Origin of the sequence: Rhizobium sp. Rhizsp42, from assembly GCF_047304155.1 — a bacterium.
In the GTDB taxonomy this organism is placed as follows: domain Bacteria; phylum Pseudomonadota; class Alphaproteobacteria; order Rhizobiales; family Rhizobiaceae; genus Rhizobium.
In genome coordinates, this window is sequence record NZ_JBGLYS010000014.1 from 1 (window position 1) to 115,343 (window position 115,343).

General features: G+C 60.2%; 100 protein-coding genes, 8 pseudogenes and 2 riboswitches (1 of these 110 running past the window's edge). Of the genes and pseudogenes, 54 read left to right on the forward strand and 54 right to left on the reverse strand.

All coding sequences use genetic code 11. The annotated features are described in order from the left end of the window. Positions 1-98 precede the first annotated feature (98 nt). Both ACCD05_RS15060 and ACCD05_RS15065 read right to left on the reverse strand, forming a co-directional pair. Positions 99-287 carry a hypothetical protein gene (locus ACCD05_RS15060; RefSeq protein ID WP_413393666.1) on the reverse strand — a complete coding sequence of 63 codons (189 nt, stop codon included), beginning with the start codon at positions 285-287 and terminating at the stop codon, positions 99-101. Next, a complete protein-coding gene (locus ACCD05_RS15065; RefSeq protein WP_413393667.1) occupies positions 271-1,215 on the reverse strand; it encodes a cupin domain-containing protein in 945 nt (314 codons plus the stop codon). The genes ACCD05_RS15060 and ACCD05_RS15065 overlap by 17 nt, the downstream gene beginning before the upstream one ends. A 92-nt stretch (positions 1,216-1,307) precedes the next feature. On the opposite strand from ACCD05_RS15065, the gene ACCD05_RS15070 reads away from it, so the two are divergent. Then, positions 1,308-2,054: an SDR family oxidoreductase gene (locus ACCD05_RS15070; RefSeq protein ID WP_413393669.1), complete on the forward strand. Its 747-nt coding sequence runs from the start codon at positions 1,308-1,310 to the stop codon at positions 2,052-2,054. Between the two features lie 153 nt (positions 2,055-2,207). Beyond that, positions 2,208-3,227: a serine hydrolase domain-containing protein gene (locus tag ACCD05_RS15075; RefSeq protein WP_413393671.1), complete on the forward strand. Its 1,020-nt coding sequence runs from the start codon at positions 2,208-2,210 to the stop codon at positions 3,225-3,227. A gap of 109 nt (positions 3,228-3,336) precedes the next feature. Here the strand turns inward: ACCD05_RS15075 and ACCD05_RS15080 are convergent, their stop codons facing one another. Continuing rightward, positions 3,337-4,053 (reverse strand): 3-keto-5-aminohexanoate cleavage protein, encoded by a 717-nt coding sequence (locus ACCD05_RS15080; protein WP_111562533.1) that lies wholly within the window; start codon positions 4,051-4,053, stop codon positions 3,337-3,339. Positions 4,054-4,124: 71 nt separating this feature from the next. Next, positions 4,125-5,271: pseudogene (locus ACCD05_RS15085) on the reverse strand (tyrosine-type recombinase/integrase). Between the two features lie 190 nt (positions 5,272-5,461). Between ACCD05_RS15085 and ACCD05_RS15090 the strand changes: the two are divergent. Further along, positions 5,462-6,619: an RHE_PE00001 family protein gene (locus tag ACCD05_RS15090; RefSeq protein WP_413393673.1), complete on the forward strand. Its 1,158-nt coding sequence runs from the start codon at positions 5,462-5,464 to the stop codon at positions 6,617-6,619. Between the two features lie 614 nt (positions 6,620-7,233). On the opposite strand, the gene ACCD05_RS15095 is transcribed toward ACCD05_RS15090, so the two are convergent. The 13 genes from ACCD05_RS15095 to ACCD05_RS15155 form a co-directional block, all read right to left on the reverse strand. Beyond that, on the reverse strand, positions 7,234-12,096 hold the full coding sequence (locus tag ACCD05_RS15095; protein ID WP_413393675.1) for an ATP-binding protein: 4,863 nt from the start codon (positions 12,094-12,096) through the stop codon (positions 7,234-7,236). 59 nt (positions 12,097-12,155) lie between these two features. Continuing rightward, on the reverse strand, positions 12,156-13,613 hold the full coding sequence (locus ACCD05_RS15100) for a Shedu immune nuclease family protein (protein ID WP_413393677.1): 1,458 nt from the start codon (positions 13,611-13,613) through the stop codon (positions 12,156-12,158). 253 nt (positions 13,614-13,866) lie between these two features. Beyond that, positions 13,867-14,487, reverse strand: a complete 621-nt coding sequence (locus tag ACCD05_RS15105; RefSeq protein ID WP_142843349.1) for a hypothetical protein — start codon at positions 14,485-14,487, stop codon at positions 13,867-13,869. Positions 14,488-14,491: 4 nt separating this feature from the next. Next, complete coding sequence (locus tag ACCD05_RS15110; protein WP_413393678.1) at positions 14,492-14,902, reverse strand: hypothetical protein; 411 nt, start codon at positions 14,900-14,902, stop codon at positions 14,492-14,494. Then, positions 14,899-15,297 carry a hypothetical protein gene (locus ACCD05_RS15115; RefSeq protein ID WP_413393679.1) on the reverse strand — a complete coding sequence of 133 codons (399 nt, stop codon included), beginning with the start codon at positions 15,295-15,297 and terminating at the stop codon, positions 14,899-14,901. Before ACCD05_RS15115 ends, ACCD05_RS15110 begins: the two co-directional genes overlap by 4 nt. A 277-nt stretch (positions 15,298-15,574) precedes the next feature. Beyond that, positions 15,575-16,423: a hypothetical protein gene (locus ACCD05_RS15120; RefSeq protein ID WP_413393681.1), complete on the reverse strand. Its 849-nt coding sequence runs from the start codon at positions 16,421-16,423 to the stop codon at positions 15,575-15,577. Next, positions 16,377-17,399, reverse strand: coding sequence for a hypothetical protein (locus ACCD05_RS15125; RefSeq protein WP_413393683.1), 1,023 nt, complete (start codon positions 17,397-17,399; stop codon positions 16,377-16,379). The genes ACCD05_RS15120 and ACCD05_RS15125 overlap by 47 nt, the downstream gene beginning before the upstream one ends. A 90-nt stretch (positions 17,400-17,489) precedes the next feature. Then, positions 17,490-19,523 (reverse strand): hypothetical protein, encoded by a 2,034-nt coding sequence (locus ACCD05_RS15130; RefSeq protein WP_413393685.1) that lies wholly within the window; start codon positions 19,521-19,523, stop codon positions 17,490-17,492. After that, on the reverse strand, positions 19,520-19,705 hold the full coding sequence (locus ACCD05_RS15135; RefSeq protein WP_413393687.1) for a hypothetical protein: 186 nt from the start codon (positions 19,703-19,705) through the stop codon (positions 19,520-19,522). The genes ACCD05_RS15130 and ACCD05_RS15135 overlap by 4 nt, the downstream gene beginning before the upstream one ends. A 292-nt stretch (positions 19,706-19,997) precedes the next feature. Beyond that, positions 19,998-20,918: a hypothetical protein gene (locus ACCD05_RS15140; protein ID WP_413393689.1), complete on the reverse strand. Its 921-nt coding sequence runs from the start codon at positions 20,916-20,918 to the stop codon at positions 19,998-20,000. A 241-nt stretch (positions 20,919-21,159) separates the two neighbouring features. Next, a complete protein-coding gene (locus ACCD05_RS15145) occupies positions 21,160-22,863 on the reverse strand; it encodes an ATP-binding protein (RefSeq protein ID WP_413393691.1) in 1,704 nt (567 codons plus the stop codon). Further along, on the reverse strand, positions 22,860-24,113 hold the full coding sequence (locus ACCD05_RS15150) for an SIR2 family protein (RefSeq protein ID WP_413393693.1): 1,254 nt from the start codon (positions 24,111-24,113) through the stop codon (positions 22,860-22,862). Before ACCD05_RS15150 ends, ACCD05_RS15145 begins: the two co-directional genes overlap by 4 nt. A 447-nt stretch (positions 24,114-24,560) precedes the next feature. Next, positions 24,561-25,502, reverse strand: a complete 942-nt coding sequence (locus ACCD05_RS15155) for an AraC family transcriptional regulator (RefSeq protein ID WP_413393695.1) — start codon at positions 25,500-25,502, stop codon at positions 24,561-24,563. A 91-nt stretch (positions 25,503-25,593) separates the two neighbouring features. Here ACCD05_RS15155 and ACCD05_RS15160 point away from each other — a divergent pair, with 91 nt between their 5' ends. Then, positions 25,594-26,571 (forward strand): oxidoreductase, encoded by a 978-nt coding sequence (locus ACCD05_RS15160; RefSeq protein ID WP_413393697.1) that lies wholly within the window; start codon positions 25,594-25,596, stop codon positions 26,569-26,571. A gap of 263 nt (positions 26,572-26,834) precedes the next feature. On the opposite strand, the gene ACCD05_RS15165 is transcribed toward ACCD05_RS15160, so the two are convergent. From ACCD05_RS15165 to ACCD05_RS15180, 4 genes and pseudogenes are all read right to left on the reverse strand, one after another. Next, complete coding sequence (locus ACCD05_RS15165) at positions 26,835-27,281, reverse strand: carboxymuconolactone decarboxylase family protein (protein ID WP_306161454.1); 447 nt, start codon at positions 27,279-27,281, stop codon at positions 26,835-26,837. A gap of 92 nt (positions 27,282-27,373) precedes the next feature. Beyond that, a pseudogene (locus tag ACCD05_RS15170) lies at positions 27,374-27,810 on the reverse strand (cupin domain-containing protein). Positions 27,811-27,823: 13 nt separating this feature from the next. Then, a complete protein-coding gene (locus ACCD05_RS15175) occupies positions 27,824-28,576 on the reverse strand; it encodes an SDR family oxidoreductase (protein ID WP_413393700.1) in 753 nt (250 codons plus the stop codon). Between the two features lie 11 nt (positions 28,577-28,587). Further along, positions 28,588-29,100 (reverse strand): RrF2 family transcriptional regulator, encoded by a 513-nt coding sequence (locus ACCD05_RS15180; RefSeq protein WP_135856668.1) that lies wholly within the window; start codon positions 29,098-29,100, stop codon positions 28,588-28,590. A gap of 201 nt (positions 29,101-29,301) precedes the next feature. On the opposite strand from ACCD05_RS15180, the gene ACCD05_RS15185 reads away from it, so the two are divergent. Beyond that, positions 29,302-29,937: a TetR/AcrR family transcriptional regulator gene (locus tag ACCD05_RS15185; RefSeq protein WP_413393703.1), complete on the forward strand. Its 636-nt coding sequence runs from the start codon at positions 29,302-29,304 to the stop codon at positions 29,935-29,937. Positions 29,938-30,007: 70 nt separating this feature from the next. Then, positions 30,008-30,739, forward strand: coding sequence for an SDR family NAD(P)-dependent oxidoreductase (locus ACCD05_RS15190; RefSeq protein WP_413393705.1), 732 nt, complete (start codon positions 30,008-30,010; stop codon positions 30,737-30,739). Between the two features lie 358 nt (positions 30,740-31,097). Here ACCD05_RS15190 and ACCD05_RS15195 read toward each other — a convergent pair whose 3' ends face one another. From ACCD05_RS15195 to dinB, 4 genes are all read right to left on the reverse strand, one after another. Further along, positions 31,098-31,724, reverse strand: a complete 627-nt coding sequence (locus ACCD05_RS15195; protein ID WP_413393707.1) for a hypothetical protein — start codon at positions 31,722-31,724, stop codon at positions 31,098-31,100. Between the two features lie 243 nt (positions 31,725-31,967). After that, a complete protein-coding gene (locus ACCD05_RS15200) occupies positions 31,968-32,438 on the reverse strand; it encodes an Hsp20 family protein (protein ID WP_413393709.1) in 471 nt (156 codons plus the stop codon). Positions 32,439-32,789: 351 nt separating this feature from the next. Further along, a complete protein-coding gene (locus tag ACCD05_RS15205; protein WP_413393711.1) occupies positions 32,790-32,981 on the reverse strand; it encodes a hypothetical protein in 192 nt (63 codons plus the stop codon). 141 nt (positions 32,982-33,122) lie between these two features. Next, positions 33,123-34,220 (reverse strand): DNA polymerase IV, encoded by a 1,098-nt coding sequence (gene dinB / locus ACCD05_RS15210; protein WP_413393792.1) that lies wholly within the window; start codon positions 34,218-34,220, stop codon positions 33,123-33,125. Between the two features lie 153 nt (positions 34,221-34,373). Between dinB and ACCD05_RS15215 the strand changes: the two genes are divergently transcribed. From ACCD05_RS15215 to ACCD05_RS15235, 5 genes are all read left to right on the forward strand, one after another. Then, entirely contained in the window at positions 34,374-34,703 is a 330-nt protein-coding gene (locus ACCD05_RS15215) for a hypothetical protein (protein ID WP_413393713.1), read from the forward strand. Between the two features lie 483 nt (positions 34,704-35,186). Next, positions 35,187-35,354 (forward strand): hypothetical protein, encoded by a 168-nt coding sequence (locus tag ACCD05_RS15220; protein ID WP_265613349.1) that lies wholly within the window; start codon positions 35,187-35,189, stop codon positions 35,352-35,354. Positions 35,355-35,784: 430 nt separating this feature from the next. After that, positions 35,785-36,741 carry a tyrosine-type recombinase/integrase gene (locus tag ACCD05_RS15225; RefSeq protein WP_413393715.1) on the forward strand — a complete coding sequence of 319 codons (957 nt, stop codon included), beginning with the start codon at positions 35,785-35,787 and terminating at the stop codon, positions 36,739-36,741. Next, positions 36,732-37,700: a tyrosine-type recombinase/integrase gene (locus ACCD05_RS15230; protein WP_413393716.1), complete on the forward strand. Its 969-nt coding sequence runs from the start codon at positions 36,732-36,734 to the stop codon at positions 37,698-37,700. The genes ACCD05_RS15225 and ACCD05_RS15230 overlap by 10 nt, the downstream gene beginning before the upstream one ends. Further along, positions 37,693-38,697 (forward strand): tyrosine-type recombinase/integrase, encoded by a 1,005-nt coding sequence (locus tag ACCD05_RS15235; protein ID WP_413393718.1) that lies wholly within the window; start codon positions 37,693-37,695, stop codon positions 38,695-38,697. Before ACCD05_RS15230 ends, ACCD05_RS15235 begins: the two co-directional genes overlap by 8 nt. A 48-nt stretch (positions 38,698-38,745) precedes the next feature. On the opposite strand, the gene ACCD05_RS15240 is transcribed toward ACCD05_RS15235, so the two are convergent. The 3 genes from ACCD05_RS15240 to ACCD05_RS15250 are packed head-to-tail and all read right to left on the reverse strand — an operon-like array spanning position 38,746 to position 41,311. Then, positions 38,746-39,246: a flavin reductase gene (locus ACCD05_RS15240; RefSeq protein ID WP_413393719.1), complete on the reverse strand. Its 501-nt coding sequence runs from the start codon at positions 39,244-39,246 to the stop codon at positions 38,746-38,748. A 26-nt stretch (positions 39,247-39,272) separates the two neighbouring features. Next, positions 39,273-40,301 carry a methionine synthase gene (locus tag ACCD05_RS15245; RefSeq protein WP_413393794.1) on the reverse strand — a complete coding sequence of 343 codons (1,029 nt, stop codon included), beginning with the start codon at positions 40,299-40,301 and terminating at the stop codon, positions 39,273-39,275. 26 nt (positions 40,302-40,327) lie between these two features. Continuing rightward, on the reverse strand, positions 40,328-41,311 hold the full coding sequence (locus ACCD05_RS15250) for a DUF1852 domain-containing protein (protein ID WP_413393721.1): 984 nt from the start codon (positions 41,309-41,311) through the stop codon (positions 40,328-40,330). A 321-nt stretch (positions 41,312-41,632) separates the two neighbouring features. Then, positions 41,633-41,839, forward strand: a riboswitch (cobalamin riboswitch). A gap of 68 nt (positions 41,840-41,907) precedes the next feature. Between ACCD05_RS15250 and ACCD05_RS15255 the strand changes: the two genes are divergently transcribed. The 11 genes and pseudogenes from ACCD05_RS15255 to ACCD05_RS15305 form a co-directional block, all read left to right on the forward strand. Continuing rightward, the gene (locus tag ACCD05_RS15255; protein WP_413393723.1) at positions 41,908-42,774 is read left to right on the forward strand and encodes an acyl-CoA thioesterase; all 867 of its coding nucleotides are present in this window, start codon (positions 41,908-41,910) and stop codon (positions 42,772-42,774) included. Between the two features lie 2 nt (positions 42,775-42,776). Continuing rightward, positions 42,777-43,688, forward strand: a complete 912-nt coding sequence (locus ACCD05_RS15260) for a LysR family transcriptional regulator (RefSeq protein ID WP_413393725.1) — start codon at positions 42,777-42,779, stop codon at positions 43,686-43,688. A gap of 75 nt (positions 43,689-43,763) precedes the next feature. After that, positions 43,764-43,987: riboswitch (cobalamin riboswitch) on the forward strand. A 243-nt stretch (positions 43,988-44,230) separates the two neighbouring features. Next, the gene (gene nrdH / locus ACCD05_RS15265) at positions 44,231-44,452 is read left to right on the forward strand and encodes a glutaredoxin-like protein NrdH (RefSeq protein WP_413393727.1); all 222 of its coding nucleotides are present in this window, start codon (positions 44,231-44,233) and stop codon (positions 44,450-44,452) included. A 10-nt stretch (positions 44,453-44,462) separates the two neighbouring features. Further along, a complete protein-coding gene (gene nrdI, locus ACCD05_RS15270; protein ID WP_413393729.1) occupies positions 44,463-44,876 on the forward strand; it encodes a class Ib ribonucleoside-diphosphate reductase assembly flavoprotein NrdI in 414 nt (137 codons plus the stop codon). Continuing rightward, complete coding sequence (gene nrdE, locus ACCD05_RS15275; RefSeq protein ID WP_413393731.1) at positions 44,846-47,014, forward strand: class 1b ribonucleoside-diphosphate reductase subunit alpha; 2,169 nt, start codon at positions 44,846-44,848, stop codon at positions 47,012-47,014. Before nrdI ends, nrdE begins: the two co-directional genes overlap by 31 nt. A 15-nt stretch (positions 47,015-47,029) precedes the next feature. Continuing rightward, positions 47,030-48,019, forward strand: coding sequence for a class 1b ribonucleoside-diphosphate reductase subunit beta (gene nrdF, locus ACCD05_RS15280; protein WP_413393733.1), 990 nt, complete (start codon positions 47,030-47,032; stop codon positions 48,017-48,019). 498 nt (positions 48,020-48,517) lie between these two features. Beyond that, positions 48,518-49,501: a DUF3991 and toprim domain-containing protein gene (locus ACCD05_RS15285; RefSeq protein WP_413393796.1), complete on the forward strand. Its 984-nt coding sequence runs from the start codon at positions 48,518-48,520 to the stop codon at positions 49,499-49,501. A 125-nt stretch (positions 49,502-49,626) separates the two neighbouring features. Next, complete coding sequence (locus ACCD05_RS15290; protein ID WP_413393735.1) at positions 49,627-50,235, forward strand: DUF1419 domain-containing protein; 609 nt, start codon at positions 49,627-49,629, stop codon at positions 50,233-50,235. A 13-nt stretch (positions 50,236-50,248) separates the two neighbouring features. Next, on the forward strand, positions 50,249-50,650 hold the full coding sequence (locus ACCD05_RS15295) for a DUF3085 domain-containing protein (RefSeq protein ID WP_413393737.1): 402 nt from the start codon (positions 50,249-50,251) through the stop codon (positions 50,648-50,650). A 101-nt stretch (positions 50,651-50,751) separates the two neighbouring features. After that, positions 50,752-52,879: pseudogene (locus tag ACCD05_RS15300) on the forward strand (lactate dehydrogenase); the annotation flags it as partial. Beyond that, positions 52,878-53,218 (forward strand): annotated as a pseudogene (locus ACCD05_RS15305) (HlyD family secretion protein); the annotation flags it as partial. The pseudogenes ACCD05_RS15300 and ACCD05_RS15305, both read left to right, overlap by 2 nt. A 79-nt stretch (positions 53,219-53,297) precedes the next feature. On the opposite strand, the gene ACCD05_RS15310 reads toward ACCD05_RS15305, so the two are convergent. Continuing rightward, on the reverse strand, positions 53,298-53,543 hold the full coding sequence (locus ACCD05_RS15310) for a helix-turn-helix domain-containing protein (protein WP_111562339.1): 246 nt from the start codon (positions 53,541-53,543) through the stop codon (positions 53,298-53,300). Positions 53,544-53,750: 207 nt separating this feature from the next. Between ACCD05_RS15310 and ACCD05_RS15315 the strand changes: the two genes are divergently transcribed. After that, entirely contained in the window at positions 53,751-54,638 is an 888-nt protein-coding gene (locus ACCD05_RS15315) for a LysR family transcriptional regulator (protein ID WP_413393738.1), read from the forward strand. A 188-nt stretch (positions 54,639-54,826) separates the two neighbouring features. On the opposite strand, the pseudogene tnpC reads toward ACCD05_RS15315, so the two are convergent. Then, positions 54,827-56,267: pseudogene (tnpC, locus tag ACCD05_RS15320) on the reverse strand (IS66 family transposase); the annotation flags it as partial. Between the two features lie 170 nt (positions 56,268-56,437). On the opposite strand from tnpC, the pseudogene ACCD05_RS15325 reads away from it, so the two are divergent. Both ACCD05_RS15325 and ACCD05_RS15330 read left to right on the forward strand, forming a co-directional pair. Continuing rightward, a pseudogene (locus ACCD05_RS15325) lies at positions 56,438-56,692 on the forward strand (XRE family transcriptional regulator); the annotation flags it as partial. A 463-nt stretch (positions 56,693-57,155) separates the two neighbouring features. Continuing rightward, positions 57,156-57,308 (forward strand): hypothetical protein, encoded by a 153-nt coding sequence (locus tag ACCD05_RS15330; protein WP_413393798.1) that lies wholly within the window; start codon positions 57,156-57,158, stop codon positions 57,306-57,308. Between the two features lie 30 nt (positions 57,309-57,338). Here the strand turns inward: ACCD05_RS15330 and ACCD05_RS15335 are convergent, their stop codons facing one another. Both ACCD05_RS15335 and traA read right to left on the reverse strand, forming a co-directional pair. Then, positions 57,339-57,947 (reverse strand): TraH family protein, encoded by a 609-nt coding sequence (locus ACCD05_RS15335; protein WP_111562341.1) that lies wholly within the window; start codon positions 57,945-57,947, stop codon positions 57,339-57,341. Positions 57,948-58,328: 381 nt separating this feature from the next. Further along, on the reverse strand, positions 58,329-61,910 hold the full coding sequence (traA, locus tag ACCD05_RS15340; protein ID WP_413393740.1) for a Ti-type conjugative transfer relaxase TraA: 3,582 nt from the start codon (positions 61,908-61,910) through the stop codon (positions 58,329-58,331). Between the two features lie 250 nt (positions 61,911-62,160). On the opposite strand from traA, the pseudogene ACCD05_RS15345 reads away from it, so the two are divergent. From ACCD05_RS15345 to ACCD05_RS15365, 5 genes and pseudogenes are all read left to right on the forward strand, one after another. Beyond that, positions 62,161-62,247, forward strand: a pseudogene (locus ACCD05_RS15345) (TraC family protein); the annotation flags it as partial. Then, positions 62,247-62,408, forward strand: a complete 162-nt coding sequence (gene traD, locus ACCD05_RS15350; protein WP_181459256.1) for a conjugal transfer protein TraD — start codon at positions 62,247-62,249, stop codon at positions 62,406-62,408. The pseudogene ACCD05_RS15345 and the gene traD, both read left to right, overlap by 1 nt. Before the next feature lie 293 nt (positions 62,409-62,701). Then, positions 62,702-63,073, forward strand: coding sequence for a DUF2147 domain-containing protein (locus ACCD05_RS15355; protein WP_111562344.1), 372 nt, complete (start codon positions 62,702-62,704; stop codon positions 63,071-63,073). 265 nt (positions 63,074-63,338) lie between these two features. Further along, positions 63,339-64,007, forward strand: a complete 669-nt coding sequence (locus ACCD05_RS15360) for a response regulator (RefSeq protein WP_047511608.1) — start codon at positions 63,339-63,341, stop codon at positions 64,005-64,007. 1 nt (position 64,008) lies between these two features. Next, positions 64,009-65,433 carry a sensor histidine kinase gene (locus ACCD05_RS15365; protein ID WP_413393742.1) on the forward strand — a complete coding sequence of 475 codons (1,425 nt, stop codon included), beginning with the start codon at positions 64,009-64,011 and terminating at the stop codon, positions 65,431-65,433. A gap of 55 nt (positions 65,434-65,488) precedes the next feature. On the opposite strand, the gene ACCD05_RS15370 is transcribed toward ACCD05_RS15365, so the two are convergent. The 3 genes from ACCD05_RS15370 to ACCD05_RS15380 form a co-directional block, all read right to left on the reverse strand. Beyond that, entirely contained in the window at positions 65,489-66,370 is an 882-nt protein-coding gene (locus ACCD05_RS15370) for an ABC transporter permease (RefSeq protein WP_111562345.1), read from the reverse strand. A 10-nt stretch (positions 66,371-66,380) separates the two neighbouring features. Further along, positions 66,381-67,199 carry an ABC transporter ATP-binding protein gene (locus tag ACCD05_RS15375; RefSeq protein ID WP_111562346.1) on the reverse strand — a complete coding sequence of 273 codons (819 nt, stop codon included), beginning with the start codon at positions 67,197-67,199 and terminating at the stop codon, positions 66,381-66,383. Positions 67,200-67,294: 95 nt separating this feature from the next. Beyond that, positions 67,295-68,308 carry an ABC transporter substrate-binding protein gene (locus ACCD05_RS15380; protein ID WP_111562542.1) on the reverse strand — a complete coding sequence of 338 codons (1,014 nt, stop codon included), beginning with the start codon at positions 68,306-68,308 and terminating at the stop codon, positions 67,295-67,297. Between the two features lie 302 nt (positions 68,309-68,610). On the opposite strand from ACCD05_RS15380, the gene ACCD05_RS15385 reads away from it, so the two are divergent. Further along, entirely contained in the window at positions 68,611-70,014 is a 1,404-nt protein-coding gene (locus ACCD05_RS15385; protein ID WP_413393745.1) for an FAD-binding oxidoreductase, read from the forward strand. 5 nt (positions 70,015-70,019) lie between these two features. On the opposite strand, the gene ACCD05_RS15390 is transcribed toward ACCD05_RS15385, so the two are convergent. The 6 genes from ACCD05_RS15390 to ACCD05_RS15415 all read right to left on the reverse strand — a co-directional run bounded on the left by ACCD05_RS15390 (position 70,020) and on the right by ACCD05_RS15415 (position 75,046). Further along, a complete protein-coding gene (locus ACCD05_RS15390) occupies positions 70,020-70,898 on the reverse strand; it encodes an SIS domain-containing protein (protein WP_111562348.1) in 879 nt (292 codons plus the stop codon). A gap of 87 nt (positions 70,899-70,985) precedes the next feature. Next, a complete protein-coding gene (locus ACCD05_RS15395) occupies positions 70,986-71,774 on the reverse strand; it encodes an MBL fold metallo-hydrolase (RefSeq protein ID WP_413393747.1) in 789 nt (262 codons plus the stop codon). An 84-nt stretch (positions 71,775-71,858) separates the two neighbouring features. Further along, entirely contained in the window at positions 71,859-72,788 is a 930-nt protein-coding gene (locus ACCD05_RS15400; RefSeq protein ID WP_111562350.1) for a phosphoglycerate dehydrogenase, read from the reverse strand. A 2-nt stretch (positions 72,789-72,790) separates the two neighbouring features. Next, complete coding sequence (locus ACCD05_RS15405; protein ID WP_413393750.1) at positions 72,791-73,744, reverse strand: shikimate dehydrogenase family protein; 954 nt, start codon at positions 73,742-73,744, stop codon at positions 72,791-72,793. Beyond that, positions 73,741-74,394, reverse strand: coding sequence for a bifunctional 4-hydroxy-2-oxoglutarate aldolase/2-dehydro-3-deoxy-phosphogluconate aldolase (gene eda / locus ACCD05_RS15410; protein ID WP_413393752.1), 654 nt, complete (start codon positions 74,392-74,394; stop codon positions 73,741-73,743). The genes ACCD05_RS15405 and eda overlap by 4 nt, the downstream gene beginning before the upstream one ends. A 25-nt stretch (positions 74,395-74,419) precedes the next feature. After that, positions 74,420-75,046 carry a glucose-6-phosphate isomerase gene (locus tag ACCD05_RS15415; protein WP_413393754.1) on the reverse strand — a complete coding sequence of 209 codons (627 nt, stop codon included), beginning with the start codon at positions 75,044-75,046 and terminating at the stop codon, positions 74,420-74,422. Positions 75,047-75,242: 196 nt separating this feature from the next. Here ACCD05_RS15415 and ACCD05_RS15420 point away from each other — a divergent pair, with 196 nt between their 5' ends. The 8 genes from ACCD05_RS15420 to ACCD05_RS15455 all read left to right on the forward strand — a co-directional run bounded on the left by ACCD05_RS15420 (position 75,243) and on the right by ACCD05_RS15455 (position 83,671). Next, positions 75,243-76,214 (forward strand): substrate-binding domain-containing protein, encoded by a 972-nt coding sequence (locus ACCD05_RS15420; RefSeq protein WP_111562353.1) that lies wholly within the window; start codon positions 75,243-75,245, stop codon positions 76,212-76,214. Between the two features lie 128 nt (positions 76,215-76,342). Then, positions 76,343-77,857, forward strand: a complete 1,515-nt coding sequence (locus tag ACCD05_RS15425) for a sugar ABC transporter ATP-binding protein (protein ID WP_111562354.1) — start codon at positions 76,343-76,345, stop codon at positions 77,855-77,857. A 13-nt stretch (positions 77,858-77,870) separates the two neighbouring features. Further along, positions 77,871-78,848, forward strand: coding sequence for an ABC transporter permease (locus tag ACCD05_RS15430; RefSeq protein ID WP_413393757.1), 978 nt, complete (start codon positions 77,871-77,873; stop codon positions 78,846-78,848). Between the two features lie 27 nt (positions 78,849-78,875). Further along, positions 78,876-80,378, forward strand: a complete 1,503-nt coding sequence (locus ACCD05_RS15435; RefSeq protein ID WP_413393759.1) for a xylulokinase — start codon at positions 78,876-78,878, stop codon at positions 80,376-80,378. Further along, positions 80,375-81,058, forward strand: a complete 684-nt coding sequence (locus tag ACCD05_RS15440; protein ID WP_413393761.1) for an HAD family hydrolase — start codon at positions 80,375-80,377, stop codon at positions 81,056-81,058. Before ACCD05_RS15435 ends, ACCD05_RS15440 begins: the two co-directional genes overlap by 4 nt. Next, the gene (locus ACCD05_RS15445; protein WP_413393763.1) at positions 81,058-81,831 is read left to right on the forward strand and encodes an SDR family NAD(P)-dependent oxidoreductase; all 774 of its coding nucleotides are present in this window, start codon (positions 81,058-81,060) and stop codon (positions 81,829-81,831) included. The genes ACCD05_RS15440 and ACCD05_RS15445 overlap by 1 nt, the downstream gene beginning before the upstream one ends. Next, a complete protein-coding gene (locus tag ACCD05_RS15450) occupies positions 81,822-82,907 on the forward strand; it encodes a glycerol dehydrogenase (protein WP_413393764.1) in 1,086 nt (361 codons plus the stop codon). Before ACCD05_RS15445 ends, ACCD05_RS15450 begins: the two co-directional genes overlap by 10 nt. Before the next feature lie 14 nt (positions 82,908-82,921). Continuing rightward, positions 82,922-83,671, forward strand: a complete 750-nt coding sequence (locus tag ACCD05_RS15455; RefSeq protein ID WP_413393766.1) for an SDR family NAD(P)-dependent oxidoreductase — start codon at positions 82,922-82,924, stop codon at positions 83,669-83,671. 139 nt (positions 83,672-83,810) lie between these two features. Here the strand turns inward: ACCD05_RS15455 and ACCD05_RS15460 are convergent, their stop codons facing one another. Both ACCD05_RS15460 and ACCD05_RS15465 read right to left on the reverse strand, forming a co-directional pair. After that, positions 83,811-84,023: a hypothetical protein gene (locus tag ACCD05_RS15460; protein WP_112436950.1), complete on the reverse strand. Its 213-nt coding sequence runs from the start codon at positions 84,021-84,023 to the stop codon at positions 83,811-83,813. Further along, a complete protein-coding gene (locus ACCD05_RS15465; RefSeq protein WP_112436951.1) occupies positions 84,023-84,325 on the reverse strand; it encodes a hypothetical protein in 303 nt (100 codons plus the stop codon). Before ACCD05_RS15465 ends, ACCD05_RS15460 begins: the two co-directional genes overlap by 1 nt. 40 nt (positions 84,326-84,365) lie before the next feature. On the opposite strand from ACCD05_RS15465, the gene ACCD05_RS15470 reads away from it, so the two are divergent. The 14 genes from ACCD05_RS15470 (at position 84,366) to ACCD05_RS15535 (ending at position 101,000) form a co-directional block, all read left to right on the forward strand. Further along, positions 84,366-85,844, forward strand: a complete 1,479-nt coding sequence (locus tag ACCD05_RS15470; RefSeq protein ID WP_413393768.1) for a sugar ABC transporter ATP-binding protein — start codon at positions 84,366-84,368, stop codon at positions 85,842-85,844. A 54-nt stretch (positions 85,845-85,898) separates the two neighbouring features. After that, entirely contained in the window at positions 85,899-86,903 is a 1,005-nt protein-coding gene (locus ACCD05_RS15475) for an ABC transporter permease (protein WP_018897677.1), read from the forward strand. Positions 86,904-86,987: 84 nt separating this feature from the next. Further along, positions 86,988-87,974 carry a substrate-binding domain-containing protein gene (locus ACCD05_RS15480; RefSeq protein WP_413393770.1) on the forward strand — a complete coding sequence of 329 codons (987 nt, stop codon included), beginning with the start codon at positions 86,988-86,990 and terminating at the stop codon, positions 87,972-87,974. A gap of 62 nt (positions 87,975-88,036) precedes the next feature. Continuing rightward, on the forward strand, positions 88,037-88,810 hold the full coding sequence (locus ACCD05_RS15485) for an SDR family oxidoreductase (protein WP_111562361.1): 774 nt from the start codon (positions 88,037-88,039) through the stop codon (positions 88,808-88,810). Between the two features lie 33 nt (positions 88,811-88,843). Further along, entirely contained in the window at positions 88,844-89,836 is a 993-nt protein-coding gene (locus ACCD05_RS15490) for a dihydroxyacetone kinase subunit DhaK (RefSeq protein ID WP_112436952.1), read from the forward strand. Positions 89,837-89,847: 11 nt separating this feature from the next. Next, positions 89,848-90,495, forward strand: coding sequence for a dihydroxyacetone kinase subunit DhaL (gene dhaL, locus ACCD05_RS15495; RefSeq protein WP_112436953.1), 648 nt, complete (start codon positions 89,848-89,850; stop codon positions 90,493-90,495). A 200-nt stretch (positions 90,496-90,695) separates the two neighbouring features. Then, a complete protein-coding gene (locus tag ACCD05_RS15500) occupies positions 90,696-92,720 on the forward strand; it encodes a bifunctional sugar-binding transcriptional regulator/dihydroxyacetone kinase subunit DhaK (RefSeq protein ID WP_112436985.1) in 2,025 nt (674 codons plus the stop codon). Positions 92,721-92,777: 57 nt separating this feature from the next. After that, positions 92,778-93,419: a dihydroxyacetone kinase subunit DhaL gene (gene dhaL, locus ACCD05_RS15505; RefSeq protein ID WP_112436954.1), complete on the forward strand. Its 642-nt coding sequence runs from the start codon at positions 92,778-92,780 to the stop codon at positions 93,417-93,419. A gap of 260 nt (positions 93,420-93,679) precedes the next feature. Then, a complete protein-coding gene (locus tag ACCD05_RS15510) occupies positions 93,680-94,708 on the forward strand; it encodes a LacI family DNA-binding transcriptional regulator (RefSeq protein ID WP_413393773.1) in 1,029 nt (342 codons plus the stop codon). Between the two features lie 25 nt (positions 94,709-94,733). Continuing rightward, a complete protein-coding gene (locus ACCD05_RS15515) occupies positions 94,734-96,044 on the forward strand; it encodes an extracellular solute-binding protein (RefSeq protein WP_112436986.1) in 1,311 nt (436 codons plus the stop codon). Between the two features lie 100 nt (positions 96,045-96,144). Continuing rightward, entirely contained in the window at positions 96,145-96,990 is an 846-nt protein-coding gene (locus ACCD05_RS15520) for a carbohydrate ABC transporter permease (protein ID WP_111562365.1), read from the forward strand. Beyond that, positions 96,987-97,820, forward strand: a complete 834-nt coding sequence (locus tag ACCD05_RS15525) for a carbohydrate ABC transporter permease (RefSeq protein WP_047511710.1) — start codon at positions 96,987-96,989, stop codon at positions 97,818-97,820. Before ACCD05_RS15520 ends, ACCD05_RS15525 begins: the two co-directional genes overlap by 4 nt. A gap of 13 nt (positions 97,821-97,833) precedes the next feature. Further along, positions 97,834-99,924 carry an ADP-ribosylglycohydrolase family protein gene (locus ACCD05_RS15530; protein WP_112436956.1) on the forward strand — a complete coding sequence of 697 codons (2,091 nt, stop codon included), beginning with the start codon at positions 97,834-97,836 and terminating at the stop codon, positions 99,922-99,924. An 11-nt stretch (positions 99,925-99,935) separates the two neighbouring features. Continuing rightward, complete coding sequence (locus ACCD05_RS15535; protein ID WP_112436957.1) at positions 99,936-101,000, forward strand: sn-glycerol-3-phosphate ABC transporter ATP-binding protein UgpC; 1,065 nt, start codon at positions 99,936-99,938, stop codon at positions 100,998-101,000. A gap of 343 nt (positions 101,001-101,343) precedes the next feature. On the opposite strand, the gene ACCD05_RS15540 is transcribed toward ACCD05_RS15535, so the two are convergent. From ACCD05_RS15540 to ACCD05_RS15560, 5 genes are read right to left on the reverse strand one after another with little or no spacing between them, the layout of a single operon-like run. Further along, on the reverse strand, positions 101,344-102,336 hold the full coding sequence (locus tag ACCD05_RS15540) for a ketopantoate reductase family protein (RefSeq protein WP_112436958.1): 993 nt from the start codon (positions 102,334-102,336) through the stop codon (positions 101,344-101,346). Positions 102,337-102,361: 25 nt separating this feature from the next. Beyond that, entirely contained in the window at positions 102,362-103,681 is a 1,320-nt protein-coding gene (locus tag ACCD05_RS15545; protein WP_112436959.1) for an NtaA/DmoA family FMN-dependent monooxygenase, read from the reverse strand. Positions 103,682-103,705: 24 nt separating this feature from the next. Further along, the gene (locus ACCD05_RS15550) at positions 103,706-104,563 is read right to left on the reverse strand and encodes an ABC transporter ATP-binding protein (RefSeq protein WP_112436960.1); all 858 of its coding nucleotides are present in this window, start codon (positions 104,561-104,563) and stop codon (positions 103,706-103,708) included. After that, positions 104,560-105,669, reverse strand: a complete 1,110-nt coding sequence (locus ACCD05_RS15555) for a FecCD family ABC transporter permease (protein WP_112436961.1) — start codon at positions 105,667-105,669, stop codon at positions 104,560-104,562. Before ACCD05_RS15555 ends, ACCD05_RS15550 begins: the two co-directional genes overlap by 4 nt. 53 nt (positions 105,670-105,722) lie before the next feature. Then, positions 105,723-106,862 (reverse strand): ABC transporter substrate-binding protein, encoded by a 1,140-nt coding sequence (locus ACCD05_RS15560; protein ID WP_112436962.1) that lies wholly within the window; start codon positions 106,860-106,862, stop codon positions 105,723-105,725. A gap of 288 nt (positions 106,863-107,150) precedes the next feature. Here ACCD05_RS15560 and ACCD05_RS15565 point away from each other — a divergent pair, with 288 nt between their 5' ends. Continuing rightward, a complete protein-coding gene (locus tag ACCD05_RS15565; protein ID WP_112436963.1) occupies positions 107,151-108,539 on the forward strand; it encodes an FAD/NAD(P)-binding protein in 1,389 nt (462 codons plus the stop codon). 29 nt (positions 108,540-108,568) lie between these two features. Here ACCD05_RS15565 and ACCD05_RS15570 read toward each other — a convergent pair whose 3' ends face one another. The 6 genes and pseudogenes from ACCD05_RS15570 to ACCD05_RS15595 form a co-directional block, all read right to left on the reverse strand. After that, positions 108,569-109,573: a C-terminal binding protein gene (locus ACCD05_RS15570; protein WP_112436964.1), complete on the reverse strand. Its 1,005-nt coding sequence runs from the start codon at positions 109,571-109,573 to the stop codon at positions 108,569-108,571. A 79-nt stretch (positions 109,574-109,652) separates the two neighbouring features. Beyond that, entirely contained in the window at positions 109,653-110,213 is a 561-nt protein-coding gene (msuE, locus tag ACCD05_RS15575) for an FMN reductase (RefSeq protein WP_112436965.1), read from the reverse strand. Positions 110,214-110,333: 120 nt separating this feature from the next. After that, entirely contained in the window at positions 110,334-111,515 is a 1,182-nt protein-coding gene (locus ACCD05_RS15580; RefSeq protein WP_112436966.1) for an acyl-CoA dehydrogenase family protein, read from the reverse strand. Positions 111,516-111,623: 108 nt separating this feature from the next. After that, positions 111,624-112,727, reverse strand: coding sequence for an LLM class flavin-dependent oxidoreductase (locus tag ACCD05_RS15585; protein ID WP_112436967.1), 1,104 nt, complete (start codon positions 112,725-112,727; stop codon positions 111,624-111,626). Between the two features lie 157 nt (positions 112,728-112,884). After that, complete coding sequence (locus tag ACCD05_RS15590) at positions 112,885-113,967, reverse strand: LLM class flavin-dependent oxidoreductase (protein WP_112436968.1); 1,083 nt, start codon at positions 113,965-113,967, stop codon at positions 112,885-112,887. Continuing rightward, positions 113,964-115,343 (reverse strand): annotated as a pseudogene (locus tag ACCD05_RS15595) (ABC transporter ATP-binding protein) (it continues 344 nt past the right edge of the window). The gene ACCD05_RS15590 and the pseudogene ACCD05_RS15595 overlap by 4 nt, the downstream one beginning before the upstream one ends.

Sequence of the window (115,343 nt, forward strand, 5' to 3'; positions counted from 1 at the left end):
GGTGGAGCAGCCCGGTAGCTCGTCAGGCTCATAACCTGAAGGCCGCAGGTTCAAATCCTGCCCCCGCAACCAATCTTTCCCAGACAAACACTGTAGACTTACCGCCCCGCCTTCGGAGGCCGGTTGTCGCGGATCTGCAGCAGGATGCTGCGGCCGGCAGAGAGCAGTTCCATCAGGAAGGCAATGAGCGAGAGCATCAGGGCGACGATGGCGCTGCCGAAGAACCAGACGAGGTCAGAGAGGCACCTTCCACATCCCGCCAAACTGAGATCATGCCAAACTGCCACCGCTGACCGCAGGCGTCCCTGGGCTGGCACCGGCGTGCATTCTGGCGAACCTGCCCGGGGAGCAGCCGAGCCTTTTGCTGAACGCTGTGCTGAACGCATTGGCGGATTCGTAACCTATTTCATCCGCTATCCGGTCAAGGGACTTTGCACCGCTCAGCAGTGCCTTCTTGGCAATAGCGATGCGCCAGCGCGCCAGATATTCAATTGGCGCAAAGCCAACGACCTCGTTGAACCGCGCGGCAAAACCCGATCTCGACATGCCCGCTATTCCTGCAAGATCGGCGACTGTCCACCGCGCTCGAACGTCCTCGTGGATGGCACGCAGGGCACGGGCCATGGCGGGATCGCGCAGCCCATTTAGCAAGCCCGCCGAGGCTTCGCGGTTTCCGATAATGTCCCACCTCAATGCCTCTATCAGCAGCGTCTCCAGCAGTCGCTGGATGATCAGTTCTTTACCGGGATAGTCGGCAACGCACTCCTCAGACAACAGTTCGATCACGCGGCCAAATCGCGTCCCGCGCCCGGCCGAAGCGGGTATATGAATTGCATCGGGCAGCAGCGCGAGCAGCAGCGACGCGTTGACGTTCTCAATCGAGAAGCTCCCGCCCAGCGCCGAGAAATCCGGCTCTCCTCCCTGCTCGCCGTGACGAACAGCCTTAGCCAGAGGTTCAGCGAGAATGCAGGCGACGGCGGGTTCGCTACATAGCGAGAACGCCGGCGTCGTCGGCAAAAGGAGAAAGTCGCCTTCGGCAATCCGGAGCGGCTTCCGGTCACCAAGCGTCACCCATGCTTCTCCGGTCAGGACGACCGTAAATCCGGGTGCATTATAGGATCGGTAGCGAACGCCCCATTGGCCGCGCCCGGAGGTGGGCTTCGCTATCGCGGCGCTCGGCCGCAATAGAGTAATGATATCGCTGAGCGGGTCCATTCTGGACGATCCATAATTAACCTTGGATGCTGAACCATAGATCGTCTCTAGGTGACTGTCTATTCTTGTCTGACCGCAACCAGGAGATTGACATGACCAAGACCATTCTCATCACCGGTACATCATCGGGCTATGGCAAAGCCACCGCCGAACACTTCCTATCTCATGGGTGGAATGTCGTTGCGACCATGCGGCGCCCTGACCCTTCGCTGTTCGCCGAAAGCGACCATCTGCGCGTGCTGCCGCTCGATGTCACCAGCCCCGACAGCATCGCCAGCCTTTTCGAAGCCGCCGGCCCAATCGACGTGCTGGTGAACAATGCCGGTCTCGGCGGTGTCGGTGCATTCGAGGCGATGCCAATGTCCCTTATCCGGCAGCTTTTCGAGACCAACACAATCGGCGTTATGGCGATGTGCAAGGCAGTCATCCCGCAGATGCGCGAGCGGCGATCCGGAGCCATCGTCAATGTCACATCAAGCGTCGCTCTGGGAGAGTTTCCACTCGCGGCGGCCTATACCGCCACCAAACAGGCCATCGAAGGATTTTCGGCTTCGCTCGCGCATGAGCTTGGCTATTTCGGGATCCGCATGAAGCTCGTAGAGCCCGGCTATGCACCAACCACGCGTTTCGGGGCGAATGCCATTGTCCCTTTCTCAGAGCTGCTTCCCGGCGACTATGCTGACTTTGCGAAGCCTATTCTTGTGGCATTTGCGAAACCGGCAATGACCACCAAGGAAAGCGATGTTGCGGAAGCAATCTGGCAGGCCGTTCACGATACCGTAAACCGGCTTCGTTTTCCCGCTGGTGCCGACGCCGTCGCTCTGGCTCAAGCACACTGAGGAGAAGCACAAGCGATCGGGGCCGGTTTCCGGCTCCGCGAACGTTTCTGTTGTCGCGGAAGTCTCAATTTTGGTCGCCAAGGCAGAGAACTTTTGCGATGTCGATCTAGCAAGGCCATGGTTGCGCCGCCATGATAGAGAACAGGTGCTGCCATGGTCATTTTTATGCGTCTGAACTTCCTTGCTATCGTGTCCGCTTTCATCATCTCGCTCGGCGGTGGTGCGAGCGCGCAGCCTTGGAAAACTGTCGAACCTTCATCTGCAGGCTGGTGCGTTGAACGACTGAAGGCGGCGCAGGACTATGCAGACATCTTGAAGCCGACGGCGGTCATGGTCGTGCAGAACGGCGACGTGATTGCCAGTTGGGGTGAGGTGACCCGCAAGGTGAATGTCGCTTCCGTGCGCAGGAGCCTGCTCAGCGCACTTTACGGCATAGCGGTGTCAGAGGGCCGCATCGATCTCGGCAGCACCCTTGCTGATCTTGGCATTGACGACAAACCTCCGGTGCTGACCGGGGCGGAAAAACAGGCAACCGTGCGCGATCTGCTCACGGCGTGTTCGGGCATTTATCATGCGGCAGCTTACGAAACCGACGATATCCGCCAGAAGCGCCCGGGGCGCGAAAGCCATCCGCCTGGCACGTTCTGGTTCTACAACAACTGGGATTTCAACGCGCTTGGTGCGATTTATCGGCAGCAGACAGGCGGGGACATTTTCCGAAACTTCGCGGAACGCATCGCACAGCCCATCGGCATGCAGGATTTCTCCGCCGAAGACGGTCGATATGTGGCCGAACGTCAGTCAGAGCATCCCGCCTATCCGTTTCGCCTCAGTGCCAGGGATGCAGCCCGCTTTGGCCAGCTCTATCTCGATGGAGGGCGCTGGGACGGGCGGCAGGTCATTCCTGCTTCATGGGTGAGAGAATCCGCGACAGCCTATTCCGCTACCGATCGCGGCAGCATGGGATACGGCTATCTCTGGTGGACGTTGAACCCTGACGTGTTTGGTCCCGGTGCGGCGATGGCGTCTGGTTATGGCGGTCAGGCTATTGCCATTGTGCCGTCAAAGCATCTGGTCGTCGTCCAGACCGTGGACTTGGCCCAAAACGCGAAGGGCGTCAGAACGAGCCATTTCGTCAAGCTGTTGCAACAGCTCGCCACCGCCGCGCCGTGACAAAACTCTGATGCGGAGGCAGAGCAAAGGTTCGGTTTAGGAGGGGCTTTGCTGCGTCGACGCTTTTGCACGTCGCGTTTGCGCGCCCCTCATCCGTTTCGGGTGTAAATCAGCCCGGTGTGAAGATGCCGACGGCGTCCCCGACGAGTTCGTTGTTCCCCGAGGCCATATTACCGTTCCTCAGCAAGCGTCCGTCCTCCAGTCCGACGCGGGTGGACAATCGACTTTTCCGGGCGCGGCTGACAAAGTGCCATACCGTCGCGTCAAATCCGTGCAGGAGAACTGGCCGCAGAAGGTTGGCACGCCGCAGCAACGTTTCTATTCCATCAGCAACCGCATCGGCTTTCGCTGGGTTCTGCTCTTCGACCACGATAAGGATGCGGAACACTTGGTTGCAGTTCGGAAGAGAGGCGAATCGCTCGGCATCCGCCACCGAAGCCAATCCGGCTTCAATGCCGACGCCCATGCGGTCCAGCAACTCCATGACTACTGGCGCATCAGCCTCGGAGAGATTGACAGAGGCATAGTCGGGAAGCACGTTCCATCGCGAGATGCAGTCCTTGGTGCGCTTCTCGTCACTCTCGATCCATGCCCCGGTCGACACACCTAAAAGAGTTCCCGGACAAGACTGCCGAACCGCGAGTATGGTGTCATCAACTACTGAAAGGCTCTCCCTCCCATCTCGGCCGCGGGGGTGGATGTGAAGTTCCCCGGCTCCCGCATCAGTGCACGCGGCGCAGTCCAAGGCGATGGCTGCAGCTGTTGTGGGGAGACGAGGGTGATAATCGTTGGGACGAGCGCCGTTGATACAAGCTTGTACGATCATTGCCATCTCCATCGCTTTGAAGTCCAGCTTAACTAGGTAAAGACCGTCCGCAATGGGCCCCACGCTGGCTGTCAGAGGAGCCTTGCTGCCCGTCCGGTCCTCCTCGCAGCGTTGTTGTAATTGCTGGAGGCCTGCTGAACCGTGCGATGCCTTGATTGCTCCATGGCCTCAGGGAGGGGGATGCCATGATGCCATGGTTTGCAGCCTCGATCAGGTAGCCCGACCGAAGGCCGTGCGCCGAAAGCTGCCGAGAACCCAATCCAGCCATCTCCGCCCGCTGCTTCAGGATCGCGTTGACCGACTGCGGATCAAGCGCCCGACGCGAGACGGTGCCCCATCTTCCGATCGCCCTGAAGACACTGCCCTTGTCGATCTTCGCTGCCGTCAGCCAGGCATTCAAAGCCTCGACCGGCCGGCCGGTGAGATAGACGACGTCGTCCTGCTCGCCTGATGTCGTTTTGGTGCGGCCGAGATGGATGGCGAGAGAGGGGAGGGGAGGGCCGCCTTCGGTCGCGATCGCAGCTTCCTCGGTCAGTTGCTCCAGGCTAAGGCCTGCGATCTCGCTGCGCCGGCGGCCGCCGGAGGCGAAGGCGACCAAGAGGATCGCCCGGTCCCTGATGTCTCGCAGGCTACCGGTCGCACAGGTGGCCAACAACTTTGTCAGTATGTCTCCGGTCACCGCCTTGGCGCTCTTACGGCGACGCGTCCACGGCACGGCGCGCACGGCCAGCCGAATGGCGGATTTGAGAGCAGGAGAGGCGAAGGCGCCGTCGAGGCCGCGCCATCTGGTCAGGGTCAACCAGTTTGCCAGCCGCCGGCGCACGGTCGCCGGCGCATGCGGGCCGCTGGATTTGAAACCCTTGGCGGCGGAGGTTGTCGTCGACCTCTGGCGGCATACCGTGATCAGGTTCAGTCGCCCGTTTCTCTGGGTCCCAGAGGTGGTGCGCGACGAACTTCAGCAGCAGCGCCTCGGGCGCCGGCCAAGGCAGGCAGCACCCAGTTGCGGCGAGTCCCCAGGCTTCGAGATAGGCGAGATCTGACGTCGTGCTCGAAGGGTATTGTCGCCCGTGCCTTGGTGACAAGATGGCGCAGCGTTTCGACATCCTGGTCGGTCAACAGCTCGGCGAGCTCGTCGCGGCGCTCGATCGGCAGGACGGACGCGATTGTGTCGAGTTCTTCCGATCGGCGTTCGACGGCGGATTTCGATGTGGACGGCATCAAAGGGCTCCGAAACACGGTGCTGTCCAGCGATGCAGCCGTCCACTCGCATTGTATTTCCTGATTTGAGGGCCGAAATCAATCTACCATCGATAAGAGGTACTTATCGATGGTTAGCACCCCAATGCACAATCATACCATGTGGGGAACCGTAATATTCATATAGAGTTCGTATAAGAAATCATTTACCATGATTTCAATGGCTTACGATCTCGCAAAAATCAGCATGACAGCCTTGATCCGGCCGGCTTTCGACGCCGGTGTCGCGCTGACGCGTCTGGACGAGCGCATCGCCCGTTCGCCGGTCGGCGCCGGCTGGATTGCGCGCACCCACTTCGCCGATGCGTGCGCCTCGCTGTGGATCGACGGCGAACTCGTCCATCTCGAAGACCTCGTCCTCCACGACGCATTTCGCGATACTCGCACCCCCACCCATGAACTCACCGTCGCCCGCGACGTGCTGCGCACCCGCCGGCGGATTTCTGGCCAATTGCCGGATTGGGCCCTGTCCGCAGAGGGTATCAGAACACTGCGACAGACGTCGGACACCGGTGTGGGCGGCGCCGAAGCTGCGGCACCCGCCGGCGTCGCCCAGATCGCGGTCGCCGTCGATGCGGAAGGGGAGGGGAGAGACAGCGATGAAGCCAAAGATCTCCCCGGCGTCGACCTCGCGGCCATCGATGCGACGCTGGCCCGATCGTCCGCCGCCATCGAGGACGCAACGCGGGCCAGCCGCGCCGGCGCCCGCGCGACGGCCAGCCGTCCGGAAAAAGATCCGATGATCTACGATCTCGACTGGGACGAGGATGTCCGGCTCGACGAATGGCGTGCCGTGCTGCGGCAAGCCGAAGATCTGCCGGTGGTGCTGCAGGCGATCGTCGCCCTCGATGCCTGGAACGAGCTTGCTGTCTTGCAGCACGCGCCCTGGCTGGGCCGGCTGTTTGCCGCGTCGATCCTGCGTCAGGCGGGCGTCACCACCGGATCTCATCTCGCTGCCATCAATCTCGGCCTCAAAACCATCCCCGTCGATCGGCGCCGGCATCGCGACCGGGAAACCCGGCTGCTCGCCATCGCCCACGGATTTTTGGCGGCCGCGGAGATTGGCATGAAGGAACATGACCGGCTGACGTTGGCGAAAACGATGTTCGAAAGAAAGCTGGAAGGGCGGCGGACATCCTCAAAACTGCCGGAGCTGGTCGAGTTGGTGATGGCGAAACCGTTGGTGTCGGCCGGCATGGTGGCGAAAACGCTCGACGTCACACCGCAGGCGGCGCGGCGGATCGTTTTGGAACTCGGCCTCAGGGAGATGACGGGGAGGGGGAGGTTTCGGGCGTGGGGGATCCTGTAGCACCTGTCACTATTTGGATCGGGACCGCCGCGCGATCCAGATAGCGTCGCTTTGTGGATGCGCGCCGATCAGAGAAATCCTGCATCAATTAAGTGACCCTTCCACCGTGGTTAGACCGGGTCCGCGCGTTTGCGGGTAATAAGTCTGCAAGCCAGATGTTGATCTCCCCAGCGGCTCGCGAACGCTTCCGAGACTTCAAACCAACTCCCATCGTTGCTGGCGCCGTGGTTGGCTCCCATGCACGAACATTGGCATTCATGGTGCTGGGCATTCATGCAGGAAGGGGAACATTTCTCCTGCTCGCGATAGGGCTGGATCACATAAAGCTGCCTGTATTTCTCCAGCGCCCGTGTCACGAAGTCGTTGAACCAAGCTTTTGGCAGTTCCCAGCATTGCAGAGGCTCGATCCAGGCAGGCTGCAGCTTTTGCCCGGGTTGCAGCCAAAGCCGATTGTGCTGGGAGTAAGGGAGGCGTGCCCGTATCCGCTGGCCTTTGCCGCCGCGTCTCAGAACTATAGGGATTGTCTTCTGGTTCCAGACGCGCCGAAGTTCGCTGTCACTGATATCTGCCCCTATTGTCCCCCTCCTGTTATATGATTTCGGTCCCTGACAACCTCAGCGTAACAGCTCCGGCAAGTCGTAGAGCAGCTTCATCGCGTCGGGCCAGCCGACGTCGGAAAACAGCTTGAGGATCTCAAGCAGTTCGGTGCGGCATACTCCATCTTCAAAAAGGGAACGATAATCCGCAAGGAAGCGCGTGACGATACCGACGATCAATTTGAGCGCGAGGCTTTCGTGGTGATATCCCTCTCGCATGCCGGCGCCCAAAAGGATCCCGTGGAGCGCCTTGAAGACACCTGCGGGATCACCAGGGATCAAATATTCGTAAAGCTCGATGAGATGATGATGCGTTGCCGGCTCGTGAGACTTCGACAGCAGTGCCAGCATCGGGCGATAGTCGGCGAGGAACTTGCTCATGGCCTCAGAGGTGTCAAGCCCTTGACTTGGGTTGCTGCTCTCCTGATATGCCCCTGAACCGAAGTAGAGTTGGTTCATGAGATGGTGGATGATCTGCTCTGCCGCCCGGTATCGGGCAATCGCCGCGTCTCGCGCGGCACCCTCCCTGTCGTCGGCGATCAAAACAGCATAGCTTTCTGTCGCGGCAGCTGAGCAGACTTCAAGGATAAGCATTGATCCACGCTGCGCGCGATCCGAAAGCGGCTGGTCATTGTCTTGGTCTGACTTATAGCGCGCGATGAACGCCTCGCGAAGCGGCGAGATGAACGCTATTAGCAGGTCCTGGTTCGTGACCAGATCCTTCAGCCATTCAATTAGCCACTGCAGCGCTTTTTCTCGGCTCTGTCCAGCCCAGAGCTGAGCTACGAGTCCACCCAGAACTTCGGAAAGTTCATCGCGGCCGGAATTCTCTCTCCGAACGAAGCTGTGCCGGCGCTGTTCGACGATCTCTATCAGCCCTTCCGCGCGGTCGACGTCGCTCCAGATCAAACGTGACAGGACGTGAGCGACGTGGAAGGTAAGTACATCGACATTTGGTTCATTGCGCACGATGCGCTCGGCCAGCTCCCACATTTTTTGCGGCGCGACACGACTTAGTACCTGCAGGTTTTCGGCCGCTTGCACCCGCACCACTGGTACCGGGTCCGCCAGAACCGCTTCAATCATGTCGATTATTTCGGGCCGATCCTCTCCGAACCTATTTGCAAGGTGCACATAGGCCTCGGCCGCATATACACGAACTGCCCAATTGCCATAGCTGCGTACGTTGTCTTCACCGTCTTTCGGCTCCGGGAACCGGCTTGCCCAAAGGCGATGCAGAACGCCAAGCAATAAAGCGAGTGAAGGCATACCCTCGTTTTCGGGGACATACGCTTCGCTACCGGCGATCATTTCGATCGCATTGCTAATATTGCCCCAGACAGGCTGTTCGACGCTTGCATGGAGGGAAGCGGCGTTCGCGTCGAACAGAAAAATGGTCGCTTCTGTCTCCAGCCACAAAGCCGACAAAGCAGTCGCGTTGCTTTGAGGGGGAGTTTGCCTCACCCTCTCCGCAAGCGCTTCCGACTGGTCGATCATTTGCGCGTTCATGCCGTCTTCGACATCGACGCCTTCTTCGGCGAGGATTTGGCGCATCATTCCGCGCGCAGGCCCTGAGGTGACCGTCATAGTCCGAAGAGGCGGATTTCCGGCAAGCTCGTCCGCGTTTGCCAGTTCGGCGCGGAACGCACGCATCGCATCTGTTGCTATCGACGCCTCATCGACGGAAGATACGAAACGGCTCAAGACCCGTCGCCACCAACGCTGTTCATATTCGTCGCTGAACAGATCTGGGCGAAGAACCTCTGCTTCGAAATCCGCGCGGCCCTCGATCGAACGGTGAGGATAGGCGGCGGCCACAAAGCGAACGGCGTCCCTGACTGTAACCTGATGGGTGAGGATCGTAAGATTGCTCGCATATGGCCACAGCTCTCCTGCGAGCTCAGCGACCCGCTCCGCCCCGACGCCTAGCAGCCGCGCCCACACGGCAGGACTTGAATATCCAATTGCGGCTGCCTCGATGCACTCGACAAATGCAGCCGTCGGGCAACCTCGCAAAAAGCCGACAAAATGGCCAAGAACATTATCCTCCGTGCCGCTACCCCGTCCGTTAGATTGATCCCACGCGAGTTGCGCAAAATCATTGCCAATGAGATCGAACGGCTCGCGCCCGGCGACGAATACACGGCGCCGTCGATCGCCAATCTGAAGATCACGATCAATTTCACCCAATGCCACCTCGATCGCAGCGCGCGTGCCTGCATATGCCGATAGGTCAAGCAGCTGCCGCGCGTCCTTGCCCAGATGATATCGACAGTGGAGATAGTCCTGTCTGCGATTTGAAGAAAGCGGCATGATCCGGCTGGGCTGACCGCCAAAATGCGAGACACTGTCATCGCTGATTTCGCGCGAGTAAAGCACTCGGTAAATTTCGACGGCGAAGTCGGTATCTGATCGGGCAATCGGCAAGATCTGTTCCGTCAGCCAGCTCGCTTCCTTGTCGGCGTACGCCGAAAAGTGTGGATCGCGCAGGATACGATCCAGCAGCGCCCGGGATGCCGCAGGCTCGGCAGCAAAACTTTTGCCCACGAACCGGATCGCATTTATCGCCGTTTGTTGCATCGGCGGCTCAGCCGTCCACGCGAGGGTCAAGAGAGCTCGCGAAGTACGGCCGAATAGGTTGAGAAGCGGCACATCAGACAGATCGGCTTTTTCGAACAATATCTGGAGCAGGAGCCGCGTTGGATCGGACATTTCGCGAACGCCTGTCGTGATCGCGGTGTCAGCGACCTCTGCCCACGCAGTCGCCGTCTGGCGCGCAACACATCCCGAGGTATCGACCAGAAGCCCAACGAAGCGCGCGAGCCGTGACAACAGCGTCGCCATCGCACCATCGGCGGCACGGGCTTGGATCAACGAAATCAGGCCCGCAATGTCAGACGGCGAGTTCACACCCTCTAGCGCCGTCCGCAAGGCGACATTCGCCAATACAGGATTGACGTTGGCGGTAGCGTAGATGTCAGCAATCAGCCGCCAAACAGCACGCTTTCCCTCGCTATCGCTACGCCAAAGCCGCTCGACGGCAAAACGCAAAGCTGGCGCGAGCATCAGGGCGATCGCACTACCGCCTTTCAGCTGCGCGATCAGGAGCGGGGGATCGTCCCATTCCAAAAAGAACCGTCCGGCGACATGATCGAAGAGAACGTGATGCGAAAAGCTGACGAGGTCCCCCGTTTCAGCAAGCACACCCGAAGCAATCACTTCATCGACACTATCATTTGCAATGAGCACCTTTCGGACCGCGAGGCGGCTGCGGCGAACCATCACATCAACCGTCGCGCCAGCGGCGCGATGCAGCGGCGTGCCCGGCAGCCGTCGATCCTCATAAGCGTCGATCAGATCCGATTGGGTCGAGACTGTTCGAATACTGTCCGGATCAACGCCATCAGAAAGCAGTTGTGCAGCGAGCGAGAGGTTGAAGATGTTTCGTAGGAGATCGCGCAGCCGTTCAGGTGCCGCATCAAGCAAGGTGCCAAGTGCGCTCGCGTCCGCGCCAGCCTGACGGAGATCTGGATTGCTCAGGCGCGGCACGTTGAAATGGCGAACATTGCGTAGCGTCGGATCGGCGTATTCCGGGTCGGGCGGGGACCCGGGGAGTGCGTCGCGAAAACGCCGGCCATTTCTGAGATCGAACGTGCGGATAGACGCCGCGATCGTCCAGGACTTGTCCTTTGTAGCCATTGTTTCAATTAACTGCGCGAACACGGCTTCGGCAGGGCCGCCGCGCGCTGCATCGAGCGCGTCGATGATGATCAGTTTTCGACCTGCGCCTGGCGCTGCTGCCAGTACCTCGGCTAGCGGTCGAGCGAGCTGAAGCTCGGATTGGAGATCGGCAGCAGTGGCAACGCCTGGGAAGCGATCGACCGAGAGAAAGATGACCCTCTCGCCGGCGGCGCGGCGTGCTTGTGCCAGCGCTACCAGGGCTCCGGTTTTTCCTGCGCCGGGCTCGCCGATCACAATGAGCGAACCGGTCGCGATGGCTGACGCCATGGGGCTGTCACTTTGACGGGGAATTGGTATCCCGCCCTCGATCGGCAAGCGCGTATGGCCAGTCAGCCGGGTAAGCTCTGCATCGGTAACGGCGGAGAGGCGAGCGAAATCGGCGTCATAGCCGGGAGCACCTATATCGTTGTGATGCAGCGCGCGGAGTGCTCGCAACAGCCCTTCGCGATCCGCTGGCGCACCGCTGCCAATGAGGTTCCGGACAATGGTTTTGAGATCTCGCAAGGGCGCGTCGCCTGCAGCCTCCGAGCCGTAGACGCGTGATCCGAGCACGCGGGAGGCCTCGCGCCAGTTATCTTCGCCCGCGTCCATCGAGAAACGGACGACTTTGAACAGACGGGCCATCGTGACAAGCTCGTCGTCGCTCGGAGGGTCGACGACAAGATCCACACAGGCGGCGCGTGCGTGGGTCTCGAAGAGTTCCAGTGCGTCGGCTTCAACCCGGCTGCGCTGCGACTTCACCGTTGTCCAGGTGCCTCCGGTATCGAAAGCCCGGCAGCCTTTCTCGAGCTTATCGAGCGTACGGGGCGCGGTGGTGCTTACCGCAAGGATGGCCCGATAACGCGCGACATCGACGGCAACACCTGTTGTTCGCGCTTCGACCATGGTCCTGACAAGTTGTGCGATGGTTTTGCCAAGTGGGCTTTCGGCACCCTGCGTCAGGCCAGCGCTGGTCTTGCTCTGAAAGTCGATCCGGGCATCGTCATCCTGTCCAAGCTCGATGTCATCGAGGCCTTCTCCAGTCTCCAAACGCAGGCTGACTGGAAGTGCCGCGTTCGCAAGTCCAAAGCGTCCGCCGACCGGAATACGGGCCAGGATATGCGCGGCGAGCCATGTACCGACCTCGGCCTGAAAATCCATGCCTCCCTCGGTCGCGCGTCCACCAGCAGGCTTTGACGTTCGAGCGGCTTTGCGAGCAGTCATCCAAGCAGGTCCTCGAATTGGCGTGCGTGGCTCGGTGTAGTTTTGGGGGCAATCTCGGCCTTTCCGCCAAGTAGATCGCGAAGCGACTTGAGCTTTGAGAGCAGCTCATCGAATGTAATGATGGCTACGCCAGCGAGACTTGCACGATACAGCTCGAACGCACGCTTTCGTGGACCTTCGGGGATGATACCCGCTAGAATCATTCCCCTGACGCCATAGGTTGCGAGCGGGACCGCGCGGTTCTGCGATTGAAGCCGATAGATGTCGCTACGCAACTTGTCGATCTGGTCAATCACCTGCGCCACGGCGCCAACTAACTCTGTCGACGCGGTGTATACGCCCCCCCGATATTCCCTTTTGCCGATGAGCTCTGCCCCAGGAGTCTTGATCTCGAGCACCGCTATACTGTCGGTCAGCTTGTTGGTGAGCAGGAAATCGGCAATCTTTTCGCCAGAGCCATTCAGGATCCGGCCTCCCACATGCGCTTGGCCCTGCACGAGCAAAACCGGCACATTGAACGCCATATCGAGAATGAAGGGGTTGGCCTCGAGGAGTTTTTGCCATTGCAGTTCGGTCGTTCGTTCAGCGAACCGCTCCTCGATACGTGCAATCAGTTCATCGAGCGAGGCGAGTTCAATCTCGTCGTGCAGCTTCAGCAGGCCGCCGCGCTGCGACTTCATCGAAGTGCGGACGGACGCCGAGGCCATATTGACCAGGGCTGCCCGGTCGTTATCCGAGAGCTTGGTATCCGTGATCGTGTCGCCAATCACGTCGGCGATGTCATCGGGGGCGCGGTCAAAGACCCTTACTGGGAACTTTTCACTGTCCAGGCGCGTCAGGAGATTGGTATACGCAGCCTGTAGCTTCTTCCGCCGCGTCAAAACCTGTGCCTTCTTCTCGAACCTGTTTGCATTCAGGCGTAACTCGTCGAAGAGCGTATAGCCGATCTCGTATGTCGTACCATCATCCGTCACGCCGACGTCCAGCTCGCGCTTGTCGGTGACACGCAGGTTTGTCACGCCTTCGACTTGCCTGATAGCATTCACGACAAACGAAAGCTTGCGCTCGAGGCCGAGACCGAAATTCGGGTCTTTTACAAACCCCTTCGGCATGCCCTCGGCGAGGAAAGCCTGAACATCCTCGATGGTACGAAATTCGTTGAAATCCTGAAAGAAATCTTCGTCTTCAATGATCTCAATCGACACGATAGGATCATATTTCGGCATCAGGAAATCTTCAGATTCCGGCATGGTGTTGATCGGGAACAGCGTGGTTGTGTGCTTGCCCGCATCGAAGCGTATGAGCACCTGCGTCGTATTGATTTCGGTGAGGTCAGCGATCGCGATTCGCCGATCGGATGGTGTGAAGAACACCTCGACGAAGCCGGGCCCCTTTCTCTGCAGGAAAAGAGTACCTTTGTCGTCATCACCGAACTGGGGGCCGAAGGTTGCCATACGCTATCCTATAAATATTGGGAAAACATAGGTGTAACGAGTACAACCTGCAATCGGGGCGGACGGAAAAGGTGGCACTTGCAGGCGAACCGCGCCGTCCCTCTTCACGGTGGTTGCGCCTGCTGAGATCAGAGCAAGCCACCCTGTTCGACAGGCGCGCCCTATCTTGAAACAATTGAAGATCCATAAGGCTCGCGACGAAATAATCAGCGCGTTAGCAGGTGAAACCGACTGGATGCCGTCGTTGCTATCATCATCCACATATGGTGTTCATTTTCAGGAGAAATTTCTTTCGAAGATCTACAGAGTGCGGGTCGGCCAAGGTTGCCAAATATCGATCAAACTCCGCTTCCAACTCTGTGTGGAACAGTGTGCGGTTCACAGTGATCTGACCATTATCGAAGCGCATTATTGGGCCGCTGACCCCGACCGTCATCTTTTCGGTCGCCCCGCTATGATGGAGTGCGCATCGCCCTTGGCTATAGAACTCGTCAGCCTTCTTCGTCGCCACCATGCCAGCGCCGAGACAATCGATAAATGGCTGCCAGTTACTCAGGAACTCTCTGAACAGCCGACCGCTTTGACGTGTGTGGTTGGTCACCCCCTCACGGAAACCCTGAATTGTCTCGAGAACGAGGCAATCCAAGGCGAGGATCGCAAAGCCATATGTCTGCGGCTTGTTAGCTTTATCGACATCGATCAGGGTCTGTGCTGGCTTGATGAAGCGGCCCTGTATGCGATCCCTCAGTACATCGACTGCCTTTAGCCATTCCCCCTGTTTCGGATTGTCGGGATCCAGTTCGAGGCCGCGCCAGAACGCGACTGTGTACTTCGGGCTGATCTGGAGGCTACGGCTCTGTGTCGTGTCGCTCATCCGCCTAGCTTTCGAGAACCGCGACACCTGACCCCAACACAGAGAAGTCGTTGGGCCGGATCTGCTTTCGAACCTCTGGCGGATAGCAATTCCCCCCGCCCTCATAGTTCCTATGGACCGCGCGAGCCTGCTCGTTCGTCAGGACGTAGAATGTCGGTGCGATCGTCCGCAGATCGAGTTCGATGAAGATGAAGAAGTCTGCGTCGCCCTTCTTGTTCATCTCTACAGGCCAACGCGTGATCTCGGTAGGCCGCCGCAGAAACTGTCGCGTCTTCACCTCGATCGATTTCGGCTGTCCATCGACGACAACGATGACATCGTGACCAGGTGCGCCTTCCGGACTCATATAGGCGGCCAGTCCGAGTGTGTTGAGCTTTGTACCGGATTGTGGAGATGACAGTTTTTCCAGCGTCATCGCTCTTCGCATTCCCCAAGAACTTCAACTAGCGGCCCAAGTCCGGTCGTTCCATCGGCGGCCGGGTGGCGGATCCGGTTCGCCGTCAGATGGACGGCCATGAGCGCCATGGCTGGTGTCTTTCCCTGTACCCTGTAGCGAACGCCATCGAGAGCAAATGTCGCCCGGGCTGGGCCGAACTGGATGCTAATCGTGCGATAGATTTGCGGATACGAGACCATGATGAGTTTCGATATACCCGGCACGGATGTCGTCCAAGCATTGTCCTGACCGCTCTCTCGAACCTTGTCGAAGGTCTCAGTCATCGACTGCGGCGGCCACATATCGAAGGCCATGAGAGACTGGATCTTCCGATCGAGGAAACTTCCCGGGTCCCCGGTCGCGAGATCGTCCATGATCTCCAGGTATGTAACTTTGCGTGGTCGTTTGTTCTCCGGCTTTCGCCGATCTGCCGCCAGCAGCCCACGCTCCTGGCCCGCGGCCTCCGCCTCATTGGCGCTGCGGCGCAGCCCAAATGACCGGAGGATCTTCGCTGTGATTGTCCCCATGTTCCCCCCGACGGCGAATTGTCCCTAAAAATGCTAGGAATTCCGCTCATGGCCAACATATATCGCCTTCTCTAAAAATCGGACATACTGGTTTTTCAGAGGCCTGATGTCCTATAAGCCTCCTCTATCGGAACCTCGAATTTCGCTCTGCGAGATGGCCATCTATCCGGTTTAGAATGGTCTCAAGACCGAGATAGCGGACGTAGCCGCCTCCGCCCCGCTGGATGATGCCGTCCAAGAAGATCTCGAAGGAATGACCATCACTCGCTAGTCGTGTGACAAAGACAGCTCCACCACTCATGCCGTCCAAAGGCTGCGCGTCCTCAGGATATCGCAGCACGCCGAAGATATTGCGGGAAGCGAGGTCTCCCGACTTGCAGATTGGATGGATCCGCATACCGCCGTTCTCCATGACTATTCGCTGGAGATGGCTTGGCAAGCCTGAAGCTAAAGCTAAATCACCAGCGCGACCAGTGAGGCGAAGTTCGACGGGGAAGAACTGCTCTCGCGAGTATGCTGGTAGCATTTCGTATTCCACCATACCGATCACATAGTCACTTTCGTCCTCGTTGGCCTCAGGCGAGAAAAGGTATGTGTTGAACGGAATGCTGGTGCTGTCGGTGCCATCGTCCATCAGCACCACCAGATAGTCCATGCGGTCCTTGAAAGCCGTTACTGTTTCGCCCGAGATTGTTGCTATCTGGTGGCGCGTGAAGACGGCAAAATGTCGTCCTCGGTACTGGAAGAGAACAGCGGTGCCCTGAAGACCGAACTGAAAACGGCGAGCGACCGTCCCATCCTGCAGAGTGAGCTCGAACCCATCCAGACTGTAATATTCGTCACCAGGAGCGGCGAAACAAAGTGGGCGGATACGTCGATCAGCGATCGTTGGCTCCTGCGGATCCGTGAATCTCAACATAGGAGGATCAATCCTTTCGACGGCGAGCGCGGATTTCGTCAATTTGACGGTCAATCTCAGCCTCGGCGGCTGCGCAACTCTCCGCGAGATCCTCGCGGAATTGCAAGGTGTCTCTCAGGAAGTCGACATAGGTGGCGACGGCCAGATGTGTGTTGGCCTTAGAGCGCAAGCGCTGAACCCGCCGCTTCCATCCTGGAACGGGATCCTTCTTGATCGTCAGGCGGTAGTTGGCGGCGAGCCAATCAACAAGGTCATGGATAGATCTGCCGGAAAAGCCATTCTCGCTTGCGAACTTGTGACCCACAGGCGAGAAGGCCAGCCGCCATGTCTGGCAATTGATTGTCGCCTGATCTCGCGTGATCCCCTTCCCCTTGGGAAACACGCCAGTTGAGATGACATCGAGGTAAACATTGTTCTCAGTGATGATAAGATCCATATGGTCCGCGAGCGCACCGATCGTCTTGCCTCTATCAAAATGGCACCGATCCTTCAGCGTTGCGCACGCCTTCTCGAAGTCACCTAGTTCGGCCGGATTGAGTCTGCTGCTGTTGAAATACTTCTTCGCGCGTTCCGGGATTACCATCTTATTGCCGTAGTAAAGACCACGCCCGGGAAACGCTTTCAGAATGTCGCAGGCTACCGAGAAGTAGAAATTAGCAATGGCTGGCAGGATGGCTTCGTGCTGGAGGCCGACATGGTACAGCTCGTTTCGGAACTCATGCATTATTGCAACTGTCCGCGCCTGCTCCTCTGTGACCATCTTCTCGATACGTGCAAACTTTAGCTTCGCGTCGAAGGACTGTCCGACAGCCTCGGCCAACTCCAGCTTATGGGGGTACGCCTCCTCTAAATGGTGCCAGCTCTTGAGGTGAGCGTGCTTTTCTGTAGCGAGCCTATGGATTGCTAGCTCTACCGCATTGTCGGTCAGCATCAACGCAAACCGGGCATCATGAACGCCGCCCTTGTCGAGATGTTCGAGGGCCAGATCCATCTGGTCAAGGAGAGCCGCATAAAAGCTGAGAGCTGTCATCCTAGGTCAATCTCGTCTGCCGCTCGTCGACCTAGCTCGACAGAGAAGTTGTTCATCTTCGGCTCCTGCTGGCGTCACGGCAGGTTCGCGTCAATCACCTGTCGAAATTGGTTGTAGGACGTGCCCTCTAAGAATGATCTTGGTGCAGTCAATCTCGCCTATCATCGGTTCTAGGATCGACAAATCCTCACTCGTGGAGAAAATCACTTGTTGTCCACGAGCCTTCGATGTCGCTGCTCGTCGCAAAAGCTGCTCGAAGCTGACCTTCGAAGATGATTGTTGACGCGGTTCGTCGAAGACCAAAACACCTGGATGGTTCGTGCTGTAAGAAGCGGCGAGTTCGAGCAGCCCAAGCTGATACGCCCATTTCAATCTTATTGCGTCGCTTGCGGATGTCTCAAAACCGATCTCAAAACCCTCAACCTCGGGACGATACGTATCCTGGGAGATAGCAAGATCGTCGGGTTGAAAGGTTTTAAATCCAAACTGCCGCGCCTGTGCACGTAGCAATTCAGACAGACGGTTGAGCTTTGCCTTATCGCTGTCGGACAGCTCGTCGTCAGGAAGCGCGCTTCTCTGTTGAAGAAGCGTCGTATACTGCTCAGACAGGGCGCTGAAACTGCTCACCGCATCGTCAAAGAAAGACCGCAGTTCGGAAAAATCTCGAATCTTCCGTTCAATCAGAAGTCGCTCTTCAATCGCTGAAGCCGAAACGCTCGTCGCCGGCGCTACTAAATCAGCTCTTAGTGTTCTTATTGCCGTGTATGCTTCGCTGAGATCTCGATTTAGTTGTGAGAGTAATCCTTCACGCTCTCGATTTTCCTCTTCTTCGCGCCGAAGTATGTCTTCAAACATTCTAATTTCAGATTTGATGTATGAGATATTATCTTCGATTGGCATGATCGATGCTAGCGCATTTTGCGATAGTAGAGTGTCCTGCAAGCCTTGTTCGCAGGTGGGGCACCGGTCAGGGCTAAGTGACCATTGAACGCCTGAAAAGCGCTGTAGCTTTTGAACATCCTGGTTTTTTTGAAGATCTTCTCGCAGAGTCTGGATTCGCCGTGTCAGGGCGTCAACGTCTGCTAATTTTACCTGCCTCACGCCGTTTAATGAAAGGCGCTGGACATTGAGGCTCTCCGCGTGGGCGATCACCTCGGCGAGTTTGGCTTCTATGGCGGGGACATTGTCGGACACGACCGGCACTTCGGCTTGGGAAATAGTGTCGAGTTCGGACTTCAGCGATCGAAGATGCTCATCAAGTGGCGTCCAGCCACCTTGTGTTGCCACTGACACGAAGGCTTTCGCGATCGCATTCAAATCAACGATTGGCTTCGAACCAAGTGCCTCAATGCGTGACGCAGATCTGTTCAGCAGCTGGCTGAGGTCATGCCAATTTGTTTCCCATCTGCTGGTAAGAACGGTGATGCGTTGATTTAGCTGTTCACGTTTGCGCTCGATCTCATAGGCCTCAAGCCCCGCGATGAACTCCACTGCTCGTTTGTGGACTTCTCGAATGCGGAAATATGTCGGGATGGCTGCGGGGATGGAGGACCACCCAGACTTTTGCTCCACCCAGAACAGCGGGAACACGGTTTCGAGATAGAGCTTGATGTCTTCTTTCTCGTAGCCTCGAACGACGGGAAGCTCCCAGCCAAGAAAATTCTCGAGGAAATGATGAAAACCGTCCTCACGTTGAGCAGCACCCGGGTCTCGCACGAAGAACTGCTGGGTCCGATACTGGCCTTCAGGTTCAGACAGACCAGGGCCGAAATTTACTGTTATCAGGCGGTCGTCGAGTTTTGAGACGACCGGGCGATGGACCGTCACTATTGTGCCGACTGAGTTTTCCAGTTCAAGCATCACGTCAGATTCAACGACCCGCACGCTCTCGCCACTATCTGTCACAAGATGGCTTGTCATCGCGTGTGGAAGAGGGATCTCTCGGCGAGGGCTCAGCATTCGTTCCAAACCAAGAACGTAAATCATCCCTTGAAGGCAGGTTGATTTACCCATGGTGTTGTCGGCCCAAAGAACATTTAGCCCGTCGGTGAAACCGAGTTCAACTCCGTACCAGCCCCGCTCTGTGAGCGCACGAAGCTTGAGGCGTCTCAGTTTAAAAGTCATACAAGGTTCTCCGGACGCCAGACCGTTTTCATAAATCCATCAGTTAGTTTCGGCGCCACCTCGGAAAGGAAGGCTTTCTCGGCGTCAAGCACGCCGCTATCTTTGGCGACTGCCTCAGCTGCTTTGCGACCTTCGTCCGTCAGAACAACCACCGATCCTTTATTAACGCTAACGAGGCCCATCGAATGGCTCAGCGCTACCGCGCGGTTTAGCCAAGGCTCGACCCTTACGGATACGTCGAGTGGTCGATACCGTCCCGCGATCAATCCTAGTGCCTCCTCTCGACCCTCCTCGAGTCGCACATTATGAGCGAGAAATTGGAGTTTCTGAAAACTCGCCTTTTTCCCTCGACTGTAAAATACACTTAGGAGTAGTATCGCCATCCCCCAAGCCATCCGCAAGTCGCCGGCGACAGGCTCTGGGCGGACGGTGAACGTGAACTTGGATGTATTAAGGATGTCTAAGAAAGGGCTTTCACGGGACATCTGGGAAATCCAATGGGCATCGCATTATCCATTCTGAGACGGTTCCAAACACTAGCTGATCGACGTTCTCGGGCGATAGGTTTGGCGCCGCACCCTTGATTGCTTCCTTCAGGTTCACAATCTCGTCGTTCAGGATGCCACTGGCCGAAACCGCAGTGGGGCCGGCAAACTCTAAATGGCGCCTCCGGCTTGCAATCACCGTGGCAAGATTGTCATGTAACTCTGGTGCCTGAGAACGAAGCGCACTCATAAGCGCCGCGCCCTGCAGATGATAACGAGTAGCGTCCGCAACCGCATCTTCAAGCTTTTGAGGAGTTGTACGCTTCGCGAGCTTCGTGCGAGCCGTTGACAGCAAATCTTGTGACCCCTCCTCCTTCTCCCAAGAGCTAATCTGCGGATTTGTCGGATTCGGAATGCTGAGTTTGATCAACGATAGTTGCGCCGCATTCAGCGTTAGGGCGTCAGCGCCGAAAAATGCTTGATCATGAATAAGGACCTCAAAGTCAGTGTCGAGATAAGGCAGTGCTTTCGATCGGAGCTCTGTCGTCTTGTTCGCGCAGTGTATGTTGACGTCCTTGCTATCGTGTAATGGGCTGAGCAAGACCCATCTCTTTATCGGCGCGCCGAGGAAGAGTTTCGATACAATAACGTTGTTTTTTTGGAGCTTACCCAGATCCCTGGTGATCTTATCTTTTTGCTTCTTCGCGCGTTCAGCGACTCCGATCGGCTCTTCTACCGCGTAACACTGATATGCGACGCTATCTTTGTTGCAGTAATAGTCGATACCAAGGTCGCCCTGATCTTTGGCGGGCACCTTGTGAACGTTTAAGACGCCATGCCGACAATTCAGGAGGCCAAGCGCAAATATCTCCCAGTCATCGGGATTCCAAATAATTGTTGTTGACGGCAAGACTTCCCCCAATATTCAGTATAGTTAATCTACATGAAGGACGGTTGCGTGCAATGGAAGATTATCGGCCTTAGGTAGCATCACTTTGCTTTTTGATCTCATTGGTAAATGTTCGCTCTGCGGCATTTCGCCCAGGCCGATTGGGCGTGTTGAGATGATTCGCTTCCTGGACAGCAGGCGCGGTCTTCCGCATCTTCTTTGGGTGATTGAGATTTGTAAGCATGCTTTCACCCCATCGCTCTTAGTCCGCCCTGGGCTGACGACTGGCCCAATACGACGTGTATTTTGGGCCTTTGGAATCGGGCGGCGACGGGGGCTCGTGAATCAAAACAGGCACCGGCGCGGGAAGGTCTGGCCCGACGATTATGGCTTCGCCAGGCGCGAGAGTCGGGATAAACAGAGCGGCGTTGCGATCAAGATCGCCGCAGGCTTTCTCGACCGCACTGCGATCTTCTTCGTTGGTCAGGCGATGCACAACCAGTGTGCCAAGTTGGCTGAGAACATCGGCCGGAATATCGCGGGGGCGCTGTGTGGCAAGGATCGTGGTCAGTCCGTATTTGCGCCCTTCTTTGGCGATAAGCCCAAACGCTTCAAGTTTCACGCTGGCATATTCGTCGCCAATGGTTCGCCCCAGGAATTGATGGGCCTCATCCAGCAGCGTGATCATCGGCTTGTCGCGAAAGGTGTTCTGCCGGGCGCGGGCCAAGAGAAAGCGCCCGATGACATTCATAAGGATTTCGCGCGAGTTGTGCTCGAACCGGACGTTTTTAAATGAAATGCGGAGTATATCCCGGTCTTCTGAGGCGAAAAACGATTCCAGAACCGCGACCAAGGACTGTCCGCCCTTGCCGAATAGGCATTCAAGCTCAGGGGAATGGATCAACGTGCGCATGCGCGCGATCAGGCTTTCGCAGTAGCCTACTGCTTGTTCATGGACGTTACCCCAGTGGCTCGGGTTGTCCCAATTCGTCGGCTGAACGCATTCCTGCTGCACCTGATCGGGAAGATTTTCGATGTCGAACTGGCAAAGCGGGCTGTGAATGACGTCGCTGTGAAGTTCCAAAGCTTTCAGAAACGGGCGGCGGTCCTTTTGCCTTTTCGTGAGCAGCTTCTTTTCATAGATCGCCACGCCTTCAAGCTGTCCCCCACTTTTCTTGACAAGCTTCAGACTCTTGATCGCTTCGCGGAGTTTAGGCCCCTGGCTTTGTCCCGATGGGCGAAACAGGGCGAACAGGTCGTCTTCCGTCATGAACTGGTAGGGGAAATGGACCTGCTGGCTGCCGGCTTCTTCGTTGTCGAAGGCATAGTGCGCCGATATGGCGGGGATCTCTGCAAATTCACCGGTGGGATCGAAGAGAATACATTTACCGCCAGCGGCTTTGATCTGCTGGAGGATGGTGGCTAAGGTCCAGCTCTTGCCGCCGCCCGTCGCGCCGAATACGCCGCAGTGGCGGCCGAAGAGCTTTTCAGGCGGCAGGCGCAAATGCACGCCGCTGCCCGCATCGAGCGTGCCGATGTCGAGGGCGCTCGCGCCGCTCGCCACCAGTGAATTTGCCATCAGTTCGCCGAACATGGATGGATCAGCCAGGTAGACAGCATCGCCGACGCGAGGATGGTGGCGGATGCCGCGCATGAGTTTGTTCTGTCGCTGATCTACCGAGGCCAGCAGTTGCACCCTGCCGACCGGGTGAGGTTCGGGCTGCGTGCCCAGAGTCGGCTCGACAGTCAGTCGCTCTGCGTCGGGTAGTTTGACTTCGACCAATCTTCCAAGGAGCTTGACCAGCTCGCAGTCCACGAACACGAAGTCGCCGACTGCGCCGCGCGCAAGGGCACGGCGCTCCGGCCGGGCGGTGGCGTAAGGCAAGTTCACTTGCACCGTTGACGCCGTCACGACAGAAATCGTGCCGACGTAGCGATCCGGATCAACAAGGCTGTGTTTGATCACGACTGTACCCCATCGCCGAAGCCCCGCGCGACTTGCATACGGTCAAGATGGCGTTCGCGTTCTGTCTGGGCGACGAGATCGGGTATGGCGAGGGCCAAGTCCTCAAAGCGGCCGCTGAGCAGCGTGATACGCTGGTCGCCAATCCGCGCCAGGTGTTTGAACCTTTCGAAATAGCCGCTGGCATGCTCGCGCACCGGGCTTTCCACGGCGATCGTATGATCGCCTTTCTCCAAGACATCGTCTCTGAGAAAGGCCACATCACACACGATCAGCTTGAGGCTCATATTGGCCTCCAGCGCGGCCATCACTGGCTTGCTCAGGTGGTCATCATTGAAGCCGAAGCCGGAGACAATGAGGGCGGTATCGGGTTCGCGCAGCGAGCTTTGAAACGCGCCCATCATGTCGAGATAAGGCGGCTCGAACGCTTCCTGGTATTTGCTGTCGCGCGGAAAGATCAGTAGCGGCGGCTCAGAACCCTCTGCCCGCACAATGTCGGCACCGCGACGCTTCCAGTCGATAGAGCCGTGTAGTTTGTAGAGATGGAAGACGTTCTCGATATAATCAGGCCCCTCCTTGGCATTCTCGCGGCGGACGATGTCGTGCGAGAAATGGCCGCGATCGTAGATTTGCGGCATCGCATGGGAAAAGCCATCAATGATGGTGAAACGCTGCGCCCGTGCCGCGTATTCAAAGCACAGATCGTAATTGGTCGTGAAAAACTTTGCGCGCGGTTTACGGACACCGCGTCGTGCGATCTTGCGGATGATCGCGCCGTGCGCCTTGATGTCCGTATCGTTGCTGACGAAGCTGACGCGCTTGGAGATCGCCTTTTCGGCGGTTTCAATGAAGGTCTGAATTTTCTTACTGCTCTCATTGTTGAAGAGCTCGACGTAGATTTTGCATTGAGTCAGCAGTTTTTCGATGTTGGTGTCGGTCGCTTTGGCCTTGGGAATGAGATCGATGACTTCCTGGAAGGTCTCCTTCGTGGCGGCGGCTTCGACGGCGGTCCAGAGGTCACTCATGCCGGGCGCAGTAGGTGCGCCCTGTGCGGGATTTTTTGCACAGAATGATGCGCCGGCCCCGGTCAGGACCATCAGGTTCGAGGCGTTCATCGCCACGCTCAAAGCGAGATCAATATCGCGGTTCGCGCCGAAGCTGAGAGTCTTGCCATCGCCGTCGACTTGATCGGCGAACTGAACCCAGCCCTTGACTGGATTGAACAGGCGCATGTTATCGGCAGATGCCAGCAAGACGTCCCAGTATCCCAATGAATGTCCCCTCCCATACGACACGCGCTATCCCGTCATCAGAGCATTGCCGCAGACTACACGTCAAAATACATCGTGTAAGCATGTGCTGATAGTTTTGCGGGATTTCCCGGTCGAGAGACGTTGATATTTTTCTATGATCGGTACGCAGGTTAAGAGAACAAAGTCATGCCGAAACAGCGTATGCTCAGAGCGGATGCGCTCGGTTGCCATATAGTATAATCGTCCACCGCGTCGTCGCGACCGTACCGGCTGAGATTTGGGGGTTGATACGCCGAACAGTGACCTGGACCGCAGGTCGTGGGTTCGATTCCATTCAAGGCGTATGATGCGGAGTGGGTCCAAATTGAAAGCGGTCGCAAACAGTGATGACGTGCTGAAATTCTGCATCTCCCGGCGCACTCGTTCAGCCAAGTGGCCAAGCGGCAGTCAAGAGTTGATCGCCCCACTGTGCATTGAGTCGCGATACAGTGCACGATAACGCGCGGGTGATTGGCCAACGGCGCGGCGGAAGCTGGCGGCAAACGCGCTATCAGACCCATAGCCGAGCGATTGTGCAATCCGTGGCAGTGGCTCGTTGCCACGCCGCAGCCGGGCGGCGGCAAGCCGCATCCTCCAGTTCGCGAGATAGTCGATCGGCGATGCTCCGACGGTGGCGCGAAATCTTTCGGCAAATCCGGAGCGGGACTGGCCGGCAAGTGACGCCAGCGCCTCTACCGTCCAGCGGCGCGATGGATCGGCGTGGATGGCCCGCAGTGCTGGCGCCAGACGGGCATCCGCAAGGCCGGCGAGCCAGCCGGGATGCTGGGCTGTCTGGCGTGCCATGTAAGCACGTAGTACATGGATAAACACCAGCCGCAGCAGGTCGTTGCAGGCGACGCGGGCGCCCGGTGCTGCGCTGTTCCACTCCAGGTCCAACTGTTCGAGCAGCCAGCCAATCGGTCCGGCCTCTTCGTGCTCAATCACTACAATTGGCGGCAGGGCGTCGGTGAGGAGTGAGCCATCGACCGTATCGAGGTTGACGCTGCCGCCGAGGAGCACGAAATCCCGACCATCGCCCACTGAGACATCGAGATTGCCCCCAGCGAATACCTCTGCCGCCGCTATCGGCTTCGCGTTGGGATCGCTGCAAAGCGTAAACGCCTTGCCGCTGACCACAAGACAGTCGCCGGCTTCAATGCGCAAGGGTGCGTCTCCCTCCGAGATCAGCCAGGCGACGCCTTCACGGACTGCATTGAACTTGAGGTAGCCCGGTGGTGGAAAAGCAACAGACCACGCGCCTCCGGCTGCAAAACGCACGGAGAACAGCGCGCGCGCATCGATGGAACTAAGCACGTCGGACAGGGGATCCTGGATGTTTTGGACGATCACGACAGAAATCCGGATCCTGCAGGCTGGGGGCTCCGAGAAACTACCCGATATAGGGGACGGACACCAGAGTCACAAATGAAGGAGTAACAACATGTCCGAACAGAAACCTATTGGATCACGTTTCAGCGCATCCAGCACGGCACGCGAGGTTACCGAGGGTATTGACCTTTCCGGCAAGACGGCGATTGTCACGGGCGGCTATTCCGGTCTCGGCGTCGAGACGACGCGGGCGCTCGCTGGTGCCGGCGCTCGTGTCATCGTACCGGCTCGCAATCGCGAAAAGGCCGAACGCACACTTGCCGGTATCGACAATGTTGTTATCGAAGCAATGGATCTTGCGGATCCCGCATCGGTTGCCGCCTTTGTTGACAGGATCGTTGCGGCGGGCATGCCGATCTCAATCCTGGTCAACAGCGCCGGCATCATGGCGACGCCGCTTGCCCGGGATCAGGCTGGGCACGAGAGCCAGTTTGCCACCAATCATCTCGGCCATTTCCGGTTGGTTGCAGGCCTGTGGCCTGCGCTGGTCAAGGCTGGCAACGCGCGGGTGGTCTCTGTGTCATCGCGCGGCCATCAAATCGGTCCAGTCGATTTCGACGACATTGATTTCAAGGCTCGCCCTTATGACAAGTGGCAGGCCTATGGTCAGGCGAAGACGGCAAATGCATTGTTCGCGCTGGAACTTGATCGCCGCGGAGCCGCGCTTGGCGTGCGGGCATTTTCGTTGCACCCCGGCGTCATCCTGACCGACCTCGCCCGCCATCTCAGCGAAGACGAGATCAATTCCTTTGATGTCTATGACGAGAATGGTAATCGCCGGGTCGATCCATCCCGCGATCTCAAGACCCCGGAACAAGGGGCAGCAACAAGCGTCTGGGCAGCAACGCGGCCCGAACTCGACGGTGTCGGCGGCGTTTACTGCGAAGATTGCGAAGTCGCCCTGCCGCAGACGGAGACGGATGGGACCAGAGGTGTGGCGCCTTGGGCCATGGATCCACAGGCTGCTGAACGGCTCTGGCTACTTTCTGAGCATTTGACCGGCCTGTCAGTGGGTGATCGTCGAGGCTGAGCGCATATCGGCACACGAGTGATTTGCGGTGTTGTCAGGCAGGCCTTCGGGCAGTTGAACGCCTGCTACATCGTGGTCAGTCGGTTTCATGCAGGGTTAAATCAGCCGCTCACCTTCATAAACACTCTGAAGTGTTCGATCCGGATAATGCCGTCCGTGTCTGAGAGATGGCGAGCGGGATGATCGCATCTGCAGGTCGAAACACCCTGTCGGACCTCGACGGCCCGGCAGGGAGGTGCCTATGCGGTGCACTGCTAACGCGATCACGCCTTGGCTGCAACCGGAAGCCGGAATGGGGCCCCGAGACGATTGAACGCGTTCATCGCGGCGATCGTGATCGTCAGATCGACGAGGTCCTTCGGTTCGAAAGCTGCGGCTGCGGCGGCATAGGCCTCGTCCGAGGCGTGGGTCTGGCTGACATTTGTGACCTCTTCAGCCCAGGCCAGTGCTGCTCGTTCCTGGTCGCTAAACAGGTGAGGCACCTCATCCCAGACAGGAACAAGCGTGATCTTATCGACGGACATCGTCTTGCGCAGATCGCGACTATGCATGTCGATGCAATGGGCGCAGCCGTTGATCTGCGACACGCGCAGGAAGACGAGATGAATCAACTCTTCTGGCAGGTTCGTTTTCTTGGTGACGTAGTGATGGACGCCGAAGAGCGCCTTTGCGCCGTCGGGGGCGACTTCGGACCAATTCATACGGGACATCTGGTTTTCCTTTCTCGTGGACACGGTTCTCCGTTCGCCGGAGAAGCCGTCGTTGCTTGTGCTAGGTGAGGGGGTAGGTCTGGTAGGTAGCGCTATGGCTTTCGCGGTGTCGTCAAGGCGGTGTCATCGGTATCGACGACGAAGACGGCAAGCAGCTTCGCCGGCTCGGTCTTGCTGGCGTTGGCGCTGACGTCGTGGCGGTCGCCCGGCAGCTCGGTGAAGTTCTGCCCGGCGATGAAGGTCTTCGTCTCGCCACCGTTCACGGCGCTTAGGATGGCGCCTTCGAGAACCGTCGCATAGATCAAGGCGGATTTTGCATGCGTATGAGCGGAACTGTAGCCGCCGGGGCCGTACTCGACGAGGACGCCCTTCACGCTCTTGCCGGGAACGTCCGGGAGGGATGCTCGTAAACCAGCGTCACCTTCGCGTCCTTCGTGTCATATGCAAGTCCAGGCTTGGCGACGTCATGAGCGGAAGCTGTGGCCAGAGAGACCGCAAGGGCTAAAGCGGCATGGAGGATGGTCTTCATGATTGTTTCCCTCCTATGTTCTGAGCCACTCGGCGATCGTGATCGCACCCTTGATGTAGTCTCCGCCGGGAACCAGCGAGCCGGCGACAACGGAAGCGCCGAAGTAGTCGACGGCGGCGTCGGCGTTGACCGGACGAGCGTCGCTCTTGGCATCGAGATAGGTCCGGATGAAGGATTCGAACAGTGCCCGTTCGGGCCCGGCAAGATCGACGGATGCGTTCTTCGGCTCCCCGAGCGCGGCTTCCACCAAAGCGGCGGCGACGTCGTCGGCCGCGATCGGCTGGAAGTCTGTATCCGGCACTTTGACCGCGCCGTCGGCCGAGTACGCGCCCACCAGCGTCTCCGTGAATTCGTGGAACTGTGTCGCCCGAACGACCGTGAAGGCCTGGCCCGAGGTCGCGACGGCCTCCTCCTGCGCCAGCTTGCCTGCCATGTAAGGATTGGCGGCGAGCTGATCGGCATTCACGATCGACAGAACAACGTGGTGGCGCACGCCTGCGGCCTTTTCTGCGCTCGTTAGATTGCGGCTCGACGTTCCAAAGAATTCGGTAATGACGGCTTTGTCGAAGGACATCATGTTCGACACGTCGATGACGGCGTCCGCTCCTGCGAGGGCTTCTTCCAGTCCTTCTCCCGTATAGGCATTAATCCCGTTGCGAGAGCTTGCGACGACGGCCTCGTGGCCGGCGTTCTGCAGCAGCTTCACTGCCTTCGAGCCGATCAGGCCCGTGCCGCCCATGACGACGACCTTCTTCATCTTACTCATGTTGCGTTCTCCTATGACGAGGCACGATTGCCCGTCTTGCGTTCGTGGAGTTCGAGGAAGGCGCATCCGCGCGCGGCGATCCCGCCGTCGTCGTCTGCACCAAGGTCCGCCAGAAGGTCCGCGACGGACACCTTGGCGAGTTCTGCGCGATAGGCCTTCTCGGCCTTCAGCATCGCGGCGTTGATCTGGCAGGGTTTGGTGAAGTAGCGCTGCGGCAGAGGGTTTGGCCCCCGCTGCCGGATCTCGGCGCAGCGGAAAGCTGGCGCCGGTCCTTCAACGGCGAGGACGATGTCGAGCAGGCTGATGTTCTTCGGCGCCTTTGCCAGCCGGTAGCCGCCCTTCGGTCCCGGCGTCGTCGCGACGATCCCCGCACCGGACAGCGCCTGCAGATGCTTCAAAAGATAGCTTGTCGAAACGCCGTGCAGTTCGGCGAGTGCCGCAGCCGACAGTACGCCGTCTTCCGATAACCCCGCAAGGAATGCCGTGCAGTGAATGGCCTGCTCCACGCCTTCGCTTAGTTTCATCTTGCATCTCCTAATCATGGATACAAAATATCTACGATATAAGAAGTTGTCAATTCCCGATCACGTGGTCCGCTCGAAATTCCGAATATGAGATCGGTACGGGTCTCGACGGCCGGGTGCCTGGCCATAGTCAGGAGGCTCGGGCTTTCCCCGTCAACGGCGGAAGACATTCTACCAGCGCCCGGGGGGCATCGCTGCCGCATGGTGGGAAAACTTATTATTGACCGATCTGTCCATAATTGCTATGTCGTTCGCATGGCCAGACCGAGAGAATTCGACCGAGACGCAGCGTTAGAGAAAGCACTCAGGGTTTTCTGGGCGAAGGGATTTGCCGCGACCTCTACCGATGATCTGCGTGAGGCGATGGGCATCGGCAGACAAAGCCTCTACGGCGCCTTCGGCGATAAGCGTACACTTTACCTGGAGGCGCTGGATACCTATCAGCAGCGGACAAACACTGGCCACGTCAAGAGGCTAAGCGCCCCGGCATCGCCTATACGGGGCATCGAGGATCTGCTTGTCGGTCTTGTGTCGGAAGACGATTGCGAGCGAACACTGGGATGCATGGGGGTGGGATCCGTCGGCGAGTTTGGTGTGACCGACCCCGAACTCAATGCGCGCCGCGGCGATGCAAGTGCTTCACTCGGTCGACGTATATTTGAGAGAGTGTCGGAGGGCCAGCGTTCGGGAGAAATCAATCCGGCTCTCGACGCTAAAGAAACTGCTTCATTCATTCAGATGACGATGACCGGCCTGCAAGTGGCTGCGCGCGGCGGCGCAAACGCTTCTGATCTGAAGGCGATGGCACGTTTTGCAACGCAGCGCCTAAAGCCTTAACGCGGCCTCCACAGATGGAGGAATTTTATTTGCCTAATTATGGACTGATCTGTCAAGAAAGGAAAATCCCATGACAATCGAAGAACGCAAGACCGCCCTCGTGTTTGGAGGTGCCCGTGGCATCGGCGCCGCTGCAGTCGAAAGACTTGCAAAAGACGGGTACGATGTCGCCTTCACATATGTTTCGCGACCGGACAGCGCACAGGCGCTGGTTGCCGAAACCGAGAAGAGCGGGCGCCGCGCCTTGGCCATCCAAGCCGACAGCGCAGATGCTGACGCCATTCGTGGGGCGGTGGCAAAGACGGTCGATGTCTTCGGACTGATCGACGCTGTCGTCGTCAATGCAGGAATTTTGCGCCTCAACACAGTGGATGCGGTTAGTCTCGAAGAACTGGATCTGATGATCGACATCAATATTCGGGGCGTTTTCCTGTCCATCCAGTCCGCAGTGCCCCACATGAAGGATGGCGGCCGCATTATCACGATCGGGTCGAACACGGCAGAACGGACCGGAATGGCGGGCGCAAGCGTCTACCAGTTCTCCAAGGCTGCGGTCGCCGCGATGGTGAAAGGCTTGGCACTTGATCTCGCTCCGCGGCGCATCACCGTCAACAACATCCAGCCAGGTCCGACGGACACGGACATGAACGCCGGTGCCATTGAGATGTTGTCTGACCGCAGCCCGTTGAAGCGTGTTGCCGATCCCAAGGAGATTGCCGGAATGGTGTCCTATCTCACAGGTCCCGACACTTCCTTCATGACCGGTTCGAGCCTGACGATCGACGGGGGCTGGACGCTATAAAGTCAACGCTCCAGGGACAGGGCCGCTCGCAGCGGCCCTGTCAACCACTCCCGTATCATTCCTCCTGCAAGAGTCTGCTGGGCAAAACGTACCGGCAGGTAATCTTTGGTTTATCGCAATGCAATTCGCCAGTTCCACTTAGTCCAGGAGGGCATCGATCATTTGTCCCTCATCATGGTAGAGGATACCGTAAAAACATACGCTGCGGCTCGTGCCTTGGTCGATTACATCAATCGCGCCCCGACGCGGCTTCCTGAGGCCGGATAAACATGTGGCTCTTCATCGCGCGCATCCATCGGCTTGCCTTGTCAGTGAAGATCGAATTCCTCATCACGTGCCGGGATATCGCTCGTCTTGATCACCGCAGCAGCCCGTCGAGGTCGAAATCGTCCCAGCCCTGCAGGCTCGAGGCGGGATCTTGGGTGCCGTCGTCGGGCTTTTTCGCCTGCTTCTTCTTTGTCGACAGCCGCGTGACTTTCCTCTGATACGCCGCCTTCGCTCTCTTCTCCGCCTTCGCCTCAGCATCCTCAACCCGCCACTCGTCGATGACACCACGATCAAGGAGATCCTCGACAGCCTTCGGATCGAAGACATGGAAAGTGATTTGGCGGGCGCGTCCTGCGAGTCTGACGGTTCTCGTCCCGGCGCTCCGAAGACGACCGTCCCCAAGCCAGCGATGCCGCTCGCTCGTTTTCATTCCGAGGATGTCCTGGATCTCACGCGGGATGACGGGGAGGGACGGCGCTTCTTCCACCGCCTCGGAGACGCCCGATACCGCGGCATTGAAGGCGGGCTTCTCATCTGCTGGCATCGCCAAAACCAAGTCGACACCTTTAAGTGAGATCGCTTTTTTGGAGCTTGCCGGAAGGCGTGCCCGGATCTCCTGAAGAAGACCTTTTGCGCGGACGGATGACCCCATGGTGACCGCCGCCGACAAGGTCCACGTCTTGATCAGTTCGATGTCGTTCTTCTCGCGTTTTGCCATGCCACCTAGATGGTGCGATCGATAACGGCGGTCAATGAAGCCGATCTCGGTGCAAAGCGATGCAGGGAGCGCCGCAGCGCTCCCTGCTGTATTCATCTGGAAGGCTGAAGGATGGCTTGAGCCCTGATTTTCTCAAGCGCGCGGGCGATAGGGTTTCCGTCGCCAACCCTAAGCTTGGGTCCTCGGCGTTTACGAATTTCCACCACGAAGTTTTTGACAGAACGCTTCTTCATGGCGAGCCCTTCAAGCCACCTGGCGTTCCGCTTCAATCTGCAACGGCGCCGTCTGTCCGGCCGACGTGCCGATCGCAATCTTGCGTGGCTTCATGGCTTCGGGGATCTCACGCTTCAACAGAATGCGCAGAAGGCCGTTCACCAGCGAAGCATCTTCCACCTTCACATGATCCGCCAGTTCGAAGCGACGCTCGAACGAGCGACCGGCGATCCCGCGATGCAGGTATTCGCCATCCTTGGCTTCGGCCTTCTGGCCTTTCACGACAAGGACATTGCGTTCCTGCGTGATGTCGAGATCGGAATCGCCAAAGCCTGCGACTGCCATTTCGATCCGGTAGTCGTTTTCAGTTGTCTTGACGATGTCATAGGGTGGCCACGTGTCGATCGCCTGCAGGCGCTGCGCGTTGTTCAAGAGATTGAACACGCGGTCGAAGCCGACGCTGGAGCGATAGAGCGGCGCAAAATCAAGATCGTTTTTCATAACCAAATCCTCCGTAAAGCGAGATGGAATGAAGACGCGGAAACTCGCGTCCCCGGTTCTGCCAGCCCCTGTCGGCGACTGACGAAAATGATCTGGTTTCGAGAAAATCGAGCTTCAAGAGGGTGCTCCAAAAAAATTCTTAGAGCTCAAGGTAAGTCGTTCGCTGTCATCGGATGCGATGACAGCTTGGGCGAAATGATGCGAGCTTTTGATGCGGGCCCGCGCGCCGGGGGCTGTCGGTCCCGGTTTCCGACATATGCCGTCGCTATGCTAAACCTCCTGCGGCAACCCTTTAACCGGTCTTGCGAGAGGCGAACTGCCTTCGCGGATCCCGCTCCGGCTGGTATGCCCTTAACCGGCGCGGTGCGCCGCAAGCGCGTCGAGGCGGCCGGGTGGCCGGAGCACGCTTGCGGCGATTTCCTTCCAGAATGGTGCGTCAGCAACCTGGCGATCAAGAATATGATGCACGGCAATCGTATCCGACGTCATCGGCCGTCCGGGATTGACCAGCAGTGCTCCACGCTCCTCGGTAACACGCCACATGCCGTCGTCACCCAGAACTACATCCTGCCAACCTATTTCGCAGACGTCGTTCGGGCCATTGCCGCCGGTCTCAAGATCGATGACGCGAACTCTGGGTGAATGGCTTTCGGAAATCCTGATCGATCCTCTCGTTGTTCTCGGCTACAAAGCCAGATCGAGCTGCGGTTGTTCCTCGTCATGTCCTGTCTGATCGTTGGTCAGTGAGGAGAGCGTCACGCCAAGCAGGCGGACCGGGCGCTTGAACGGATAGACGGTGGCAAGCAGCGTCGATGCCGCCTCCATGATCTCGGCAATGCCCGTGACAGGAAACGTGCCCGTCCTGCTTCGTGTCGCCTGTGTGAAGTCCGAATACTTGATTTTCACGGTTACCGTCTTGCCGCTGATCGATTTTGCCTGACAATACGACCAGACTTTCTCCGCTAACGGTTTTAGCTCGGTGGTGGCGAGAGCGAGATCGTCGATGTCGTCGACAAACGTATCCTCCGCGCCCACCGACTTCCGGATCCGGTCGGGCCGGACAGGACGCTCATCTATGCCGCGAGCGATGCCATAAAAGTAAGGCCCGGATTTGCCGAAGTTCTCGGTCAGGAACTCCAGCGATTTCGTTTTCAGGTCGGCTCCTGTTTCGATGCCGAGGCGATGCATCTTCTCGGCGGTGGCTGGACCGACACCGTGAAACTTCTTGACCGCCAGCCCTTCAACGAAATCCGGCCCGTTCTTCGGAGTGATGACAGCCTGGCCGTTCGGCTTGTTGAGGTCCGACGCCATCTTGGCCAGGAACTTGTTATAGGAAATACCAGCCGATGCATTGAGACCGGTGACGGCCTTGATCTTCGCACGGATCTCCAGCGCGATCTCGGTGGCGATTGGCATCTCTTTGAGATTTTCCGTCACGTCGAGATAGGCTTCGTCAAGCGACAGCGGTTCGATCAGCGGCGTATATTCTGCGAAAATATCTCGGATCTGTTGCGAGACAGCCCGATAGACTTCGAACCGCGGCTTCACAAAAATCAGCTCCGGGCACTTGCGAGCCGCCGTCACCGAGGGCATCGCCGACCGAACACCAAACTCGCGTGCTTCGTAGCTTGCCGCAGCAACCACACCACGAGCAGCAGCCCCGCCGACAGCGAGAGGCTTGCCGCGCAGCTCCGGATTGTCGCGCTGTTCGACCGACGCGTAGAAAGCATCCATGTCGACATGGATGATCTTGCGGGCTTGTGGTGCGGCCGTGACGTTCATGGGGGGTCGTTCAACGCAGGTGAAAACAAAGAGAGAACATAGCAGACGGGCGGGACGAATCCAACCCGATGAGGTGGAGTTTTCGATCTCGACCGAAACCACGAGACCCGACCGACGTTTGGTACGCGATGACTAAAACGCAGGGAGAACCTCATGTCTGATGACAGCACCACAACCATCCGCGCGACGTTCAAGACCCGCGAGGCCGCGGACCTTGCGATTGAACATCTTGTGCAGCAGCATGGGATTTCCCGGTCGGACATTTTCGTGCAGCCGGTCGCTTCTGAAAACTCTGCGGGATACGCACCGTCAGGCGGCGACGTCGGAAACAATGACGATGCGCGGACCGATGCACCTTTGGAAGGTGAAATCGAGGTGTCGGCCGACATTGCGGCCTCGAAGATTGCCGCCGTCCAGCGCAGCTTCGGCGATCTGGATGCGATGCGGGTTTCGGGACGTCGACCAAGCGGGTTAGGCTCTTAGGCCAGACGAGGCCTTACACGGCGGCAGTTAAGCTGCCCCATCTAAACAGTCTGCTGTCCTTTGCATGGAACTACGTTGACTCGTGCCCAACAAGTTGAAGACTGCCGGCGAAGAAGGCAACTTCGATCGATGCTCACACGTCCACCGCGATGGCTAGTTGAACTCAGGTGAGGCACGGCCGGTTCGGTCGTAGCTACAAATAGTCGGTGCTTTTGCAGAAAGAGATCACCAGCTGTCCCGGACGCGACAGACTGCATTAGCATGATCGCTGTTCGTCGGAGGCGGCCTATGGAGGCGTCCCAATCCCGCTCTTGATGGATGGCTTCCTGGTCCGGCCCCGGATCTCCGTCGATCAACCCACTGACGGGGTCCGCTAGCAAGCTGCGGCCGCTTCGGCTTTGCCTTCGCGGTGATCGCGACTGGTCCCGGACACTGACGGGAGCCATCGAGCGGGAATGGCCCGCTCCAAAGATGGAGCCTCAGATGAACACCGATCTTTCTCTTGCGCAGAACCACGCCTTCCAGCTTTCCCGCACCCTCATGGTTCCGGTCACACTCTTCAGGTCGGGCGACGAGTTCGGCGTTCTTCCGAGCGACGAACTCGATGACGAAGACGATCTGGAGATCGTGCATGAATATGAGCCGTGGTGACTTATGGTCACCTCAGGCTCGATCGCCCTGCTTTGCAGCGCATTTCCGAGTTCCAGCTCTACATAATCGGCTCGCTGAGCTTTCGATCCTCAGCGTCAGGCATCGGAGCGAAGGCAACCTTGCAATCGCAACTCAGCAAAGGAGAACGCGATTGCCGACCCCACTCCACCTCCGTCTTCGAACCGAAGACCCCGATAATATTCTTTCGCCGCTCGCTCGAATGGTCCACGATCAATGCGAGCGCCGAAATTTAGACGTCAGGCGCAGGCGCAAATATACCGCGGTCGTTCTGCACTTTGGCTATTGGCTAGCCGACCGTGGTGTCGCTATGGACAGCTTTACCACTGACCACGTCGAAAGCTTCCTGGCGGATCACGCAACAGGATGCTCATGCTCATGCATATGGAGAATGCGCACGGAGGTGGAGGCCATGCGTCGCGCCTTGAACCTCGCCGTCAAAATGAGGGCGCTGCGTCTTATCCCGCCGATGAACCTCACAGCTATCGATCGTGAAGTCCAAGCGTTTGACACAATGCTCGAGAAGGTCTGGGGTTTCTCCGCAGGGACCCGCCGCAAACATCGCGATATGGTCCGGAGGCTTCTGGTCGGGTGTGTGAGAGATGGCCGTGTCGATATGGCCGACCTCACGTCCTCGCACATTCGCAAGTTCGTTCTCGCAGGTCGCGAATGGAAGCCTGCCACCATTCGCAACTATGCGGTATCGATCAGATGCTATCTCCGATATCGCACGCTCCTGGGCGACGATGTCCGTCAGCTGAAGAAAGCCATCCCAGCGCCAGCGATGAAAACGCCGGCGAAGCTGCAAACGGGCTTCAGCCCAGCGGAACTGGAGCGATTGCTGGAGGTCTCGGCAGAAATCGGCCGAACCCGGAAGAGAGTTCATGCCATCGTCAGATGCCTCGCAGACCTCGGGATGCGGTCGATCGAGGTAACCCGGTTGACGCTCGATGACATCGATTGGGAGAAAGGCCTGATCTGGGTGCGCTCCAAGTCGCGTCGATCAGATCCCATGCCGCTTCCATTCCCGACCGGTGAAGCGATCGCTGACTACATCCTCCACGAGCGGCAGTCCACCCCGCGCCGTGAGGTCTTCGTCCGGCATGTTGCGCCGTTTGGAGAGCCGATTACGCCGCGCGCGGTCCAGCGATCGGTGTATGCAGTCTACGAGCGGTTGGGCTGGGACTGCACGCGAGTACATATCTTCCGCCACACCATTGCGAGCCGTCTAGTGAACGGCGCCGTGCCTCTGAAGCAGGTCGCGGACATCATGCGGCACAGGAGCGTGGTGACAACCGCGGGCTATGCTCGCGTCGATCAGACCAGGCTGGCGGTCGTCGCTCTACCGTGGCCGGGAGCATGCGCATGACCGGGTCCGCTACGATGTTGTCTCGTGCCGAGGCCTACCTCGCTTATCGCCGAAGCCTTGGCTTCAAGCTCAAAATCTCGGGGAAACAGATCATCGTCTTTGCCCGATATGCCGATGACAGCGGACACGAAGGGGCCCTCTCGTCCGATATCGCGCTTCGCTGGGCAAAGGCCGGTGCGACAGTTGCCGACCCCTTTACCTGGGCCAAACGCCTTGAGGTGTTGAGGCCATTCGCAGCCTTTCTCGCGGCAGAGGACGGCGGAACCACGTTCCCGGCTACCAATCCGTTCGGTCGCACAAAGCGTCGGCTCGCACCGCATATCTTCACGATGGAGGAGATCACGGCGATCATCTTGGAGGCGCACTATATTCGTCGCGTTCAGGCTGCCGGGACGCTTATGATGCCCGCCCTGATCGGCCTGCTGGCCTCGACTGGACTGCGGATATCGGAAGCGCTAGGTGTACAGATCCGAGATCTGGACCTCACGGCTGCGCAGATCTTGGTGCGGGAAGCGAAATATGGTCGCCAGAGACTGGTCGCCCTACATCCCACGACTGTTGTCGCGCTCAAGACCTTCTTCGAGCGACGGAATGCGGTATTTCCATCGAGGCTCGTCGATCCGGTCTTCATGAGTGAGCTATCCGGCAAGAAGCTCAACTACTCGAACGTCTGGCACGCGTGGTTCAGGATAACCCAGAGGCTAGGTATCAGGCCGCGCGGTGGCCACCCGTTCGTGCGCATTCATGATCTACGACACAGCTTCATATGCCGCCGGCTTACCTTATGGCAGCAAAGCGGAACCGAGATCGATGCCGCGATGATGATGCTTTCTACCTATGTTGGTCACGCCAATCTGCTCGATACCTACTGGTATATCGAGAGCGTCCCCGAGCTCATGGCAATTGCCGGCAGGCGTTTCGAAGGTGCCGCCAAGGTTGGAGGTGACTTCAATGGCTGATATCACACCTTCCTTTCCAACACTGCTGCAACGCTTCTTCGTGGATCATCTGCGGCAGCAACGAGCGGTGAGCCCCTGCACGGTCGCGGCCTACCGGGACACGTTCAAGCTCCTGCTGGCCTTCGCTGAAAAGAGGATCGGGAAATCTCCGACAAACATGGCCTTGCATGACCTCAATGCTGATCTGATCCTGGGCTTTCTTGATCACCTCGAGCGTGATCGAGCAAATAGTGTCAGGAGCCGAAATGCACGGCTTTCCGCGATCCGGGTTTTCCTCAAATATGCTGCGCATGAGGATTTGACCGCGCTGGCGGTCATTGAACGCAGTCTCGCCGTCCCGCAGAAACGGCATGACAAGCCAGTGCTCGGATACCTGACCCGATCCGAGGTCGAAGCGGTCATTGAAGCGCCCGATCCCAAAACCTGGGCTGGCCGGCGTGACCGGGCACTGTTTGCATTCCTCTACAACACTGGCGCACGGGTGTCCGAGGCTATCGACCTTCAGGTCGGGAGCGTCATTCTGGAGACTGCCCCGGTCGTCCACCTGCATGGGAAGGGGCGGAAGCGCCGGAGCGTGCCACTCTGGAAGGAAACCGCACGAACGTTGAAGCGATGGATGCAGGATCTTCATGATCGCGGGACGGATGCCTACCTCTTTCCCAACAGTTCAGGTGGGCGCCTATCCCGCTCCAGCGTAAGGCAACGCCTCGACCTGGCCGTCGATGCTGCCGCTAGAAACGTTCCATCTATCAAGGCAAAGGCGATATCGCCGCATACCTTCCGGCACACCACCGCGATGCACCTGCTGCAGTCCGGCGTCGACCTGACCGTGATCGCACTTTGGCTCGGACACGAGGATATCAGCACGACGCATGTCTACATGGAGGCTGACCTTGCGATGAAGGAGGACGCGCTCAGCCGGCTTCAGCCCGTTAACGCGGCAGGCCTTCGATACCGGCCGCCAGACAAGTTGATGCATTTCCTGCAATCGCTTTGAAGTTGCCGCTCCCGGAGTTCCGACCGGGAGCGGTCGGACCTTCGGGACCTAGACTCGGATATAGCGACGCATGCAGTAGAACAGCGTTGCCTCTTCTTCGCTCTCACGAATGTCGATGACCCGCCCGAACAAGATGCGATGGGTCGCCTCATCGACAGCATTGGTTATCTCGCATTCAAAGCTGACCGACGCGTTTGAAAGGACCGGAGCGCCGGTGAGCCCTTCGCTCCAATCGCCAAACCCAAATCGATCCTCGACAGGCGTCCTGCCGCCAAAGACGTTCGCAATGTCTTCTTGATGCGGCTTCAGGGTGTTGACGCAAAAATGCCCGGCACGCTCGAAAGCATGAAAACACGAAATCGCCCGATTGATGCAGACCAGAAGCGTTGGCGGCGTGTCGCTGACGCTACACACCGCCGAGGCCGTAAAACCGTAGCGCTTGTCAGCAGAGCTGGTAGTCACGACGTTAACCGCCGATCCGAGGCGCGACATGCCGCTACGAAAGGAGGATGTATCCGCAGTATCGAAGCGGTGGTTCACCATGTTCATGTCGGCCTCCTGCCTTTGGATCGACTTTAGGCCGAGAGCTCTTTTCGGACGATTTCCGCGCCTGCGGCGAGAGCATTCAGCTTGCCGCGTGCGACCCGCCGGGACAGGGGTGCCATGCCGCAATTGGTGCAAGGGCAAAGCTTGTCGGCATCAACGAATTGAAGCGCCTTTCGCAGTGTCGCGGCAACTTGCTCTGGGGTCTCGATGGTGTCGTTCGCGACGTCGATCGCCCCGACCATCACCTTCTTGCCTCGAACAAGCTCGATGAGATCCATCGGAACATGAGAATTGTGGCACTCCAGCGAGATCATGCCGATGCTGGATTTCTGTAGCTTCGGGAAAGTTCGCTCATATTGCCGCCACTCCGATCCCAGGGTCCTTTTCCAATCGGTGTTGGCCTTGATGCCGTAGCCATAGCAGATATGAACAGCTGTTTCGCACTTCAGTCCTTCGATCGCCTTTTCCAGGGTGGCAACGCCCCAGTCGTTTACCTCGTCGAAGAAGACGTTGAATGCGGGTTCGTCGAACTGGATGATGTCGACGCCGGCAGCCTCCAGCTCCCTGGCTTCCTCGTTGAGGACCTTGGCAAATTCCCAGGCCAGCTTCTCACGGCTCTTGTAATGGGCATCGAAGAGCGTATCGATTATAGTCATGGGACCCGGCAGTGCCCACTTGATGGGTTCCTTGGTCTGCTGGCGCAGAAACTTGGCATCTTCAACGAAGACTGCTTTGGGGCGCGATACGGCACCAACGACCGTCGGCACACTCGCATCGTAGCGATCACGAATCCTGACCGTCTCGCGCTTCTCGAAATCGACGCCATCGAGGTGTTCGATGAAGGTCGTGACGAAGTGCTGACGCGTCTGCTCGCCATCACTGACGATGTCGATTCCTGCCTGCCGCTGATCATCCAAGGACAGACGCAGCGCGTCCCTCTTGCCTTCGACCAATTCCTCGTCTTGCAATTTCCACGGCGACCAGAGTTTCTCAGGCTGTGCGAGCCAAGAGGGTTTCGGCAGGCTGCCAGCGGTCGACGTGGGCAACAGTCTTTTCATTATGGAAAACCTTTTATTTTGGTGTTTCAGGCGGCGTAGTTCGCAGACCACTGCTCAAGAATGGTCTTGTAGGGCTTGATGAAGTGCTCCTCGGCGAACTTCCCCTGCTCGACGGCCAGTCGGCTGCGCTCTTCGCGATCGTAGACAATCCGCGTAAGCGAATAGTCCTGATGCCTTAGACTCGGCTGGTAGCATGCGCCTGCTGCGGAATTGGCGTTGTAGATCTCCGGTCGGTAGATCTTCTGGAATGTCTCCATCGTGCTGATGGTGCTGATCAGCTCGAGATTGGTGTAGTCGCCAAGCAGGTCGCCGAGAAAATAGAAGGCCAGCGGCGCGACGCAGTTCGGCGGCATGAAATAGCGAACCTGCAATCCCATCTTCCTAAAGTATCCATCGGTCGATGAGAATTCATTCTGCAGGTATTCGGCGCCCAACACGGGGTGCTGGTTTTCAGTGCGATGGTAGATCTTACTGCTCGATGCGCTCAAGCAGATGACGGGCGGCTTGCTGAAGTGCGCCTTGTAGGCATCCGAGTTCAGGAAGCATTTGAACAGGTTTCCATGTAAATCGCCGAAATCGTTTGGCGCGCTGAACCCGGCCTTATTCCTGTTGTGCTCCGGCAGCACGACGCTGAAGTCGTAGTCGCGCACATAGGAGGAGAAATTGTTCCCGGCGATGCCCTCGATGCGCTCACCGCTCTTACTATCGACGATGTTCGTCTTCAGGATCTCAATCAACGGGAACGCATCATTGCGGCCTTCGGCACCAATGCTCATCTCAACCGAGATGATGTCGAGTTCGACGGCATAGCGATCACCCTTGGGGTTGTCCCAATGCGCCAGCGCGTTGAAACGATTGTCGATCATCCGCAAGGCGTTGCGCAGGTTTTCCTGGCGATTCTCCCCCCTGGCCAGATTGGCGAAGTTGGTCGTGATCCGCGTGTTCTCCGAGGGACGATAGTCTTCATCGAAAGAAATCTTCGTAATATGGAAGTTGAAATCTGTACTCATCGCGATCGGGCGTCCTAAAGCTCGGGATGGATCCTGAATTGATCGGCGTACAATTCAGGATGCACCGGATTTTTCGTTGCCCTCCTTCTGTCGCAGTCAGGCTGCGCACGCTGGAGGGCGATGCGCGTTTTATGCCTGAGAGATCGATTGGGAAAAATTGGTATTATCTCACGGAAGTATGAGCCGCGTTCATGATTTGGTGGAGAGGCCGGCTCGAAACACTGGCATCCGCAAGCTTATCGCATTCAACGCGTGAAGGCATCGAGACCGCCGCTTCCGCCGCATCCCGTCGAGACATCTTGACGGCTTGGGCGGCATGCGACATTGGTTCGTCATCGTGGTTCTCAGGACGAAGGTCCGGAGCTAAGAGGGAATTCGGTGAGGGCATTCCCGCCTGAAGCCGAAGCTGCCCCCGCAACTGTAAGCGGCGAGCGAAGGTCCATCCATGTCACTGAGGCAAACCTCGGGAAGACGGACCAGAGCAATGACCCGCGAGCCAGGAGACCTGCCGCGATAGATAACGTCCACGGGCGGGGTGTCCCGGAGTGCCGCTTTCGCGATGAGCACTCCCGTGCCGTCGTCTTTGCGTCATACCAGTGCCCGGCCGCAACCTGATGGTAGTGCCGATGACAGTGACTATGACGAGAGCAAGGCCCGCGCAGCAAGGCTTGGTGACCCGCCTTATTGATATCGTCTTTCCCGGAGATACCAATCATCACGGCACCCTCTTCGGTGGCACCGGGCTTGCGCGCATGGATCGCGTTGCCTTTATCGCGGCAACCCGGTTCGGTCGGACACCCTTCGTGACCGCCTCGTGCGAACGGATCGACTTCAAGCAACCCGCGCGCGTCGGGAACATCGTTGAATTTTCCGCGAGGCCCGTCAGGGCCGGACGCCGTTCTCTGACCGTCGAAGTCGAAATGGCGGCGGAGACCATTGTCGGTCGCCAGCGCCACATCTGCACGCGCGGCGTCTTCAACATGGTCGCGATACCGGAGGGGGAGCACGCGCAGAGTTACGCCTTGCCCGAAGTGGTAGCAGCGGACCCCCCTGATACAACGAATGCCATTGCCATGGTCGAGATTGTCTTTCCGGATCAGGCGAACAGCGTCGGCCGGATGTTCGGTGGCGAAGCCATCGCCTACATGACGAAGGCTGCATTCGTCGCTGCGTCGCGCTGCTCCGGCAAGCTGGTGGTTCTGGCTTCATCCGAGCGTATCGATTTCGCAAGGGCGATCGAAGTTGGCGAGATCGTCGAGGCGCAGGCACGGGTCGAGCGCATCGGCCGCACCTCCATGTCCATCGAGACGCAACTCTGGTCAGAAAACCTTCTGACAGGCCAAAGGCATGTCACGGCAACCGGACATTTCACCATGATTGCTGTCGACAGGGAGCATCATCCAATTCCCGTTCGCGATGATGTTTCGACGGATGTCGCTTACGACAACCAAGGGCTATTATAACCATGTTGGACAGGCAACACCTCTCCATCCTTCGCGAAGTCGACCGCCTGGGCAGCTTGACGGCTGCGGCGGAGCGGTTGAACGTCTCCCAGTCAGCTCTCAGCCACACGATCCGAAAACTCGAAGAACGTTATGGCGTGGCCGTATGGGAAAAGGATGGGCGCAATCTCCGGCTAACGGAAGCGGGTCGCTATATCGTGAGGTTGGCGCAGCGCGTTCTGCCGCAGATCGAGAGGGCGGAGGATATCCTGTCGGATTACCGCCACGGCCAGCGAGGCTCGCTCAAGATCGGCATGGAGTGTCATCCCTGCCATCAATGGTTGATGGGCGTCACGAAGCCCTACCTCGTAGAATGGCCGGACGTGGACCTTGAACTGACCACATCATTTGCTTTCGGCGGTGTCGCCGCCCTGACAGGCTACGAAATCGATATCCTGATCACACCGGATCCGATTGAGACCCCAGGCGTCCACTATCTGCCCGTGTTCGACTACGAACTGGTTCTTGCCATTCCCGCCGATTACCCTCTGGCGCTGAAGCCGCATGCGGAACCTGCCGACCTGCTCCATGACACGCTGTTCACCTATCCTGTGCCGCCGGAGCGGCTGGACGTGTTCACGCAATTCCTGGTTCCAGCCAACTGCCGACCGCGTCACCACCGTACTGTCGAGACGACGGAAATGATGCTTCAACTCGTCGCTGCCGGCCGCGGTGTCAGCGCCATTCCCGATTGGCTGGTGCGTCGGGACGCGGCAGTGCTCGGGGTTCGTCCCGTCCGCATCGGTCGGAACGGAATCCAGAAAAGCATCCATCTCGGCCTTAGAAGCGGGGACGAGGCCGTCGATTTTATTTCCGGATTTCTCGCAACGTCGCGGCGGACGTCAGCTTCCTATGTGATTTCTCCTTCCGGATAAGTTCGCCGAGATTGTAATCCCCAATGATTTTCTTGATTCGCAGTCATAGCCGTTGACGAAAATTTCACTACGTCTACTATATATTGTGTTCGAGGTTCTCTCGATTCGTAAGGATCGGAGCTAAGACGGGAATACGGTGCGTAGCGTCCATGTTGGGCGCGCAATGCCGTAGCTGCCCCCGCAACTGTAAGCGGTGAGCATCTGTTCGACAAAGCCACTGAAGTTTCGTGCTTCGGGAAGGCGAGGATGGATGCAACGACCCGCAAGCCAGGAGACCTGCCTCAGAGCGTAACGTCCACGGGCGGGGTGTCCGGTTGGTCGCGTCGATACGCGCAATGTTGGCGCGTGCGCGCAGCCCTTGATCCCCCCAATGAGCAAACTTCGGGGTGAGGTCCATGACTAGTCGTTCAGTTCATCGCAAACGCGAGTAGCGTCGGGCCACGCCGTGTAGGCGCGCTTCCTTACCCATTTCTAATCCTTCGTGCGGTCGTCGGCGGACGACCAGACGGATTCCTATGCCTTTAAAATCATACGAGGACACCATGAGCATCACCGTCTACAGCAAGCCAGCCTGCGTCCAATGCACCGCGACTACCCGCGCCCTCGATCGCCAAGGGGTCGATTACACCATCATCGATGTATCCACCGATAGCGCCGCTTATGAGCTTGTTCAGGGTCTCGGCTACCGGCAGGTGCCTGTTGTCGTTGCCGGCGAGCAGCATTGGGCCGGCTTCCGTCCGGACATGATCAGCGCGCTGGCCTGAGGATCGGCCGATGGGTGAGCTCGTCTATTTCTCCAGCAGATCCGAGAACACCCATCGCTTTGTCGAAAAACTCGGGCTGCCGGCATCGCGCATTCCCGTCAGTGCGGAGCTCATGCTGACCGCGCAACGTCCCTTTGTGCTTGTTGTCCCGACTTATTGCGGCGACGGCGGCAAGGGCGCCGTGCCCAAACAGGTCATCCGCTTCCTCAACAATGCGGACAACCGTTCGAACCTCCGGGGCGTGATCGCCGCGGGCAACAGCAACTTCGGCGAGACCTTCGGGCTTGCCGGCGACATCATATCCAGGAAATGCCAGGTGCCTTACCTCTACAGGTTCGAGCTTCTCGGCACGGATGAGGATGTCGCCAATGTCACACACGGATTGGAACGATTTTGGACACGGCAGTTCTCGAACGCCCCTTGAAGGCGGCAGACACCAAGATAGCCGACGCGACGCTCGACTATCACGCGCTGAACGCTATGCTGAATCTCTATGACGAGGACGGCAGGATTCAGCTCGACAAGGATCGGCAGGCGGCCAAGCAATATTTCCTGCAGCATGTGAACCAGAACACGGTGTTCTTCCACAATCTCCGGGAGAAGCTCGATTACCTCGTGACGGAGGGCTACTACGAGCAGGAGGTGCTGGACCAGTATTCGTTCAACTTCGTCCGCGATCTGTTCGATCGCGCCTATGACAAGAAGTTCCGCTTCCCGACCTTCCTCGGCGCCTTCAAATATTACACCAGCTACACACTGAAGACCTTCGATGGAAAGCGCTATCTGGAGCGCTACGAAGACCGCATCTGCATGGTGGCGTTGGCGCTGGCGCGCGGCAATGAGGGGCTGGCCCGCGATATGGTCGACGAGATCATTTCCGGCCGTTTCCAACCGGCGACGCCGACCTTCCTCAACGCGGGCAAGAAGCAGCGCGGCGAACTCGTCTCCTGCTTCCTGCTCAGGATCGAGGACAACATGGAGAGCATTGCCCGCGGCATCAATTCCGCCCTGCAGCTTTCCAAGCGCGGCGGCGGGGTCGCCCTGTCGCTGACGAACCTGCGCGAGGCCGGCGCGCCGATCAAGCAGATCGAAAACCAGTCGTCGGGCGTCATCCCGGTCATGAAGCTTTTGGAGGATAGCTTCTCGTACGCCAACCAGCTCGGCGCGCGCCAGGGTGCGGGAGCCGTCTACCTCAATGCTCATCACCCCGACATCATGCGCTTTCTCGATACCAAGCGTGAAAATGCCGACGAAAAGATCCGCATCAAGACGCTGTCGCTTGGCGTCGTTGTCCCCGATATCACCTTCGAACTCGCCAAGAATAACGAGGACATGTACCTGTTCTCGCCCTACGACGTCGAACGCGTCTATGGCGTCGCCTTCAGCGAGATCTCGGTCACCGAGAAATACCGCGAGATGGTGGCCGACAGCCGCATCAAGAAAAAAAAGATCAAGGCGCGTGATTTTTTCCAGGTCATCGCCGAGATCCAGTTCGAGAGCGGTTACCCCTATATCATGTTCGAAGACACGGTGAACAAGGCGAACCCGATCGCCGGGCGGATCACCATGAGCAATCTGTGCTCGGAGATCCTGCAGGTCAGCGATGCCAGCACCTATGATGCCGATCTATCCTACGACCACATGGGCAAGGATATCTCCTGCAATCTCGGCTCGCTGAACATCGCTGCGACCATGGATTCGGCTGATTTCGGAAAGACGATCGAGACCTCGATCCGGGCGCTGACGGCCGTTTCCGACATGAGCAATATCACCTCGGTTCCATCGGTCGCCAAGGGCAATGCAGACAGCCACGCGATCGGTCTCGGCCAGATGAACCTGCACGGCTATCTCGCCCGCGAACGCATCTACTACGGCTCCGAAGAGGGCGTCGATTTCACGAACATCTACTTCTACACCGTAACCTATCATGCCATCCGCGCTTCGAACCGGCTCGCGGTCGAGCGTGGCCAGAGCTTCAAGGGTTTCGAGAACTCGAAATACGCCTCAGGCGAATATTTCGACAAATACACCGAAGCCGAATGGACGCCGGCAACCGCGCGCGTCGCCGAACTGTTCGAGACGGCGGGCATCCACATCCCGACGCAGGACGACTGGCTGGAGCTGAAGAAGGCGGTCATGGAAGGCGGCCTTTATAACCAGAACCTGCAGGCCGTGCCACCCACGGGCTCGATCTCCTACATCAACCACTCCACCTCCTCGATCCATCCGATCGTCTCCAAGATCGAAATTCGCAAGGAAGGCAAGATCGGCCGCGTCTACTACCCAGCCGCCTTCATGACCAACGACAATCTCGACTATTACCAGGATGCCTACGAGATCGGCCCGGAGAAGATCATCGACACCTATGCGGCGGCCACCCAGCACGTCGACCAGGGCCTGTCGCTGACGCTGTTCTTCCGCGACACCGCGACGACGCGCGATATCAACAAGGCGCAGATCTATGCGTGGAAGAAGGGCGTCAAGACCATCTACTACATCCGCCTTCGCCAGATGGCGCTGACCGGCACGGAAGTGCAGGGCTGCGTCTCCTGCGCCCTTTGATCTCAGGTGACCAAGATGAACATTCAAGTGAAGACCAAAACCCCGAAGGTCGCCGCGGCCGTACGCGCCATCAACTGGAACCGCATCGAGGATGACAAGGATCTCGAGGTCTGGAACCGCCTCACCGGCAATTTCTGGCTACCGGAGAAAGTCCCGCTGTCTAACGACATCCCATCTTGGGCGACGCTGAGACCGGAAGAGCAGCAACTGACCATCCGCGTCTTCACCGGATTGACGCTGCTCGATACGATCCAGAACGGTGTCGGCTCAGTAAAGTTGATGGCAGATGCAGCAACGCCGCATGAGGAGGCGGTGCTTTCCAACATCTCCTTCATGGAGGCGGTGCACGCGCGCTCCTATTCGTCGATCTTCTCGACGCTGTGCTCGACGCCCGATGTCGACGATGCCTATCGCTGGTCGGAGGAGAACGAGTTCCTGCAGCGGAAGTCGGCGCTGATCATGGAGCAATACGCTTCCGATGATCCGCTGAAGAAGAAGGTCGCGAGCGTCTTCCTGGAAAGTTTCCTGTTCTATTCCGGCTTCTATCTGCCGATGTACTGGTCGAGCCGCGCCAAGCTGACGAACACCGCCGACATGATCCGCCTCATCATCCGCGACGAAGCCGTGCATGGCTACTATATCGGTTACAAGTTCCAGCGGGCAGTCGAGCGTTTGCCGGAAACGCGGCGCCAGGAGATCAAGGACTTCGCCTTCGATCTGCTGCTCGAGCTCTACGACAACGAGGCGAAATATACCGAGGCACTCTATGACGGCGTTGGCCTGACCGAGGACGTCAAGAAGTTCCTGCATTACAATGCGAACAAGGCGCTGATGAATCTCGGCTACGAGGCATTGTTCCCTGCGGAAGCGTGCAAGGTCAATCCGGCTATCCTCTCGGCGCTCTCGCCCAACGCCGACGAGAACCACGACTTCTTCTCCGGCTCTGGCTCGTCCTATGTCATCGGCAAAGCTGTGGCTACCGAAGACGAAGATTGGGATTTCTAATCTCAGTGTTGTGGCGGTCCGGATCCTTTGCACCGAACCGCCCGAAGTTTTCCCCGCCACCATGGGGTGTGCATCCGTTCTCGCAGTTCGCGAAATGACCGATCAAGATCACAGGCGCGCCTGAACCGGTTCGCCTATTCCTTATTATGTGCGGCTAAAAACTACGAACGCCCTGTGAGCAGCCGAAAAGGAGAGCATGGTGACCATAAGTCACCACGGCTCATATTCGTGCTTATGCTCACCTCCGCATAAGCACGAATTCCATCCCTGGCCGGCTCATTGAGCCGGCATTTTCCTCTCTTTGATGCCGCTTGCGCGCGGCAGGCGGCAAGGGAAGCTGCGCCGCTGCTGGCATGTCATCAGGAGTGGGTGCAAATCTGCAGATTGCCAGCCGCGCCCTTGCCCCCTTTGCTCTTCGCGGCCGCCGGAAACGGTCCCGCAAATTGCGGGAGACATGAATCTGGAGAGAAGGGCGGCGCCAAAAGCGCCGGGAAAATAATGGAGAAAGAAAAACTGGAAGAACTTCGGGACCGTGTCCCGTGCGCAGCCGTGTTGGAACAGGCCGGCTTTGCCATCGATGTCAAGGAAAGCACCCGCAAGGCCGTGAAATACCGGCGCGGTGCGGAAATCGTCATCGTCATCCATGGGGGCCGGGGATGGTTCGATCCACTGTCCGACGCGAAAGGCGATGTCTTCGGTCTGGCGGAGCATCTGGAGGGCGTCGCCTTCGTCGAGGCGCTGGACCGGGTGGCCACCCTTGTCGGCGTCATCGTCAGGGATCCTGTCTGGTCTCGTCCAGCCGGAAAGCCGGCTTACAGCACTTCCGTCTCCGAACGCTGGGCAATACGACGTCGGCCGTGGCAGGGATCGATGACCTGGCGCTATCTGCGCACCGAGCGCTGCCTTCCGGCAACGATCATCCGGGAGGCCATCCAAAGTGATGTCCTTCGGGAAGGCCCTTACGGCAGCATGTGGGCAGCGCATGTCGATGATGATGGCGTTGTCTCCGGGTGGGAGGAGCGCGGCCCCGATTGGCGCGGCTTTTCGACAGGCGGTTCCAAAATCCTGTTTCGCCTTGGCTCTCCTGACGCGACGCGTCTTTGCGTCACCGAGGCCGCTATCGACGCCATGAGCCTTGCGGCATTCGAGGGGCTGCGTGAGAGCAGCCTCTATCTCAGCACCGGCGGTGGGTGGTCACCGATGACGGGCGCCGCGGTCCGCAAGCTGGCAGCACGTCCGGGTGCTGTATTGTTGGCGGCCACCGACGCCAATAGCCAGGGCGAGACCTTTGCCGGCCGCCTCCGTGACATCGCTGATGAGGTGGGCTGTGACTGGTTGCGCCTGAAGCCACCGGCCGAGGACTGGAATGAAGCGCTGAAGGCGCGGGACGAAGAAAATCGGGAAAGGAAAACAAGGGCAGGGGGAAGAGGCCTGCCGCATGCCCGCCGGCCGCGCGTCAAGGGTGAAGCTTCGCCCGCTTAAGAGCGGCCCTTGACCCGCCCGGACGGAGAGGCGGCTTGAGGGGAGGGGTCAAGAAGGACTGAAGAGGATGGTGAGCCGGCAGGCAGCACCGCGCTTCGGTCCGGACAGGGCCAAAGGAGCCGCCAATGAACACCCCTTCCGCAATCCGCAAAGTCTACCAGGGCATCGCCGAGCGTCATCAGATGTTCCGAATGTTCGACCGGCATGCACAGCGCCCTCACCGTTTCGACGGTGGTGCGAGCGCGCTTTACGCTGGCGAGTGGTTTGAAATTACCGAGCGTGAACATGATTACATGTTCGAGATCCTCCCGCCGCTTTGGATCCGTGGCTCGATGTTCGCCATGCGCGAATTCCTGACCGGATCCGTCACATCGGTATTCTTCGCGCTGCGGATCGACGGGGTCATCCGTCACTTCCATGGATATTGCGATCTCTCCGACCGCGGGTCGGTGGAGGACATGCGGCTGGCGATCATCGAGCGCGAAACGCGCCCTGTGCGCGCGATGACGCGGGACGAGCGCCTCGAGCACATCTGGAGCGCCACGGCGGACGCCTATCACGGCTACTCCGATGACACTGCCGCGCAGTATCTGCCGGGTCAGCGCGTCATCGCTCTCTACACAGGGGCTGGATCTGCCAGGTTAAAGCTTCTCGAAGACCTGACCGACGACGAGATCGCCACCAAACTGCCCGTCCAACTGCGCAATCTTCCCGCCGCGGCGGTCGCAGCGTGAGGAGGCGCTTTCCATGCTTTCGTTTCCGATTGAATCCGTGCGGGCGGTGATCGCTCGCGGTCGCGCTGACGCGGAAGCCAATGGCGGCTTTCGCAATCCCGACTTTGGCCTTCATCCCGGGCGCGACGAAGGGGCAGGTCTATGGCTGGTCGGTGACCACGGTGTCTACTTGTGCTCGAACGGCAAATTGCCGGATGGCGAAAAGCCGTTCGTCGCTTACGCACTCGAATGCGATCCTCGCACGAACGACGACTGGTTCGAGGTCAAACGCAAGACCTTTGGGGGAGATGACGGTGTCGAATTCATCGATGCCGAGCAACTGGAGGCGATGATCGCTGCCACCCCCAATGCCAGGCATCTCGGCATCACCTTCGACGAGGACTCGATGGAACTCTTCATCATCGAGTGGGCCTAACGTTCCTGCTCGCGGCGGGATCTTCAAAATCAATCAGCGTCCGTTCGCCCATAACTCCATCGGCGGAACGATGACGCGCGGCTCTACAAGGAGATTTTATCGTGAGCAACGACCCCTTCACGCTCGACATGTTCGGTAACACCGCACTCTCTTCCAGGCTCGGGCTTGGCGTGACTGCTTTCGGCGAGTTCTCGCCTGCGGCCGCTAATGACGACGATCCGGAACCCACGCCGCCGGCGCCGCCACCTGCCATGCCGGTCGCTGCCACCCCCATCCGGCGCACCGGCCTTCGGGCAAACTTCTATCTCGAGGGTGACTGCGGCTTACCGTCGTCCTGGAAGGATCGAGCGCGCGCCAATGTTGCGGCCATCCTCATCGCCAATAACATCTCCAAGCAGGACCGCCCGGCAACGCCCAAGGAGCAAGCGCAGCTGATCGGCTTCACCGGCTTCGGCGCCTGCGAACTCGCCAACGGCATGTTCCGCCGACCGGGCGAGCTCGATTTCCGGCAGGGCTGGGATGATCTCGGCTCTTCGCTAGAAAGCGCGGTTTCGGAAGTTGATTACGCCTCACTCGCACGCTGCACTCAGTATGCGCATTTCATGCCGGAGTTCATCGTCAAGGCGATCTGGGCCGGCATCCGGAGCTTGGCTGGCGCGGCGGCCGCGTGCTGGAGCCGGGCATCGGCACGGGCGTCTTCCCGGCGTTGTCGCCGGAGCGCTACCGCGATGCGACTTATGTCACCGGCATCGAGCTCGATCCGGTCACCGCGCGGATCGTCAAGCTGTTGCAACCAAAGGCACGCATCATCAATGGCGATTTCGCCCGCACCGATCTCGCGGCGATCTACGATCTCGCCGTCGGCAACCCTCCCTTCTCCGATCGTACCGTCCGCTCTGATCGCGCCTATCGGTCGCTCGGCCTGCGTCTGCACGACTATTTCATCGCCCGGTCGATCGACCTGTTAAAGCCTGGGGCGCTGGCCGCCCTCGTCACATCGTATGGAACGATGGATAAGGCCGATACGGCGGCGCGCGAGCACATCGCAAAGTCCGCAGACTTGGTCGCGGCGATCCGGTTGCTTGAAGGCAGCTTTCGCCGGGATGCCGGCACGGATGTTGTCGTCGACATCCTGTTCTTCCGCAAGCGGAAGGCCGGTGAGCCGGGGCAATCAGATGTGGCTCGAGGTTGACGAGGTTCGCCTCGCGACGGAGGACGAAGGAGCCCACCGCGTCAACAGGTGGTTTGCCCGGCACCCTAACTTCGTTCTCGGAACCCACGCGCTGACCTCCGGACCATTCGGAGAAACCTACACCTGCCGACCTCGGGATGGAGAAGATCTTGAGGCTTCCCTTGCCGCAGCGGTCGATCTCCTGCCGGCCGATCTCTATGACGGCGAGCCGACGCCCATCGATATCGATCTGGAGGACGAACTCGGAGAGATCGTCGATCTGCAGCCAAGAAACAGCGCTATCCGTGAGGGCAGCTTTTTCCTCGCCCGTTCTAAGGGGCTATGCAGATGCTCGATGGGGCGGCCGTACCTGTCACCATGCGCAAGGGTCGCTCGGGCGATAGGATTTCTGAGAAGCATATCCGGATCATCACCAAGCTGATCCCGATCCGTGACGCCGTGCGCGAGGTGCTGAAGGCCCAGGAAACCGACCGGCCATGGCGCGATCTTCAGGCCGCCTACGCATTGCCTGGTCAAGCTTTGTGCGCGACTTCGGGCCGATCAACCATACGGCCGGCTCGATCCAGGAGGATGTGGAGACGGGCGAGGTCAAGGAGACTCATCGCCAGCCGAATCTCGCACCCTTCCGCGACGATCCAGAGTGCTGGCTCGTCGCATCGATCGAGGACTATGATCTGGAGACCGACAGGACCAAGCCAGGTCCGATTTTTTCCGAACGTGTGATTGCTCCGCCCGCGGCGCCGACCATCGCTTCGCCTGCAGACGCGCTGGCTCTCGTCCTGAATGAGCGCGGCTGCGTCGATATCGATCACATCGCCGAGCTGCTCCGTAGCGATCCTGTGACTGTGCTCGATGAGCTGGGTGATGAAGTATTCCGCGATCCTGCCGATGGATCCTGGCAAACCGCCGATGCCTACCTCTCCGGAGCCGTCCGCACCAAGCTCGCCGCAGCACAAGCGGCAGCCGAGCTCGCTACGGCCTATGAGCGCAACGTGCGGGCGCTTCAGGATGTGCAGCCTGCCGGAGGCCGACGCTCTTACACCGGAACTGAGGATATTCCTCAGGATATCCACCAAGTCGCAGTGGGACAGGACGTTTGATTGCGGTTCTCGGCGTTCAGCCAGCGCACGACCGAAGAGTTGAACGGTCGGATTTCCAAGATTGCTGCAGATTTGACCGAGGACCAAAAAACTGGCCAGACATACTATAGTGTTCGAGTGTTCGTTCCCGATACCGAATGGGCAAGACTTGGTGAACTCGCGCCACTCGCGGGAATGCCGGTGGAAGCGTTCGTACAAACCGGTGAGCGTACGGCGCTCGCTTATCTCGCCAAGCCGATCACTGACCAGGTGGCGCTTGCATTTCGAGAGGAATGAATCGACATTGGCCCAGCCATGCGGCGCTGCGATGACAGCGGCTATGATTGGGCGGAGGGATCAGACGTCGTCAAAGGCATCAGTTGGGCTCTTTGAAACGAACTCCAACCCCGCCACCTTCGCTGGAAAGAAACAGGACCCCGGCATTTTCCAATGTCATTCGAATCAGCTTCAGGTTAGCGGCTGTGATGGAGGGCACTCCATTCTCGGCTTCGGCACGTCGTATCGTTGAAAGTCCCACACTCGCTGTCTCGGCAAGATCTTCTGCCGACCATTTAAGAAGCGCTCTCGCCGCTCGTATCTGAGCCCCGGTGATCTCGCTCATATTTTCCAATTTCTCATTGAAACATTTTCGTTCATATGCAACATTTAGGTTCAAGCGGCCGCATCGGTGTTTTCGCCACCGCATGCGGCCTGCCAAAACCTAAGCTGTCAGGAGCTCGGATCATGGCTGATTCCGACAATAGCAGAACTTTATCAACCGTCACGCTGACTTGCCGTCTTTCTTCACTCTTCTCATAGCGGGGTAAACGTGGAACTCCGCCAACTATCCCTTTTCAGAGCCGTTGCCGAGGAGCTGCACTTTGGCCGGGCGGCGATCAAGATGAACATCGCCCAGCCGGCGCTCAGCAACCATGTCATGGCGCTTGAACGGGAGCTTGGTTGTCCCTTGTTCATCCGGTCGACGAGACGCGTCGAGCTGACAAGGGCAGGGGAGACGTTCTATGACCGCGCCGTCCGCATCCTCAGCGAGATGGAGCTGACGACCGAGCTGACGCGCGCCGCCGGCGGCAGCCGCATTCGCCAGATCAAGATCGGTACCGTCTATCCAGCCACCATGGGCATGTTGCCCCTGTTTCTTGGCAAGATCGCCCGCAAGTTTCCCGACGTCCACATTCACATTGTTTCAGGCAACACCGGGGACATTATACGCGGGCTGGAGACCGGACAACTGAACCTCGGCTTCATCAGGCCGGTCGAGAACATCGGATCGCTGCGCTTCTTCTCGGTTGCCCATGAACGCTATCTGCTGGCGGTTTCGAAGAGCAATCCTCTGGCATCACTCAACGAGATCTCGATCGAGGACCTGCGCGATCAGAAGATCATTGCCTTCAACCGGCAGAACCTCTCCTACACCGAACGGTACTTCAACGGGAAGTTCGAGGAACACGATCTTACCAAGAACGTCGCCTATAGCTGTGATGACACCTATTCGCTCGTCTCTCTCGTCTCCGCCGGTCTGGGCATCGGCTTCGCACCGGAATGGACGACCGATATCCCGAACCGCAGCTTCGTGCTCAAGAAGGTGAGGGGGATCGACTTCAAGATCGGGCTTGGCATTGCATGGTCGAAGGAGGACCCGACCGCGTCGCGTGATGATATTGTCGAGATCGCGAAATCGATGGTGCGGCGGGGGTGATGTTGCCTTCACTTCACCGGCAGAATGCAAAACTGCATTGGAAATGCGATCGCATGTATGCCCATAAATGTCAGCGGTAGCGCCTTCACGGTATGCGCCGTCCACGCCCCATTAATTTTACAGTTTCCGCTATTGGGTAGTGCTGGCTTAGGATTGGATGTGAGCTCACCGGATAGTATCTGACGAGCTCATTGTGAGGCTTTGATGCGGGCGGCGTATGCCCATGGCATCAGGGCGTCGATGTCCTTGGCGAGGTGACCGTTTGCGAGACGGGTGAAGAGATCGCAAAGATAGGCGTAGGGTTCAACGCCGTTCATTTTGCACGTGCCGATGAGACTGGCAAACCGAGCCCAATTGCGGCCCCCTTCGTCGTGCCCCGCAAAGAGCGCATTGCGGCGGTTCATTTTCGGTCGGCGGATGGCGTTTTCCACCAGGTTGGAGTCAATATCGACGTGGCCGTCGTGCAGGAACATCCGGAAGCCGTCCTGTCGCGTTCGCATATAGGCCAGGGCTTTTCCGAGATCAGACTTTCGTGAGACGCGCTTGGCTTGCGCTGCCAGCCAGGTGAAGAACTTGTCCACCAGCGGAAGGGACAGGTCCTGTCGAACTGCCCGGCGATGTTCGGGATCTGAGCCCCGGATACTGTCTTCGATCTTGTAGAGCGCGGCGATCTGCACCAGCGCCTCGTCGACGATGGGTGATCCGCTCTTTGGCGTAGCCTTGATTAGCTTTCTGCGTCCGTGCGCCCAACAGAATGCCAGCTTCAAGGGATCGCCACCCATCCGGTCCGACGTGGCGAGGTGAGAGTAACAGCCGTAGGCATCAACCTGGATTGTGCCGTTGAACCCGTTGAGGATTTCAGCGGCATATTCACCTTTACGCCCAGGTCGATAATGGAACACCACGCCTGGGGGCGCTGATCCGTTCCAGCCGCGATCGTCACGCAACACGGCCCATAGGTAACCGGTCTTCGTCCTGCCTCGCCCAGGATCCAACAGCGGAGCCGTGGTCTCATCGACATAGAGCCGCGTGCTTTCCCACAGCAGCCGTTTTGCCATGTGGTCGACCACCGGTGCGATTTCACTGCCCGTGCGCCCCATCCAATCGGAAAGGACCGTGCGGTCTATCGGCACCCCGTGTCGCGCCATGACCTCGGCCTGCCGGTTGAGCGGCATATGTTCGGAATGCTTGGAGACGGCAATCTCAGCCAGAAGGGCTTCCGTCGGCGAGCTCCCTTCCAGCAGATGCGCTGGCGCTCTGGCCTGGATGACGCCCGTTCGACCCTTGGGGCAGGCGTATTTCGGGCGGATCGTGACGATCACCTCGTAGCGTGCCGGTAACCGGTCAAGCCGTTCCGTCCGATCTTCGCCGATCCGCACCATATTGCCGCAACCGCAGGGAAACGATGCTGTCGGGCTCGATCACTCTCTCGACTCGCGGCAGGTATTCGGGCAGCGCACGGGCCTTACGCTCTTTGCGAGGAGCGGCCTTGTCCGGATCGGAGGCGCTGGCTTCGATCTTTTTCTCGACGGCGGCGATCCGCGCCTGTGTTTCGGCCATCGCCGTTTCAAGGTCTTCCAGCGCAAGTTCCATCTGCGCCGGATCGAGCTTTTCCGATTTCGGCGCGAAAGCTCAACTGTGGACAATATTCCCTCGGCAAGGTGCCATACACTCTATCCGCCGGTTTTTGCGTGAAGCGATCTCTGTCTTGAGCCGACCAGCTATTGCGTAAATGACTGGCCTGTCTTTACGAACTTGACGAACTTATCCATCTTTTCCATATAGGTACTTCCGCATAAAACGGCCAGCTGCTCGGACTCGATGGCGCCAAGCGGGGGTATCGCTTCCCTGATTGGCAGCTCGATTCAGATGGCAAGCCATTTGCTGCACTCCCTAACCTTCACGAGATGCTCGGTGGAGCCTGGGCAGTTTATCGCTTCCTGGTCCAGCCGCATGGTGAACTAGATGGTCTGACGGGTCGTGAAGCTCTGGAGCGCGGACGAACCAAACAGGCGATCGCGGCAGCGGAGAGCATTGGGCGAGATTTCCGGTAAATGGGAAATGCACTACCACCCGCCAGCTTCGAAACAGCAGATCTGCATTTACATGTTGTTACGCCTCGCTCACAGTTTGGCCGCATCTACCTCGCTAGGTACCCTGATCCGCTCGGCTTCGGAAAGACGCCAAGCCGCTTCAGCGACCCGCGTCGCCGAAAGCCAGGCAATCGCTTTGGCGTGCTCTATATTGGCCACACCGTCAAGGTCTGCTTTCTGGAAGCCTTGCTACGGGATCAGCGCGACGGCTTGATCGGTGACCTGCCAATTGCTGTGTCAGAGTTGCGTGACCGACAGTTTGCGCAGATCGAGGTGATTTCCCACTTACGATGGTTGACTTGCGTGGCGGCGACGGCGCGATCAAGATGGGTGCACCGACGGATGTGGCAAAATCCTCCAAACAATCCTTCCTCGCGAGTGGGCTGTTGCATTCCGTGGACATCGAGATCAGGTCGACGGAATCATTTATCCCTCGAGGTTAAACGGGCATACGAATCTGGCGGTGTTCGATCGTTCCATCGGCAAGCTGAAGATTGTCGGCGCGACAAGGTTGATACGGGCGCCGGGGCTCGCGAATGTCCTCGATGACCTGAGGGTTGCGATTGTCGGCACATGATCCAACCCTCGTTCAGCGTTACGAGATAGGTTATTTCTGACCGCCGATCCTCGTCAGATCTATCCTGATACCCGCCGTTCCGATGTCCTTTGGGTTTAAGGGCTCGGCCTCGCTTTCAGCCGGCGCGGCGTCGGCAGGCTCCGGCTCCGCCGCCTTCGCGTTGTCATTCGTTTCAGCGATGGCGCCTGGATCATCAGACTGAAACACGCTTTGACTCTCGAACTGGCCTGTTTTCCAGGCGTAGACCGCATCGTCGAAGATTTGCGGAAAGACCTCTGCGCTCGTGGGGTTGCCATACCATTTCTTTACGATCCGAAGAATCTTGGCGAACATTGAAGATCCCTTGCGGAGGTTCGCGCAGGGCTCGAATAGATCGGAACTCATCTCGGAGGCATCTTTGACGCCGAGACCGGCCGGAAATTGCGTCAGTCCTACCCGGACCACCGCCTGTCCGGCATACTCACGAACGACGCTCATGGCTTCATCAGGGGTGTTCGGCTTGGGAACGAGGATTAGACGACCGCCCAATTTGACGGTAACGGCAAGTGGGTCTCCAGAACCGACCGCAGACACGAACTGCTCGACAATAGCAGTCTTGAGCGCTGGATCCGCGCACTGTTTGATAAAGGCAGGGTCCATGTTGATCGCTCCGAAGATCAGGTGTTGAAAGACATCACGAGAGGTATGCCGAGCGCTGACCGGCAATCGCCGCCACGGTCTTAATGAGCGGACCAAACCCGCCCGGGCATAGGCCCGCGCGAAGGTAGCCTCTCTTAAAACCCTCCGAGACAGTTTCGGTCTCAGGCGGGCAAACGAACACCATGTCGCCGACGTGAACCGGACGATCGAGGCGTGCGACACGCCAGAGACCGGGTGGCTCGCTGGGCGTGGTGTTGATCCGCAGGCCGCCGACGACCCCGCCGATGACCACCGCAAGGGCGGCACCACATGAGGCAGCGATCAGGGCGAGGGCAGGGCGCCTTTGGCGCGCTATGGCAGGGGTGGGATTTTCTTGAGACGTCATTTCAGCGACAACCCTTTCGTCTGGGTTTGGCGCATGCTCTCGGCATGCTTGAGCGCCACCGCTGTCCGTTCATGCGCGGCCAGTTGCTGGACGGTACGGATCGTGTCCCAGGCGGAACGTAGTTCATTCTTCTGGGCCGGCTGCATTCCCGCCGACGCCGCCTCGAACGCCTTCCCGTCCGCGGTCGTTGCCGCGAGGGGCAGGAAGGTTCTTTCTCCGAAGCGCTCCGACACCGCCTTGGCGAAGCCTTCGAGCTCGGCCTTCACTTGTCTGTCGGCCAGGGCAAACTCGAGACCGGCGGGGATGTCATTTCGATCGATCGCATCGCGCACGCGTTCAAGCACCTGCTTTGCCGATGCGGAGAGGGCAGGGATATCGAGCGAGAGCTTGGTGCGGACCGCGCGTTCCTCGTCCTCATGGCGGCTGGTAGCCTCCGCGCGTTGCGCGATGAAGCCCCGCAGATCACGGGCAAGGGCTGGCGCATTGAGGATTGCTGTATCGCGCGCCTGCTTCTCGGTGCTGCCCGCGAACAGGCCAGTCTTGCCCTTCAGCACGCCAAAGCTCTCCGGCCGTTCGGCAATCCGCATAAGCGTCGTTGCCGCCAATGTCCCGTTCGTCAGCATGGCGTCGACATTGACGGCCTTGAAGGCGGCCTGAGGATCCGCAAAGACGTAGTGGAAGCGAGTCGAAACCTCTTGCCAGCGGTCCTTCAGGACGGGGTCGGCCGAGAGCCTGTCTTCGACCGCCTGAGCGATCGATCGCGGGAAGGTCGTCGTACCAGAGACCATGGGTTTTGCCTCCCTGATCGCGGACGGTGCCGATGCGCTCGACTTCACTCCGCCAAGGCCGAGCCTTGCCGCAATCGCGCCGAGGCGTGCGCCAAGCTCTGCGAGCCTCGACGATTGACGGACGGTCCATTGCAGCCGGTCGTGCGCGATCGTGCGGGCGACATTCATGAGATGGAGGCCACGTGCCTCGGCAAATCGCAGCGCCGCGCGATAATGCGAGGCGTCCTGATAATCGAGCGTTGTTTCCTTCGATCCGGCCCGCGAGAGCCGTTCATGGAGGCGTGCCATCGCCAGCTCCTCGATCGGCACGACCTTCCAGGAGTTCCGGGCGACCTCCTTGCCATTTGGAAGCGTGACGCGCTGCGATCCGACGTGCTTGAGGCCAATGCGATCACCGATCTCGGCTTTCGCTTCATTCATCGCCCGCGCGAGATCGACACCCCAGATGGTGCGCTCCTGGTCATCGGCATGGCCGAGCGTCACATAGTAGCTGTCCCGGTTGCCTGGCTTGTGATCGTAAGGCGCCATGCCATGGGCGATCAGCACGCCGCCGCGCCGTTGCGCGAAGTCTTCCAGGCCGACATACAGTTCGGCCGTCTCGCGGTGGCGGGTCATGGCGACATAGGAGAGATGTCGGTCCAGCGTGCTCGACGCCAGCACCTTGACGCGATCGACGGTGGCGCCCTGGCTCTTGTGGACGGTGGTGGCGTAACCATGATCGACATTGGTGTAGAAACGCTGCTCCACCACGACTTGGCGTCTATCTCCGCCAATGCCGATCTCGGCCACGATCTGTCCTGGCTGGGCCTCGACGACCCGCGCCAACATGCCGTTCTTGACGCCGAGAGACCCTTCATTCTTCAGGAAGACAATCTGATCGCCGGCCGCGAAGTGCCTCGTGCCGTCTTGCGTCCTGAACGCATCACCGGCCTCGATCACGCCTCGCTCGACCAGCTTGCCGCGCGCCATCTCGTTCAACAGCCGCACATCGACGCGGCGATGGGCGAGGATCAGGGTCGCCTTGGCCGGATCGTATTCGCGGTCCCAGTCAGCGATCAGGGAAGCGATAGCCTCGCCCCTGGTCCAGGCGGTCCGAACCATATCGCGATCCGCATAAGCGTCGAGCGCCGCCGAGACGTTTCCGCGCGCCAGATCGAGCGAGGCATCGCGCATCCATTGTTCGCGCTGACGGTAGATTGTCTCGAGTTCGGCATAGCCGATCCGCTCGGCAATGGCGCGGAAGGCGGCCCCGGCCTCGATCGGCTGAAGCTGCTCGGGATCGCCGACCAGGACGAGCTTCGCGCCTGATGTCGTCACCGCTTCGACAAAGCGCGCCATCTGTCGGGAGGAGACCATGCCGGCTTCGTCGAGGACGAAGATGGTCTTGTCATCAAGCCGGTCTCGCTGCTGATCCCACCGCAGCTCCCAGGCCGAAAGCGTGCGCGAGACCATCCCCGCTTCTTTCTCCAGACCATCGGCCGCCTTGCCCGCCAGCGCCCCGCCGACCACCCGATATCCGGCAGCCTCCCAGGCTTCGCGCGCCGCCTTCATCATCGTCGTCTTGCCAGCGCCGGCACGCCCGATCACGGCGGCGATCCGCTCCGGACCAGTGACATGTTCGATCGCCCTCTTCTGCTCATCCGACAGGCGGTCATGCCGGGAAAAGACACCGTTAAGGACCGCTGGCTTGACGGCGTGAGAGAATCGCCGCGACAACCAGATCGACTGATTGGCCATCTGGGATTCAACGCGGATCAGCTCCCGTGTCGTGTACTTCGCCGCTGCCCTGACACCGGTGACAAGATCCATATGCTCACGTTCGAGCCGGAGCGTCCGTGGGCTCTGGAGGATCCGCGCCATCAGGTTCTGGAAGAGGGCAGCATCGTCGATATAGCGATAGAGGATCTTCGCGACATCGCGTTCCTCGAAGACACTCTTCTCGCGGGTGATGAGGTCGAGCACGATCTCCGGATCGCGCTGGATCCGCCGGGCGTTCTCCTTTCGGCGTTCTTCCTGCAGCTCCAGCCGCTCGAGCGCGACCTTCTCCTCGGCTCCCTCAGCTTTCCTCTCGATCGCCTTGGTCCCGACGCCGAGATGGATGGTCGGTGTCAGCTCGATCCCTTGCCTCTCGAAGGAGCGTCCATCGATACGAATATCGAGACCGGCGAGCGCCAGATGCTGGTTCTGGAGCGCGAACCATCCGTCGCGAAAGGCGTTGAAGTCGTCGGCGCCACCGGCCCAAAGCTCATAGACGATCTTGCCGGCATCGTTACGGAGAGGATCGCCCTCAGCTCCCAAGACCGCGACCTTCTTGGCGCCGAACCCGTCCTCGGTCAGCGGCCGCAAGGTGGTCATCAGATGGATGTGCGGATTGCCGGGAGCATCGTGAAACACCCAGTCGGCGACCATGCCCCTGGCGGTAATATGCCGTTCGACGAAGTCGCGGACGAGGGCGATGTTCTGATTGGCGTTGAGTTCCATCGGCAGGGCGATGGTCACATCCTTGGCAAGCTGCGCATCGCCGCGCTTCTCGAAGGCCTCGACCTTGTTCCAGAAGGTCTCCGAGGCGCCGGACACCGAACGATCGGCGATCATCTCCCGCAGCCATTGCGGCGCGTCCTCGGGAACGGCGAACTCCTCATGCAGCAGCCCTTGCTTGCGGGAATAGTCGATCGTCCTGGCTTCCCGCTCGAATTCAATCTTGGCGCAATGCCGGTAGGCCGCCGACAGCACGGCGCTGCGGCCGGAGCCGCGGGCAACGATGCTGACTGAGAAATGCGGGACCGCCAACGACAACGAGCTCCTAGGATCGAACAAGATCAGACCGTTCGTCGGGAGCGGAGGGCCCGCCGAGGCCCAAAAGCAAGGCGTCGCGTCAGCGACGTATAATTGCGCCCTTGGATCCGCTCCTTCGGAACGGCGGGATCATTCGCCAAAAGCTGGCGCCTTGGCGAGGTGCAACATTGCACCTTTCCATCGGGAGAAAATTCGGGGCAAGGTTCGGGTTCATCGGAGTGAAAGCCACGAGGAAGCGACGCCCATGAAGAAGCCAATCGCCAAGATCCGGGAAGAGATCGCTCGCCTGCAGGAGCAACTCAAGCTGGCCGAAACGACGCGCGTGAAAAGATCGAACTCGGCGGTCTGATCGTCAAGGCGGGCCTGCGCTACGAAAAGCGCGCGCTCTTGCTCGGGCTGCTGATCGATGCCTCCCAGCGGATCAAGGCTGACGAGGCGGAGCGAACCCGCCTGAGTGAACTCGGTGCGAAGGCGTTTTCCGATGACGCCTAGGAAGTTTTTGGTCGCGAGCATTCCGGCCGTTGCCATGATCGCTGTTTGCTTGATCCTGCCCGGCATCGAACGGTGGCTCTCGACATTCGCAACGACCGACCAGGCAAAGCTGTTCCTTGGGGGAATTGGGCTGGCATTGCCTGATCCCGTCTATTACCCAACTCGAGCGCGAGACCGTTGTCTCGGTCCGGCGAAACTCTCGAAATTAATAGGCCCGCCATGAAACTCTTGGCCTTCTCCCCTCGTACAAATTTCGAGAGGAAGCGATCGAGCAGCCGAGAGGAGAAACGAGCATGATGAAGATGACACTAGCCGCAATCGTGTCCGGCCTCTGTGCCTTCACCACGGTCAATGCCGCCGATATCGACGGCCAATGGGCGCGCGGCGATGGCAATGCGAAGGTGCGGATTGCCCCCTGCGGATCAGACATCTGCGCCACGAACACCTGGATCAAACCAGGGACGCCCAAGGAAAAGGCGGGCGACAGGCTGGTGATGACGATCAATCCGGACGCCGATGGCGTGTACGCCGGAACGGCCTTCGATCCGCAACGCAACCTAACCTACAAGCTGACCGTGACGATCAACGGAGACAAGATGACCACGAAAGGGTGCGTCGTGGCCGGGCTACTATGCAAGGGCGTTGATTGGACTCGGATCAATTGAATGCGGAGGCGCGGGCGATGAAAGTGGTGATGGAAAAATCGATCCCGGTTATTTGAAGCGAATTGCCGTCCGGGTCCTCGAATGCCAATACTCGCAAGCCACAGTCCGAAGAAGGACGCGCTTGGCCTGAGTAGCGTTCGCGCCAAGTCCGCTCGATTAGCGATTCACTTGCGACTGGACCCGTCTTTATTTTTCCAGGCAGGGCAAGAGGCCTCGGGCACCAACTATCTTCCATTGCCGTCGAGCGAAATGCTATAGCTCGCATATGAAAATCCTCATCGTCGAAGACAATAAAGAGCTCGCCGATTGGCTCGCGAAGGCTCTGCGCCAGGCACAATATGCGGTCGACATAGCCTTCGATGGCGAGGATGCGGAATTGATGTTGAAGGTCGCGCGCTACTCGGCTGTCATCCTCGACCTCTCCATCCCGAAGATCGACGGCATGACGCTTCTGAAGCGGCTCCGGCAAAGCGGCGAGAGGGTTCCCGTCATCATCCTGACGGCGAATGCCAGCCTCGACGGTCGTGTCGCGGGTCTGGATAGCGGCGCCGACGATTATCTTGCAAAGCCCTTCGAGATCGCGGAGCTGGAGGCACGCATAAGAGCGATTGTCCGGCGCGGGCAGGATCGCGCTGCGCCGGAGGTGGTGGTCGGCGATCTGGTCTTTGCCGGCGCCACGCGGCAGTTCTCGATCAAGGGCGAGCCGCTTGCGCTGACACCAAGGGAGCATGCGGTTCTCGAGCACCTCATTACCCGCGTCGGAACGACGGTCTCCAAGGCCGCCCTTTCGGAAAGCGTCTTCGGCTTCGACGACGAGGCGGACCCGAGCGCGATCGAAATCTATGTCCACCGATTGCGCAAGAAGCTTGAGGCGAGCTCGGCTCAGATCGCGACGTTGCGCGGGCTCGGATATCTGTTGCGGGACGCGTCCTAACATGCGTCGTCTGCGTGCCATGCTCGTAGCTGTCTGGGCCTTGCGGCAGAGCCTGCGAGCCCAGCTTCTGGCCTGGGTCGTCCTCACTCTGATCGGCGCCATCTGCTTCAATCTCTACGAAAGCTACCAGACGGCCGACCAGACGGCGAAGCTCGTCACCGACCGCACCCTATTGAGCTCTGCCCGGGTGATCGCGGAAGCGGTGCGGGTGGATGAGGGCGGCAATGTTGAGGCGGACATTCCGCCGGCCGCGCTTGAGATGTTCGATACCGGTTATGGAGACCAGGTTTTCTACCAGATCATCACTGCCTGGGGGAACCTGATTGGCGGCTTTCCGGACCTGCCGTTGCCGACGGTCGAACGCACCGGGCAGGATCTGGCGTTTCGCAATTCGCCCGTTCGTGCGCTGACGCTCAATCATCCTGTCGTCGGGCTTCCCGATAATGGTGCGATCTCCGTCACCGTGGCGAGCACCCATAACAGCCAGTATGCCTTGCGCAGGCGCTTGTGGTTGGATGATTTTTCCAAGCAGTTCGTGCTCGTGCTGCTTGCGGGAGCGGTCACGATCGTCGGGCTGCAGCGAGGGCTGGCGCCTGCGCTGCGGCTGCGCGATGCCGTGCGCGCCCGCGGACGCGAACGATTGGATCCTCTCTCGCCCAAGATGGTCCAGACAGAGTTTCAGCCGCTGGTACATGCCTTGAACGACCATATGGAGCGCGTTCAAAACCAGATGGCCGCACAGCGGCGATTTGTTTCGAATGCCGCCCATCAGTTGCGAACGCCGCTGGCGCTGATGTCGACGCAGGCCGGCGTCGCCGCACGGGAGACGGACGACGCCAGCCGCGAGGAGGCGCTGCAAGCCTTGCGCGGCAGCATTCGCCATGTCTCCCGTCTTGCCAGTCAGCTGCTTACGCTGTCGCGCGCCGAACCGGGCAGCCGGCGGCCGCGAAGCGAGACCATCGATCTCGCAACCACGGCCAGGGACATCGTCGCTGCGCATGCCGAGCAGGCGTTGCAGCGCGATATCGATCTCGGCCTCGAGGTTTCAGATCCCGTTCCCGTCGAGGGCGATGGGACGATGTTGCGCGAAATGCTCGTCAATCTCGTCGACAATGCCATTCGCTATACTCGCCCTGGCGGCACCGTGACGGTTTCCGTTGTCCGCCGAGGTGACGTCGCCGTGCTCGATGTCGAGGACAACGGGCCGGGTATTCCAGCGGCCGAGCGCGAACAGGTTTTTGAACGTTTCTATCGGGTGCTCGGCACCGAGGGCGAGGGCAGCGGCTTGGGGCTGGCGATCGTTCGCGAAGTGGTCGATGGCGCCGGCGGCGAGGTCGTTCTCGCCGAGGCGGACGGGGGCGGCCTCGTGGTGAGCGTGCGGCTTCCGATAGCGGTTGCGAAACAGGGCAGAGAAAAACGGGCATGAAAAAAGGTCGGACCTTTCGATCCGACCTTTAGAGAGCCTGGGAGGATGGGCGCTCTTACTGGGGGTCCATATGCTGTTGCGGACGCCATTTGGCGAGGCGGTTTTCGATGATGGTCATGATGTACTCGGCGACAAGCGTCACCACCATGACCAGCAGGATCGCGGCAAACATGCCGGCCGCATCGAAGGTGCCCTTGGCGATCGAAATCAGCTGACCGATGCCGAAGCGGGCGCCGACGAACTCGCCGACGATCGCGCCGATGATGGCGAAGCCGAACGACACGTGCAGGCTGGCGAAGATCCAGCTCATGGCCGAAGGGATCACCACCGTGCGCGTCACCTGCCAGTCGGAAGCGCCGAGGATGCGGGCATTGGCGATCATGTTGCGATCTGCTTCTCGCACACCCTGGAAGGCGTTCGCGAAGACCACGAAGAACACCATGATGAAGGCGAGCGCCACCTTCGAAGGAAGGCCGAGGCCCATGATCATGATGAAAATCGGGGCAAGGACGACACGCGGGATCGAATTGATCGCCTTGATGTAGACCGAGAAGATATCCGACAGGAAGCGGTTGCGGCCAAGGCCGATGCCGACGAAGACGCCGGTGATCGAGCCCGCGAAGAAGCCGATCAGCGCCTCTTCCATCGTGACCCAGAGATTGTACCAGAGCGAACCTTCGGTCGTGCCTTCCGTCGCCCACTCATAGAGGCGCTGAACGACGCCGCTCGGGCTTGAGTAGAAGAAGGGGTCGATCCACTGCATGTTGGAGGAAAGCTCCCACATGCCGATGACGAAAACGAGGATGGCGATCTGCCAGAAGCGAACGAGCGCGTTGCGACGCTTCATCGCCTTCATTGCGGATGCTTCGATTTCCGCATCCGATGTTCCCGGGCGGAAGAGCGCGGCGGAGCCGACGCTAAGAGTTGTATCAGCCATTGTTTCCTCCTCAGGCGGCTTCGCTTGCGCGGCGGTAGCTGGTTTCCACCTCTTCGCGCAGGTCGTCCCAGATCGTCTTGCAATAGTTGATGAAGCTCTGTTCGTAGCGGATTTCCGATACGACGCGCGGGCGCGGAAGATCGATCGTGTAGACGGATTTCACGGTGGCGGGGCCTGCCGTCAGCACGTAAACCTTGTCGGCCAACGCCACGGCTTCCTCGAGGTCGTGGGTTACGAAGATGACTGAAGCCTTCCGTTCGGCCCAGAGCTTCAGGAGTTCTTCGTGCATGACGGTGCGCGTCTGGACGTCGAGCGCCGAGAAGGGCTCGTCCATCAAGAGGATCTCCGGCTCGTTGATGAAGGTCTGCGCCAGCGAGACGCGCTTGCGCATGCCGCCGGAAAGCTGGTGCGGATAGTGATGCAGGAACTTTGACAGGCCGACGCGAGCAAGCCAGTCCTTGGCGCTCCTTTCGGCTTCCGCTTTCGACTTCCCGCGAAACAACGGTCCGGCCATGACGTTGTCGATGACGTTCTTCCAAGGGAACAGCGCATCGGTCTGGAAGGCGAAGCCGACACGGCGGTCGATGCCGGTGATCGGACCACCCATCAGGCGAACTTCGCCTGCGCTCGGGCGGGCGAGGCCGGTCACGAGGTTGAGCGTCGTCGATTTGCCACATCCGGTCGGGCCGACGACGGCGACGAACTCGCCGCGTTCAACGGTCATGTTGAAGTCGCGGAGCGCGGTCAGCGATTTTCCGGTCGGCGAGACAAAGCGGCGGCTGACATTGATCAGCTCGACGGCGGGCGTCTTGGTGTTTTCCTGTTGCATGGCGAATACCTATGCGTGCCTCTGCGGGCGTGCACGCAGTGCCCATAGCGCGCTGGCGGTCCCGCCGATCGGCGGGCCACCCGTCGCGACGGAAGTTACTTCGCGTTCTTGACGAACTCGGTCGTGTAGGTCTTGGAGAGATCGATCTGCTTGCCCTTGACGTTCTTCGAGAACTCGGACAGCACGGCCAGAACCGTCTTCGGACCATCTTCGGGCATGACGCCGTCGGGCGTGAACATGCCCTTACCTTCGTCCAGTGCCTTGATGTACCCATCCTTGTCGCCGACGTAGAAGTCCTTCGGCATCTTGTCGGCGATTTCGGCTGCCGAATGCGTGTTGATGAACTTCAGCGTCTTCACGAAGGCGTTGGCCAGTTTCTGGGTTTCTTCCTTGTGCTCGTCGACCCATGAGGTCTCGAGATAGAGCGAGGCCGCGGGGTAGGTGCCGCCGAGCGCCTGGCGCGTCGCCTCAGGCGTACGCATATCGACGAGAACCTTGGCTTCGCCGGTCTTCAGCATGCGCGAAATCGTCGGCTCGGTCGTCATGCCGGCCTGGATCTGGTCCTGCTGCATGGCGGCGATGAAGGTGCCGCCGGCGCCGACGGGAACCGTCACGACATCGCCCGGCTGCAGGCCGGCCTTGGATGCCATATAGAGGGTGAGGAAATTGGTCGAAGAGCCGAGGCCGGTAACGCCCAGCGTCTTGCCCTTGAAATCGGCCGGCGACTTGATTTCGGGATGCTTGGTCGAAACGAGCTCGACTTCACCCGGCGCCTGGCTGAACTGGACGATGGATTCGACGAATTTGCCCTTGGCCTGCAGGTCGACGCAGTGGTCGTAGAAGCCGACGACGCCCTGAACGGCGCCCGCGAGCAGCTGGTTCTCGGCATCGACGCCGGCGGCTTCGTTCAGAAGCTCGACATCAAGGCCTTCATCCTTGAAATAGCCGAGGCTTTCGGCGAGCTTGGCGGGCAGGTAGATCTGCTTTTCATAACCGCCGACCATGATGGTGATCTTGTCGGCTGCGTGCGCGGCGGGTGCACCGAAGGCTGCCGCGGCGACGATTGCAGAAAGCGCGATTCCGTTGAAAAGGTTGCGTGTCAAACGCATGAAAGTCTCCTCCGAATACAATTTGGGCGCATCGCACTTCGTCACGAACATTGTGCCTCCTCCACGATGCAGCCTTGTAGCTATCCGGTCCAAGCTTTCAACCAGCTTTCAGCGTCGCGCCGCAGGTTCAAGAAAAGAGGGCCAAAGGACTGCGATGCGATGAAGTAATCATGCAGGCATTCCTGCCGTTGCACTAGCTGGAGCGCCACCCATCGGGCAGAGCAGCGTTGAGCATCACCTATACTATTGGTCGCTCAACGGAAGATTGGTAAACAGGCCCTCTAAAGACAGGAGGGCTGCAAATGTCCATGTTATCCAAACGATTAGCCGCAAAGCTTGGCGACGATCTCGTTCTTGCCGATGGTGAAAGCATGGATCGATACCTGCGAGACTGGCATCGCGACACCGCCGGTGCGGCCGTTGCCGTGATCCGGCCTCGATCGGTAACCGACGTGGCTAACGCGGTTTTAGCATCACGCGATCTTGGCCTCGCCATCGTGCCACAGGGTGGCAACACCGGTCTCGTGCGTGGAGCGCTACCGCAATCGCCATCTGACCATGTCGTTCTAAGCCTGGAGCGGCTGAACACGATTCGCGCCATTTCTCCCGACGATTTCTCGATGACGGTGGAGGCTGGCTGCATCCTGTCCACGGCGAAGGAGTGTGCTGCTGAACACGGCATGTTCTTTCCGCTGGCACTGGGCGCGCAGGGCAGCTGCCAGATTGGCGGCAATGTCAGCACCAATGCCGGCGGGATCAATGTCCTGCGATATGGCATGACGCGCGACCTGGTGCTTGGCCTCGAGGTCGTGCTGCCGAATGGCGAGATCTGGAACGGTCTTTCGACGCTGCGCAAGGACAATCGCGGGATCGATCTCAAGCAGTTGTTCATCGGTTCGGAAGGCACGCTCGGCATCATCACGGCGGCCTCGCTGAAGCTCACACCCCTGCCGACGCAGCGTGAGACCGCGTTGCTCGCAGTAGCCTCTCTCGCCGATGCCGTTGCGCTCTATCGTTTGGCGCGCAGGGAATGCTGCGATCTAATGTCGGCGTTCGAGTTCATGCCGCCCGAGGCGTTCCCCTTGGCGCAGGCCGCCATGCCTGACCTCGTCATGCCCCTCTCCGGGGAATATGAGGCCTATGTACTGATGGAGCTCGGAGGTTCCGGGCTGGTCGATATGGCGGATCTCATGCAGCGGTTTCTCGAGTTGGGAATGGAAAAGGGCCTCATTCTCGACGGTGTCATTGCCGCCTCTGAGAGCCAGGCAAAGACCCTGTGGAGCTTTCGTGAGGGCATGGTCGAGGGACAGGTCAAGCGTGGCCGGCATCTGCGCACCGATGTGTCGGTCTCGCTCTCCAACCTCGCAGCCTTCGTGGCCGAGGCGGAGGCCGAGCTTGCAGGCGCTCTACCGTGGTGCCTGGCAATATCCTACGGACATGTCGGAGACGGGAATGTCCACCTGAATGTGTTGCCGCCGGCAGGAACGCCCGATGGCGAACGCGACACGATCATCAAGCGAGCCAAGACCATCATCAACGACGTTCTTTTCCGTTACCAGGGAAGTATAAGCGCCGAGCATGGCATCGGGCGCGAGAAAATGGACGACTTCCGTGCCGGATTGCATCCGACGCGGGTGCAGTTGCTTGCCGCTCTCAAGACGGCGATCGATCCCGATTGGCGAATGAACCCCGGCGTTCTGTTCTGACTGGATCAGATCGGCTGCATCTTACGCATGTCGCTCAGCTGACGCTTCATCTGGTTGATGCGCGTCCGCTCGCCTTCGGGCCGGCGCATGGCGACGCTGGTCGAGAGGATGTCGATGACAACAAGTGCCGCGATGCGCGATATGGTCGGCGTATACATGTTTGTGTTTTCGAGCGTTTCCACGATCAGCGCGACGTCCGAATAATGCGTCAACGGCGATTCCGAACCGGTCAGACAGATGACGACCGCGCCGTTGTCGCGCGCGATGCGGGCGATCTCGATGATCGATCGGGTGGTGCCGGTATTGGAGATGACGAAAGCGACATCGCCTTCCTTCATCATCGAGGCGACCATCAGTTGCTGGTGGGAATCGAGTTCCGCGCCACACGGTACGCCGAAAAGCGGGAACTTCTGCTGCGCATCGCGCGCAACGATGCCGGAGGCTCCAAAGCCGAAGAATACGATCGATCGGGCCGCGGCCAGAATGTCGATGGCCTTGTGAAGGGCGGTCTTGTCGAGCTTCGAGCGGGCCCAGTCGAGGCTGGTCATGGTGTAGTCGAAGATCTTCTCGGCGATCACCTCCGGCTCGTCGGTATCCAAGAGCACCGAATGCGTTGCCGGCGTGCCAAAGGCGAGGCTTTGCGCGAGGCGGAGCTTGAGATCCTGGAACCCGTTGCAGCCAACTGCGGTGGCGAAGCGAAGGACGGTCGGCTGGCTGACCTCGGCCAGCGTCGCCGTTTCGCCGACGGTCGCATTCATGATCCGGCGCGGATCGTCGAGAACGACGTCGGCGACCTTGCGATCGGATTTGCGCAATTCGGGCCGCATCGTCCTGATGACTTCGATGATGTTGCGGCCGTTGCTGCTTCTGATGTCGCTATCCATCCGGATCGCCTTTCCTGCATTTTCGACTGCGAAGGCTAGAAGTTTAAAGGTTTAAGAGCAAGATCGCGTCGTGCAGCGAAAGGCCGGCTACTCATTTTGCAAGGTGTATAAGATATCGGTCCTGGCGCGGTGCAAACCGAGACCGGTCGTCGCAGCGATCTCGGCGTCGATTGTCTCCGGCCGCTCGGTATTGAAGTCGAAGAGCCCGTAGTGATGCGCGATCAGGTCGGCAGCGCCCACACGCCGGGCAACGGTGATTGCTTCGTGAAGCGAAAAGTTCCCGGGAACGCCGTTTTGCGAAAGCGCGGCGCGTCTGCCATTGACCGGCATGAGAGCAATATCCGGCCGTAACCGGCGCACCTCGTCCTCGAGCCCGTCGAAGGGAATGCAATCGCCGGAGTGCCAGATGCATGTACCTCCCGTTCGGATGGCATAGCCGAGAAATCGGTGGTTGCCGTCCGTGTCAGTTTCCAGCGTCTCATGCGCGGCGCGCGTCGGCATGATCTCGATACCCATAGCCGGCGAGATGGGTTCGCCGGCGCGGGCGAGAATGAGCCGATCGCCTTGTACGCCCGAGCGCTCCATGGCCTGAGCCGTAGCCGCGCGGGGTGCCACTAACCTGGCGCCAGGATTGGTCGCCAGCAGCAATGGCAAGGTGCCGGGATCCATGTGGTCTGTGTGGGCATGCGTGCAAAGCACGAGATCGACGTGGAAGATCTCGTTCGGGAGCACGGGCGGCGGCATCATGCGCACATGCGGTCGCGCCGTGTTTCGGTACTTTGCGGCCAGGCTGTCGGAAAGATAGGGATCGATGACAAGCCGCATGCCGGCAATGTCGATGACGAATCCGGCCTGACCGAGCCAGTATATTTTCACTTGCCCGGTCGATGGCCGTTTCAATCGCTCGGTCAGTGGTTCTCGTATCGGCGTCTCTGTCAGCCTGGCGCGCATGGTGAGACCTCAGGCTGACAACACGGAGAGCAGGTTGTCGGCCGCTATTCGTGTGGCGCGGTCGACGCTTTCCGCGGTGAAGCCGCCGATGTGGCTCGTTGCGATCACGCGTCCATGCGCGGCCAGCTCGAGCGAAACAGGCGGCTCCTGCTCGAAGACGTCGGTGGCATAGGAGCCGATCTGCCCGAGATCGAGCGCTTCGATCAAGGCGTCCTCGTCCACCAGCCGCGCACGTGCCGTATTGACGATAACCTGTCCTTTTTTCGCCGAGAAGATACGGCCTCGATCGAGGAAGGTCGAGCCGTCGCGGGGTAGGGGGCAGTGCAGGCTCAAAATATCGGCCTCGGCAACGATGTCGTCGACCTCTGCATAGGAGAATGCGCTCGACGGAAGATCGAGATTCGGCCGCGCCGGATCGAAAGCGACGACGTGCGCGCCGAGCGCGATCACCATGCGGGCAACCTCCCGGCCGATCGCGCCGCAGCCGATGATGCCGACGGTGCGGCCATGGATTTCAGCACCGCGCAACCGTGGCCAGCCACCGGCCTTGATGCCGGCATCCGAATGCGGAATGGAACGCAGGGCGCTGAAGATCAGGCCGATCGTAAGCTCCGCCACGCCCATGGAATTGGCGCCCTCGGCGATCATCACCTTCACGCCACGCTCCCTGAGCATATCGATCGGAAGGTTGTCGACGCCCACGCCGTTGCGGCTGATGACCTTCAAGGCCGCCGCCGCTTCGATGATCCTAGGGGTGACCGGCTCGACGCCGGCAAGCCAGCCGACGCAGCCCGGCACTAGGTCGATCAATTCCTGCTCGTTCGGCATTGCGCCCGCGGTGGAATAAACGATCTCGAAGCCCTGCTCGCGCATCCGCTCGACATCGGGATGCGGTTCCTGCGTCAATGAACGCGGTGTGACGAGAATACGCTGGTTCATGCTCATCTCCCCGCGGACTGAATGGCGATCTCGGATATGCGATCGAACGAAGGACCCGAGGTCGGGATCGCGACGTCGAAGACCTCGGCGATCACCTGCGTCCAGCCGTGGATGAAATAGGTCCAGCCGTCCTCGATGCGCAGCGATCGCTCCAGTTGCTGACGACGGGCCTGGTCGAGAAAGACGAGCTCGCCGCGGTAGTTGAGATCCCAGACGACGGCGCGTTCGGGGAAGACGGCAGCATCCGTCAGCGGCGAGCCGGGCGCGTCCTTGCCGAGGCCGGTGGCATTGATGACGAGCGAGCCGGGTTTCAAGGTGGCGAGAACCTTGTCGTTGTCTTCAGCGCGTTCGGCCAGCAGATACTCGACCGGCACGTCGAACTCGACCTGCTCATGAATGCGTTTGATCTCGTCCAGGCGATGCTGGCTGCGATTGGTCACGATGATACGCGACGGCACGTTTCTGCCGCGGCTCTTTCGCATCAGATGCCAAGTCAGCGCGATCGTCGATCCACCGGCACCCATCGAAAACAGATCGGCGTCGTTATCGGCGAAGTAGGTTTTACCGAGGAAGCCGTCGATCGACAGGCCGGAAGAGATCGGATCCTTGGCGTGGCAGATCAGCTTTCCGTCCCGCTTCGAAATGCAGCTGGTCTCGTCCATCAGCAGTGCATGCGGATCGATCACGTCGAACATGTCCCTGCAGGCGTGAAAGAGATCGATCTTGTGGGTGGTGACGAGCGCGCCCATCGACAGCGGGTCATCGCGGATGAATTCGACTGCCTTGCGATAGGCTGCGGGATCGTCGTGCAGCCGGAAATCGATGCCCTTGATCGCGGCGCCCTTCAGTCCGAGATAATCCGCCCAGGCGGGAAAGACCTTCATGATCGAGCTTTTGCCCGTCGTCACGCCGATGAAGTAGAGCGTCGGGCTGGTTGCGGGTTCGTAGGTGCTCACGCGCGCTTCTCCAGAGCTTCCTTGGCGACCTTGACGGCAGTTGCGGCGTTTCTCGCGATATCCTTGAAGCGGCCCTCGCGAATGTCTTCGGTCTTGGCGATCCAGGTGCCGCCCACGGCGATCACCTGGCGCAGCGCCAGCCACTCGCCGATCGTTGCCTCGGTGACGCCGCCCGTCGGGATGAAGCGAATACCGAGATGGGCGAAGGGGGCGGAAATGCCCGCGAGCGCCTTCGGGCCGCCCGCTACGCCGGCGGGGAAAAACTTCGCCAGTCGCACACCCCGCGCGGCCGCGAGCGTCAGATCGGATGGCGTCATGATCCCCGGGCAGAAGGGCAGGTTCTCGGTTTTGGCGGCATCGACGATGTCGGGGTCGAAACCTGGCGCCAGGCCGAAACGCGCACCGGATGCGATTGCCTTCTTCAGGTTGGCCCGGTCGAGGATGGTGCCTGCGCCGATGCACAATTCGGGGCGGCCGTCGCGCATGGCGGCCAGAACGTCGGCTGCGGCCTCGGTTCGGAAGGTGATCTCGGCCACCGGCAATCCGCCTTCAAGCAGCGCGTCGGCGAGTGCCACCGCATCCGAGGCGCGCTCGATGGCGATAACGGGAACGACGCCGAGACCGGCGATGAGGTCGATAGGATGTGTCATGGCATTCTCCGCAAGCTCTTGTCGATCAGGTGTAGGATTTCATCAGCGCGCGAACCGTTTCCTCGTTGCGCGGCTGATAGGCGGGGTTCTCGATGAGTTTCCAGCCGTCGGCTCCGTCGCTCACGACGCGGTGGCGCATGCCACGGGAGGATTCGATGATCCCGTAATCCTGGCCGCTATCAGAGGGGTAGGCGAAGACCATCACCAGATCCTCGTTGCCGATGTTGACGGAGCGGTGAATCCAGAAGGGGGGCACGTAGCAGATGGTCTGCGGCCCGATCTCGACGATGCGCGTCTCGCCTGCCGGCGATTCGAGCTGCATCAGTCCGAGGCCCTTCTGGCCGTAATAAATCTCGGGCCGGTCCGCCTTGGCGTGGATATGTCCGCGCGTCAGAAAGAATTCGTCGGCGATCTTGCCTGCGCTCATGCGCGTAACGCCGTAGATGAGGTCGCCGCTGTGCGTTCCCGGGCGGAAATCCTCCACGTCATAGACGACGACATCGCCGAGCTTCTCGAGCACCGCGTCGAACGCGGCTTCGTCGGCGTAAAGCCCATTGAGATCGCTCAGGCGCTTCTCGTAGCGCCCGGTGTTTCCGCTCATTCCGCCGCCGATCGTGTCGACAACGCTTGAGACTGGTTCCCGCATCATCATGCATCCTCCGTTTGGTAGTAGAATTACATAAATAGATATGAAAACACGTGCAAGCGAAATTTTTAGGCTATATTGCGCTGCAAAAACGTAGAAATTGAACAAAAAATATGTTGACGGGAAAAATTCATGTAACTACGCTACATTTCAGCCAGGAGATGGCTTGCGCTTGAAGCGCTCACCCGGAGGAGAAACGAAAATGAAAAAGACTGTAATGACGCTTGCGCTCTGCGCAGCCGCATCGGTACTTGCCATGGCGACCGCGCAGGCGGCCGATTGCAAGATCGGCATCTCGATGAAGACGCTGGACGCGCCGTATTTCGCCGCACAGGAAGTCTCGGCGAAGAAGCATGCCGAAGAGCTCGGCTGCGAAGTCATCTCCGTCGATGGCCAGAACGATCTCAACAAGCAGGTCGCCGACGTCGAAGACATGGTCGCGCAGGGCGTCGGCGCGCTGATCATCAATCCGCGCGACAGCAAGGGCCTTGTTCCGGCCGTCAACGCGGCCACCGCAGCGGGCGTCAAGGTCTTCGTCATCGACTCGACGATCGACGCGCAGGCCAATTTCGTAACTTTGGTCCAGTCCTCGAATTCGCAGAACGGCCTTCTGGTCGGTCAGTGGCTCGCCGATGCGACCAAGGGCAAGGAACTCAAGATCGCGCTGATCTCCGGTGACAAGGGCAATGAAGTCGGCCAGGAGCGCCGCCTGGGCGTGCTGGCAGGTCTGACCGAAGGCCAGCTGCGCAACGAAGGCCGTGCCAACTTCACGGTGGTCGGCCAGGGTTGGGGCGCCTGGACCAATGAAGGCGGCCTGAAGGCCATGGAAGACCTTCTGACCGCGAACCCTGACGTCAACGTCGTGCTCGGCGAAAACGACTCCATGGTGCTCGGCGCGCAGAAGGCGCTTGAGCAGGCAAACAAGTCGGGTGACGTGCTGTTCCTGGCGGCCGCAGATGGCCAGAAGGAGGCGTTGCAGGCGATCAAGGACGGCAAGTATGGCGCAACCGGTCTCAATGATCCGGCGCTCGTCGCTGCCACGGCCGTCGATCTCGCCAAGAAGGCGCTCGATGGCAAGCTGCCCGGCGATATCTCCAAGATCACCTACACGACGCCGACCGCGATCACCAAGGACAACGTCGACAAGTACCTGAAGAAGGACGCGGTATTCTAAGACCGGATCCTCCCTGCGGCCGGCGCGGCTTCGTCCTCGCCGGCCATCCATTCAATGACCTCCGAAGCCGGCTCGCGCCGGTGCCGCCGCAGAGCGCGGCTTGGTCGTGACAGGCAGAATGTGACGCTATGGAAACTGTTGTTGAGCTCACCGGCATCCGGAAATCCTTCGGCGGGGTACGCGCCCTTCAAGGCGTGGATTTTGCGTTGCGCAGCGGTGAGGTTCACGCCCTGCTCGGCGAGAACGGCGCCGGCAAATCGACGCTGATGCGCGTTCTGGGTGGCGAATATGTCCCGGAATCCGGAAGCGTGAAGGTTCGCGGGGCCGAGCAGCGGTTCAAGGGGCCGACGGACGCGCTCGACAAGGGCATTGCCATCATTCACCAGGAAATGGCGCTGGCGACGGATCTCACCGTGGCGGAAAACATCTTTCTGGCCGAGATTCCCTCGCTCATCTCATGGCGAGACCTCAACCGGCGCGCCGCGGAGCTTATCTCCAGCCTCGGCTTTTCGATCTCCCCATCCGCGACCGTGTCCGATCTCTCCGTTGCCCATCAGCAGGTCGTCGAAATCGCCAAGGCGCTCTCCAAGAATGCCAGCGTGATGGTGTTCGACGAGCCGACCGCGGTTCTCTCCGTGCAGGATGCCGAACGCCTGCTTGGCATCATCCGGACGCTGCGGGAGCGCGGCGTCGGCATCATCTATATCTCTCACCGCCTCGATGAGGTGTTCCGCATCGCCGACCGGATCACGGTCATGAAGGATGGTGCATCCGTCCAGACCGTCGAGCGAAAGGATGTCGCGATCGATGACGTCATCCGCATGATGGTCGGCCGATCGCTGAAGGCTCTTTTCGGCGACGATCTCGAGCGGCCGATCGGCGAGGAAGTGCTGCGGATCGAGGAGCTCTCGGATGGCGCGCGCATCCGTGGCGCGTCGCTCTCCGTAAAGGCAGGTGAGATCGTCGGGCTTGGCGGCTTGGTTGGCGCCGGTCGCACCGAGCTGGTGCGACTGATCTTCGGTGCCGAGAAGGCCCGTTCGGGCAAGATCTTTCTGCATGGCAAGGAAGTGCGCGTGAACAACCCGCGCGTTGCCGTTAAGGCAGGCATCGGCCTTGTTCCCGAAAGCCGGAAGGAGCAGGGGCTCGTCCTCGATTTCCCGATCCGCGTCAACGCGACGATGTCGAAGCTCGGGCCGCTGGTCAATGCGTTCGGTTTTGTGCGGCGGGCGGCCGAAGGCGCGACCGTCGAGAAGCTGGCAGCGCGCCTGCGCATCAAGGCCGGCAGCCTCAACGATCCCGCATCGAGCCTTTCCGGCGGCAATCAGCAGAAGGTCGTGCTCGCCAAGTGGTTCCACGCCGATGGCGACCTTCTGATCTTCGACGAGCCGACGCGCGGCGTCGATGTCGGCGCAAAGACCGAGATTTACTCGCTCATCAAGTCGCTTGCAGCCGAGGGCAGGGCGGTGCTCGTCATCTCGTCCGAGCATATCGAGCTTTTCGGGCTGTGCGACCGCATTCTCGTGATGCGCGAGGGGGAACTGACGGGGTCGCTCGACCCGCAAGACTACACCGAAGAGAAACTGCTGAAGCTGGCGATGGTCAATACCGTCTCACAGGCCGAAGCCATCGCGACCAGCAACTGATTGGGTTAAAGCCGTGACCGAACTCACCGAAACCGCTCACCGTTCGCCTTCGCTGAACATTTCCAACATCCTGCACCGCTACGGCACGCTGGCTATCCTGATCGCCCTGCTGATCGTGGCGACCTCGATGTCCGACGTCTTCCTGACCCAGCGCAACATCATCAACGTTCTCCGACAAAGCGCCGGCACCAGCCTCATGGCGATCGGCATGCTTTTCGTCATCCTCACCCGGGGTATCGATCTCTCGGTCGGTTCGGTGGCGGCGCTCGGCAGCGTGTTGTCGGCGATCATCATTCAGGACTACGGCACCGGCGGAGCGGTCGCGACCGCGCTGATCGCCGGCGCGGCCTGCGGCCTTGCCTCCGGCGTCCTCGTCGCCTTCCTCAAACTGCCGCCCTTCGTCACGACGCTCGCGATGATGACGGTCGCGCGTGGTCTCTCCCTGATCGTTTCCGCCGGACAACCCATTCAGATGGGCGACGCCGGGATCTGGATCACCACCTTTGGCTCCGGCTCGATCGCAACCATTCCCTATCCGGTCGTGCTGATGGCGATCGTGTTCGTCATCGCCGGTATCGTTCTGACCTTCACGCGCTTCGGCCGCCTGGTTAAGGCGATCGGCTCGAATGTCGAGGCCGTGAGGCTGTCCGGCATTCCCGTCGCCTATTACACGACAGCGGTCTATGTGATCTCCGGCGTTCTGGCGGCCGCGGCGGGTATCGTTTCGACGAGCCGCACGGGCATCGGTTCGGCCAATATCGGCGTCGGTTCGGAGCTCGATGCAATCGCTGCCGTCGTCATCGGCGGGGCCAGCCTGATGGGCGGTCGCGGCGGGGTCATGAACACCTTCATCGGCGTGCTTGTGCTTGGCATTATCGCCAATATGATGAACCTTGCCCGCGTGCCCGGTTACCACCAGCAGGTCTTCATGGGCTGCATCATCATCGGTGCGATGCTCCTGCAATATGCCTCCAACTGGTTTCGCAAGTAGTGTCCGCCTCCCGCAGGGGTAAATAGCATGCCAAATGATCTTTTCCTTGCCATTGATGTTGGGACCGGCAGCGTTCGCGCCGCCCTCGTCGATACCAAGGGACAAATTCTTGCGGTCCGCGGCCGCGAGCACGAGCAGATTGTTCCACAGTTCGGCTGGGCGGAGCAGCGCCCCGCGGATTGGTGGGCGGGCGTCGTCGCCACGGTCCGCGAGGTTCTGGGCGAGGTTGCCGATGCGCGCTCTCGCGTGGTTGCCGTCGCAGCCTGCGGCCAGATGCACGGCACGGTACTTGTCGGGGACGATGGCGAACTGGTGCGCGAGACCGCGCCGCTCTGGAACGACAAGCGCACCGTCGACTATGTGACGGCCTTCGAGGCCACGCATGCGCCGAGCGATTATCTGGCCGATTGCGCCAACCCGCCCACGCCCGCCTGGCCCGGCTTCAAGTTGCAATGGCTGCGCGACAACGATGCGTCGGCCTATAGCAAGGCATCCGCCGTTTTGATGCCGAAGGACTATGTCAATCTGCGCCTGACCGACGAGATCGCCATGGATCGCAACGATGGCGGTGCAAGCTTTCTGATGGACCCCCGCAGCGGAGACTGGTCGCGCAAGATGATCGCGCTGCTGGGGCTCGATGCCGATAAGCTGGCGCCGCTGCGCAATCCGACCGAGATACTCGGTGCCGTCAGCGAAAGCGCCGCGATCGAGACGGGGCTGCGCCAGGGCACGCCGGTGCTGGTCGGCGGGGCCGATTATCCGGTGGCCTTGCTCGGGTCCGGCGTCTGCCGTCCGGGCGTGGGTTCGGAGGTAATGGGAACGTCGGCGATCATCACCGCGATCGCCGCCAAGCCGTTGCTGGACCCATCTATTTGCAACGTCGGTACCGTCGAGGGCAATTGGGGCGCCTTCATGCTTCTGGAGTCCGGCGGCGACGCCATGCGCTGGGCAAGACGGGCGTTCGACGAGAAGAAATCCTCCTACGAGGACATTGTCGCAAAGGCAGCCGAAGCGCCGGCAGGCTCCGATCGGCTGTTCTTCATGCCCTATCTCACCGGCGAGCGGCTTGGCGAGCATCGCAACGCGCGCGCGCAATTCTTCGGGATCGGCGCCGCGCATGGTCTTGCGCATATGCATCGCGCCGTTCTCGAAGGCGTCGCCTTCGCCACCAAGCGCCACATCAATATTCTCGACCGCATATCGGGCGCGCCGCTCGAGCGGGTCATCGCGTCCGGTGGCGGGGCGAAAACCGAACTCTGGATGAAGATCAAGGCCAGCGTCTACGGCATTCCGATCCTCGTTCCATCGGAGCCGGAATGCGGCCTCGTCGGCTGCGCGATCATGGCGGCGGCGGCGACGGGGCAGTTTTCAAGCGTGGAGGATGCAGCCGGTGCCTTTGTCTCCTACGCGCAGGAGATCACACCTGATCCGCGCTGGGCTGAAACCTATCGGCCTATGCAGTCCTTCTTCGAAAAACTCTACGCGCATAGCCAGGCCCTTTACGACGATCTCGACGGGCTGCCGCAATGACCGAGAGAGCCGTACTTTTCGACATGGACGGTACCCTAGTCGATAGCGAGGGGCTGCATTTCGATGCCATGAAACAAGCCCTGCTGCAGATGGGATATCGCGTGCCTGATGAGCTTGCCGATCGCATGACAGGCATGAGCGGCGCCGATTGCCATGCAATGTTGCGGGAGACGATCGGTTTCAAGCCATCCTTCGCAGACCATGTCGAAGGCAAGTATCGCTGCTATCTGGCCGATGCCGCCAGGCTGGAGCGCCGCCATGGCGTCGATGCCGTTCTGAGGCTGCTTGCGGAAACACGTACCCCTTTTGCGATCGTTTCGAATTCCGACCGTAAGCTGGTCGATGCCAACCTGCGGGCCGTTGGCCTGCAGCAGCCTGGCCTTGTAACCGTCAGCCGAAACGACGTCGTGTGCGGAAAGCCCGATCCCGAACCCTATCGCAGGGCGGCGCATCTGCTTGGCGTCAGCCCCGAAAACTGCATCGTGGTCGAGGACAGCATCCCCGGCGCCGTTGCTGGTCTTGCCGCGGGAATGGCCGTCATCGGCTGGCCGGAGCCGCACAGGACCGACCTCGTCTTTCCGCCGGCCGCGATCCTGGCCGATCCCAACGATCTGGCTTCAACGCTCGCCGGCTTACTTTCTTCCTTTCCTTTGCAATCGACCCTTCAAGGATGCGACTGATGTATCTCGATAAGTTCAAGCTCACCGACAAGATTGCCGTCGTCACCGGCGCCGCGCGCGGGATCGGCTACGCCGCCGTCGAGGCGCTGGCGGAAGCTGGAGCAGAAGTCGTGCTGACGGACATGAACGATGCGCTTCTCAAGGAGGCAACGGCGACGCTCGCCGCCAAGGGGTACTCGGTCGACAGCGTTGTGCTCGATGTTACCGATGTGAAAGCCGTGCACGCGGCCCATGACGAGATCGTCGCCCGCCATGGCCGGGTCGACATCCTTGTCAACAACGCCGGCATCGCCATCAGCAATCATCCGGCCGAGACCATGGCCGACGACGTCTGGAACAAGGTGATCGACGTCAACCTCAACGGCGTTTTCTGGTGCTGCAGGGCGTTCGGCAAGTCGATGCTCGATCGAGGCTCCGGCACCATCGTCAATGTCGGCTCGATGTCCGGCTTCGTTGTCAATCGCCCGCAGGAGCAGGCGAACTACAATGCCTCCAAGGCCGCCGTTCACCATCTGACGAAGTCGCTCGCCGCCGAGTGGGGCGCGCGCGGCGTCCGCGTCAATTCGGTGGCGCCCACCTATATCGACACGGAAATGAACAAGTACGTATACGAGGATGCCGAGATGTATCGACACTGGGTCGGCGGCACGCCGATGAACAGGCTTGGCCGCACCGACGAGGTCGCCTCCGTCATCCTGTTCCTCGCCAGCGACGCGTCCAGCCTGATGACGGGCTCGATCGTGCTCGCCGATGGAGGCTACGTATGCTGGTGACGACCGGCATCAAGCCGCGCGGCGCACGCTTCCCCGGCCGTTACATCCAGGCGGCAGGCGCGATCGGGCTGCTGGGGCAGGAGGCGCAAGCCTATGGCAAGCGGGCAGTAGCGTTGCTCGACCGTGGCGTTTTCGGAATGCTTGAGAAGTCCGTGTCGGACACTTTCGATGGTCACGCAGATGTCGAGATCGTGCGTCACGGCGGAGAATGCTCGGAAGCTGAGATCGCTAGCCTCGTCGCCCGCGCCAGGACCGCGGGAGCCGATGTCGTCATCGGTATCGGTGGCGGCAAGGCGCTCGATACGGCAAAGGCGGCCGCCCGTGATCTCGGATTGCCAGTGATCGTGGTGCCGACCATCGCCGCGTCTGATGCACCGTGCAGCGCGCTCGCGGTCGTCTATAACGAGGACGGCACCGTCGCCTATGACAGCTTCCTTCCTGCCAATCCAAATCTGGTTCTTGCCGATACGGCCCTGATCGCCGCCGCGCCCGCGCGCTTCCTCGCGGCCGGGATCGGCGATGCGCTGGCAACCTGGTATGAGGCGGATGCCTGCCGTCAAAGCGGTGCCTTCAACTGCATGAAGATGCCCGGCCTTCCGCTTGCATTCGAGGTGGCGCGTTTCTGCCGGGAAACGATCCTGGATTTCGGCGCCGCGGCGCTCACGGAATGCGATGCGAAGACGGCGGGACCTGCGATCGAGCGGGTCGTGGAGGCCAACATCCTCCTGTCGGGAATAGGCTTTGAATCCGGAGGCGTGGCGGCCGCGCACGCGATCCATCACGGCCTCTGCGAGCTGGAGGATGTGCATCATCACCTGCACGGTGAAAAGGTTGCCATCGGCGTGTTGGCCGGATTGACGATCCAGGGCCGGCATGACGAATTCGTGCGCATTCGCGACTTCTGCCGATCGGTGCGTCTGCCGACGCGGCTGGCGGATATCGGGATTGCCGAGGCTTCCCGGGAGAAGCTGGAAATTGTCGCGCGGCGCGCCTGCCGCGCCGGCGAAATCATCCATAACGAGCCGATGCCGGTCACCGAAGCAATGGTGATCGAGGCGCTGGCGGGGTTGATCTGATCGATGGAGTAGAAATGATTGACAGCAACGAGGCGTTCGCGCCGAATTTCCTTGATGGCAAGACGGTGGTGGTTTCGGGCGGCACAAGCGGCATCGGTCTGGCCGTCGCGCAAGGCTTCGCCAATGCGGGAGCCAATGTGCTTGCCACCGGCAGCTCGGAGCGCCGGCTCGACGATGCCCGATCGAGCGCATCCGGTTCGATCGCCTTCTCGAGGCTGGATGTACGGGACGGCGCCGCGGTTGATCGCTTCTTTGCCGATCTGCCGTCGCTCGATGTGCTGGTCAATTGCCAGGGCATCGCGCGTCCCGACATCGAGTGGGAGGAGGATGCCTTTCTCGATGTCATGGACGTCAATCTCAGCAGCGCCATGAGACTGTCGCGCGCCGCCTTTCCGCTTCTCAGCAACAGCAGAGGAAGCATTGTCAATTTCGCTTCCATGCTGAGCTATCTGGCCGACGAAAGCGTTCCCGCCTACACCGCCAGCAAGACCGGCATCGTCGGTCTAACGCGCGCCATGGCACACAAATACGGCCGCGACGGCGTGCGCGTGAACGCGGTTGCGCCGGGCTATCATCGTACAGAGATGACAAAGCCGCTGTGGTCGCAGCCGGACAGCGAAGCGAAGATTGCCGAGCGATCGGCGCTGAAGCGCTGGGGAACGGCCGAGGACCTCGTCGGCCCGATCCTGTTCCTGTGCTCGCCAGCCGCTGCATTCGTCACTGGTGTCACTCTGCCGGTCGACGGTGGTTACAGCGTCGGATGAAGAGATAGTTTGCTAAATCACGGCTGACTGGGCCAATCCGCGGAGCCAGCGTTGCCACATCTTCGGGGTCTCAGGGGGCGACCCAAGTCGGCGGTCCATCTCCCTTCAAGGTTCGGCAAATTTACAAGTCTCAGCACGTTCAGGCCCCCGCAACCGACCACGCTTTCGAATTCTCCCATTGCGGATACTGCTCGAGGAGTTGCTCAAGATAGATGTCGAGCAGGATCTGTTTCTTCTCCTCGCTGTCCAATTCGCCGGCATCCAGCCTCTCCACGAAATCCTCGTAGGTCTCCGAGACGAAGCGGCTGCTCATGTCATCGAGCCTTCCCGGCTGACGCGCAGCGATCGCCATCAGGCCACGTTTGGCACTTTCGCCCTTCCGTTTGCGCCCCACATCATCAACCGGCGCATGCTCAGCTCTGCGCTTGAACGAGGCTCCGCGCGGCTCTCGCCAACGTTCTGGCTATCCAGCAAGCCAAACTTTTTCCGGGCCTCGCGCGCCCCGTCGAACACGTCGCTCTCGGCGTCTTCGCAGCCGGGCTGTTCGACGAAAAAACACCACTTCAATAAACGATCGACTGCAGGATTGACATTTGTCGAAATGTCGCTGACACTTGTAAAAATCGCTCCAATGGAGAGGGCGCGATGATCCATCGATCCACCTGACAGGTGGACGATGCTGGGAGGAATGGACGTGGAATATCTTCTTGATGTCGAAGGGCTGAAGAAGTCCTTCAATGGTGTGGCGGCTCTGCGCGATGGCCGGTTTCAGCTCAAGGCTGGGTCCGTGCATGCGCTTTGCGGCGGCAATGGCGCTGGAAAATCCACCTTTCTCAAGATCCTGATGGGTATTCACAAGCGCGACGCCGGCTCGATACGCCGACGTGGCGTGGACGTCGAGTTCTCCGGTCCGGCGGCCGCCTTGGCTTCCGGTATCGCCATCATCGAGCAGGAGCTCAGCCCCGTGCCGCACATGACGGTCGCGGAAAACATCTATCTCGGCCGCGAGCCGTCGGGCCGTTTCGGCGGCATCGATTTCAAGACGATGAACCAGAATGCGCAGCGGCTGCTGGAGCAACTCGAGTTCAACATCCGCCCGACACAATTCATGATGAACCTGTCGGTCGCGCAGATCCAGCTGGTCGAGATCGCCAAGGCGCTGAGCCATGATGCCGAAGTGATCTTCATGGACGAGCCGACCTCGGCGATCGGCGAGAAGGAAGCGCAGCAGCTTTTCAAGACCATCGAGCGATTGAAAGCCGCTGGCAAGGGTGTCGTTTACGTCTCCCATCGCCTGTCGGAGATTTTCCAGATCGCCGACGCCTACACCGTGTTCCGTGATGGCTTGTATATCGGTGCGGGCGACCTTGCGGATATCGATCGTCCTGAATTGATCCGCATGATCGTCGGACGTGAACTCGGCGAGGAATATGTAAAGACCAACACGCCGACTGACGTCACCGGGCTAGAGGTGACGGGTTTGAGCGCGACGGGCAAGGTCGAGGATGTGTCCTTTTCCGTCAAGAAAGGCGAGATCTTCGGCATCTACGGGCTGATGGGGTCCGGCCGTTCCGAGATCTTCAATTGCCTGTTCGGTCTCGACCGGATGGACAAGGGCGAGATCAAGCTCGATGGCAAGGCGATCACCGTCAGCAAGCCGGTCGACGCGATGGAGCACGGGCTTGCCTTCGTCACCGAGGATCGCAAGCTGACGGGCCTCAATCTCGCCGACAGCGTCAGGGGCAACATTGCGCTCGCCAGCCTGCCGGAGTTCAGCCCGGGCTTCGTCATGCGTCGCGGTCAGGAGCAGGCTGCCAGCCGAAAGATGATCGAACGCTTCGGTATCAAGACCGCGCGCGACACCATGGCGGTGTCGGGGTTATCAGGCGGTAACCAGCAGAAGGTTGTTCTCGGCAAGTGGTTTCTGCGCAACCCGAAGGTGCTGTTGCTGGACGAGCCGACGCGCGGCGTCGACGTCGGCGCCAAGCGCGAGATTTATCGCATCATCTGCGAATTCGCGGCCGCGGGAGGCACGGTGGTGATGATTTCATCGGAGATCGACGAGGTGCTCGGCATGTCCGACCGCATCCTCGTCATGCGCAACGGTCGCTCGGCGGGCGTCTACCCGCGGTCCGACACCGACGCGCAGGCGCTGGTGCATCTGTCGACGTAATCGACGCACCGCGAATTTCTCAATACGGATCGGCATGGGAAGAGGTCAGAAACAGTGTCCCTTACAGATAACAAACCAACGACGGGCTGGTTCAACTCGGATCGCCGCAGGCTGCTCATTCAGGAATACGGCATCTTTCTCGCCTTCCTGCTTCTGTCCGTGATCCTGTCGTTTTCCAACGAGTATTTCCTCACGGCCGGCAATATCTCGAACGTGCTGTTGCAGACGTCGATCAACGGTGTTCTCGCGATCGGCATGACCTTCGTTATCCTGACGCGCGGCATCGATCTGTCGGTCGGATCGGTCGTGGCGCTCGCGGGCATCGTCAGCGCCAGCTTCGTCACGACGTCTGCGACGGCAGGCATCGCGGGCGCGCCCTATCCGGCGGCTGTTGCGTTGCTGGTCGGTATCGCGGTGGGCCTAGCCTGTGGCGCCATCGTCGGCTTCATCGTTTCCCGCTTCGCCGTTCCCGCCTTCGTCGCCACGCTTGGCATGCTGTCGGCGGCACGCGGCATGACCCTTATCTACGGCGGTGGAAAGCCTGTGCCGGCGCTGATCCCGGAGTTCCGCTGGATTGGCACCGGAAACATCCTCGGCGTGCCCATGCCGGTGGTCATCCTTGCCGTCGTCTTCATCGTGTCGTGGTGGGTCCTGACGCGCACGCGCTTTGGCCGCTACATCTATGCCGTTGGCGGTAACCCGCATGCCGCGATCACCTCGGGCATTAACGTCACCCGTATCCGTTTCGCCGTCTACGGCATCTCGGGCTCGCTTGCGGGTCTCGCTGGCATGATACTGTCCGCCCGCACGGGATCGGCGCTGCCGCAGGCCGGCATCGCCTACGAACTCGATGCCATCGCAGCCGTCGTCATCGGTGGCACCAGCCTCTCGGGCGGTGTCGGTCGGGTTACCGGGACGCTGATCGGCGCGCTCATCATCGGCGTCATGAACAACGGCCTCGATCTGATGGGGATCCAATCCTACTACCAGCAGGTGCTCAAGGGCGCGCTCATCGTCGGGGCCGTCATGCTGGACCAGAAACGAAATCAAGGTCTCTGACCTGATAATTCGGGTCGTATCCGCGATCCGTTGGCAAACCGCGCGTCATACCGGCGACCGGACATCTCTATGGAGGAGAAACAGATGAAGAAGTTGATGCTCGCACTTATCGCCAGTGCGGCGATCCTTACCGCGCCGGCCATGGCGCAGGAAAAGAAGTTGAAGATCGGCGCCACGACCTACGGCCTGAATGCCGAGTTCATGCAGATCTGGTCGGCCGCGCTGAAGCAGCATCCGGCAGTGAAGAGCGGTCAGGTGGAACTGACGGTATTCGACGGCCGCTATGACGCGCTGGTCCAGCAGGAACAGTTCAACACCATGATCACCCAGAAGTTCGACGCGATCATCTTCGTGCCGATGGATATCGAAGCTGGTGCCGCCGCCGTTCAGGCCGCCCATGATGCCGGTATCCCTGTTGTCGGCTCCAACGCCCGCGTCAACTCCGACCTCTTGACCTCTTATGTCGGTTCGAACGACGTGGAAGCCGGCGAACTCGAAGCCAAGGCTGTCCTCGAGAAGATGGGTTGCAAGGGTAACCTCGTCATCCTCGAGGGCCCGATCGGACAGTCCGGCCAGATCCAGCGACTTGAAGGCAACGAAAAGGCGCTCAAGGCGTGCCCCGACGTCAAGGTTCTCGAAAAGCAGACCGCCAACTGGTCGCGCGCCGAAGCTCAGACACTCATGGAAAACTGGCTGACGTCGCATCCGGGCCAGATCAACGGTGTCATCGGCCAGAACGACGAAATGGCGCTCGGCGCCATCGAGGCGATCAAGGCTGCGAACCTGAAGGTTGAAGACTTCGCAATCGCCGGCGTCGATGGTGTCACCGATGCCATCAACGCCGTCAAGCGCGGCGAGATGGCGTCGATCCTGCAGGATGCCAACGCACAGGCACAGGGCGCGCTCGACGTCGCCATCAAGGCCGCGAACAAGGACGCCAAGCCGGAATCGGCGATCTGGACCCAGTATCCGGAAATGAAGTGGGAAGATGGCGCCTCCAAGGACTACCTCGTCCCCTGGACGCCGGTCACCAAGGAAAACGCCGACAAGCTGCTCGAATCCCGAAAGTAACGAACGCAAAGCCAGGGCGGCATCACGCCGCCCTGGCATCCACATCGCAAGGGCTTGAAGAGATGACAGACACTGCTCCCCAGATTGACCTCAATTTCCCCCTGACAGGCAAGATCGCCGTCGTGACTGGCGCCGCCTCCGGGATTGGCTCGGCGATCTCCGACGCGCTGACCGCAAAAGGCGCCACGGTGGCCGTGCTCGATATCAATGCCGATATCGCCGCTGCCAAGGCGACCGCGCTCGGTGGTGGTGCCAAATCCTTCGTCTGTGACGTCTCCCAGCCAGACTCTGTCAATCGCGCCATATCGGATGTCGTCGCCGCGTTCGGCCGCATTGACATTGCCGTCAACAGCGCCGGCGTCGTCTTCTTGGCGCCAGCCGAGGATCTGTCGCTCGACTACTGGGACAAGACGATCAACATCAATCTCAAGGGCAGTTTTCTCGTCACCCAGGCCGTCGGTCGCGCCATGATCGCTGCGGGAAACGGCGGCAAGATCATCAACCTCGCGTCGCAGGCGGGCACGGTCGCGATCGAGGAGCATGTTGCCTACTGTGCCTCGAAATTCGGCGTTATCGGCATGTCGAAAACCTTCGCCGCCGAATGGGGCAAATACGGGATCACCGTCAACACCATCTCGCCGACCGTGGTCCTGACCGAACTCGGCAAGAAGGCCTGGGCCGGTGAAAAGGGAGAGGCCGCCAAGAAGCGCATCCCCGCCGGCCGTTTCGCCTATCCCGAGGAGATCGCCGCCGCCGCCGTCTTCCTGGTTTCGGACGGGGCGAACATGATCAACGGCGCCGATCTTCTGATCGATGGCGGCTACACAATTCTCTGAGCCGAAGCGCCAGGACATTTTCAAGGAGACTTCATGCAACGGTTCGTCAACAATCCCGATCTCCTCGTCGAGGATACAGTCAAGGGTTTCATCAAGGCCCATCCCGATATCGTGCGGCTTGCCGAAAATCCGCGCGTGGTTGTCGCCAAGGATGCTCCGGTGAGCGGCAAGGTTGGCGTGATCACCGGCGGCGGCTCCGGCCACGAGCCCGGCTTCATGGGCTACACCGGCAAGAACATGCTTGATGCCGTTGCCGTCGGCGAGTTGTTTTCCTCTCCGACCGCCAAGAGCTTCCATGATGCAATTCGCGAGGCTAACGGCGGCGCGGGCGTTGTCTGCCTCTACGGCAATTATGCCGGCGACAATATGAACGTGAAGATGGCGACGAAGCTCGCCGCCAAGGACGGTATCGAGGTCGCGACCGTCGTTGCCAACGACGACGTCTGCTCGGCGCCGCTGTCGGAGCGCGAAAAGCGCCGCGGCGTTGCCGGCGAGATCTTCATGTGGAAGATCGGCAGCGCCAAGGCGACGCAGGGCGGCAGTCTCGAAGAGGTTCGCGCGGCTGCGCAAAAGGCGATCGACAACTGCCGTTCGATCGGCGTCGGTCTCGGCCCGTGCACGTTGCCGGCCGTCGGTCATCCGAATTTCCAGATCGAGCCGGGCACGATGGAGGTCGGTATCGGCCATCACGGCGAGCCTGGTGTACGCGTCGAGCCGCTCAAGCAAGCGGCGGACGTCGCCAAGGATATGTGCAAGATCGTTCTTGATGATCACGATCTTCCAGCCGGCACAGAGGTTGCGGTCCTCGTCTCGGGTCTCGGCGCAACACCGCTCAACGAACTTTACATTCTCAACGACACGATCGAGAGCGAGATCACCGGCCGCGGCCTCGTCGTCTACAAGACCTATGTCGGCAACTATTTCACATCGCTTGAGATGGTCGGCGCGACGCTGACGGTCTTTGCACTCGATGCCGAGACCAAGGCGCTTCTCGACGTCGAAACGTCCTGCACAATCTTGCTCTGAGGAACGCTGACATGCAAACTTTCAAGAACGCCTCGGCGGGCGCGATCGTCCTTTCTCTGGCGGAGCGCATCATCGAAAACCGGGCCTATCTCAGCGAGATCGACGGCAAGATCGGCGATGGCGACCACGGGGTCAACATGGCCAAGGGCTTCGGCATGGCGGCGGAGCGGCTGAAGGGGCAGGACCCCTCGCTCAGTGGTGCCTTTGAAACGCTCGGCACGCTGTTGATGACGGAGATCGGCGGCTCGATGGGGCCGCTTTACGGTGTGATGTTCACCGAGTTCGGTGAGACGCTCGAAGGCAAGGATGCAATCGACGCCAAGCTGTTCAGCGAGATGCTGCATGCCGGTCTGGATGGAATTCAGTCGATCGGGTCGGCCAAGGTCGGCGACAAGACGCTGATCGATGCCTTCGTCCCGGCGGTGAATGCCTTCGATGAAGCCACGGCGTCTGGAAAGTCCTTCGCGGACGCGCTCACGGCCTTGGCCGATGCCGCTGAGACGGGACGCGATTCGACGATCGATCTGGTCGCGAAAATTGGCCGTGCCAGCCGTCTCGGTGAGCGGTCGCTCGGCATTCTGGACGCAGGTGCGACCTCCTGCGCTCTTATTCTGAAGGAGATTTCCGTGGGCGTCTCTTCTCGCTTGGAAAACGCTTGATCTTGCAGTCTGTCTCCCAAGACAGCGCGGCCCGTCCTTTGGCGGCGGGTCGCGCGCCGCGCGGTTGCAAACGGGCCGCATTGGCGGCATCTTCCCGGCAATTGTAAGCGGGAGTTCATTCCAGAGTGGCAACGGTTAAGACACAGCAGGCGAGAAAGGCCGGCGCGGGCAAGGGCGACCTCGCACAGGCACCCGATGCCATGCCGCTGCGCTATGGCGACGACCCCTATGTCTGGGCGTGCTGGCTCTATTACGAGGACAGACTGACCCAGGGCGAGATCGCCGACGTCATGGGCATATCCCGCGCAACCGTGAACAGCTACCTCGCCGAAGCGCGTGAGCGCGGCATTGTCAATATCGCGATCGAGCCGGCCCGCCTTGCTTCACTGACCGTAGCGCAGGCACTCAAAAGGCATTTTGGCCTGACGGACTGTCTTGTCGTTCCGAGCGAGGATACCGCCCGGCCGTTGATCGACAGGATCGGTGCCGCAGGTGGTCAGGCGTTGCACCGGCTGGTAAAGTCTGGCGATACGATCGCCGTGTCGTGGGGGCGTACGGTACTGGCCATCAGCGAGCACGCGGACGTTCCCGGATTGCAGGACGTGACTGTCGTGCAGGCGACCGGCGGCACGCGCGCGAGCTTCGCGTATACTCCCGAGCTCTGTGCGGCGGCGCTCGCCAATGCCGTCAACGGCAAGCTGATCAATATTTCCGCGCCCGCGATTGTCTCCGCCCCCGCCGTGCGCGATGCGTTTCTGCGGGAGCCTCTGATCGAGAGCCAATTTGACGCGCTTGCAGGCGCCAACAAGGCGCTCTTTGGTATTTCCTCTCTGCGCCCCAATTCCACCATTCACACCAGCGGCTTTTTCGAATCCGTTCCGCTGCAGGATTATCTTGCCAAGGGCGCCGTCGGTGTGGTGGCCGGCCGGTTCATCGACGTGCATGGCCGCGCGGTGGCAGGGCCGCTCGACGATCGAACGATCGGCATTTCCCTTGAGGTGCTCAAGAACGTCGATCTGCGCATCGCTGCCGCAGGCGGCTTCGACAAGGTGCCGGCCATCCTCGCGGCCTTGCGCGGGGGGTATGTCAACGTACTGATCACGGATGCCGCGACCGGCCGTGGGATTCTCAACGCGGATGGCGTGACCGATATCGATCAGCGGTCGTCGCAGCGTCTGCGCCCCGAAAGTCAAACGCCGTTGCCATCCACTGCGCGCATGCGCGTGAAGAAGTTTCTGAACGATCCGGACAAGATCGTCGAGGAGATGCTGGATGGCGTGGTGCGTGCGCATCGCAATTATCTGTCCCCCATCGACAAATCCAATCGCGCCCTGATCGCGCGGGACGGGCCGAGACCTGGAAAGGTCGGCCTGGTCATCGGCGGTGGATCCGGACACGAGCCGGGCTTTCTGGGTTATGTCGGCAAGGGGCTTGCCGATGCCGTTGCGGTCGGAAACATCTTCTCGTCGCCGCCTCCCATTCCCATCCTCCATTGCGCGAAGGCGGCATCGGGTGGCGAGGGCGTTCTTTTCGTTTACGGCAACTATGCCGGCGACGTGATGAACTTCGAGATGGCCGCGGAGATGGCCGAGACAGCGGGTATTCCAATCCGAACGGTTTTGACCACGGACGACATCACCTCTTCGCCGATCGAGGACCGCGATGGCCGTCGCGGTGTGGCCGGCAATTTCTTCACCTTCAAGATCGCTGGAGCGGCCTGCGATCGTGGCCTGTCGCTCGACCTCTGCGAAGCGGCGACCCGCAAGGCCAATATGCGGACCTATACGGTCGGCGTGGCGCTCGAGGCGTGTTCGATGCCGCAGACCCAGCGGCCCAACTTCGAGATCGGGGCTGAGGATATCGAGTTCGGCATGGGCATCCATGGCGAACCGGGCGTCATTCGCGAGAAGATGATTAGCGCTGACGAGATCGTCGACAAGGTGATGGACCGGATTTTCGCCGAGATGAAAGCCGGCGAAGGCAGCCGTGTTGCTGTCCTCGTCAACTCGTTCGGGGCGACGCCGATGATGGAGCTCTATGTCTTGTACCGTCGCGTCGAGCAGCGCTTGAGCGCCAAGGGCATCGCCATCGAAGCGAACTGGATCGGGCACTACTGCACGTCGCTCGACATGGTCGGGGCGTCGATCTCCGTCATGGAGCTTGATGAGGAACTGACGGGGCTCCTGCATCATCCATGCGACACCGCGGTCTTGAAGATAACGTAAGAAGCAGAATGCGCCCGGCTCGTCGCCGGGAGCGTTCCGACGATGGGAGGGGAAACAATGGCAGAGAACGATGCGCGCAAACTGCACCGGATGTTCAACCGGATATCCAGCCTGATTGCCACGGAGAAGGATTACCTGACCGAGCTTGACGGTGCGATTGGCGACGCCGACCATGGCATTACCATGCTGCTCGGCTTTGGTGCCGTTTCCAGCGAGCTGGCGCGATCCGATCTTGACGACATGCCGCCATCGGCCGTGATGACAATCGCCGCCTCTGTATTCCTCAATGCCGTGGGGGCCTCGACTGGCCCATTGTATGCGACCGCCTTCTTGCGCGCCGCAAAGGCGTTGGAAGCGCGCCAGTCTCTGGATGCCGCTGGCCAGGTTGCCGTGTTGCAGGCGATGGCACTCGGAATACAAGAGCGAGGCAAGGGCCAACGTGGCGACAAGACGATGCTCGATACCTGGATCCCCGCAGCAGAAGCGGGCGGCGCTGCACTGGAGCGCGCAAGCGAGCCTGCGGAACTGTGGCGCGAAGTGGTCGCGGCAGGCGAGGGAGGGGCTGAGGCCACACGTTCGATGGTCGCGGTACGCGGCCGTGCCGCCAGGCTTGGTGAACGGTCGCTTGGCCATGTCGACCCCGGAGCCGCGTCGGCGGTTCTGATTTTGAAGGCCATGACGGAAGTTTTCACGGATTGAGCTTTGTCGGATGACAGCTTGCAAGGTGCCGCCCGGTCGTGGGCCGCACACCTTAAGTGCATGTCCGCCCACCGAGCCCTCACTTCGTTTATGACTAAATTATCGAGTGGTCGCAGGCCCGCCAAAACCTCAAGTTTGTAGCCGCTTTCCTATCCGAACTCGCCTGCTGCCCGCTTCCCCAGATTTAGTCAACTGTCGCTTGACTCCATCGTTGATACGTATCAATAATGAATTGTTACGTATCAACGATGGAACCCGGTGTGGCTGGTCGCAGGATAACGCAGAAGGAAGTGGCAGAGCGAGCCGGCGTTGCGCAGGCCACGGTGTCGCTTGTCTTGAACGGGGGCAGGGACAAGGTTGCACCGGAAACCGCTGACCGCATTGAGGCCGTTATCGCCGAACTCGGCTATCAGCCCAACCGCTTTGCCCAGGCGCTGCGCACCAGCCGATCGCACGTGATTGCCTGCGTCGTTCCGGATTTGACGAACCCTTTTTATCCCTCGCTCGTCGTTGCCGTTCAGAAGGTTGTGCGCAATGCGGGCTATGAGGTGATCACGATCGATACTGAAGGCGAGCTCGCGAACGAACGGCAGGTGGTCGCAGCCGCGTTGCAGGGGCGCTATGACGGCGTGGTCGGTGTCTTCTTCAACTTGTCCGCCCGCGATCTTGCGCCGCTTGGCAAGAACGGCGTCCCGGTCGTGCGCATCGAGGTGCGGCGCAAATCTGGTGGTTCGCTTCCGATAGATGATCTGTTTATCGACAACCAGGCGGCAGCGCGCGCCGTCACCGCCCATCTTCTCGGCCTCGGCCATCGCGCCATTGCAATGGTCGCCGCCCGTGGTGGTCCGCAAAGCGTTCGTCTCCAAGGATATCTCGATGCCATGGCCGCGAGCGGCGCTGAGCCGATTGTTCTGGAGGCCACGCATTTCACCGTGGAGGCAGGCAGCGAGATGGCGGATCGCATCGTGGCGAGTGATCAGCGGGTCACGGCCATCATTGCCGCCAACGACCTGATGGCAATCGGTGTCATCAAGAGCCTGCTTCGAAACGGCTTGTCGGTGCCGCGCGATATTTCTGTCGCGGGCTTCGACGACATCATGGCCTCGGCGCTTGTCACGCCAGGGCTGACAACGGTGGCGCAGTTCCAGGATCGCCTCGGTGCGCGCGCTGCCGAGAAACTTCTGTCGCGCCTGATTTCCCGCGAAACCGAGCCGGCCCAGCCCGAGGAGATGCCGTTTGAGCTCGTCATCCGGGCATCGGTCGCGCCACCACCGGACGTGCAGAACTAATCCATCGAACAAGGGAGGAATGAACATGACCAAGATGAAAGCGAAATTGCTTGCCGCTGCCGCCATCGTCATCGGCGCCGCTCAGATTGCCGCCGCCCAGGATCGGGTGACCTGGTGGTACGAGCAGGCAACCCCTGATCAGCAGAAGCTGATCAAGGAGAATATCGTCGAGCCTTTCGACAAGGCCAATCCAGAGCAGAGCCTGAAGATCGACTACCGCGGCACCGAGCTCGACAAGCAGCTGCGTGTCGCCATGCTTTCGGGCAACGGCCCCGATGTCGTCTACACGGCGGGCCCGAGCTACGTCGCGCCAATGGCCCAGTCGGGCCAGCTCATGCCGCTCGACGATTATGCGGCCAAGTACAAGTGGCAGGATCGCATCCTGCCGGTCTTCCTGAAAATGGGCGAGTATAACGGCAAGCTCTACGCGCTGCCGAAGACTTACGAAACCGTCGGTCTTTTCTACAACAAGACCTTGTTCGAAAAACACGGCTGGCAGGCGCCCAAAACGCTCGACGAGATGGAAGCGCTGGCCGACGCCATGTTGAAGGAAGGCATCACGCCTTTTGCCGCCGGCAATGCCGATTGGCGTGGCGCCAATGAATGGTTCGTGACGCTGGCGCTTAATTCCGTCGCCGGCCCCGACAATCTCAACAAGGCGCTGCGTGGCGAAATGCCCTGGACTGCCGAGCCTTTCGTCAAGTCGATCGATCGCCTGAACTCGTGGTGGCAGAAGGGCTATTTCGGCAAGAACTACTTCTCGCTGACGAGCAGCGAGCAGGCGGCTGACGCGATGGCCTCCGGAAAAGCCGGCATGATGCCGACCGGCACATGGCAGTTCCAGAACGTCGCGACCTACGGCAAGAAAGCCGGATCTGAAGCCGGCTTCGTCGGCTTCCCGAGCGTGTCAGGCGATCCGATCTTCCCGCTCGGCATCGGCTCGACCTTCTCGATCGCGACCAAGGCGAAGAACCCCGAAGGTGCCGCCACGGTGATCAACTACGTCTTCTCGCCGGAAGTCTACGGCACGATGAACTCCGCCTGGCAGGGCGAGTGGAATATCCCACTCAAGGATATATCGAGCGTCAAGATGGCGAGCGAGGTGACGCCGCTCTTTACCGAGACGATGAAGACCCTCTCCGCCTCGGTTGCCGACGGGAAATACGGCTACACCACCTGGACCTTCCTGCCGCCTGCGACCGACAGCTACATCATCAACGGCATCGAGGAAGTCTGGCTGAAGAAGATCTCGCCAACGGACTATCTGACCAAACTCGACGAGTCCTTCCAGAAGGAATCCAAGGCCGGAAAGGCGCCTGCCGTCCCGGCTCGCTGATCAGGACCTTGTGAGGCGCGCTCATGCGCGCGCCTCACGCTCGCCTTCCACCGGTTGTCGGTGGCGGGCAGGCCGGATCATGCCCGAAAAGGTAATATACATGCACAGACTCTATGTTCTGCCGACCCTCATCATAAACATCGTGATCATCGCCATTCCGGCGCTGCTGACGGTGGCGCTTGCCTTCTTCGAATGGGACGGCATCAGCACGCCGGTCTTCGTCGGCTTGGACAATTTCGTGGCGCTGTGGGACGACAGCGTGTTCTGGACGGCGCTCACCAACAACATCATCTGGACGATCATCTTCCTGACGGTGCCGATCGGCATGGGGCTGCTGGCGGCTACGATGCTTTTGGTTGCCCGTCGTGGCTCCAACACCTTCCAGGTGATCTACTTCCTCCCTGTCATCATAGCCACGGCGATTACCGGCCGTGTCTGGCAGGGCATGATCTATTCGCCGGTGACGGGTGTTACGGGCCTTCTCCAGCGGTTGGGTATCGAAATTGCGAACCCGCTGACAGAAACATCCAGCGCGCTTTACGGCATCGCCGTCGTCGATCTATGGCACTGGTGGGGCTTCCTATGCGTCATCTTCTTCGCCGCCCTTCGCCAGGTGCCGGCTGAACAGATCGAGGCAGCCCGCATCGAGGGAGCAACCTTCTTCCAGATGATCCGCTACGTACTGCTTCCAGGCATCATGCCGACCATCACCCTGATGATGATCATGACCGTCATCTGGTCGTTCCTCGTCTTCGACTTCGTCTACATCCTCACCCAGGGCGGCCCCGCCTATTCATCCGAAGTGCTGTCGACGCTGGCCTATCGCTCGGCCTTCTATGATCTCGCCGTCGGCAAGGCGGCCGCCGTTTCCGTCGTCATCAGCCTCTTCGGGCTGGCTGCCACTGTCCTCTATATCCGCGCGCAAGCATCGGAGTTCGAACAATGAACATGACCGAGAGCCGCATCACGCTGACCCTCGTCTATGCGACGCTGTCGTTGCTACTGATCATCACGCTATTTCCCATCGTGCTGATGGTCCTGAATTCGCTGAAAGCGTCCGCCGAGATCGTGCAAAATCCGCTTGCCTGGCCGTCGGAGCTGCGCTGGGACAATTTTACCCGCGCATGGTCGGATGCCAATTTCGGACGCACGCTTCTCAACTCGGCGGTGCTCACCGGCATGACGATCATCCTCGTCTGCACCACGGGTTCGCTGACGGCCTACGTGCTCGCTCGCCGCAAGATCAAGACGTGGAAGATCCTCACCTTCTATCTTTTGGCAAGCACCACTGCGCCGATCCAGCTCTTTCTCTTCCCGCTCTACTTCGGCTTTGCCCGCTTCGGGCTGATCAACAACCCGATTGCCGTGTCCTTCATCTACACGGCGGTCTACTCGCCCTTCGCCATCATGCTTCTGCGCACCTATTTTCTTGCCGTGCCCAAGGAGCTTGAGGAGGCTGCGTTGATCGACGGGGCGACGCATTGGCAGGTGTTCCGCCGTGTCTTCTTGCCCATCGTCTCGCCGGGCATCCTCACGGTCGCGCTGATCATCGGGCTTTACTCGTGGAACGAGTTCCTGATCGCAACCACCTTCCTGCAGGATCAGGACAGGCTGACTGCCGTCGTTTCCTTCTTCCTGCTGTCCGGCCAGTACTCGTCCGATTGGGGCGAGATCATGGCGGCGGCCCTCATCATCATTCTACCCATCGTAATTCTCTTCATCCTGCTGCAGCGCCATTTCATCGAAGGAATGGCCGGCGGTTCGGTGAAGGGCTGACAAGGAGCTTCTGATGTCCATACCTGCAGACTACAACAACCGTGTCTACGCCGGCGTTCTCGGCAAGCTGATCGGCGTCTATCTCGGCCGCCCGTTCGAAAACTGGCGCTACAAGGATATTCTCCAGAAGCTCGGACCGATCACCTACTACGTCCACGAACGGCTGGGCGATCCGCTTGTCGTCACTGACGACGATGTCGGCGGCACCTTCGCTTTCCCGCGCGCACTCGACGACTACGGCATCTCGTCCGACCTTTCCGCCGAGGATATCGGTAAGGCCTGGCTGAACTACATCATCGAGGAACGCTCGATCCTCTGGTGGGGCGGAGCCGGCAACTCGACCGAACACACTGCTTGGCTCAACCTGAAGCGCGGTATTCCCGCACCCGCCTCCGGTTCGATCGAAACCAATGGCGCAACGGTCGCCGAGCAGATCGGCGCTCAGATTTTCATCGATGGCTGGGCGCTCGTGTCTCCCGGCAATCCGGCGCAGGCCGCAAAGCTCGCGCACGCGGCAGGTTCCGTCAGCCACGACGGTGAAGCGGTCCATGCCGCGGTGCTCTGGGCCGCGATGGAAGCGGAAGCCTTCGTCAGCAAGGATGTCAATCATCTGCTGGACACCGGCCTGTCGTATATTCCGAAGGATAGCCTGATCGCCAAGCTTGTCGCCGATATCCGCCAATGGACATCCGGTAACGAGGATTGGGAAGAAACCCGCCAAAGGATCGAGGACAACTACGGCTACGACAAGTATCCGGGCAATTGCCATGTCGTTCCGAACCATGCGTTGATGATCATGGCGCTTCTGCACGCTCCGCATGATTTCCAGCGCGGCCAGATGATCGTCAACACGTCCGGCTGGGATACGGATTGCAACGCCGGCAATCTCGGTTGCCTGCACGGCATCATGCTTGGGCTCGACGGGTTGGACGCCGGCCCGGATTGGCGTGGCCCGGTTGCCGACCGGCTCTACATTTCGACGGCCGACGGTGGCCGCTCGATCGCTGATGCCGTCGATGTTGCTCTCTGGCTTGCCAATCTCGGCCGCAAGCTTGCCGGTCAGGCCGCCGAACCGGCGCCCAAGGATGGTGCCAAGTTCCACTTCTCGCTGCCGGGTTCCGTTCAGGGCTTCCGCCCGCAAGGGGGCGATACGGCGCTCGCTGATCTCAAGGTAAGCGGCACCGGCAATGGTCTGGCGATCGATTTCTCGGCACTTGCGCCGGGCCGCGAGGCTGCAACCACCACGCCTGTGTTTACGCCGGCCGAAGTGACGAAGATGCGCACCTATGATCTGATGGCCAGCCCGCGCATTCATGCCGGCCAGGTGCTGAAGGCGCGTGTCAGCGCCGATGCAGGCAACAAGGGCATCGTCGAAGCCAAACTGCGCATCCGTCACTATGACGGGACGGACAACCTCGTCACCATCGACATGCCGAATGGCGAATTGCTGGCAGCCGGCGCATCCGCATCGCTCTCGTGGATAGTTCCGGAGACCGGATACCAGCCAATCGCCGAGGTTGGCCTGGTGCTGACGACGGCTGACGGCCGGGCAAACGGTCGTGTCGTCATCGACAGCCTGACCTGGGACGGTTGCCCGTCGGTAACCTTCCGCCGGCCCGAGGGTGCCGGTGATTTCTGGCGCCGCGCCTGGGTGAGCAATGTGCATTTCTTCTCCAAGCACTTCCCGCAGGATTTCCGCATCAGCCAGAACCGCGGCGACGGCATGATCATGCAGGGCACGCGCGACTGGACGGATTACTCGATCGAGGCGGATCTGATGCTGCACCTCGGTGATCACGGCGGCCTGGTGTTCCGCTCGCAGGGACAGCGCCGATACTACGCCGCGCTGGTCACCCGTGCCGGCGAGTTGCAGATCGTCAGGTGCAAGGATGAGGATCGCAAGGTACTTGTTTCCGTCGCGCTCGACGTCGAATTCGAAAAGGCTTTTACCCTGAAGGTCTCGGCCAAGGGCGGTCATTTTGAGGCGCGCGTTGGAGATGTCCTTGTCGAGGCCGATGATACGGCCTTTGAAGGTGGATCGGCCGGCCTCATCATCCATGAAGGCGCACTGTCGGCGACGCGCATCGCAATCGGCGCAGCATAAGGAGTGACAGGATGGCCAGCGTAACAATCGACAAGGTCGTCAAGCGCTACGGAAGCGCTGAGGTCATTCACGGCATTGAGGCAACCTTCAACGAGGGCGAGTTCGTCGTCCTCGTCGGCCCATCGGGCTGCGGGAAGTCAACGCTGCTGCGGATGATCGCGGGTCTGGAAGAAATCTCCGGCGGTGAAATATCAATCGGCAGCAAGGTGGTGAACAACCTGCCGCCGAAGAGCCGCGATATCTCGATGGTCTTCCAGAATTATGCGCTTTATCCGCATATGACCGTCGAGGAGAACATGGCGTTCTCCCTGACGCTGGCGGGCGCCAGCAAGGAGGAGAAGCAGAAGAAGGTGCGTGAGGCGGCCGAAATCCTCGGCCTCGTCCCGCTCCTCCAGCGCAAGCCGAAAGCCTTGTCCGGCGGTCAGCGTCAGCGTGTGGCCATGGGTCGCTCGATCGTGCGCAAGCCTCAGGTCTTTCTGTTCGACGAGCCGCTTTCCAATCTCGACGCCAAGCTTCGCGTGCAAATGCGCGGCGAGATCAAGTCGCTGCATCGCCGCCTCGGGACGACGATGATCTATGTTACCCACGATCAGATCGAAGCGATGACCATGGCCGACCGTATTGTCGTCATGCAGGCGGGCAAGATCGAGCAGGTGGGTTCGCCACTCGAACTCTACGACCGTCCCGCGAATGCCTTCGTAGCGCAGTTCATCGGCTCCCCGGCTATGAACCTGTTTCCGGCAGTCGCCCGGTCGGGCGATCTTGTTCTGCAGACGGGCAAGGGAACAGGGCTGAAAGCGCCCGCCGGCGTCCGTGAGGGGCAGACTGTACTGATCGGCAAGCGTCCCGAAGAAATCGCGCTCGTTGCCGAGGGCGAGCTTGGGGCCGTTGTTGAGAATATCGAGCCGACGGGGGCGGAAACCTTCGTGGAGGCGCGCCTCGGCGACCAGCTCATCTCGGTTGTCTTGCGCGAACGGCCGCAATTCGACATTGCGAGCCGGCAATACCTTTCGCTCTCCAAGGGCAGCGTGCATCTTTTTGATCAGGAGACGGGGCGACGGATCGCGTCCGCATAAATCGATAAACCCCAACGCTCGCCCGCGCGCCTGAGCGCATGGCCGAGCGTTGGCCCACGGCCGGTGCCATTCGCCCTGGTGACCAAATTTGTCTTATAAAAGCGCGCTGGCGATATCCTGCAGGATCTTCGCAAGCGACGCGGCTGAGCCAAACGGCCAGTTCCGCCTTGCCGTAAGTCTCATGCCATCATTGGAGACAACAGGCAGCATGGGCCACAGAGCCGCACTCTAAAGGTCGGCCGACACACGATCGGCGAGTAGACCTACAAGTCTCCGTGCCATCAGGTCCCCGCGACCAATATTCTTTCCAGAATATCTCAACGTTGTCGCTTTCGCGAAGGCTTCATCTCCGCTGGCGCTTTGCTAGTACGTCTTCAAGAGGGAGCGGGTTGGAAAATTCGCCCCTTTGTGCAAGCTGTCCGGCAATACGCTGGACGGCGTCGTTATAGGGTGTTGCTATGCCGTGCAGGCGGCCGAGTAGGACGATCTCGCCGTTTAGGAAGTCGACCTCGCTCGATGCGCCGCGGGTGAAGCTTTGCCAGGTCGATTGCTGACCGGGATGGATGCCGCTGTTGTCAGCCACCCGCCAGTTCGAAATATCAATGTTGCGCTCGGAAGGCGCGGCAAGCTTGTAGCCGGCTGCCTGAAGTGCAAGCCGCGCCTCTTCCACCAGGGCTTCGCCGATCTCGCTCCTGAGTTCCGCAGGGCCGTGGAACAGTTCCAGCACGTTACGGGCGTTGTGAAGCAGTTTTGCCGATTTCCAGCCGGTTATCTCGCCCGTCGTTTCAGCGAGGTAACCCGCGCGGCTGAGGTCCTCCGCGATGCGGTTGCTTGTCTCGTCGCGCCCCTTGGGAAAGCGCCCGATCGTCACGACGCCGACTTCAGGGTCGCCACCGCAAACGACACTCCCGGTTTCGGTAAACCGCGCCGGTGTCATGATGCTGGCGCCATAGACATGGGCGAAGGTTCGAAGCGCCAGCGCCTCGGTTGCCAACCCGTTCTGGAAGGTGACGATTGGAAGGATGGCGGCCGCCGGATCGGCCGTGCCTGAAACGCTGCGCCATGACCAGAAGGCAAGCGCGCCCGCCGCATCCTGCGACTTGACGGTCAGGAGCAGGATATCGCCGCGCGTCAGTTCGGGCGGATCCAAAAGATCGAAAGCATTGAGCTTCAGCTGCTGTGTGCCCGTCGGCCGCCGGTAGCTCAATCCGTGTTGCCTGATGTGGCTGATCTGCGCACCGCGACCGACCAGAGCGTAGGGAATACCGGTCAGTTCGAACTGCGCCGCAAGGCTTGCGCCGACCGCCCCGGCTCCGATGATTACATAGCGTGTCATGTCTTTGTCCTCGCCTTGTCCTTGATCAGACGCCCAGGTTCTGCCTGAGGGTTTCATGCTGGTAGTCGTGATGGAATATGCCGCGTCTTTGCAGCTCCGGGATCAGGTGATCGGTGACAGCAGAGAGACCGAGTTCGTATTTCAGGGTGAAGGCCAGGAAGTTGAAGCCGTCGCTCGCGCCCCTTTCATAGCGGTCCTGTAACTGGTCGGCGATGTTCTCCACCGAGCCGATCGGGAACCAGTGGCCGGCACCGCTGGAGTGGTAGATGATAAGGTCGCGCACCGTGCGGACCTTGCCGCTCTCGATAAGTTCGCGGAAGACGCCGAAGCGCGACCGGCGCCCCTGGACATTGGCCGTCTGCGGCAGGTCTTTGAGCGGGATCTCCGCGTCGAGGTCGATGCCTTCGAAATCAATGCCGCCGAACTGGCCGGCGAGCGATTTGCGCCCTTCCTCGAAATCGATGTCATCGATCACCTTTTGCCAGAAGCGCTTGGCCTCTTCGTCGGTAGAGCCGATGACCGGCGCCACGCCCGGCAGGATCTTGATCGCGTCCGGTGAACGTCCATAGGCCGTCGCCCGCTGCTTGAAGTCTCGATAGAGATCGATCGACGGTTCGGTTTCCGTGAGCCCCGTGGTGAAGATGACGTCGGCGACACGCGCCCCGAGCTGCCTTCCTTCGGTGGACGAGCCGGCCTGGGCGAGAATAGGTCTGTCCTGCGGGCTGCGCGAAACATTGAGTGGCCCCTGGACGGAGAAGTGGCGGCTGTTCCAGTCGATGCGGTGAACTTTGCCCGCATCGATGACCTGACGGCCGCTATCGTCATAGCTGACGGCGTCTGGCTCCCAGCTTTCCCATAGTGCCTGAACCACGCCCGCAAACTCCTCGGCGATCGCATAGCGATCGTCATGAGCGGGAAGCGGCTTGCCGAAATTCTTTTCCCCCGCCGAGGAGGTAACAAGGTTCCAGCCGGCGCGGCCCTTGGAGATGTGGTCGAGCGACAGAACCTGTCGGGCCAGATTGTAGGGCTCGGTGAAAGAGGTTGAAATCGAGCCGATCAGGCCGATGCGCGACGTCTTTGCGGCAAGCGCGCTGAGCAGCGTCACCGGTTCCAGCCCCGGCTTCGGCGCGGTGTCGCTGGTCACGAGCGCGTCGGCCAGGAAGACCGTGTGGATCTTGCCGCGTTCGGCCTGCTGCGCCTGCTCGACATAGGCGTCTATATCGAGGAGATTGTCGGTCGGGCCGTCGCGGCCCTTCTTCTTCGTCTGTCCGGTTCCGCCCAGAAGCAGGCCGAGCACCAGTCCTGGGCCGCGTTCACTGCTGCGGCCCGCCCATTTGTTCGTCATGTCGATTATCCCTCGGAAAAAGAGTCATGCCGTCGCGTAGCCGCGCTGTTCAACGGTGCGCACTTCGTGAGTGGGCTCCGGTGGCGTTGAATGCAGCCCGAGAGCGGACTGGTCGCGCTCCGACAACGGGTGGACCTGTACGAAGCCCTTGTGCAGTGACAGTTCCACCTCCACGCCGTAGACGCGCTTGATCAGTTCTGGCGAATACACGTCCGCTGGTCGCCCTTCGGCAATCACCACCCCGTCCTGCAGGAAGACCACGCGGTCGGTGAAGCGAGCTGCCTGGTTGAGATCGTGAATGGCGATCACGGCCGCAACGTTGTTCTTGCGGGTGACGTCACGGGCAACGGCCAATGTCTGCCACTGATAGCGGATATCGAGTGCGCTGGTCGGTTCGTCCAGAAGCAGGATTTGCGGATCCTGGGCAAGGGCGCGGGCAATCAGCACACGTTGTCCCTGGCCGCCGGAGAGCTCCGTCACTGCCCGGTCGCCGAGATCCTCAAGGCCCATGCGCTGCATGGCGGCGTCGACATGCGCCCAGTCCTCATCCCGCGGGCGGGTGCCGAAGTAGGGTGTGCGCCCGAGGAGCACTGCTTCGCGGATGTCAAGCCCGAAGGACAGTCCGATCGACTGCGGCACATAGGCGACGATGCGGGCGAGATCGCGGCGTGCAAGCTTGGTGAGGTCAGCATCGCCGTTCCAGGTGATCGACCCTGATGTCGGCGTGTTGATCCCGGCGATGGTCTTGATCAGCGTCGACTTGCCGGAGCCGTTCGAGCCCAGAAGGCCGACGAGCTCGCCCTTGCCGATCGTCAGGTTGGCGCCCTTGACGACCTGTCTTTTGCCGTAGCCGACTTCGAGTGAGGAAATCTGGAGGGTCATTCGATTGCCTTTTGTCGAGAGAGGATGAGGTAGAGGAAGATCGGTGCGCCGACCAAGGCGTCGATGATCCCAACGGGAATGACGCCAGGAGAGATGACTAGCCTGCCGACGGCATCGGCGACGACGAGGAGCAGGGCGCCGATGATGGCTGAAAACGCAATGAGGAAGCGGTGGTTGGGGCCGACGACCAGCCGCGCGATATGCGGCGCGACGAGGCCGACGAAGCCGATGATACCGGTAAACGCGATGGTTACCGCCGTGAGCGTCGCGGCGATTGCGATCGTCTGCAGCCGTACCGTCGAGACGGCGACGCCGAGGCTCTTGGCCGAATCGTCGCCGGCGAAGGCGATCGCATTGAGGGCGCCTGAGCGGAAGCGGATATAGGGGAAGGCGAGGGCAAGCAGCGCGAAGAGCGCGAGCACCTGATACCAGGCCGAATTGTTGACCGAACCCCATGTCCAGCGGACGATTGCCGCAAGCACCTCGTCCTCGGCAAAATACTGGATGCAGGCCGTCAGCGCGCCGAAGAGCTGCGAAAGTGCGATGCCGACGAGGATGAGCGTCGTTGCATGGAGATTGCGCGACGATGCGAGCGAGAGCACCAGCGCTGTGTTGATGAAGGAAAACAGAAGCGCGCCGATGACAAGCGATACCGCCGCGCTTCCGGCCGTGGCGCCGAAGACGACGATGGCCAGCGAGGCGCCAAAGGCCGCTGCAGGCGCGATGCCGAGCGTATAGGGGCTGACCAGCGGATTGCGCAGCAGGCCCTGAAACAGCGTGCCGGCGACGGCGAGCGCCGCGCCGCCGAGAATGGCGAGAAGCACGCGCGGCAGGCGCAGCTCCCAGATGACGTTGTGCATCAGGAGCGTGGTGCGATCCGTCGGTACCGTGCCGGTGATCTTGGCCCAGAAGGTTTGCAAGACGTTGACCAGTGTCGCCCCGGAAGTTCCGATCTGGATGCCGACAAGAGCGGTGATGATGACGGCGGCAATCCCGAGGCCGATCGCAAGCTTCTGGCCGGTATAGCGATCACGCGGTTTGCGGGTATTGTTCGGCGGGGAATGCGGCAAAGGCGGAGAATGGGATTCCGTTTGGACTAAACTCATATTTTCCTCGAAACTGAATGGGGTGTCGTCGCGCCGAGGCGCGTTGCGGCATTTCAGACCTTGCCGTCGAGCCTGTAGGCGTAGTCGGCGACGGAGCGGGCTTCGACACCCTGCGCCTTCAGCCAGCGGGCGAAGTAGGCGTCGACATCAACATCCGCGAGGCGATCAGGATAAAGCCATTTGGCGACGGCGAGCGCGCCGAGCTGCTTGCCGAGGGCGGAGAAGAAGAAGTTGCTGAAGACGATGACGTTCTTGTCCTGAACCGCCTTGATCGCGCTCCAGCCAGGGCGATCGATGATGCGCTGCGCCTGCGCCGCGAACTGTGTCTGGTCCCAGGGTGCATAGCCGGCCGCCAGGCCGTCGACGCCGTTGTGAATGATCACATCCGGGTTGCGATTGATGATCTCGACCGGATCGACCGTGTAGGTGTGGACCGATGCACTGCCGGTATTGGCAATGGTGATGTCGCCGAAGATGTTCTTGCCGCCGCCAAGCACGATCGTGTCATGGAAGCCAGAGCCGGGAAGCGACGTGGCGAAATCCGCATTGTTTTCGAAATAGACCTTCTTCGGCCCGACACCCTTCAGATGCTGAGCAAGCACCGCATCGATATCATCGTAGAGAGCTGCGAGATCCGCCGCTCCCTTTTCTTGGCCGAAGATCTTGCCGAGGTTGGACAGCTGTGCGCGCAGAACCTTCGGGTCCCAGGTGCTGACGACGACAACCTCGATGCCGAAGGGCTTCAACTTCTCGATCGCATCCTGCCATGGCGCATTGCGGCGGGTGAAGAAAACTTCCGCGCCGGAGGCGGCAATCGTTTCCCAGTTGGGGCCATTGTAATTGCCGGCGTCCGGAAGGCTGGCGAACTTGGCGAAATAGTCCTTGTTCGCCGGGTTCTTGGCGGGATTGGTGCTCTGGTCGATCGAGACGATCGTATCGCCAGCGCCTATCGCCCGAACGATCTCCGCCTGGTACCAGAGGTCGGTGTAGACGGCCTTGATCGGCGCCTTGACGCTGACCTCACGGCCAAGTTCATCGGTGATCGTTACCGTCTTTCGGTCATCGGTTTCGGCGAAGGCCGCCTGCGAAAATCCCTGGACAGACAGCAGCGAGCCGAAAGCAAGAGCGCCGGAAAGCGCAAGCGCACCGCGACGATTGACGGAAAGGTCGGATAGGATGGTCGATTTGCGCATTGGTTTCCCCTTGCAGCCGGATGGTGAAGGCGGATCGGACGAAACCCCTGGCCGACCGCTTGACTGTGAGCTTAGGGAAACCGTCAGCGTCTGAGAAAGGTCGATTTTTTATTGTCTATAGATTTAGTAGAATAATATTCGGCATTCGGTCTGCGCGCTGCCTCTGAAAAAGGGCTTGCCTTCGCAATTATAATTTCTATGCTTTTGATAGACAATTATGCCTTCATCCCGATCCGAATGAATTAGCCGGCGCATGCTGCCGGGCCAATGCAGGAAAGGAACTGACGCATGACACAGCTCCCCTCCAGTTTTTCCAGACGACCGCAAGATCTGCAGACACGTTCGCTTTTCAAGGTCGCGATCGTCGGCCGCGGCTTCACGGGCATGCTGACGGCCATTGCGCTGCTCAGGATGATCAAAAGGCCATTCCATCTTGTCATGTATGATCCGCAACAGACGGTCGATCTCAGCCGAGGCGTGAGCCAATCGGCGACGACTTTGCTCAACAGCCGTGTTCGCGACCTGTCCGTCGATCCAGTGGTTCGCGACGACTTCAGTAGGTGGCTCGAGGCAGAGCATACACTTGGCGATAGCGCCGGTGGTGCGCGGGCGGGACTGGATCAAACATTCGTGCCTGGGGAGCTGTTCTCCCTATATGTGCATCAGCGCTTCTCCGAAGTGCTGCAAAACAGGACCGATGTCGTCGTGCAGATCTGTCCGGAGATCGTAACGGTCTTGGATCATAGCGAAGAACTGGGATTTTCGCTTTCGTTCGGCGACCGGCAGAGCGCCCGCTTTGATGCGGTCTTTCTCGCCACGGGCTATGGGCTGCATGAAAATCCGACGGAAGGGCAGATAAGCCGTGCTGGCGATAATGTCGTCGTGATCGGTGCCGGCGTTCGGGCGGTCGATCGGGCCCTTCGCCTGTTGGCCGACGGCCAGGCGCGACACGTAACGCTTATTTCGGCTTCGGGTTTTCTGCCGCAATCGCATGCCCGCTCGGCCGTTGGGCCCATCGTTTCGGAGGAGCCGTTTCCGCGCACGCTTCGCGGTGCCTTCAGGCATTTGCGTCGGGCAGCTGAGGCCGCCAATGCCGATGGATCCGGTTGGCAGGGGATCATGAATGGCTTCCGGCTGCGCGCCCATGACCTGTGGCAGGAGTTGAGCGCGGAGGAACGCGGCCGCTTCAAGCGCCATGTGCGCGCCATATACGACAGCCACCGCAATCGTCTGCCGCCCGAGCATTTTGAGCGGCTTCATCGGGCCATCGCAGAGGGTGCCATCACGCTGCGCAAGGGCACGGTCGAACGCATCGCGACGAATGGTGTGCTTTTTTCAGGACCAGCGGGCCTTGAGGTGCTCTACGCCAGCAGGGCTGTGGACTGCCGGTCGCGGCCAACGGAACTGGATTCGCCGCTATATCGTTCCGTGCTGCGCGCGGGCCTCGCGAAGCGTGACGAACTCGACCTTGGCATTCTCGTCGATCGCTGCGGCCGCGCGGCACTGGAACCGCAGCGCTTTCAAGGCTTGTTTGCGATGGGCCCTCTCGGCCTGGGCAGTCTGCCGGATATCGACCTGGTGCCCGAGATCGTTACCCAAGGGCATGCCGCCGCTGCCGCGCTCGACAACTGGATCGATGAGCGCGCGCTTGTCGAGCAAAGCAGGGCGGATGAATAGAAGCCGAGCTTTTCGGCAAGTATTGAGCGTCAGATATCTACCCGATTTCTGACATGCCCTTCCTCCAGCAGGATCTTCACCGTCATCGCCGCGTTGTGGCGCATCTCGATTGCGGCGTGATCGGAGTAGAAGGCGTTGTGGGGGGTGATCACCAGGCGGCCCGCGAGCCAATCTTCCCTGTTGCGCCAGGCCGAAAGAAGCGAATGGTTTCGTGGCGGCTCCTCGGCCAGTGTGTCGATCGCGGCTGCCGCCAGATGACCGGTTCGCAGCGCGGTCTCAAGCGCGTCGAGATCATCGAGCAGCTCGCCGCGCGCCGTGTTGACGAGCATCGCTCCGGGCTTCAGCCGCGACAGCGTCTTCGCGTCCAGAAGACCGCGCGTTTCGGCGTTAACGGGGCAGTGGAGCGTTAGGATATCCGCCTCGGCAAGGAGTTCGTCGAGCCGGTCGACGCGTTGGTAGCCGATCGCCTTTTCATGGCCGCGCGGCTGGCCGGGATCGTAGCCTAGGATGCGGAAGCCGAATGGTTTGAGGCGGTTGATGACAGCCGTGCCGATTCGCCCGACGCCGATGACGCCGACCGTGGCGCGGTTTGAACGCGGGAGCGGCTTCAGGCTGTGAACTTGCCAGCCGGTTGTGTAGCCGCGAGCGCGGGCGTCGTGTTCCCAGAGCCGACGGTGCAGCGAGAGCATCATGGCGACGGCGTGGTCGGCTACTTCCTCCGTGCCGTAGTCGGGATTGTTCGCAAACGGGATGCCGGCCGCCGAAAGCGCCAGCAGATCGATCTTCTCATAACCGACGCCATAGCGCACCACGCCCTTGCAGCGCGCAAGATGGGCGATGCTCCTTGCCCCGAGCCGTGCACCCCAGACCATCAGCGCGTCTAGGCGGGCAAGTCGCTCCGGCGAAAATAGCGTTTCGTCGGTGGTCGCGAAGTAGTCGATCTCGACCGCGTCGCCCAACAGCTTCGCCTCGAGGTCAGGCGTGTCGAACATGTGGTCGGTGATGCCGACCACGTATTTCCGTTGTCCTGTCATGCCTAGCCCCGCCTAATTCCGCCTCTGGCTCTGCCTTGATATCGCGAAGAAACGCATCGCCAGATGCGGTAACGCTCGACTATTCCGCGGCGATCGCCGTGGGCGCGGAGCGGGTGCGCACCAGGGCCGCTGCCTGGATCAGCGCCTGTTCGACGCGGCCAGTGATCGCGGGCGATGGGGCGCCATCGGTGAAGTCCCGGCTCGACGCATAGACGGCGGTCGGAACGACAAAGGCCTCGAAGAAGGCAAACAGCGGACGGAGCTGATGCTCGACCATCAGTGCGTGCCGGTCGCCGCCACCGGTTGCGGTCAGAATGATGGGCTTGCCGCGCAGGTCGGCCGGATCGAGCAGGTCGATCACATGCTTGAACAGGCCGGTATAGCTTCCCTTGTAGGTCGGTGAGCCGATGACGAGGGCGTCGGCCTCGATGATCGTGCGGATCACCGCCTGGGCTTTCGTATCGAGGTCGGTGATCGAACGTGCAGTCGCCAGCGCCGGGCCGAAATCCTCGACGTCGAACACCACGTGCTCCAGACCCGCGCGCTCGGCGAGCGACGCCGTCACGCTCTCGACGAAGCGCTTGGTGCTGGAGGGGCGGGTGATATTGCCCGAGAAGCCGACAATAAGATCGTTGCTCATTAAAGTTCCTTTCACGGGTTTTCCCGCTTATTCGAGGGGTGGGGCTGGCCTGAGTGGCCGGTTCGCACGTGCAGATGTTTCAGGTGCAAGAGGATATCGCGATGCCGCGAGGGCCTCTCGCTATGCCGTCCTGAGCACCGGTATGGCCGGGGAGCGCTCCAAGCGAGCGGCCTCCTCGGCGTGCCATTTCTGATAGGCGGCGCGGCCCAGTATCGAGATCGACGTGTCCTCCTGTGGTGCGTGCACCAGCACCGATTGAACGTCCCTGAAATGCCGCTCGATGCCGAGATCGGCATTGAGGCCGGGATTGCCAAGGCCGCGCACCGCGATCTGCACCGCCTCACGCAGCTGGCGGCCAGCGATCAGGCGGGCCCGGATCAGTCTTTCGGCAGCACCATCCGTGGATGCGAGCGCGCCAAAAATGATCTCGCGGGCGCCGGAAACGAGAAGGTCGATTTCGCCCGAGAGGGTGACGAACCTCTCGGTCCGCGCGATCGGGTGGCCAAGGTTGGAGGGAATGCGTTCATGCGCGAAACGAATGAAGGCCGATTGCGCGGCTTCGGCGGCGCCGAGATAGATCGCGGTCAGCGCGAGGTTCATCGCGGCGTGGGCGCGGTTATCCTGCTGAGCAACCGAGGGGTCGACCAGTTCCAGTGCGTTTTCCGCGGGGACTTCGACATCGACATATTCGACATCGTGCGAGCCCGTCGCCCGCATGCCGAGGCTTTTCCAGTTTTCGATGACGCGAATGCCCGGCAGGCCGTTCGGCACGACGAATGTCCCGACCCGAGCCGAGAGCTCGTCCGTGTGCGCCCAGACGAGGAAGTGGGTGAGGCCATGGGCGCCCGTCACGAAACGCTTGCGACCGCTGATCGCCCAGCCGTTCGGCGTGCGGCGCGCAACGGTGGCGGGAAGGCCGCCACGGGCGGGCGAGCCCAGCTCCGGCTCGACGCGCGCGGCATTGAGGAGCAGCGGACGCTCTTTCGCCTCGGCGAGCAGGCGCCGATAGAGATCATCAGGCCAGTGACTCTTGGTTGCCTGGCCGAGATGATTGAAGATCGTCATGGCGCTGATCAGCGCCACCGATGGATCGCCCCGACCAAGTGCCGCGAGGATATGGGCGGCATCGCTCAGCGTACCGCCCTTGCCGCCGTAGCGGCTGGAAACCGTGCTTTCGAGCAGCCCGGCTTCATGGACGGCACGAATGCCGGCCCAGGGAAACTGGCCTGTCTGATCGGCTTCGGGTGCTGCTTCCGCGAGGATGCGCACGGCGTCATCAAGGGCGATCTTTTTATAGGGCATGCTGAGGCCTTCTGGTTGTCGGAGTGCATCCTTCTCGTCTCGTGAGGATGCCTTTTCAGGCGGACGCTGAGAGAGCTGCGGTCCGGCGCTGCGGCCGGACCGCATGCATCATGCGGCGTTCTTCTTCTTGGCGTTTTCCCGTTCGCGGATGCCCTCGCGCACCAGCGGCAGGATGTAGCGCCCGTAGTCGACCGCATCGTTGAAATTGTCGTAGCCTCGGATGGAGATCAGATCACAGCCGAGGTCGATATAGTCGAGAATCGAATCCGCGATGGTGCGTGGCGAACCCACGAGCGCGGTGGTCGCGCCGCTCGCATTGGTGGCGGTCACCGTCGGATACCAGAGCGCGCGGTCATGCACGTCGCCGCGAGCCGCGATATCGAGCAGGCGCTGCGAGCCCACATTGGCTGGCGGCGTGGCGTTGATCGGCGCGCGCGCCAAGCCCTTCTGACGGTTGGCGGTCAGCTGATCGAGAACCTTGTGGGCCTTCTCCCAGGCGAGTTCGTCGGTTTCGGCGACGATCGGGCGGAAGGTGACCCAGATGCGCGGACGATCCGTGCGGCCGGCCTTCGCGGCTTCGGCGTAGATCCGGTCGATCTGCTGCTTGGTCTCCTTGAGCGGCTCGCCCCAGAGTCCGAAGATGTCGCAGAGCGATCCACCGATACGATAGGCCGCATCCGAGGAGCCGCCGAGGGAGATCGGGATGAGACCGTTGGTGGGACGAACGGCGCTGCGGAACTGCTTGAACTGATAGTATTTCCCATCGAAGTCGAAGGGCTCCTTGGATGTCCAGGCGAGGCGCAGGATGCGAATATACTCTTCCTGGCGTTCGTAGCGCTCTTCCTTGTTGAGGAAGTCGCCTTCACGCGCCTGCTCATCGTCGCTGCCGCCGGCGATGAAGTGGACGACGACGCGGCCGCCGCTCAGCTGGTCGAGCGTCGCGAGCGATTTCGCCGCGACAGTCGGATAGACCGTGTTCGGCCGCAGCGCGACGATGATCTTGATGTTCTTTGTATGCGCCAGCACCGTGGCGCCGAGCGTGAAAGGGTCGAAGGACGACGAGGAGTAGGGAATGAGGGTGTAGTTGAAGCCGTAGTCGTCAAGGGCGCGTGCGTAGCGTTCCAGAAAGAGCGGGTCGACGGGCGCATCCGGCAGCGGGTTCAGGTCGTTCGACGCGTTTGGAAAGCTTACGCTGATGAATTCCGCGGTCATGGGATCTCCTTGATGGTGACGGCCAGTGCTTGGACGTTAAGCAGTGGCGAATTGATAATGAAGAGAGACATTTCTATTTCTATAGAAAAGATAGAATATTTTGCTGCCGTGCGGTTTTGAGTGAGGGCGGTGGTCGCTATGTCTGCTCTGCTTGAGGCTAGAAGCCGGGCGTCCAGCCAAGCGCTGGCGCGACCGTGCGGGAAAGGTCGGTCAACAGCCTGATGTTGTCGGGCAGGCCGAAGGCGGGGGGAAGGAACAGCACCACCTCGTCGGCGGCCGCAAGGCCTGGGTCGTTGAAGACGGCGTCGATCACCTCGTCGGGCGAGCCTTGAAACACCGGCGAGATCCTGAGATCGGCGGATTGCGTGGGCGGCGCGAGCGCGCCGTTAGGGCGCGATGCGGCAATGCCCTTGGTTCGCCGCTCGAGATCGTAGGCGGCGTATTTCTCGCGGACGTCGGCGCTTGTGCCGACAAGGATAGAGGCGGCGACGGCGACCGGAGGCGGTTCGGTTTTCCAGAGCCTGCGCCAGGTCGACCGGTAGGCTTTGATGATCCGGGCCTGGTATTGGCCGAAGGTCTCGCCCTCGTCCAGGTCATGCAACACGGTTCCCGAGATCAGGCCGATGCCGAGTTCCGCCGCCTGCACGGCCGAGCTCAGGCTCGCCGAGCCCTGGCGGATACGCGCCCGCAATGTCGGGCTGTGCGGCGTCACCCGTAACTCGGCGCCTTGAGGTGCGCCCTGACCGGGTTCAGTTACGGTATGAAGCACCTGGCCCGAGATTGCAGCGAGAAACCGCGCCTGGCGGCGCTTGGCTTCAGTGCGCGCATCGGTGTCGGTGGTGCCGAACACGGCGTCGAAGGCAGCGTTGGCGCCCGTTGAGATCGCCAGTTCCAAGCGACCGCCGATCAGGAGATCCGTGGTGCCGGCCGCTTCTGCAAGCAGGATCGGATCCTGATAGCGCATCGGGATCACCGCAGAACCGAGCGTGATGCGGCTGGTGTGCTGGCCAGCGGCGGCAAAGAACGGAAGCGGCGAGGACAGATAGTGGTCGAAGTGCCGCTGGTAGGCCCAGCCCGATTGATAGCCGAGCGCCTCGGCCTGCCTGAACAGCTCGATACCATCCTTCAGGCCTTGGGCCGGACCGGTGTCGTCGCTGAACGACACGCGCGTGTTGAAACCCAGTCGTTGCTTCGGCCGGAAGCCCACAGGCACGGTATTGGCGGATGCGGCGATGGTCATGCGATTTGCTCCTGACGATTGACTTGCCGGAGCTTGCCGCGCGGCGTGGAGCGGCTTCGGCGATCCCCGCGGGGATAGATTCCAGCAGGGACGCGGTGTAGGGATCCTTCGGCGCTTCGAAAATCTCGGCGACCGTTCCATGCTCGACGATGCGGCCCTGCCGCATAACCGAGACGGTGTGCGCGAGTTGGCGTACCAGGGCCAGATCGTGCGAGACGAAGACATAGGTCAGGCCGAGCTTTGCCTGCAGCGACAGCAGCACCTCGACGATATCGGCCTGGACACTGACATCGAGCGCGGAGGTCGGTTCGTCGAGCACGATGACATCAGGCCTCAGCACCAGCGATCTGGCGATCGCCACGCGCTGGCGCTGGCCGCCTGATAGTGCGCCCGGCTTGCGGCCCAGCAGATGCTCGCCAAGCCCGACATCGGCCAGGGCCTCGCGAACGCGAAGGTTGCGCTCCATAGGCGTGCCGATCTTGAACCTGTCGAGCGGCTCGCGAACGAGGTGCTCGACCTTCCAGGTCGGGTCGAGCGAGGTGAACGGGTTCTGGTAGACGAGTTGCAGGTGGCGCCACACGGAGCGCAACGCGGTCCGGCTTTGACCAGTCACCGTTTCGCCGGCGACGGTGATCGCGCCGCTGTCGGGCTCCTCCAGTCCGAGCAGCAGCCGGATGGTGGTCGTCTTGCCGGAACCGGATTCGCCGACCAGCGCGTGCGTGGTTCCCGCGGGGACCTCGAAGGAGATGTCGTCCACCGCCGTCAGCGTCTTGCCGTCGACCGTGAACCGCTTCGTCACGCCGCCGACGGTGATTTTTGGCGTGCTACTGCTGTCCTTGAGAAGCGCGAGGCCGGGGTCGCGAAGCCTCGCGTAGCGGTTCGGATTGAGGGCTGGAACATCGGCATGCAGCTTGCGGGCATAGTCTGATACCGGTGCGGCGAAGACCGTCGATGTCCGGCCCACTTCCTGCGCCGTTCCGTTCTTGAGCACAACCAGCGAATCCGCGCGCTCGGCGGCGATCGCCAGGTCGTGGGTAATCAGGAGAAGGCTGATGTCGAGCTCATGCTGCAGGCGCGACAGCAGATCGAGAATCCGTTTCTGGATGGTGACGTCGAGCGCCGAGGTCGGCTCGTCGGCGACGAGAAGCGCGGGGCGGGGCAGTACCGCGAGACCGATCAGCACACGCTGGAGCATGCCGCCGGAAAGCTGGTGCGGGTAGGATTCGTAGACGCGGGCGGGATTGTCGAGGCCGACCTGCGCGAAGGTTTCGAGGATGAGCGCCTCGCGGATCGCCGCATTGGGTTCGTCGGTCAGCGCCGCGGCCTCCAACGCTTGCGCGCCGATCGTGCGAACGGGATTGAGCGCGTTGCCCGGG

Bases quoted from the DNA above. Each gene is read 5' to 3' on its own strand.
- ACCD05_RS15460 (WP_112436950.1), bottom strand. From the start codon at position 84,023: ATGGCGATCGCTGCGCGTCAGCCGGGAAGGCTCGATGACATGAGCAGC.
- nrdH (WP_413393727.1), top strand. From the start codon at position 44,231: ATGAGCATCACCGTCTACAGCAAGCCAGCCTGCGTCCAATGCACCGCG.
- ACCD05_RS15385 (WP_413393745.1), top strand. From the start codon at position 68,611: ATGTCCATGTTATCCAAACGATTAGCCGCAAAGCTTGGCGACGATCTC.
- ACCD05_RS15310 (WP_111562339.1), bottom strand. From the start codon at position 53,543: ATGAGCGAGATCACCGGGGCTCAGATACGAGCGGCGAGAGCGCTTCTT.
- ACCD05_RS15390 (WP_111562348.1), bottom strand. From the start codon at position 70,898: ATGGATAGCGACATCAGAAGCAGCAACGGCCGCAACATCATCGAAGTC.
- ACCD05_RS15130 (WP_413393685.1), bottom strand. From the start codon at position 19,523: ATGACTTTTAAACTGAGACGCCTCAAGCTTCGTGCGCTCACAGAGCGG.
- ACCD05_RS15190 (WP_413393705.1), top strand. From the start codon at position 30,008: ATGACAATCGAAGAACGCAAGACCGCCCTCGTGTTTGGAGGTGCCCGT.
- ACCD05_RS15290 (WP_413393735.1), top strand. From the start codon at position 49,627: ATGAACACCCCTTCCGCAATCCGCAAAGTCTACCAGGGCATCGCCGAG.
- ACCD05_RS15230 (WP_413393716.1), top strand. From the start codon at position 36,732: ATGCGCATGACCGGGTCCGCTACGATGTTGTCTCGTGCCGAGGCCTAC.
- ACCD05_RS15200 (WP_413393709.1), bottom strand. From the start codon at position 32,438: ATGAAAAACGATCTTGATTTTGCGCCGCTCTATCGCTCCAGCGTCGGC.
- ACCD05_RS15545 (WP_112436959.1), bottom strand. From the start codon at position 103,681: ATGACGAACAAATGGGCGGGCCGCAGCAGTGAACGCGGCCCAGGACTG.
- ACCD05_RS15365 (WP_413393742.1), top strand. From the start codon at position 64,009: ATGCGTCGTCTGCGTGCCATGCTCGTAGCTGTCTGGGCCTTGCGGCAG.
- ACCD05_RS15195 (WP_413393707.1), bottom strand. From the start codon at position 31,724: ATGGCAAAACGCGAGAAGAACGACATCGAACTGATCAAGACGTGGACC.
- ACCD05_RS15425 (WP_111562354.1), top strand. From the start codon at position 76,343: ATGGAAACTGTTGTTGAGCTCACCGGCATCCGGAAATCCTTCGGCGGG.
- ACCD05_RS15245 (WP_413393794.1), bottom strand. From the start codon at position 40,301: ATGAAAAGACTGTTGCCCACGTCGACCGCTGGCAGCCTGCCGAAACCC.
- ACCD05_RS15135 (WP_413393687.1), bottom strand. From the start codon at position 19,705: ATGGGCCTCGTTAGCGTTAATAAAGGATCGGTGGTTGTTCTGACGGAC.
- ACCD05_RS15220 (WP_265613349.1), top strand. From the start codon at position 35,187: ATGAACACCGATCTTTCTCTTGCGCAGAACCACGCCTTCCAGCTTTCC.
- ACCD05_RS15380 (WP_111562542.1), bottom strand. From the start codon at position 68,308: ATGCGTTTGACACGCAACCTTTTCAACGGAATCGCGCTTTCTGCAATC.
- ACCD05_RS15205 (WP_413393711.1), bottom strand. From the start codon at position 32,981: ATGTGGCGTGTTACCGAGGAGCGTGGAGCACTGCTGGTCAATCCCGGA.
- ACCD05_RS15500 (WP_112436985.1), top strand. From the start codon at position 90,696: ATGCCGCTGCGCTATGGCGACGACCCCTATGTCTGGGCGTGCTGGCTC.
- ACCD05_RS15185 (WP_413393703.1), top strand. From the start codon at position 29,302: ATGGTGGGAAAACTTATTATTGACCGATCTGTCCATAATTGCTATGTC.
- ACCD05_RS15580 (WP_112436966.1), bottom strand. From the start codon at position 111,515: ATGCCCTATAAAAAGATCGCCCTTGATGACGCCGTGCGCATCCTCGCG.
- ACCD05_RS15555 (WP_112436961.1), bottom strand. From the start codon at position 105,669: ATGAGTTTAGTCCAAACGGAATCCCATTCTCCGCCTTTGCCGCATTCC.
- ACCD05_RS15360 (WP_047511608.1), top strand. From the start codon at position 63,339: ATGAAAATCCTCATCGTCGAAGACAATAAAGAGCTCGCCGATTGGCTC.
- ACCD05_RS15525 (WP_047511710.1), top strand. From the start codon at position 96,987: ATGAACATGACCGAGAGCCGCATCACGCTGACCCTCGTCTATGCGACG.
- ACCD05_RS15375 (WP_111562346.1), bottom strand. From the start codon at position 67,199: ATGCAACAGGAAAACACCAAGACGCCCGCCGTCGAGCTGATCAATGTC.
- ACCD05_RS15570 (WP_112436964.1), bottom strand. From the start codon at position 109,573: ATGACAGGACAACGGAAATACGTGGTCGGCATCACCGACCACATGTTC.
- dinB (WP_413393792.1), bottom strand. From the start codon at position 34,220: ATGAACGTCACGGCCGCACCACAAGCCCGCAAGATCATCCATGTCGAC.
- ACCD05_RS15540 (WP_112436958.1), bottom strand. From the start codon at position 102,336: ATGACACGCTATGTAATCATCGGAGCCGGGGCGGTCGGCGCAAGCCTT.
- ACCD05_RS15095 (WP_413393675.1), bottom strand. From the start codon at position 12,096: ATGGATTTTCAGGCCGAGGTCGGTACATGGCTCGCCGCGCATATCCTG.
- ACCD05_RS15125 (WP_413393683.1), bottom strand. From the start codon at position 17,399: ATGACAGCTCTCAGCTTTTATGCGGCTCTCCTTGACCAGATGGATCTG.
- ACCD05_RS15415 (WP_413393754.1), bottom strand. From the start codon at position 75,046: ATGATGATGCGGGAACCAGTCTCAAGCGTTGTCGACACGATCGGCGGC.
- ACCD05_RS15485 (WP_111562361.1), top strand. From the start codon at position 88,037: ATGACAGACACTGCTCCCCAGATTGACCTCAATTTCCCCCTGACAGGC.
- ACCD05_RS15070 (WP_413393669.1), top strand. From the start codon at position 1,308: ATGACCAAGACCATTCTCATCACCGGTACATCATCGGGCTATGGCAAA.
- ACCD05_RS15480 (WP_413393770.1), top strand. From the start codon at position 86,988: ATGAAGAAGTTGATGCTCGCACTTATCGCCAGTGCGGCGATCCTTACC.
- ACCD05_RS15590 (WP_112436968.1), bottom strand. From the start codon at position 113,967: ATGACCATCGCCGCATCCGCCAATACCGTGCCTGTGGGCTTCCGGCCG.
- ACCD05_RS15530 (WP_112436956.1), top strand. From the start codon at position 97,834: ATGTCCATACCTGCAGACTACAACAACCGTGTCTACGCCGGCGTTCTC.
- ACCD05_RS15180 (WP_135856668.1), bottom strand. From the start codon at position 29,100: ATGAAACTAAGCGAAGGCGTGGAGCAGGCCATTCACTGCACGGCATTC.
- ACCD05_RS15250 (WP_413393721.1), bottom strand. From the start codon at position 41,311: ATGAGTACAGATTTCAACTTCCATATTACGAAGATTTCTTTCGATGAA.
- ACCD05_RS15260 (WP_413393725.1), top strand. From the start codon at position 42,777: ATGTTGGACAGGCAACACCTCTCCATCCTTCGCGAAGTCGACCGCCTG.
- ACCD05_RS15515 (WP_112436986.1), top strand. From the start codon at position 94,734: ATGACCAAGATGAAAGCGAAATTGCTTGCCGCTGCCGCCATCGTCATC.
- ACCD05_RS15225 (WP_413393715.1), top strand. From the start codon at position 35,785: ATGCGTCGCGCCTTGAACCTCGCCGTCAAAATGAGGGCGCTGCGTCTT.
- ACCD05_RS15585 (WP_112436967.1), bottom strand. From the start codon at position 112,727: ATGACCGCGGAATTCATCAGCGTAAGCTTTCCAAACGCGTCGAACGAC.
- ACCD05_RS15215 (WP_413393713.1), top strand. From the start codon at position 34,374: ATGTCTGATGACAGCACCACAACCATCCGCGCGACGTTCAAGACCCGC.
- nrdI (WP_413393729.1), top strand. From the start codon at position 44,463: ATGGGTGAGCTCGTCTATTTCTCCAGCAGATCCGAGAACACCCATCGC.
- ACCD05_RS15435 (WP_413393759.1), top strand. From the start codon at position 78,876: ATGCCAAATGATCTTTTCCTTGCCATTGATGTTGGGACCGGCAGCGTT.
- ACCD05_RS15335 (WP_111562341.1), bottom strand. From the start codon at position 57,947: ATGGACCCTGCCTTTATCAAACAGTGCGCGGATCCAGCGCTCAAGACT.
- ACCD05_RS15450 (WP_413393764.1), top strand. From the start codon at position 81,822: ATGCTGGTGACGACCGGCATCAAGCCGCGCGGCGCACGCTTCCCCGGC.
- ACCD05_RS15535 (WP_112436957.1), top strand. From the start codon at position 99,936: ATGGCCAGCGTAACAATCGACAAGGTCGTCAAGCGCTACGGAAGCGCT.
- eda (WP_413393752.1), bottom strand. From the start codon at position 74,394: ATGACACATCCTATCGACCTCATCGCCGGTCTCGGCGTCGTTCCCGTT.
- ACCD05_RS15065 (WP_413393667.1), bottom strand. From the start codon at position 1,215: ATGGACCCGCTCAGCGATATCATTACTCTATTGCGGCCGAGCGCCGCG.
- ACCD05_RS15240 (WP_413393719.1), bottom strand. From the start codon at position 39,246: ATGAACATGGTGAACCACCGCTTCGATACTGCGGATACATCCTCCTTT.
- ACCD05_RS15105 (WP_142843349.1), bottom strand. From the start codon at position 14,487: ATGAGCGACACGACACAGAGCCGTAGCCTCCAGATCAGCCCGAAGTAC.
- ACCD05_RS15440 (WP_413393761.1), top strand. From the start codon at position 80,375: ATGACCGAGAGAGCCGTACTTTTCGACATGGACGGTACCCTAGTCGAT.
- msuE (WP_112436965.1), bottom strand. From the start codon at position 110,213: ATGAGCAACGATCTTATTGTCGGCTTCTCGGGCAATATCACCCGCCCC.
- dhaL (WP_112436954.1), top strand. From the start codon at position 92,778: ATGGCAGAGAACGATGCGCGCAAACTGCACCGGATGTTCAACCGGATA.
- ACCD05_RS15165 (WP_306161454.1), bottom strand. From the start codon at position 27,281: ATGTCCCGTATGAATTGGTCCGAAGTCGCCCCCGACGGCGCAAAGGCG.
- ACCD05_RS15420 (WP_111562353.1), top strand. From the start codon at position 75,243: ATGAAAAAGACTGTAATGACGCTTGCGCTCTGCGCAGCCGCATCGGTA.
- ACCD05_RS15110 (WP_413393678.1), bottom strand. From the start codon at position 14,902: ATGACGCTGGAAAAACTGTCATCTCCACAATCCGGTACAAAGCTCAAC.
- ACCD05_RS15550 (WP_112436960.1), bottom strand. From the start codon at position 104,563: ATGACCCTCCAGATTTCCTCACTCGAAGTCGGCTACGGCAAAAGACAG.
- ACCD05_RS15520 (WP_111562365.1), top strand. From the start codon at position 96,145: ATGCACAGACTCTATGTTCTGCCGACCCTCATCATAAACATCGTGATC.
- ACCD05_RS15285 (WP_413393796.1), top strand. From the start codon at position 48,518: ATGGAGAAAGAAAAACTGGAAGAACTTCGGGACCGTGTCCCGTGCGCA.
- ACCD05_RS15175 (WP_413393700.1), bottom strand. From the start codon at position 28,576: ATGAGTAAGATGAAGAAGGTCGTCGTCATGGGCGGCACGGGCCTGATC.
- ACCD05_RS15445 (WP_413393763.1), top strand. From the start codon at position 81,058: ATGTATCTCGATAAGTTCAAGCTCACCGACAAGATTGCCGTCGTCACC.
- ACCD05_RS15370 (WP_111562345.1), bottom strand. From the start codon at position 66,370: ATGGCTGATACAACTCTTAGCGTCGGCTCCGCCGCGCTCTTCCGCCCG.
- ACCD05_RS15355 (WP_111562344.1), top strand. From the start codon at position 62,702: ATGATGAAGATGACACTAGCCGCAATCGTGTCCGGCCTCTGTGCCTTC.
- ACCD05_RS15295 (WP_413393737.1), top strand. From the start codon at position 50,249: ATGCTTTCGTTTCCGATTGAATCCGTGCGGGCGGTGATCGCTCGCGGT.
- ACCD05_RS15490 (WP_112436952.1), top strand. From the start codon at position 88,844: ATGCAACGGTTCGTCAACAATCCCGATCTCCTCGTCGAGGATACAGTC.
- ACCD05_RS15455 (WP_413393766.1), top strand. From the start codon at position 82,922: ATGATTGACAGCAACGAGGCGTTCGCGCCGAATTTCCTTGATGGCAAG.
- ACCD05_RS15560 (WP_112436962.1), bottom strand. From the start codon at position 106,862: ATGCGCAAATCGACCATCCTATCCGACCTTTCCGTCAATCGTCGCGGT.
- dhaL (WP_112436953.1), top strand. From the start codon at position 89,848: ATGCAAACTTTCAAGAACGCCTCGGCGGGCGCGATCGTCCTTTCTCTG.
- ACCD05_RS15100 (WP_413393677.1), bottom strand. From the start codon at position 13,613: ATGGCAACCTTCGGCCCCCAGTTCGGTGATGACGACAAAGGTACTCTT.
- ACCD05_RS15565 (WP_112436963.1), top strand. From the start codon at position 107,151: ATGACACAGCTCCCCTCCAGTTTTTCCAGACGACCGCAAGATCTGCAG.
- ACCD05_RS15160 (WP_413393697.1), top strand. From the start codon at position 25,594: ATGTCCGAACAGAAACCTATTGGATCACGTTTCAGCGCATCCAGCACG.
- ACCD05_RS15400 (WP_111562350.1), bottom strand. From the start codon at position 72,788: ATGAACCAGCGTATTCTCGTCACACCGCGTTCATTGACGCAGGAACCG.
- ACCD05_RS15465 (WP_112436951.1), bottom strand. From the start codon at position 84,325: ATGGATCATCGCGCCCTCTCCATTGGAGCGATTTTTACAAGTGTCAGC.
- ACCD05_RS15080 (WP_111562533.1), bottom strand. From the start codon at position 4,053: ATGATCGTACAAGCTTGTATCAACGGCGCTCGTCCCAACGATTATCAC.
- ACCD05_RS15090 (WP_413393673.1), top strand. From the start codon at position 5,462: ATGATTTCAATGGCTTACGATCTCGCAAAAATCAGCATGACAGCCTTG.
- ACCD05_RS15235 (WP_413393718.1), top strand. From the start codon at position 37,693: ATGGCTGATATCACACCTTCCTTTCCAACACTGCTGCAACGCTTCTTC.
- nrdF (WP_413393733.1), top strand. From the start codon at position 47,030: ATGAACATTCAAGTGAAGACCAAAACCCCGAAGGTCGCCGCGGCCGTA.
- ACCD05_RS15075 (WP_413393671.1), top strand. From the start codon at position 2,208: ATGGTCATTTTTATGCGTCTGAACTTCCTTGCTATCGTGTCCGCTTTC.
- ACCD05_RS15115 (WP_413393679.1), bottom strand. From the start codon at position 15,297: ATGGACGATCTCGCGACCGGGGACCCGGGAAGTTTCCTCGATCGGAAG.